Annotated in this window: 109 protein-coding genes, 2 pseudogenes and 1 riboswitch; of the genes and pseudogenes, 46 read left to right on the top strand and 65 right to left on the bottom strand. The window is 34.6% G+C overall.

The window, feature by feature from the left end:
- Positions 1 to 160: 160 nt before the first annotated feature.
- Positions 161 to 1432: an NtaA/DmoA family FMN-dependent monooxygenase gene (locus ACVYAD_RS05305; protein WP_476425084.1), complete on the bottom strand. Its 1272-nt coding sequence runs from the start codon at positions 1430 to 1432 to the stop codon at positions 161 to 163.
- Between the two features lie 256 nt (positions 1433 to 1688).
- Complete coding sequence (locus ACVYAD_RS05300; RefSeq protein ID WP_476425082.1) at positions 1689 to 2660, bottom strand: DMT family transporter; 972 nt, start codon at positions 2658 to 2660, stop codon at positions 1689 to 1691.
- A gap of 244 nt (positions 2661 to 2904) precedes the next feature.
- On the opposite strand from ACVYAD_RS05300, the gene ACVYAD_RS05295 reads away from it, so the two are divergent.
- The gene (locus ACVYAD_RS05295; protein WP_476425080.1) at positions 2905 to 3762 is read left to right on the top strand and encodes a LysR family transcriptional regulator; all 858 of its coding nucleotides are present in this window, start codon (positions 2905 to 2907) and stop codon (positions 3760 to 3762) included.
- A 173-nt stretch (positions 3763 to 3935) separates the two neighbouring features.
- On the opposite strand, the gene ACVYAD_RS05290 is transcribed toward ACVYAD_RS05295, so the two are convergent.
- Both ACVYAD_RS05290 and ACVYAD_RS05285 read right to left on the bottom strand, forming a co-directional pair.
- Complete coding sequence (locus tag ACVYAD_RS05290; RefSeq protein ID WP_476425079.1) at positions 3936 to 4331, bottom strand: VOC family protein; 396 nt, start codon at positions 4329 to 4331, stop codon at positions 3936 to 3938.
- A gap of 173 nt (positions 4332 to 4504) precedes the next feature.
- Positions 4505 to 5389: a LysR substrate-binding domain-containing protein gene (locus tag ACVYAD_RS05285; RefSeq protein WP_476425077.1), complete on the bottom strand. Its 885-nt coding sequence runs from the start codon at positions 5387 to 5389 to the stop codon at positions 4505 to 4507.
- A gap of 357 nt (positions 5390 to 5746) precedes the next feature.
- On the opposite strand from ACVYAD_RS05285, the gene ACVYAD_RS05280 reads away from it, so the two are divergent.
- Positions 5747 to 6514: a sulfite exporter TauE/SafE family protein gene (locus tag ACVYAD_RS05280; RefSeq protein ID WP_476425075.1), complete on the top strand. Its 768-nt coding sequence runs from the start codon at positions 5747 to 5749 to the stop codon at positions 6512 to 6514.
- 102 nt (positions 6515 to 6616) lie between these two features.
- On the opposite strand, the gene hblA is transcribed toward ACVYAD_RS05280, so the two are convergent.
- The 9 genes from hblA to ACVYAD_RS05235 all read right to left on the bottom strand — a co-directional run bounded on the left by hblA (position 6617) and on the right by ACVYAD_RS05235 (position 17467).
- Positions 6617 to 7729, bottom strand: coding sequence for a hemolysin BL binding component B (hblA, locus tag ACVYAD_RS05275; RefSeq protein ID WP_476425074.1), 1113 nt, complete (start codon positions 7727 to 7729; stop codon positions 6617 to 6619).
- Between the two features lie 29 nt (positions 7730 to 7758).
- Positions 7759 to 8991: a hemolysin BL lytic component L1 gene (gene hblD, locus ACVYAD_RS05270; protein WP_476425073.1), complete on the bottom strand. Its 1233-nt coding sequence runs from the start codon at positions 8989 to 8991 to the stop codon at positions 7759 to 7761.
- Positions 8992 to 9022: 31 nt separating this feature from the next.
- Positions 9023 to 10342, bottom strand: coding sequence for a hemolysin BL lytic component L2 (hblC, locus tag ACVYAD_RS05265; RefSeq protein ID WP_476425071.1), 1320 nt, complete (start codon positions 10340 to 10342; stop codon positions 9023 to 9025).
- A gap of 728 nt (positions 10343 to 11070) precedes the next feature.
- A complete protein-coding gene (locus ACVYAD_RS05260) occupies positions 11071 to 12114 on the bottom strand; it encodes a Fic family protein (protein ID WP_476425069.1) in 1044 nt (347 codons plus the stop codon).
- 666 nt (positions 12115 to 12780) lie between these two features.
- On the bottom strand, positions 12781 to 13680 hold the full coding sequence (locus tag ACVYAD_RS05255; RefSeq protein ID WP_476425068.1) for a diguanylate cyclase domain-containing protein: 900 nt from the start codon (positions 13678 to 13680) through the stop codon (positions 12781 to 12783).
- Positions 13673 to 14305: a hypothetical protein gene (locus ACVYAD_RS05250; protein WP_476425067.1), complete on the bottom strand. Its 633-nt coding sequence runs from the start codon at positions 14303 to 14305 to the stop codon at positions 13673 to 13675. Before ACVYAD_RS05250 ends, ACVYAD_RS05255 begins: the two co-directional genes overlap by 8 nt.
- 5 nt (positions 14306 to 14310) lie before the next feature.
- Positions 14311 to 14670 carry a response regulator gene (locus tag ACVYAD_RS05245; RefSeq protein WP_094075061.1) on the bottom strand — a complete coding sequence of 120 codons (360 nt, stop codon included), beginning with the start codon at positions 14668 to 14670 and terminating at the stop codon, positions 14311 to 14313.
- Positions 14671 to 15327: 657 nt separating this feature from the next.
- Positions 15328 to 16929: a DUF4179 domain-containing protein gene (locus tag ACVYAD_RS05240; protein WP_476425253.1), complete on the bottom strand. Its 1602-nt coding sequence runs from the start codon at positions 16927 to 16929 to the stop codon at positions 15328 to 15330.
- A 1-nt stretch (position 16930) separates the two neighbouring features.
- Positions 16931 to 17467 carry an RNA polymerase sigma factor gene (locus ACVYAD_RS05235; RefSeq protein WP_476425065.1) on the bottom strand — a complete coding sequence of 179 codons (537 nt, stop codon included), beginning with the start codon at positions 17465 to 17467 and terminating at the stop codon, positions 16931 to 16933.
- A 739-nt stretch (positions 17468 to 18206) separates the two neighbouring features.
- On the opposite strand from ACVYAD_RS05235, the gene ACVYAD_RS05230 reads away from it, so the two are divergent.
- Positions 18207 to 18677 carry a hypothetical protein gene (locus ACVYAD_RS05230; RefSeq protein WP_349661112.1) on the top strand — a complete coding sequence of 157 codons (471 nt, stop codon included), beginning with the start codon at positions 18207 to 18209 and terminating at the stop codon, positions 18675 to 18677.
- A gap of 487 nt (positions 18678 to 19164) precedes the next feature.
- Here ACVYAD_RS05230 and ACVYAD_RS05225 read toward each other — a convergent pair whose 3' ends face one another.
- On the bottom strand, positions 19165 to 19323 hold the full coding sequence (locus ACVYAD_RS05225; protein WP_476425064.1) for a GNAT family N-acetyltransferase: 159 nt from the start codon (positions 19321 to 19323) through the stop codon (positions 19165 to 19167).
- Between the two features lie 454 nt (positions 19324 to 19777).
- Here ACVYAD_RS05225 and ACVYAD_RS05220 point away from each other — a divergent pair, with 454 nt between their 5' ends.
- Positions 19778 to 19972 carry a hypothetical protein gene (locus ACVYAD_RS05220; protein WP_476425062.1) on the top strand — a complete coding sequence of 65 codons (195 nt, stop codon included), beginning with the start codon at positions 19778 to 19780 and terminating at the stop codon, positions 19970 to 19972.
- Positions 19973 to 20653: 681 nt separating this feature from the next.
- Here ACVYAD_RS05220 and ACVYAD_RS05215 read toward each other — a convergent pair.
- The 7 genes from ACVYAD_RS05215 to ACVYAD_RS05185 all read right to left on the bottom strand — a co-directional run bounded on the left by ACVYAD_RS05215 (position 20654) and on the right by ACVYAD_RS05185 (position 27679).
- Complete coding sequence (locus tag ACVYAD_RS05215; RefSeq protein WP_349662296.1) at positions 20654 to 21406, bottom strand: iron ABC transporter ATP-binding protein; 753 nt, start codon at positions 21404 to 21406, stop codon at positions 20654 to 20656.
- Entirely contained in the window at positions 21403 to 22467 is a 1065-nt protein-coding gene (locus ACVYAD_RS05210; RefSeq protein WP_476425060.1) for an iron chelate uptake ABC transporter family permease subunit, read from the bottom strand. The genes ACVYAD_RS05215 and ACVYAD_RS05210 overlap by 4 nt, the downstream gene beginning before the upstream one ends.
- Positions 22464 to 23480, bottom strand: a complete 1017-nt coding sequence (locus tag ACVYAD_RS05205) for an ABC transporter permease (protein ID WP_349662298.1) — start codon at positions 23478 to 23480, stop codon at positions 22464 to 22466. Before ACVYAD_RS05205 ends, ACVYAD_RS05210 begins: the two co-directional genes overlap by 4 nt.
- A gap of 18 nt (positions 23481 to 23498) precedes the next feature.
- Positions 23499 to 24530 carry a siderophore ABC transporter substrate-binding protein gene (locus ACVYAD_RS05200; RefSeq protein ID WP_349662299.1) on the bottom strand — a complete coding sequence of 344 codons (1032 nt, stop codon included), beginning with the start codon at positions 24528 to 24530 and terminating at the stop codon, positions 23499 to 23501.
- A gap of 384 nt (positions 24531 to 24914) precedes the next feature.
- Positions 24915 to 25592 carry a response regulator transcription factor gene (locus ACVYAD_RS05195; protein ID WP_476425058.1) on the bottom strand — a complete coding sequence of 226 codons (678 nt, stop codon included), beginning with the start codon at positions 25590 to 25592 and terminating at the stop codon, positions 24915 to 24917.
- A gap of 627 nt (positions 25593 to 26219) precedes the next feature.
- Positions 26220 to 26432 (bottom strand): hypothetical protein, encoded by a 213-nt coding sequence (locus ACVYAD_RS05190; RefSeq protein WP_349662301.1) that lies wholly within the window; start codon positions 26430 to 26432, stop codon positions 26220 to 26222.
- Positions 26433 to 26734: 302 nt separating this feature from the next.
- Positions 26735 to 27679: a DNA/RNA non-specific endonuclease gene (locus ACVYAD_RS05185; protein WP_476425056.1), complete on the bottom strand. Its 945-nt coding sequence runs from the start codon at positions 27677 to 27679 to the stop codon at positions 26735 to 26737.
- Positions 27680 to 27965: 286 nt separating this feature from the next.
- Here ACVYAD_RS05185 and ACVYAD_RS05180 point away from each other — a divergent pair, with 286 nt between their 5' ends.
- Positions 27966 to 28808, top strand: a complete 843-nt coding sequence (locus ACVYAD_RS05180) for a sialate O-acetylesterase (RefSeq protein ID WP_476425054.1) — start codon at positions 27966 to 27968, stop codon at positions 28806 to 28808.
- Entirely contained in the window at positions 28805 to 29344 is a 540-nt protein-coding gene (locus ACVYAD_RS05175) for a PadR family transcriptional regulator (protein WP_349662276.1), read from the top strand. Before ACVYAD_RS05180 ends, ACVYAD_RS05175 begins: the two co-directional genes overlap by 4 nt.
- A 281-nt stretch (positions 29345 to 29625) precedes the next feature.
- Here the strand turns inward: ACVYAD_RS05175 and ACVYAD_RS05170 are convergent, their stop codons facing one another.
- The 3 genes from ACVYAD_RS05170 to ACVYAD_RS05160 form a co-directional block, all read right to left on the bottom strand.
- The gene (locus tag ACVYAD_RS05170; protein WP_476425052.1) at positions 29626 to 30711 is read right to left on the bottom strand and encodes an EAL domain-containing protein; all 1086 of its coding nucleotides are present in this window, start codon (positions 30709 to 30711) and stop codon (positions 29626 to 29628) included.
- 386 nt (positions 30712 to 31097) lie between these two features.
- Complete coding sequence (locus tag ACVYAD_RS05165) at positions 31098 to 32807, bottom strand: methyl-accepting chemotaxis protein (RefSeq protein ID WP_476425050.1); 1710 nt, start codon at positions 32805 to 32807, stop codon at positions 31098 to 31100.
- Between the two features lie 677 nt (positions 32808 to 33484).
- On the bottom strand, positions 33485 to 34759 hold the full coding sequence (locus tag ACVYAD_RS05160) for a cation:dicarboxylate symporter family transporter (RefSeq protein ID WP_386827771.1): 1275 nt from the start codon (positions 34757 to 34759) through the stop codon (positions 33485 to 33487).
- A 941-nt stretch (positions 34760 to 35700) separates the two neighbouring features.
- On the opposite strand from ACVYAD_RS05160, the gene ACVYAD_RS05155 reads away from it, so the two are divergent.
- The 6 genes and pseudogenes from ACVYAD_RS05155 to ACVYAD_RS05130 all read left to right on the top strand — a co-directional run bounded on the left by ACVYAD_RS05155 (position 35701) and on the right by ACVYAD_RS05130 (position 41952).
- On the top strand, positions 35701 to 36171 hold the full coding sequence (locus ACVYAD_RS05155; protein ID WP_476425048.1) for a hypothetical protein: 471 nt from the start codon (positions 35701 to 35703) through the stop codon (positions 36169 to 36171).
- Positions 36164 to 36826 carry a hypothetical protein gene (locus ACVYAD_RS05150; protein WP_476425046.1) on the top strand — a complete coding sequence of 221 codons (663 nt, stop codon included), beginning with the start codon at positions 36164 to 36166 and terminating at the stop codon, positions 36824 to 36826. Before ACVYAD_RS05155 ends, ACVYAD_RS05150 begins: the two co-directional genes overlap by 8 nt.
- A 373-nt stretch (positions 36827 to 37199) precedes the next feature.
- Positions 37200 to 38123: a peptidylprolyl isomerase gene (locus ACVYAD_RS05145; RefSeq protein ID WP_476425044.1), complete on the top strand. Its 924-nt coding sequence runs from the start codon at positions 37200 to 37202 to the stop codon at positions 38121 to 38123.
- Positions 38124 to 38864: 741 nt separating this feature from the next.
- Positions 38865 to 39383, top strand: a complete 519-nt coding sequence (locus tag ACVYAD_RS05140) for a sigma-70 family RNA polymerase sigma factor (RefSeq protein ID WP_349662284.1) — start codon at positions 38865 to 38867, stop codon at positions 39381 to 39383.
- Entirely contained in the window at positions 39376 to 40269 is an 894-nt protein-coding gene (rsiV, locus tag ACVYAD_RS05135) for an anti-sigma-V factor RsiV (RefSeq protein ID WP_476425042.1), read from the top strand. The genes ACVYAD_RS05140 and rsiV overlap by 8 nt, the downstream gene beginning before the upstream one ends.
- A 459-nt stretch (positions 40270 to 40728) precedes the next feature.
- Positions 40729 to 41952 (top strand): annotated as a pseudogene (locus ACVYAD_RS05130) (IS110 family RNA-guided transposase).
- 365 nt (positions 41953 to 42317) lie between these two features.
- On the opposite strand, the gene ACVYAD_RS05125 reads toward ACVYAD_RS05130, so the two are convergent.
- Positions 42318 to 42725, bottom strand: coding sequence for a YugN family protein (locus tag ACVYAD_RS05125; RefSeq protein ID WP_349659520.1), 408 nt, complete (start codon positions 42723 to 42725; stop codon positions 42318 to 42320).
- A gap of 874 nt (positions 42726 to 43599) precedes the next feature.
- Here ACVYAD_RS05125 and ACVYAD_RS05120 point away from each other — a divergent pair.
- Positions 43600 to 44751: a serine hydrolase domain-containing protein gene (locus ACVYAD_RS05120; RefSeq protein WP_476425040.1), complete on the top strand. Its 1152-nt coding sequence runs from the start codon at positions 43600 to 43602 to the stop codon at positions 44749 to 44751.
- Positions 44752 to 45488: 737 nt separating this feature from the next.
- Here ACVYAD_RS05120 and ACVYAD_RS05115 read toward each other — a convergent pair.
- Positions 45489 to 45679, bottom strand: a pseudogene (locus tag ACVYAD_RS05115) (transposase); the annotation flags it as partial.
- A gap of 191 nt (positions 45680 to 45870) precedes the next feature.
- Between ACVYAD_RS05115 and ACVYAD_RS05110 the strand changes: the two are divergent.
- The 3 genes from ACVYAD_RS05110 (at position 45871) to ACVYAD_RS05100 (ending at position 48173) form a co-directional block, all read left to right on the top strand.
- On the top strand, positions 45871 to 46698 hold the full coding sequence (locus tag ACVYAD_RS05110) for a helix-turn-helix transcriptional regulator (protein ID WP_476425039.1): 828 nt from the start codon (positions 45871 to 45873) through the stop codon (positions 46696 to 46698).
- Positions 46699 to 46816: 118 nt separating this feature from the next.
- Positions 46817 to 47767, top strand: coding sequence for an ABC transporter substrate-binding protein (locus ACVYAD_RS05105; protein WP_476425037.1), 951 nt, complete (start codon positions 46817 to 46819; stop codon positions 47765 to 47767).
- Between the two features lie 67 nt (positions 47768 to 47834).
- On the top strand, positions 47835 to 48173 hold the full coding sequence (locus ACVYAD_RS05100; protein WP_476425036.1) for a cupin domain-containing protein: 339 nt from the start codon (positions 47835 to 47837) through the stop codon (positions 48171 to 48173).
- 751 nt (positions 48174 to 48924) lie between these two features.
- Here the strand turns inward: ACVYAD_RS05100 and ACVYAD_RS05095 are convergent.
- The 6 genes from ACVYAD_RS05095 to ACVYAD_RS05070 form a co-directional block, all read right to left on the bottom strand.
- Positions 48925 to 49263 (bottom strand): GntR family transcriptional regulator, encoded by a 339-nt coding sequence (locus ACVYAD_RS05095; RefSeq protein ID WP_476425034.1) that lies wholly within the window; start codon positions 49261 to 49263, stop codon positions 48925 to 48927.
- A 116-nt stretch (positions 49264 to 49379) separates the two neighbouring features.
- Positions 49380 to 50966, bottom strand: a complete 1587-nt coding sequence (locus tag ACVYAD_RS05090) for a hypothetical protein (RefSeq protein ID WP_476425032.1) — start codon at positions 50964 to 50966, stop codon at positions 49380 to 49382.
- Positions 50956 to 51657: an ABC transporter ATP-binding protein gene (locus tag ACVYAD_RS05085; RefSeq protein ID WP_476425030.1), complete on the bottom strand. Its 702-nt coding sequence runs from the start codon at positions 51655 to 51657 to the stop codon at positions 50956 to 50958. Before ACVYAD_RS05085 ends, ACVYAD_RS05090 begins: the two co-directional genes overlap by 11 nt.
- Positions 51658 to 51677: 20 nt before the next feature.
- Complete coding sequence (locus ACVYAD_RS05080; RefSeq protein WP_476425028.1) at positions 51678 to 52457, bottom strand: ABC transporter permease; 780 nt, start codon at positions 52455 to 52457, stop codon at positions 51678 to 51680.
- Positions 52458 to 52461: 4 nt separating this feature from the next.
- Positions 52462 to 53364, bottom strand: coding sequence for an ABC transporter ATP-binding protein (locus ACVYAD_RS05075; RefSeq protein ID WP_476425026.1), 903 nt, complete (start codon positions 53362 to 53364; stop codon positions 52462 to 52464).
- The gene (locus ACVYAD_RS05070) at positions 53348 to 53599 is read right to left on the bottom strand and encodes a PLD nuclease N-terminal domain-containing protein (RefSeq protein WP_476425024.1); all 252 of its coding nucleotides are present in this window, start codon (positions 53597 to 53599) and stop codon (positions 53348 to 53350) included. The genes ACVYAD_RS05075 and ACVYAD_RS05070 overlap by 17 nt, the downstream gene beginning before the upstream one ends.
- A gap of 177 nt (positions 53600 to 53776) precedes the next feature.
- On the opposite strand from ACVYAD_RS05070, the gene ACVYAD_RS05065 reads away from it, so the two are divergent.
- Entirely contained in the window at positions 53777 to 54322 is a 546-nt protein-coding gene (locus tag ACVYAD_RS05065) for a helix-turn-helix domain-containing protein (RefSeq protein WP_349659528.1), read from the top strand.
- A gap of 33 nt (positions 54323 to 54355) precedes the next feature.
- Complete coding sequence (locus ACVYAD_RS05060) at positions 54356 to 55216, top strand: YitT family protein (protein WP_349659529.1); 861 nt, start codon at positions 54356 to 54358, stop codon at positions 55214 to 55216.
- Between the two features lie 62 nt (positions 55217 to 55278).
- On the opposite strand, the gene ACVYAD_RS05055 is transcribed toward ACVYAD_RS05060, so the two are convergent.
- A complete protein-coding gene (locus ACVYAD_RS05055) occupies positions 55279 to 56118 on the bottom strand; it encodes a hypothetical protein (RefSeq protein WP_476425022.1) in 840 nt (279 codons plus the stop codon).
- Between the two features lie 73 nt (positions 56119 to 56191).
- Between ACVYAD_RS05055 and ACVYAD_RS05050 the strand changes: the two genes are divergently transcribed.
- Complete coding sequence (locus tag ACVYAD_RS05050; RefSeq protein WP_476425020.1) at positions 56192 to 56383, top strand: hypothetical protein; 192 nt, start codon at positions 56192 to 56194, stop codon at positions 56381 to 56383.
- Positions 56384 to 56692 carry a hypothetical protein gene (locus ACVYAD_RS05045; RefSeq protein WP_476425018.1) on the top strand — a complete coding sequence of 103 codons (309 nt, stop codon included), beginning with the start codon at positions 56384 to 56386 and terminating at the stop codon, positions 56690 to 56692.
- Between the two features lie 42 nt (positions 56693 to 56734).
- On the opposite strand, the gene ACVYAD_RS05040 is transcribed toward ACVYAD_RS05045, so the two are convergent.
- The 4 genes from ACVYAD_RS05040 to ACVYAD_RS05025 form a co-directional block, all read right to left on the bottom strand.
- Positions 56735 to 58252, bottom strand: a complete 1518-nt coding sequence (locus tag ACVYAD_RS05040) for a sensor histidine kinase (RefSeq protein ID WP_476425016.1) — start codon at positions 58250 to 58252, stop codon at positions 56735 to 56737.
- Positions 58236 to 58937, bottom strand: a complete 702-nt coding sequence (locus ACVYAD_RS05035; RefSeq protein ID WP_386827755.1) for a response regulator transcription factor — start codon at positions 58935 to 58937, stop codon at positions 58236 to 58238. Before ACVYAD_RS05035 ends, ACVYAD_RS05040 begins: the two co-directional genes overlap by 17 nt.
- A gap of 216 nt (positions 58938 to 59153) precedes the next feature.
- A complete protein-coding gene (locus tag ACVYAD_RS05030; RefSeq protein ID WP_476425014.1) occupies positions 59154 to 59750 on the bottom strand; it encodes a DedA family protein in 597 nt (198 codons plus the stop codon).
- Positions 59750 to 60316 (bottom strand): class I SAM-dependent methyltransferase, encoded by a 567-nt coding sequence (locus tag ACVYAD_RS05025; protein ID WP_476425013.1) that lies wholly within the window; start codon positions 60314 to 60316, stop codon positions 59750 to 59752. Before ACVYAD_RS05025 ends, ACVYAD_RS05030 begins: the two co-directional genes overlap by 1 nt.
- A 229-nt stretch (positions 60317 to 60545) precedes the next feature.
- On the opposite strand from ACVYAD_RS05025, the gene ACVYAD_RS05020 reads away from it, so the two are divergent.
- The 3 genes from ACVYAD_RS05020 (at position 60546) to ACVYAD_RS05010 (ending at position 63337) form a co-directional block, all read left to right on the top strand.
- Entirely contained in the window at positions 60546 to 61445 is a 900-nt protein-coding gene (locus ACVYAD_RS05020; protein WP_476425011.1) for a hypothetical protein, read from the top strand.
- A gap of 210 nt (positions 61446 to 61655) precedes the next feature.
- Positions 61656 to 62543: an ABC transporter ATP-binding protein gene (locus ACVYAD_RS05015; RefSeq protein ID WP_476425251.1), complete on the top strand. Its 888-nt coding sequence runs from the start codon at positions 61656 to 61658 to the stop codon at positions 62541 to 62543.
- Positions 62540 to 63337 carry an ABC transporter permease subunit gene (locus ACVYAD_RS05010; protein ID WP_476425009.1) on the top strand — a complete coding sequence of 266 codons (798 nt, stop codon included), beginning with the start codon at positions 62540 to 62542 and terminating at the stop codon, positions 63335 to 63337. The genes ACVYAD_RS05015 and ACVYAD_RS05010 overlap by 4 nt, the downstream gene beginning before the upstream one ends.
- Positions 63338 to 63404: 67 nt before the next feature.
- On the opposite strand, the gene ACVYAD_RS05005 is transcribed toward ACVYAD_RS05010, so the two are convergent.
- The gene (locus ACVYAD_RS05005; protein ID WP_349659539.1) at positions 63405 to 64004 is read right to left on the bottom strand and encodes a TetR/AcrR family transcriptional regulator; all 600 of its coding nucleotides are present in this window, start codon (positions 64002 to 64004) and stop codon (positions 63405 to 63407) included.
- Positions 64005 to 64425: 421 nt separating this feature from the next.
- Here ACVYAD_RS05005 and ACVYAD_RS05000 point away from each other — a divergent pair, with 421 nt between their 5' ends.
- From ACVYAD_RS05000 to ACVYAD_RS04980, 5 genes are all read left to right on the top strand, one after another.
- On the top strand, positions 64426 to 65154 hold the full coding sequence (locus tag ACVYAD_RS05000; RefSeq protein WP_476425007.1) for an ABC transporter ATP-binding protein: 729 nt from the start codon (positions 64426 to 64428) through the stop codon (positions 65152 to 65154).
- Positions 65151 to 66167, top strand: coding sequence for an ABC transporter permease (locus ACVYAD_RS04995; RefSeq protein ID WP_476425005.1), 1017 nt, complete (start codon positions 65151 to 65153; stop codon positions 66165 to 66167). The genes ACVYAD_RS05000 and ACVYAD_RS04995 overlap by 4 nt, the downstream gene beginning before the upstream one ends.
- A 243-nt stretch (positions 66168 to 66410) precedes the next feature.
- A complete protein-coding gene (locus ACVYAD_RS04990; protein ID WP_349659542.1) occupies positions 66411 to 67289 on the top strand; it encodes an ABC transporter ATP-binding protein in 879 nt (292 codons plus the stop codon).
- Between the two features lie 21 nt (positions 67290 to 67310).
- On the top strand, positions 67311 to 68018 hold the full coding sequence (locus tag ACVYAD_RS04985) for an ABC transporter permease (protein ID WP_476425003.1): 708 nt from the start codon (positions 67311 to 67313) through the stop codon (positions 68016 to 68018).
- A gap of 116 nt (positions 68019 to 68134) precedes the next feature.
- Positions 68135 to 68332 (top strand): DinB family protein, encoded by a 198-nt coding sequence (locus ACVYAD_RS04980; RefSeq protein ID WP_476425001.1) that lies wholly within the window; start codon positions 68135 to 68137, stop codon positions 68330 to 68332.
- Between the two features lie 173 nt (positions 68333 to 68505).
- On the opposite strand, the gene ACVYAD_RS04975 is transcribed toward ACVYAD_RS04980, so the two are convergent.
- Positions 68506 to 69270: a DUF4184 family protein gene (locus ACVYAD_RS04975; protein WP_476424999.1), complete on the bottom strand. Its 765-nt coding sequence runs from the start codon at positions 69268 to 69270 to the stop codon at positions 68506 to 68508.
- Between the two features lie 201 nt (positions 69271 to 69471).
- Between ACVYAD_RS04975 and ACVYAD_RS04970 the strand changes: the two genes are divergently transcribed.
- Both ACVYAD_RS04970 and ACVYAD_RS04965 read left to right on the top strand, forming a co-directional pair.
- Positions 69472 to 69699 (top strand): hypothetical protein, encoded by a 228-nt coding sequence (locus tag ACVYAD_RS04970; protein WP_476424997.1) that lies wholly within the window; start codon positions 69472 to 69474, stop codon positions 69697 to 69699.
- Between the two features lie 255 nt (positions 69700 to 69954).
- Positions 69955 to 71085, top strand: a complete 1131-nt coding sequence (locus tag ACVYAD_RS04965; RefSeq protein WP_349659549.1) for an acyltransferase — start codon at positions 69955 to 69957, stop codon at positions 71083 to 71085.
- Between the two features lie 129 nt (positions 71086 to 71214).
- Here ACVYAD_RS04965 and ACVYAD_RS04960 read toward each other — a convergent pair whose 3' ends face one another.
- Entirely contained in the window at positions 71215 to 71670 is a 456-nt protein-coding gene (locus tag ACVYAD_RS04960; RefSeq protein WP_349659550.1) for a 2-thiouracil desulfurase family protein, read from the bottom strand.
- A gap of 246 nt (positions 71671 to 71916) precedes the next feature.
- On the opposite strand from ACVYAD_RS04960, the gene ACVYAD_RS04955 reads away from it, so the two are divergent.
- Positions 71917 to 72402 (top strand): NUDIX hydrolase, encoded by a 486-nt coding sequence (locus tag ACVYAD_RS04955; RefSeq protein ID WP_476424995.1) that lies wholly within the window; start codon positions 71917 to 71919, stop codon positions 72400 to 72402.
- A 51-nt stretch (positions 72403 to 72453) separates the two neighbouring features.
- Here ACVYAD_RS04955 and ACVYAD_RS04950 read toward each other — a convergent pair whose 3' ends face one another.
- From ACVYAD_RS04950 to ACVYAD_RS04940, 3 genes are all read right to left on the bottom strand, one after another.
- Positions 72454 to 72975: a DUF6886 family protein gene (locus tag ACVYAD_RS04950; RefSeq protein WP_476424993.1), complete on the bottom strand. Its 522-nt coding sequence runs from the start codon at positions 72973 to 72975 to the stop codon at positions 72454 to 72456.
- A gap of 13 nt (positions 72976 to 72988) precedes the next feature.
- On the bottom strand, positions 72989 to 73750 hold the full coding sequence (locus ACVYAD_RS04945) for a class I SAM-dependent methyltransferase (RefSeq protein WP_476424991.1): 762 nt from the start codon (positions 73748 to 73750) through the stop codon (positions 72989 to 72991).
- Positions 73751 to 73936: 186 nt separating this feature from the next.
- On the bottom strand, positions 73937 to 75139 hold the full coding sequence (locus tag ACVYAD_RS04940) for a YbfB/YjiJ family MFS transporter (RefSeq protein ID WP_349659554.1): 1203 nt from the start codon (positions 75137 to 75139) through the stop codon (positions 73937 to 73939).
- A gap of 118 nt (positions 75140 to 75257) precedes the next feature.
- Here ACVYAD_RS04940 and ACVYAD_RS04935 point away from each other — a divergent pair, with 118 nt between their 5' ends.
- Positions 75258 to 76148, top strand: a complete 891-nt coding sequence (locus tag ACVYAD_RS04935; protein WP_476424989.1) for a LysR family transcriptional regulator — start codon at positions 75258 to 75260, stop codon at positions 76146 to 76148.
- Between the two features lie 173 nt (positions 76149 to 76321).
- Complete coding sequence (gene solA, locus ACVYAD_RS04930; protein WP_476424987.1) at positions 76322 to 77446, top strand: N-methyl-L-tryptophan oxidase; 1125 nt, start codon at positions 76322 to 76324, stop codon at positions 77444 to 77446.
- A gap of 52 nt (positions 77447 to 77498) precedes the next feature.
- On the opposite strand, the gene ACVYAD_RS04925 is transcribed toward solA, so the two are convergent.
- A complete protein-coding gene (locus ACVYAD_RS04925; protein WP_349659557.1) occupies positions 77499 to 77711 on the bottom strand; it encodes a hypothetical protein in 213 nt (70 codons plus the stop codon).
- 311 nt (positions 77712 to 78022) lie between these two features.
- Here ACVYAD_RS04925 and ACVYAD_RS04920 point away from each other — a divergent pair, with 311 nt between their 5' ends.
- Positions 78023 to 78664, top strand: a complete 642-nt coding sequence (locus tag ACVYAD_RS04920) for a response regulator transcription factor (protein WP_349659558.1) — start codon at positions 78023 to 78025, stop codon at positions 78662 to 78664.
- Between the two features lie 201 nt (positions 78665 to 78865).
- On the opposite strand, the gene ACVYAD_RS04915 is transcribed toward ACVYAD_RS04920, so the two are convergent.
- The 7 genes from ACVYAD_RS04915 to rpoN all read right to left on the bottom strand — a co-directional run bounded on the left by ACVYAD_RS04915 (position 78866) and on the right by rpoN (position 91590).
- Positions 78866 to 80842 (bottom strand): hydantoinase B/oxoprolinase family protein, encoded by a 1977-nt coding sequence (locus ACVYAD_RS04915; protein WP_476424984.1) that lies wholly within the window; start codon positions 80840 to 80842, stop codon positions 78866 to 78868.
- A 22-nt stretch (positions 80843 to 80864) separates the two neighbouring features.
- Entirely contained in the window at positions 80865 to 82889 is a 2025-nt protein-coding gene (locus ACVYAD_RS04910) for a hydantoinase/oxoprolinase family protein (RefSeq protein WP_476424982.1), read from the bottom strand.
- Positions 82890 to 83086: 197 nt separating this feature from the next.
- Positions 83087 to 84484, bottom strand: coding sequence for an aldehyde dehydrogenase family protein (locus ACVYAD_RS04905; protein WP_476424981.1), 1398 nt, complete (start codon positions 84482 to 84484; stop codon positions 83087 to 83089).
- A 174-nt stretch (positions 84485 to 84658) separates the two neighbouring features.
- Positions 84659 to 85990 (bottom strand): aminotransferase family protein, encoded by a 1332-nt coding sequence (locus ACVYAD_RS04900; protein ID WP_476424979.1) that lies wholly within the window; start codon positions 85988 to 85990, stop codon positions 84659 to 84661.
- Positions 85991 to 86400: 410 nt separating this feature from the next.
- Positions 86401 to 88044, bottom strand: a complete 1644-nt coding sequence (locus ACVYAD_RS04895; RefSeq protein ID WP_476424978.1) for a sigma-54 interaction domain-containing protein — start codon at positions 88042 to 88044, stop codon at positions 86401 to 86403.
- A 200-nt stretch (positions 88045 to 88244) separates the two neighbouring features.
- On the bottom strand, positions 88245 to 89660 hold the full coding sequence (locus ACVYAD_RS04890; RefSeq protein ID WP_476424976.1) for an amino acid permease: 1416 nt from the start codon (positions 89658 to 89660) through the stop codon (positions 88245 to 88247).
- 592 nt (positions 89661 to 90252) lie between these two features.
- The gene (gene rpoN, locus ACVYAD_RS04885) at positions 90253 to 91590 is read right to left on the bottom strand and encodes an RNA polymerase factor sigma-54 (RefSeq protein ID WP_476424974.1); all 1338 of its coding nucleotides are present in this window, start codon (positions 91588 to 91590) and stop codon (positions 90253 to 90255) included.
- Positions 91591 to 91850: 260 nt separating this feature from the next.
- Between rpoN and ACVYAD_RS04880 the strand changes: the two genes are divergently transcribed.
- The 7 genes from ACVYAD_RS04880 (at position 91851) to ACVYAD_RS04850 (ending at position 99052) form a co-directional block, all read left to right on the top strand.
- On the top strand, positions 91851 to 93011 hold the full coding sequence (locus ACVYAD_RS04880) for an acyl-CoA dehydrogenase family protein (protein ID WP_476425250.1): 1161 nt from the start codon (positions 91851 to 91853) through the stop codon (positions 93009 to 93011).
- Positions 93008 to 94084, top strand: coding sequence for an acyl-CoA dehydrogenase family protein (locus ACVYAD_RS04875; RefSeq protein WP_476424973.1), 1077 nt, complete (start codon positions 93008 to 93010; stop codon positions 94082 to 94084). The genes ACVYAD_RS04880 and ACVYAD_RS04875 overlap by 4 nt, the downstream gene beginning before the upstream one ends.
- Positions 94085 to 94150: 66 nt before the next feature.
- Positions 94151 to 94957 (top strand): enoyl-CoA hydratase/isomerase family protein, encoded by an 807-nt coding sequence (locus ACVYAD_RS04870; protein WP_349659567.1) that lies wholly within the window; start codon positions 94151 to 94153, stop codon positions 94955 to 94957.
- A gap of 20 nt (positions 94958 to 94977) precedes the next feature.
- The gene (locus tag ACVYAD_RS04865) at positions 94978 to 96120 is read left to right on the top strand and encodes a CaiB/BaiF CoA transferase family protein (protein ID WP_476424971.1); all 1143 of its coding nucleotides are present in this window, start codon (positions 94978 to 94980) and stop codon (positions 96118 to 96120) included.
- 87 nt (positions 96121 to 96207) lie between these two features.
- Complete coding sequence (locus ACVYAD_RS04860; protein WP_476424970.1) at positions 96208 to 96975, top strand: IclR family transcriptional regulator; 768 nt, start codon at positions 96208 to 96210, stop codon at positions 96973 to 96975.
- 521 nt (positions 96976 to 97496) lie between these two features.
- Positions 97497 to 98117 carry a hypothetical protein gene (locus ACVYAD_RS04855; RefSeq protein ID WP_476424968.1) on the top strand — a complete coding sequence of 207 codons (621 nt, stop codon included), beginning with the start codon at positions 97497 to 97499 and terminating at the stop codon, positions 98115 to 98117.
- A 113-nt stretch (positions 98118 to 98230) separates the two neighbouring features.
- A complete protein-coding gene (locus tag ACVYAD_RS04850; RefSeq protein WP_476424966.1) occupies positions 98231 to 99052 on the top strand; it encodes a TraX family protein in 822 nt (273 codons plus the stop codon).
- A gap of 64 nt (positions 99053 to 99116) precedes the next feature.
- Here ACVYAD_RS04850 and ACVYAD_RS04845 read toward each other — a convergent pair whose 3' ends face one another.
- The 4 genes from ACVYAD_RS04845 to ACVYAD_RS04830 are packed head-to-tail and all read right to left on the bottom strand — an operon-like array spanning position 99117 to position 102634.
- Positions 99117 to 99683, bottom strand: coding sequence for a 5' nucleotidase, NT5C type (locus ACVYAD_RS04845; RefSeq protein ID WP_476424964.1), 567 nt, complete (start codon positions 99681 to 99683; stop codon positions 99117 to 99119).
- Positions 99684 to 99699: 16 nt separating this feature from the next.
- Positions 99700 to 100782: an FAD-dependent monooxygenase gene (locus ACVYAD_RS04840; protein WP_476424962.1), complete on the bottom strand. Its 1083-nt coding sequence runs from the start codon at positions 100780 to 100782 to the stop codon at positions 99700 to 99702.
- Positions 100779 to 101888 (bottom strand): bifunctional diaminohydroxyphosphoribosylaminopyrimidine deaminase/5-amino-6-(5-phosphoribosylamino)uracil reductase RibD, encoded by a 1110-nt coding sequence (gene ribD / locus ACVYAD_RS04835; protein WP_476424960.1) that lies wholly within the window; start codon positions 101886 to 101888, stop codon positions 100779 to 100781. Before ribD ends, ACVYAD_RS04840 begins: the two co-directional genes overlap by 4 nt.
- A gap of 14 nt (positions 101889 to 101902) precedes the next feature.
- Positions 101903 to 102634 (bottom strand): GTP cyclohydrolase II, encoded by a 732-nt coding sequence (locus ACVYAD_RS04830; protein ID WP_476424958.1) that lies wholly within the window; start codon positions 102632 to 102634, stop codon positions 101903 to 101905.
- Between the two features lie 272 nt (positions 102635 to 102906).
- Here ACVYAD_RS04830 and ACVYAD_RS04825 point away from each other — a divergent pair, with 272 nt between their 5' ends.
- The 4 genes from ACVYAD_RS04825 to ACVYAD_RS04810 all read left to right on the top strand — a co-directional run bounded on the left by ACVYAD_RS04825 (position 102907) and on the right by ACVYAD_RS04810 (position 106812).
- Entirely contained in the window at positions 102907 to 103542 is a 636-nt protein-coding gene (locus tag ACVYAD_RS04825; protein ID WP_349659574.1) for a GntR family transcriptional regulator, read from the top strand.
- A 283-nt stretch (positions 103543 to 103825) separates the two neighbouring features.
- A complete protein-coding gene (locus ACVYAD_RS04820) occupies positions 103826 to 105025 on the top strand; it encodes a quaternary amine ABC transporter ATP-binding protein (RefSeq protein ID WP_386829297.1) in 1200 nt (399 codons plus the stop codon).
- Positions 105018 to 105872 (top strand): ABC transporter permease, encoded by an 855-nt coding sequence (locus ACVYAD_RS04815; RefSeq protein ID WP_349659576.1) that lies wholly within the window; start codon positions 105018 to 105020, stop codon positions 105870 to 105872. The genes ACVYAD_RS04820 and ACVYAD_RS04815 overlap by 8 nt, the downstream gene beginning before the upstream one ends.
- A gap of 64 nt (positions 105873 to 105936) precedes the next feature.
- A complete protein-coding gene (locus ACVYAD_RS04810; protein WP_349659577.1) occupies positions 105937 to 106812 on the top strand; it encodes a glycine betaine ABC transporter substrate-binding protein in 876 nt (291 codons plus the stop codon).
- Positions 106813 to 107125: 313 nt separating this feature from the next.
- On the opposite strand, the gene ACVYAD_RS04805 is transcribed toward ACVYAD_RS04810, so the two are convergent.
- Positions 107126 to 107440 (bottom strand): DMT family transporter, encoded by a 315-nt coding sequence (locus ACVYAD_RS04805; protein ID WP_476424955.1) that lies wholly within the window; start codon positions 107438 to 107440, stop codon positions 107126 to 107128.
- Positions 107440 to 107781, bottom strand: a complete 342-nt coding sequence (locus ACVYAD_RS04800) for a DMT family transporter (RefSeq protein WP_349659578.1) — start codon at positions 107779 to 107781, stop codon at positions 107440 to 107442. The genes ACVYAD_RS04805 and ACVYAD_RS04800 overlap by 1 nt, the downstream gene beginning before the upstream one ends.
- A gap of 167 nt (positions 107782 to 107948) precedes the next feature.
- A riboswitch (guanidine-I (ykkC/yxkD leader) is annotated at positions 107949 to 108046 on the bottom strand.
- Positions 108047 to 108186: 140 nt separating this feature from the next.
- Here ACVYAD_RS04800 and ACVYAD_RS04795 point away from each other — a divergent pair.
- Positions 108187 to 108660, top strand: coding sequence for a YbaK/EbsC family protein (locus ACVYAD_RS04795; RefSeq protein WP_476424953.1), 474 nt, complete (start codon positions 108187 to 108189; stop codon positions 108658 to 108660).
- A 258-nt stretch (positions 108661 to 108918) separates the two neighbouring features.
- Here the strand turns inward: ACVYAD_RS04795 and ACVYAD_RS04790 are convergent, their stop codons facing one another.
- From ACVYAD_RS04790 to ACVYAD_RS04755, 8 genes are all read right to left on the bottom strand, one after another.
- Positions 108919 to 109407 (bottom strand): hypothetical protein, encoded by a 489-nt coding sequence (locus ACVYAD_RS04790; protein WP_476424951.1) that lies wholly within the window; start codon positions 109405 to 109407, stop codon positions 108919 to 108921.
- A gap of 301 nt (positions 109408 to 109708) precedes the next feature.
- Complete coding sequence (locus ACVYAD_RS04785) at positions 109709 to 109918, bottom strand: DUF3923 family protein (RefSeq protein WP_387080326.1); 210 nt, start codon at positions 109916 to 109918, stop codon at positions 109709 to 109711.
- 1050 nt (positions 109919 to 110968) lie between these two features.
- Positions 110969 to 111595 carry a response regulator transcription factor gene (locus ACVYAD_RS04780; protein WP_476424949.1) on the bottom strand — a complete coding sequence of 209 codons (627 nt, stop codon included), beginning with the start codon at positions 111593 to 111595 and terminating at the stop codon, positions 110969 to 110971.
- The gene (locus ACVYAD_RS04775) at positions 111561 to 113789 is read right to left on the bottom strand and encodes a sensor histidine kinase (protein ID WP_476424947.1); all 2229 of its coding nucleotides are present in this window, start codon (positions 113787 to 113789) and stop codon (positions 111561 to 111563) included. Before ACVYAD_RS04775 ends, ACVYAD_RS04780 begins: the two co-directional genes overlap by 35 nt.
- Positions 113790 to 113851: 62 nt before the next feature.
- Entirely contained in the window at positions 113852 to 114016 is a 165-nt protein-coding gene (comX, locus tag ACVYAD_RS04770) for a competence pheromone ComX (protein ID WP_476424945.1), read from the bottom strand.
- Positions 114017 to 114858: 842 nt separating this feature from the next.
- Positions 114859 to 114987 (bottom strand): class III lanthipeptide, encoded by a 129-nt coding sequence (locus ACVYAD_RS04765; RefSeq protein ID WP_476424943.1) that lies wholly within the window; start codon positions 114985 to 114987, stop codon positions 114859 to 114861.
- A 45-nt stretch (positions 114988 to 115032) separates the two neighbouring features.
- Positions 115033 to 115161 (bottom strand): class III lanthipeptide, encoded by a 129-nt coding sequence (locus ACVYAD_RS04760; protein ID WP_476424943.1) that lies wholly within the window; start codon positions 115159 to 115161, stop codon positions 115033 to 115035.
- Positions 115162 to 115206: 45 nt separating this feature from the next.
- Positions 115207 to 115335, bottom strand: a complete 129-nt coding sequence (locus ACVYAD_RS04755) for a class III lanthipeptide (RefSeq protein ID WP_476424943.1) — start codon at positions 115333 to 115335, stop codon at positions 115207 to 115209.
- Between the last annotated feature and the right edge of the window lie 8 nt (positions 115336 to 115343).

Below are 115343 nucleotides of genomic sequence, written 5' to 3'. Positions count from 1 at the left end.
TCTAGTTTTTCAAACACTATAACAAAAATTGTGTTCAATGCGATACATCTATTAGAGAGTATCAAACGAAATTTGGTAAAAATAATAGAAAAGGACAAAACGTGTTTATTTACACCGCCTTGCCATTTTCTTTTCTACTTTCGGTTGTTTCGATCGTTCATTATACATCTAATCCTAAGTGTGAACGCAATGTGCTACCTTCATAATCAGCTCGGAATAAACCACGTTCTACTAAGTTCGGAATAACATCGCTAAAGAATAAATCTAAAGATTTTGCAGGACCACCTGGCACAGCTATAAAGCCATCCATTGCTCCTTTTTCATAAAAATTCACAATTTGATTCACAATATCTTGTGGCGTACCAATTGCTACAAGATGTGCAGAGCCAATTACCTCTGGGCGTTCTAATAATTCTTCAACAGTCGGCTCATTTTCTATAATATATCGGCGCACGAGATGTGCATGCGTTTTACTACGTACTTTTTGATTTTCAGGCGGCAACATATTTGCTGTTACGCAATCCATTAGAGCTAAATGACGAATATCCATCCCAATTACGGATTCTAGGGCAATATAGCGACGCTCAATTGTTAAATGCTCGTGTGCTTTACGGTGCATTTCTAATGCCTCCTCATATGTATCACCAATAAAGAAATACAATCCTGGTAATAAACGTATGTCATCTGCTGAACGCCCTAACTCAACAGCTCGCTTGCGCAAGTCATTGCGTAATTTAATACCTACTTCTATATCTGGAGTGGCAGCAAAAATAGCATTTGAAACTGCTGCCGCAAATTGACGACCTGTATCCGATGCCCCTGCTTGGAATAGAGGAATATCACCTGCTGGCTGCATAGGTATATTTAATGGTCCCTTTACATGAAAATACTCACCATCATGGTTAATTGGCTTCACAAGCTCTTTAATTTTCTCTAAATCTCCATCTACCTCTAATATTTCATAAGGGTTACTATGCCATAGTCGCTGAACAACATCCTGACATTCTGTTGCCTTTGCATAACGCTCCTCTGACGAAGGCATCAACTCGTTGCTAAAATTAGATGCTCCATCAATTGATGTTACTAGGTTCCAACCTAAACGCCCTTCACTAATCCAATTCAATGATTGTAATTGGCGCGCAATAATATAAGGTGGATTAAATGATGTTGAAACTGTTGTTACCAAACCAATTTGTTTAGTTTCTCTTGCCACCGTCGCCATTAAAAAACTTGGATCTAGCCCTACTGTTCCTTTCATTTTAGCTATTAATTCTGGATGCGCTATTAAATAATCTGCCTTAAATACAAAATCTAGCTTCGCTGCCTCAGCACGCTTTGCAAATGCAATATGTTCATCAATTAATGCACCTTTTTTGCCTTCACCATTCACCGCTAAATGCATCCCAATTATAAGATGTCTTTTTGCTGTCAATTTACACTCTCCTTTTTTAATTGAAAATGATTATCACTACCATCATAAAATTTATTTTCTAATAAGACAATGAAATAAAGAGTGTATTAATATATTTAACAATGAAAATAATCTAGTTAATTACAGATCTAATAAAGAGAGAGCATGTTTTTTCAATTAATAAAAACATGCTCTCTTAAATAAATTGTTTTACTAGACTTGTGCAAATAAAAAGTTACGTACAAAAAAGAAAATAAAAAATCCTTCACATTGAATATTAAACAGCCTGCCGTAATTCTTCTTCCTCATGCATAACCTGCGGACTCTCGTTTTCTTCTCTACGCTGACAGATGTTATTCCAAATAAGAGCAGAAATAACAAGTAAGGTCCCTACTATATCAAAGATTGTTACATTGTATCCTTGTATCATCATAATGACCAATGTAGTTATTGGAACGAAATTAATGAATAAAATCCCATTTATAGATGATAGAATTTTCACACCGTAATTCCAACTAAGCAATGCCACAATGCCTGGTAGTGTCATCATAAACAATAAATCATATTTAATAGCAAAAATCGTTTCCGTACTTGGGACTGATACAACTCCTTGTATCGTCATGATCATTGTGATGATACCTGTTACAGCTGTGCCAAATACACATGTTAATGTAGAATAGCGCAGCGTAGACCAATCATTAAATGTTTGACCGCCCATTGTATAGATGACCCACCCTATAACACCAATTAAAATGAATGCGAGCGAAACTAGATTATGTTTTAGTGTGAGAAAGAAACCCATATCGCCTTTTGTAATAACAAAAATAGCCCCAACAAAAGCAATGATCATACTACTAATCATATACTTCTTCGGTTTCACATGTTTATAGCCCCATAGAATAGCAATCGAAATCATCGGCATGAGTGCTTCCATAATCGACGCTACCATAACACCGGATTTCCCCATTAACATTTGGCCTAAGAAAACAAGCACGTTGTAAACTGTAAATGCCATCGTCCCAAAAAAGACGAGTAATTTACCTTTCCCTTCTAAACGAAATGCTTTCTTCCCTTCTTTCATCCATAATAAAATGACTAATACAATCGATACCGCTCCATATCGAATAGTTGAAAAATAGAGCGGATTTATATATTCAAGTGCATGATCGGCTACTGGAAACATGGCTCCCCATGACATACTGGCAATTAAACATGCGATCACGCCTATTACTATTTGATTTCTTCTCACTGTTTTTCCTCATTTCTATATAACCCTATCAATTATGCGTCGTCATCATTGCGTCCAGAATCGGCTTTATGCTTTGACCCGCACGATGTTGGTCACTCAGTCATTGCCCACAGGAAGTGGCGCTTTTAGACTGAGTTCTTCTATTTCACAATGAGAATTATAAAAAAGAAAATACATCACGTAAAATGATTGAAAGTGATATCAACTATCATTTATAATGATAGTTTTTAAGGGGGAAAGCTCGATGGAACTACGAGATTTACAGATTTTCAAAAGCGTCGCAAATAACGGTAGTGTTAGCCATGCTGCAAAAGAATTAAATTATGTACAATCCAATGTAACTGCACGTATTAAGCTATTAGAAAAGGAGCTCAATACTCCGCTATTTTATCGCCATAAAAAAGGGATGACATTAAATCCAGAAGGGCGAAAAATGCTTGCTTACGTTACTAAAATTTTGCAGGATGTCGAGGAAATGAAACAAGTATTTTTAGATAGTGATACACCGACTGGTACTTTAAAAATCGGTACAGTCGAAACAGTAAGTATATTACCTACCATTCTAGCGTCCTACTATAAAGGATATCCGAATGTCGACTTAACACTACAAGCTGGTTTAACTGAGGAACTTATTAAAGAAGTAGCGGATCACCAATTAGATGGTGCATTTATAACCGGGCCGATTAAACATCCAGCTTTAGAACAATATGATGTATTTACCGAGAATCTCGTTCTTATCTCACAAAACAAATCCTTTCGCATAGAAGAATTTATGACTACACCTATCCTTGTTTCTAATCAAGGTTGCGGCTATCGATCCAAGCTAGAACTCTGGCTCAAAGATGAGGGTTTATTGCCAAAGAGAATTATGGAATTTAATATTTTAGAGACAATTTTAAACAGTGTTGCCATCGGTCTAGGCGTTACACTTGTACCACAATCAGCCGCTGAACACCTTTCTACTACAGGCAAGGTTTATTGTCATCCAATTCCTAAAAAATACGGTACTATTTCAACCGTCTTTATTCGACGAAAAGATGCATATATGACAAATTCAATGGAATGTTTTTTAAAAACAATTGCTGAGCATCAGCATATATAGGGTTACTTCTATCATTTCCGCGTCTGTTTTTCTGCCAATCATCATTAATAATACCTGGGAAGTAACAAAAAAACGCTTGGTTTCTAGTACCAAGCGTTCTGTGTCAATTATATTTGGATAAAAAAGATGCAGAGAACCTATATTTAAAAACATAATTTTAAATTAAAATGGTTCTATTTCGCATTTTTGTCAGGCTGATGAATACCGAATATATTGCCCTCGGTATCAATATAGTATCCCTGCCACGCCATTCCAGGAAGAGCATATTTCGGCATTGCAACTGTGCCGCCATTCTCAATAATTTTAGCTTCCGTTATATCGTAATTTTCCACACCCATTGTACAAGCAAATCCATTTAAAGCTTGATTTGGTTCCGGAGAAGCACTTTGACGTTGCATTAAAGCCCCATCGATTCCTGGTTCGTCCGCATTACCAGTCACCGCTCCAAAGTAAGGCATTCCTGCATAATCACTCCAATCTTGAAATGACCATCCGAATACCTCTCCATAAAATTTCTTTGCTCGTTCCATGTCACTTACATGAATTTCAAAATGAACTAATCTCCCCATGTTATCCTCCTTATTATTAAAGAATTAATTTACTCACTGTGTTTGAGTACAATTACTATATATTATTATGACAAGGAATGGAAATTAAAAAGAAGAGAAATTATATGAAAAAAAATCGGGAATACGCATTCTAATACTAGTTCCCGATTTTGGTTCTATTTCTTTTAAATAGGTTAATTTACAGCGTTTAAATTCTCTTTTAAATACTGAATAAATGGATGCCCTTCTATATCTGATTTACGTGTACATATAAATAAACTTTGCTGAATATTTGCACGTTCTATATACACCCTAGCCAGTTTTCCATTTGATATACTTTCAGTTACACTGTAGGACGGTGCTAAAGTCATACCGTACCCTGCTTCCACTACTTTAATCGATTCATGTAAGCCTTGCATTTGAAGTCCTAATTTAGGTAAAGGACAGTTATACGTATAAAAAACTGACTCCAATAAATCAAGCGTCGAGCTACCACGTTCCCGATAAATAAAGTCCTCATTCGATAATTCATAAATGGAGACAGTTTGATTTGCCAAAGAATGTGATGGGTGCACAACAAACCAAAACGGGATATCTACTATTTTTTCAAACTGTAAATCAGGGTGACCGATTTTATTTTGCACGACAAAACCAAAATCTACTTCATAATTAAGAACTTGCTCTTCCACAGATTTTACATTACCTAGCGACACAAAAAATTCAATGTGAGGATTAGCAAGCTTATACGCTGCTATAATCGACGGGAGTATATAGTTTATGGGTATATAGGAAGAAGCAATATGTATTTTTTCTTCTTTCGCTAAAAATTTACCGAGTCTTTCATCAATTTGTGCTTCTAAATAAAATAAACGCATTCCCTGCTCATACAAAAACTTCCCCTCAGGCGTTAATTGAATGCCACGTCCCTTTCCTTCAATTAATTTTGCCCCTATTTCGCTCTCTAATTTCCGTATTTGAATTGTGACAGCTGGTTGGCTAAGCAGCATTTTATTAGCCGCTGCAGTAATACCACCAAGCTTTGCGACATTCGTAAAAATCCTTAATGCATGCAAATTCATTTCATTCACTCCTTCCTATCGATCAATTTCGCCTTGGCGTAATTGCGTCCGGATTTTGAATTGTGCCCGGGCCTGCACGATGCAGGTCAGTTAGCCGTTTTCGCAGGATGCGAAGATTTTAGGCTAACATCCTTATAGGCATTCCTTTCAAAATCCGTGACATCCGCCGGAGCCTTTATCTTTATTCAGTAGGTTTTAGAACACCCTCTGAAAAGGAATCACATCTCTATTCACCCCACCACCTTCGAAGATGGGGGTCTCCTGCTGAATAATAATAAATTTAATTTATGAATAAGTAATTTATATATATTTGTTTTATGTATTATTTAGCAGTAATTTAAGTGTAGAGGTGATTTGATGGAAATTTTACTACAGGAATGGTTTTCAGTAAATGGATTTATTTTATTTACAATTGGCTTACTCGCAGCAGTCATTGGTGTTCTTTTCGGCGCTGCAGGCTTTGTTTTGTTACCCGCAATGTTACTTATTGGTATTCCGATTCATACAACCGTAGCTGTTAATAAATTCGCGACAGGACTTTCAGCTCTATCAAATGTCGTATCGTTTATAATTAAAGGTCATTTATCGATAAAAAAATTTGCATCTTTAATGATTATATCTAGTTTGGGAGGTGTATTGGGCGCATTTTTAGCCACACGATTATCAGAACAAGTCATGAATATTGTAGCTTGCATTTTCTTAATTTTCGCATTTTTCATCATGCTTTGCAGTAATAAATTTATGGTAAAGGATATTAAAGAGACAGAGGAACAACCAATTAATAAACTTATTCCATTTGCGGTTTCAATATATGATGGTGGTTTTGGACCAGGCTCAGCTCTAATGAATGTAACCTATCACCTTAAAAAGCAATATACATATATAAAAGCAGTTGAGTTAACAAGAATGATTACGTTTTCAAGTTGTACAGGTGCCTTTCTCTTTTACTACTTTACGGGCATAGTTAATTGGGGAATCGCCATTCCTGTTTCAATTGGCTCTATCGTTGGCTCGTTCTTAGGTTTAAAGATCATCCCTTATATCAAAACAAGATGGATTCAAATTTTATTACCAATCATTTTTTTCTTGCTGATTGTTCAGGTAGTATCAGATTTATTAATATAGATCACGCTACGTTTAAGTGAGTACGCAAAACAAGCGAGAAGTGACTAACTTCTCGCTCTTTTGTTTCCTCTTATTTTATTATTTAGCAGGAGTAACAACAGGTTATATTTTCAACTCTTTTATCCCTGCTTTTAATGTGTCTGCATCTACTTTTAATGTCTTCCAGCTGTCTTTAGCTGATTTCAAATTAGGTAGTAAAAATTTGAATTTATTTTGTTCCGCTTTATCAGATGCATTCTCGATATGTCTCAATACTCCTGAATATTGAGAGTCTAAATCAGTCCATTGTGTAGACATAAAAGTAAGGGCATTAATAGCATCATCAAGTGCATTGTACATCTCACTAATATTACTATGTGCAATACCAACTACACGATTTAATGTTGTTTTATAATCAACTGTCTGTCTTAATTGTGCTAATAACGGTTCTAATTGACCTAATTGATCTCTCGCTATCCCCAGCATAACACCACCAGCAATCCACGTAGGAATAGAAGGCACAGATATTGTTATTATTCCATCAGACTCTAGTTTCTTATAGTAGTTTACTGATTCTAAAATTTCATTTAGGCGCTTTTGATCGTCCTCAACTGCAACCCCTTGATTTTTTAAAATCGACTGTAAAAGCTCTTTGTTACTGCCAAATGCTCTAACATCTTGTCCAATATCATTTCTTAATTTAGTTAATTCTTCTATTAATTGTTGAGCATACTTTTGATTTAGTTGAATCTCTTCTCGTAAATCTGTAATCCCTTCTATTAACGTCTCTCCATCTCCTGTATTTATTGCATCTACAATTATGTCATAATAATTTTCAAACTTTGTATCGTATTCAATAATACCTGTTAACGTATCTATTAGCTGTTTCTTTACCTTTGTATCCCATGTAAGGGCGTGTGCTCTAGCATCCTTTTGATCTTGTACAATTTTACCTGGCAAATCCGGATATCCATTAATTTTAATCCCTTCAAAGTTCACATCTGGATTTTTAATTAACATATACGAATAAGCATTCATAGATTTTGCAAAAAGCCCCGCCTTTTGCAAAGTTTCTTTCATCTTCACTTCATTTGCTGAAAGAGACGTATCACTATTGCTTGTTTGCTCAATTTTACTTGTCTCTGCAAATGCTGCTAATGGAGAGACTACAGAAGTTGTTGTCAAAGTTAAAAACGTTGATACAGCGAGTACTTTGTAAAGAGATTTTTTATTCATTTCATATTCCTCCTATATGTAATTTATTTTCAGTTTTTATCTTCTTGTTTAAAAGCAATGTCTTTTGCAATAAATTCCGCATCTTTATGAATATCATTCCAACTTTGTTTAGCCGCTTTTAAATCATCAGGTATTAACGAGAGCTTATGATCTTGCATTTGATCGATATTATCATATAAGTCTTTATAATTTGCCCCCATTGTATTCCATTGTTGTTGAATATTCGTTAAAGACATGATCGCTTGATCCACTGTTTGATATAGGTATGTCAAAGTGTCTTTGGCGTTAGTAAGTGAAATAACTGCTTGGTTAGCTAAATCGGCTTTCATCGTTAATTCCCCGATTTTATTGGAAATTTCGTTGTAGGAGTTCATATGATTAGATGCTGTAACACCAGCTGCTGTTCCTAAACCAATACCAGCCGCGCCGAGAGCTGTAAGGCCACCGACAACAAGTGGGGTTGCTGTTCCGCCAGTCACAACAATTACTACCCCTCCTGCAATAGTTCCAATAATTAAAACTGCTGCTCCCAATCCACCACCAATTGACCATGCTAGTACATTGTCAAAATGTGCTTTTTGAGTGGAACGTAGATTCTCAATTTCAGCTTGAAGTTGTGGAACCAATGCCTGTTTACCCGCTAATATTGCCGTTAATCCACCCTTCCCATCTGGACCACCAATATTATTTTTAAAATCTATAGTATTTGTATATAGCTTTGTTTTGAAGGCTTCTAACATCTTTATGACGTCTGTAACTTCTTTTGAATTTGTATCAATCGAACTGATTAAATCACCAATACCTTCTTTTAGCCCTTCCTTATCTTTCTTTTTTACAGTGTCTATTAATGTGTCGTAGTAATTATTAAATTGTTCATCGTAATTTACAATATTACGTGCTGTCTTTTGAATTTTTGGCTTCGCTGTATCTAGCCAATAATTCGCATTGATTCGAGACAGTTCCTGATTAAGGTGAATATTTTTGATTAACTCTCCCCCTTCAGAACCTAAATCAATATTTGATAGATTTACATTTGGTTGTTTAATCATTGTTTTTGCGTACAAATCCATTACAAGAATATGAGAACCTGTTTCAGCTAACGCTTTCTTCAGTCCTTCAGGTCCTAATGTGTAATAATTCCCAATTTTCTGTTCCTGAAAGCTCTGTTCTTGCGCAAGCGCCTGAATAGGACCACTGTTAGTTGCAGTTATAACCGTTGCCAAAGTGGCCACGGTTAACACCTTATATGAAAATTTCTTCAAATCTAATCCCTCCTAATTTTTCGATATTCTATCAAAATTTATGAACTTGTTCTTCAAGTTGACCAATACCATTTTTTAATCGTCTTAATGTATCTTTTTGAGATAGATTGTTAGCAGTTTCAGCATCAGTACTTAACTTTGTGATACTACTTTTTATTAAAATCAAATCTTCTTTATAGCGTTTCAATAGGTCAAGTTCTACATCCACTTGACTAGCAAATGTATGTAAATCATTTTGCATAAGAAGAAGCATTGATTTTTGTAAATCTGCTATCGATAGTTTCGTTGTTAAATCATATAATTTTTGGTTTTGCTGCTCTAAATCATCTAAATATGCTCGTTGTTCTGCCTTTAGATTATTTACTTCAGCGAAGGTACTATATGTTTTCTTGATTCTTTCTGAGTCAATTACTTTCATAAGGTCATGCTCTTTCGCTTTTGTAGCCGCTGCTGCTGCAATTTCACCTTTATTATTTTTTTCAATTGTTTCCCGCGCTTCTTTTTTAGCAGCTTCAATCTCTAAAGCAGATTTACCCTTATCTTTCGCTTCTTGCTCTGCTTTTTTCTCTGCTTCTAAAATAGCGTTGTTAATTTCTTTTCCTTTGTTATACGCTGCTGCCGCTGTTTGAGCAGCTGGTTCAATAATATCTTTTGATAGACTATAGATTTCTTGGAATATTTTTAGTCCTTGTTCATTTAAAGCCCCTGGTAGAAACGCTATTTCTTGCAAATTATTTTGAATGGATTTTTTAGTATCAAGTAATTCGCCTTTTAGCTTGTCTATCTTCCCTGTTCCTTCTAAACTAAGTACTTCCTGAGCTTTTGCCACATCAGTATCGAGATTTTTAAGTTTTTTATCAAGCTGTAATTGAAGATCTGTTAATTCATTAATTTGATATTGAATATTTTCTTGGTTTGTCATAACCATTTCTTGAAGGACTTCCAGCCTATCAAGGAAACCTTCCTTATCTTCCTTATTATCTACATAATCTTTTAATGTTGGATAATAGCTATTAAATTTAGTGGCAAATCCTTTACTTTTTGAATTAATTAAAATTAACTTTGGATAGAGTTCCGATGTCCATTCTTTCATATCTTGTTTAATTAGGAATTGATCTGTATGTAAAGCTGGTACTTCATCTAGCTGTACATTCGGGTTCATTAAAGATTGGTCTATATACATTTGGATTAATTTAGATTGTGCACCTAATTTTCTTAAAGATGAAGAAAGAGTCATGTTCTCTTCTTGTAGTTCTGCTTGAGCAATAGGTGTTGCAAAAGTATGTACAGGAATAACTCCTGTTGCAACAATGGATGTTATCATTAATCCTTTAATTAATTTCCTTTTCATTCTATTACCTCCCTATTTGATATTTTTCATAATAATTCATACGGTTTTATATATATTTTGAGTACCCCCCATTTACTTGAGTTTAGGAAAAATTCTTTCTATTTCCTATGATGTAAATTTTAGTCATGTACACATTTTTTAGCAAATAACTACGAAATTAACCTATTTCAAGCTAAAATAGGTTATTTCACTGTAATTTCGAGTCTGAAAATTGATTAATATTAACAATATTCATCTGAATGTGTCACAATACAGCGAAGTTCAGTCGTCTGACAACTAAATAATGACATATTTTTGTTAATAATTAGGTAATTAAGCGAATTAGAATAATGCTATCAATTTTCCCTTGGCATAGTTAAGTCCGGAATCGGCATTGTGCTTAGGCTAGGCATGGGCCAGCACATTTCGGTAATACCGTGGCGTTCTTAGACTTAGTTCCTATATTTCAGAAGGCGTTTGGACATCTGCCGAAATAAGCTGAAGTTTAGATATATTGATTCCCAATAAGACTCTTCTAGAATAGATATTAGCTGTGAGATGGTACCTACTAACTTTTCATTATTGAGGGGTATCCTTGACTTTGTAGTTACAAGGCACTTTTGAGATTTTTCATATTTCTAGATTGAAATGTAAAGAACCAATTGCTTATTGAAGATTGGCAATTGGTTCTTAAATTAGATTTTTATTTTGTTTTATAAAACTTAGTAGCTCACCTAAAAAGGTATAGACTAAGATTGGACTGTCATCCAGCGGGCATTTCTTCCTTTTGAGATAAGCTTAATTTCACCTAATAATTGCAAATCAGTTAAAGCTTTACTAATTGTACTTTCGGCTATATCTGGATAAATGCTTCGAATGCAATCTTTTGTAAAAGGTTGTTGTTGATTATGAATGAAATTCTGAATTCGCTCTACCTTAGTATGTTTACATATAGAATCCAGTACTCTGCTATGTAAATCTTTATAAGCCTCTAAAATAATCATTAAGAACTCTTTTAACCAGAAGTTCATATTATGTCCATTACAGTACCAATTAACAGATGATTTAAATATAGCTTCATAGTATTCAGATTCTCTTTTCTTTATATATTCATCTAAACAAACGTATTTTACAAATGTATGTCCGCTTTTTACTAATAGTAATTGCAAGAACATTAATGTTAATCTACCATTACCTTGACTAAAAGGGATTATGCAATAAAAATTAAATATAAAACGAGCGATTAATATAAGTGTAGGCATCTCTTTTTTGCGGTTTAATAAATCGTACTGGTTGCATAATTGTTCTACAGCTTGCGGAACATTTTCAGGTGGAAGAGGACGATAACAAATCGTGTGCATCCCTTTTTCGGGAATTCCTGGAATAGAAAATGGCTTTTGGCGCCATTTTGCACTGTCAGAGGTATTATAATGAATTAATTGAAAATGCAATTCTTGTATAGTATCTGGACTTATAGAAAAAGTACGAGATTTTTTATGTACAAGAGTCAAAGTTTCATAATAACAAAAAATCGCATCTTCCGAAATTGATTGAGGCATCATATCATCTAAAATAATTTCTTTTAATCGCTTATTTGAAACTTTTATGTCCTCATAAACTGAAATATAGTTTTTTATGTATTGTAGGGGTATAGCTTTTTCAAGGCCAGTAAATATATCAGGTCTTTGCTCTTTATAAGCGGTCAACATACCTTTATATTCACTAATCTCACTGACTAAGGTTATTAGTTGCTGATCAATATTTATGTAAGGATCTTCGAAAAAATTTCTCATTTTGTTCCTCCTGCCACTATCTCTCCATGCTCTATTACACTAATATTTTTTTGTTTTAAAGGAGTTCCTAATGTTATTCTAGTATACTATTCAAATAACATCCGGTTTAATAGAGCTTTTACTTTTTAAAGAAAGAGGATTAATTTATTATTCAAATTTTTGTATAAAGTTACTCTAGATTTTGAAATTACTTTTTCACTCCAAATAATGGATGCTTCATGAGTATAGACGTTAGACATTAGACATAATTAAATATCGGAATATTATCTTTTAAATGTACTGATATCTTTATTATTTTTGTGACATTTCTGTGTAATTCCCCGACATTTTTATTACGTTTATTAATTGGATAACCATTTTGTGTCCTTCTGCTGTGTAAATCAATTGCTAGCTAAACTTTTATTTATGTGTACTAACCATTTTGTTCTTCCTTTTTTAGCATTAATAATGAAAGAAATAAGCGGATACCATATCTTAATTATACACGGTATCCGCTTGTTATTATTTCATTGAAACCTTCTGTAATTATAAAACAATATCCCCGGTTAAATATGTAACATCGATCTTAATCAAAACAAAAACACTCTTGGTTTTGATACGTATCCAAACCAAGAGTGCCGCAGTATCCCAAAATTGTACCTTGATGAAGCTCGACAATCTATTTATTTATGCTTTTTTTGCTTTTTGAAGATACATTTGACTATCTGCTACATTTAATAATTGCTTTGCTGTAGCCCCATCTTGTGGAAAACGCGCACAGCCAATACTTGCTGAAATCAGAATTTGCTGTTCCTCGATGCTAAACGGCTCCTGTAATAATTCATGTATTTTAGCTGTATACTGTTCAACTTCATTTTGCGTAGTCATATGTTCAACTAATAACACAAATTCATCTCCACCAAGACGCGTCCAGACTTCCTGCTTTTGAGTAAATTGCTTGCACCGTTCCGCAAACATTTGTAGTAATAAATCTCCCTGTAGATGTCCATACTGGTCATTTACAGCTTTAAAGCCATTCAAATCTATGAAAAATAGGGAAAATCCCTGATTCTCTCCTTCAATTAAACGCTCTAAACGATCCAACACAAATTTACGATTCGGTAAATTCGTTAAACTATCATAATAAACAAAGTGCTCCAAGTTTTTAGAGAAATCAATGGAACTTTTTAAATACTTATTTAAGTTTTGAATGCGCTTATAGTGATCAGATACATCATAAAGTTCTATCATTAAATACGATGTATGTTCTATTTGTATATGTTGAATTAATATATTTTGACGAGTTGGCTTCATCTTTGCACACTTATGTTCCACAAAATATTGATGCATCGCCGCTGAGCAAAAGCTTTTTTGTTTATCCAACAAAGCCTTTTCAAACATATAGGCATAAATCTTTTTATCAAAACGTGGAACAACTGTTGTGATCGGTAAACCTTTAACCTCATCTTCACTTTTATCTGTGTACTTGACTAACCATTTATTCCATAATTGAATGTTCAATTGCTCATCCAATAAAATAATGCCATTATCTAGCTGATTGACGATCGCAACATATAAATCATTCATCCAAATCCCTACTAATCTCGTCCACTTTTTGAATTAAAAATTCGATTGATTCTAAGGAAAACTTAATTAAGATGATGCCTAGTACCTTTGAATTATCCACATCAAAACTTACATAAAGTAATAACACATTACTATCCCCAGAGCTAGTAAGTGTTTTATAAAACTCTCCTTCATTATGTAAAATTACTTGTGGCACATCATACTCAAGCTTCATTTTCAACAGGCTTCCCATACCGCCCATAATGGAATTTAGAATGATATTGCCTATTTCCTTTACAACATCAAAATCCTCATCATTAAATGAAAGTTTTTCATCCTCTTCTGTATATTCTTCCCCTAAGCAAAGCGCAGTCAAATATTTAATTTGCTCTGCCGGAAAAATAAAATCTGCTCTATCAGAAAAGACATTACCAAACTTTAAAGAGGTAGATAGTACTGTACCATTTATTACAGGAGTCAGCTCTTCTTGATTGCCAGACTTTAATTCTTGTAACCCTAGTAACGTTATCTCTGGTACTGACAAAAAAATTCTTTTTTGAAGAATCTCTGATAATAAGTTAGCTGCCTCGCCGACAAATACATTATACAGCTCTTTCAATATATCCTCTTGTGTTGTTGTCAACAACTAAATCACCCTTCTATCAATAATTCTATCTCCTTCAGTTTCGCAACATTTATCGGTTTATTAATAAATGCTAACGCTCCAGCAGATAAAACCTCGTCACGAACCGCCAATTGTACGTCAGCTGAAAGCACGATAATTTTAGCCGTTGGGTATTTTTCTAATAATTGTCTAATTGCCTCTTGTCCACTCATCTTAGGCATTAATAAATCCATAAATACAAGGTCAGGTAGAAAAGTTGCAAATACTTCAATACCTTCAACACCATCATTTGCTGTTTCATAAACAGCATCAGGGTAAATAGATTTTAATGTTTGTATTGTTGTTTTTTGAGAAAACACGGAATCATCTACTACAAGTACTTTCATAAAAAATTAATCCTCCGCTATTAAAATCATGTTTCTTAAAATAATAGCACAATTATTCTTTATTTGAAAAATATTTAACTAGTTCTCTAAATGTTGGTGAAATGTCTATAAAAAGTTTTTTGCTAACTATTCTTAAAGGTATCAAGATTTCACTAAAGGGTACATTCGAGTTCACCGTTGAGTTAAGAAAGCAATGCCCTAGAGCACAGATTCCGGGTAAATAGTGCAAAATAATGTAACCCTAATAAGGTTTCATATCGAGAAATATATTATTTTCAAATAATTTATTACACACATTTAGATGAATAGTATCAATCATTAGGTGTATTTTTAATTATTATTCTTCTAATTTTATTGGTATTGAGAAATCCGGTAACGAGTTAACAATATCTTCCTATTAATTAAAGAAAGAACTGTTAGAATAAACTTCTAACACAGTACCAGCTTGAATTAGACTAAAGACAGTCGTTTCAACATCGAAATTTATATTTACAAGTTCACGGTGAATTTAAGGCTATATATTAAAGGAAAAGAAAAGCGTATTTTGAATGTATCAAAACACGCTTTTTCTATATTCAATTGAATCATCCACTTGTAAACTGCCGCTTCATTTTCGTTACATAAAACACTTGCTGAAAAAAGTTACACCGCAAATATTTACTGTAAAACAATAGTTTTAGCTCGATCTTCATTGACAGTATAAAGGAAGAAGTTTAATGTAATATCTTTTTCCTTTATATTTTTAAATGTTTCTACTTGTTTATGTGTTCTTAACACGCCATCATTAGAACGAGTTTCTGCAAAGATTTTTTTGCCATTTTGATATATAACATTTTGTGTGATACCACCAAATTGCTCGTTCTTACTTTCTGATTCAACAATTAAATCATTACCTTTCGTATAGTAGGTAATATCAATTGGATACCCGTTTAATTCTGTTTTTATAGTCTTTGGCACACCAGAAATATTTGTTAGCTCTACTTTGTCTTGCTTTTCAGCTTCATAAGAAAGCTTCGCATCATTTAATATAAGTGAAATTTCTTTATTCGTAATATCCTTTATCAGCCCCTGTGTGTCAAAGGAAATATAATCTTTATAATACTCTCCCGATAATTCTTGCTCACCAATTCGTAATTTAAACTGACGATAATTGAAATGAGCTATATTAGAATTAGAATCTATATATTTTTCTTCAATATAAAGCTTCACATTACTCGGTGTAATGACAAGCTCATTAAATTGAAGTTGCTGAGAGCCTATCTCAATTTTTTCGTCTATATCCATAACAAAAGTAGATTTTTTAGCAAGATCCTGATTGTATTGGAAATCAAGGCTCCACGTTTCTGGTTTATAACTTACTGTATCAATATAACTTAAAAATACTCCTAATTTTTCTACCTCTTCTTTTTGGATCTTTAGTGAATCACTTCTTTTAATGACATTTGCTTGAGGACGTTTATGAGTGACGCCAAAACTCGCAATGGTTTCATCTTGAATTTTATAAGATACATATGCGTCTTCTATGTTATTGGACTCTTCCAGGTCGATAAGATAATCCAATGTATATTGTCCGTTTTGATATCCGTTTGAAGTGAATTCTATTTGTGATATTCCATTTTGATTTAAAGTAATCTTTTCAGGGAACGCGTTCGATTGAACTACATTTTTTAACTCTACACTTTTCTGCTGTATCTCCTTTACACCACCAAATTGAAGTGTAACATTGCTGTTGTGTGGGATTTCCTCATCTGTTTTTAGAATCCCTACTAATTGATCTGTTTCCTGATTATATACTGCGTTAGCCTCCAACTTTATTTCTTTGCCGTCACTTATTTTGAGTAATGCTTTTTCGAAGTCTGCATAATCTATTGGATAATCGTGATCAATATCTAAGCTAAAGTTAATAGTAGTCCCATTTTGATCTGAAATTACATTATGAATATTTAATACACCCGCTTCGTTTTCTACAGTTTTATTGACTTCCTGCCCAAAGCCATTTTCTAAAGAAGTAATAACGCCTGTTCTATTCATATTTCGCATCCAGTCCAAGATTTCTGTTGTATATTTGGCAAATACAGGTGTGGCTGATAAAACAATTGTAAACATTATGGCAGTTAATATAATTTTGGGTTTATAGCTATGTTTTTTAGTTTTATACTTATGATTTTCTTGTTTACGGATGATTTTACTCCACATTTCATTCTCATTAGGATAATCTACTTGATCGTACTTCACTTTTTCTTTTATTAAATCGTCCATTTTACTCACGATGATCCCTCCATTCGAATAAATAATTTCCATCTACTTGGATAAACTTTTTCATTAATTTTTTACCTTTAAAAAGCCTCGATTTAACCGTCCCCTCTGGGATTTTTAGAATTTCAGCGATTTCTCTATCTTTACAATCATGGACATATTTTAATATCATTACCTTCCGTATACGAACAGGCAGTTTGTTCATTAAATAGACTAACTCACTTTTATTTTCATTGAGCTGTATTGTTCGCTCAATATTTTGGGTATTGTCAACTCGTATAAATGATAGGAAATCAAAATTTTCTTTTAATAGGAGTCTGTTCTTTTTCTTTAAATAATTTCGAGACATATTCATAGCAATACTAAGTAACCAAGATTTTTGATTTTGTATAGCTTGAAAATCTACACTCAAAGCTTTTGCAAATACATCCTGACAAAGATCCTCTGCATCGTATTTATTTTGAAGCATGTAATAGCAAGCTCTGAAGACCTCTTTATAATATGTTTGAAACAATACCCTCTCATCGCTAATTTGTTTCACAATCCCACCTCCTTTTCCGATTTCTACACAAGTAACAATTTAGTATTATAAATAGTTCATTTTTTCAAAAAAACTTTTACTCAATTTCGTTAATTGACCAAGAAATTCACAAAACATTCTTATCGAACTAAATTTCAAATCAACATGAAAAACGGTATATGAAAAATCATGCTCTTAACCCCCATTACTATAAGGAACCAAGCAGCCTAAAAAGTGTTTAATGTGTGTTTCAAATCCAGATTTTGATTGGAAGTTTGACATATTTTTTTAATATTTATGATTGTCAAAGATTTTAAATTGTAGTTGTTTTTCGTACCCGATATAGGTCACTTCTTTAAAACAAATCCATTTTTCCAAGTTCCAATATCATTTCATCATTATTAATATATTCAGAAAACATACATAATCAATTTGCAACGAATTAATCAATACAAGTTGTTCCATTTGTACTATACATAAGATATAGTTGGAAGTTATATCATAACTTTTTTTCATTGAAAAACATCTTAAAAATGCAGTGTATTCAACCATAATCAGTACTTTCGAGAGAGAAAAAATATGTACAAAACAGTCTTAAGAATCAATATACTACAAACAAAACCACAACCAAGTGCACTACATTTGTCTTCCTAAACAAAAAAAATAGTAAATTTTCACTAAAACTATTTACATAAATAGAAAATTGAGAGAAAATAACATAGTATTTCTAAATTTCATATAATAAAGAAGGAGCTTTAACATGAAAAAAATTATTTTTTCAACAAGTCTATTATTTTTTTGGGTGAAAGGAGCCGTAGAAATTGATAACAGATTTGTAAAAACCAATTTATCAAACACAATTCTAGGATTTATTCCAGCAGGAAAAGATGAACAAAATATACCTCTGAAGAATATTTCGGGATCAATGTTATCTTCAAAATATAATGTTAAAGCAATAATAATTGGACTATTTATAATTTCACTTGGATTTTCATCTATAGGTGAAAGCTTTATCGGTGGTTTATTTTGGTTAATTATTGGTATCGGAATTGCTGGGAGTGGAATTCAAACAATATTAAGCATAGAAAAATCAGGGACACCATATTATATAAGTGTGCCATTTTTTGAAAAAGCAAAAGTACAAGAATTAAACCAATATATCCACACAGCTTTAGCTGAAGATACTGACAAAACAGATTTAAATTTATTCTTTGATAAAAAGAATCAATAAATACTAAAACCGTATTAACTTTTAGTTCATACGGTTTTTTTCATTTTGATAATATTTCTTTGACCATTTTCCGACGTCACTTTATTATCACAAATAACGTTTGTACTGATCATCTTTTAATCATTTATAGCAATTGCAGCAATCATTCGCACTAGCATATAAATTACTGAAGCACAGCTTATTTTACTTATTTTTAATGTAGTATATTAGCTCCTGCTAGAATGAATTCGAGGTAATACATGTTCAAGTCTTTAGTTGAAACGTCCAAGCCACAACGACCATAAAGAAGGTTACTTAATCATAAAAAGTACTGCCTCATTTTTTCAATAAGAAAAAACGAGCTGCCTAACGCACACTGTTTGTTTAGGTGATTTGACTCACAACTAAACCTATCTTTCAGACTGAAAGAAATAGCTCTATACCACCTTTTTAGGTAACAAAAAAAACAATCAATCTTTATAGACTAATTACCCTTTAAAACTAGAATTTATAAAATCTTTTGATAAAGTTTTATAGCTCGTTTATTTTTATATACATCTAAACGAATAGCTTTTATATTCATTTCTTTACTATACTGAATCATCATAAAATCCATAAGTCTTTTCCCAATTCCAGTACCAACAATATGTTTATCATCACTAATCACATATAAATTACCTTCCTGTATACCTTTTATCAGTTTCTTTTACAGGATATCCGCCTTTTTTCCATTCAGGGTAATTTATATGGGAATCAAGGTAATCATTTAAATCTATCCTTATTTGGTAGTTGATTACGAAATCGAACTCTAATTTATAAAGATATTTTTCGTCAGTTTCAAGATGGATGAAATCACTCACAGTCTGTTCTATATACCTCTTAAACTTACATTTGCACTAACAATTAAAAAGCCCAAGTCCATAAGTATTATGAAAATACTATAGATTAACCCCACCTGTATGAACATATTTAACAATTAAAACTAAAAACCTTGTTGAACTATTCCGCTCTGTTAGTAAAAAAGAGTCTTCACTTGTTGTAAGTTAAAGTGGAAAGTTTCACAAATAATAAAAAATAGATTATACTGGACTAACTATCATATTAGAAAAGGAGCATTTCCTATGACCGAGAATAATCAAACTGATGTACAAAAAAAGAAAATCAGCCTGCAAGAGGCAGTGAAACAGCAACTTGAAAACAAAAAGAACCAATCCACTGCTAATAAAGGAAAAAAGCATACCGACCTTTCAACAAAAAAAATGAAAAGCCAGCAAACGAAAAAAACAAGCAATACCCGTAGAAAAATGGGTGTCTAATCTACCGACAATATCGGAAAGACATATTACCAGGCAAAGCTGTTGATATTGTAAAGTGAAAAAGCATTCACCTGAATGCTTTTTTCTTTTCATTTTATAACTTGTCTAGCTAAATTTTTCGTTAGTTCAATATAGAAAACCTATGCAACTCAGTGATCTTTAATTAAAGCTCCCCGTTAGCCATCCATGTAGAGCAAAATCGGCGCTACACCACAGAAAATGAAAGATGATTACGTTTTTTCATGGGAGTTAAAGAATACTTTATTCATTTGGTTTAAATTTGATTGATTTTGCTTGATACATTTTATCCTTAAAAATATAAGTAATTTGAATATCACCTATACTTCCGCCTGCTTGAGAAATTTGCCCCCCTATTTTCGCAATAAGGTGATTATCGATTAAAAACCTCGAAAAATGCTTAGAAATATCTCCTAAGCATTTCTATTATTGAGTAATGTTGATTAGAAATCAGATTTTTTTAATGGCGAATTTCACTAAATTTCTCGTTATGACATACTTCAATCATTCTCGTGGGCAATGGCATTAAAAAAAGCTACCGCCTGTAAAATACAGACAGCAACTTCAACTAGGGTAGCAGTTAAGATATATGCAAGCTACAGTAAATAATTAAATTCTTGGCATATTCATTTTTTAAGCTGCTTCTTTTTTAAAACTTTGTCACTAATAAACAGCGAGTGGCCCATAAGGACCTTCGATAATTTCTATTTTTGTTTCGAAAATATCTGTCAAAATTTCTGAGTCCATAACCTCTTCTACTGTTCCAAAAGCGGCAATTTGTCCATCTTTCATAGCACAAATTCTATCAGAATATTTGGCAGCAAAATTGATATCATGCATAACAGTCAAAATTGTTCTTCCAAATTCATTCGCAGCACGTCTCAAATGCTCCATCATTTGAACAGAACGAGCAACATCAAGATTGTTCAGAGGCTCGTCCAAAAGTACATATTCAGTCTCTTGGCATAAAACCATTGCTACATATGCCCTCTGTCTTTGACCACCTGAAAGCTCATCTAAATATCTATCTTCTAAATTAGTCAAATCTAAAAAATCGATATATTTAGAAATAATAGCCTCATCTTCTTTAGTTAATCTTCCCTTTGAATAAGGAAATCGTCCAAATCCAACTAATTGTCTAATAGTAAGCCTAGTTACAAAATGATTTTCTTGACGCAATATAGTCAAAATTTTTGCTAAGTCTTTTGATTTGGATTCAGAAACATCCATATTTGCCACCTGAATTTGACCTTCCTCCATATCCAAGAGTCTTCCAATCATCAAAAGTGTCGTAGACTTTCCAGCGCCATTTGGTCCAATTAAAGAAGTAAAACCCGCTTTTGGTATTTCAATATTCAAAGGTCCTATTTTTACTTCATCAGTATAGAACTTTTTAACATTATCAATTTTTATCATAAAGCCCTCTTCCTTAAAACTACAGTTAAAAATATTATTCCACCAAATAATTCAATAATAACTGAAACTACACCTTGAGCATGGAATACGTGATACATTAAAAAGTAGGCACTCGTTAATATCAAAAATCCTATAGCAAGCGCCATTGGGAAAATATATCTATGATCATAAGTTGATGCCGCCTGATAGCTCAAAGTTGCTACTAAAAAGCCATAGAAAGTAAGTGGCCCAATCAGAGCTGTTGAAATTGACATCAAAATAGCAACTAATACAAGCGTATAAATTACACTAGATTGATATTTAACTCCAAAAGAAGTAGACACATCCTTTCCTAGTGACAATATATTTAGATTTTTAGAATGAGCAAGAAGTAATAATGCTACAATTATTACCATAGGAATTACGATAGGAAAATATGCTGAATCCGCATTATTAACAGAACCAAACAATCTTGCCTGTAAAATATCAAATTCAGAAGGCGCAAGTAGTCTTCTCATGAAAGTTGACACAGAATTTAGCCCAGTGCCAATAATAATTCCAACTAAAAGCATAAGTTGTAAATTCCCGTATTTACCAGAAAGGAGCCATCCATAAAGTATTAAACTCATCAAGACCATAACAACAACTTGAAATAAAAATGATCCAATCCCAGTAAAATTTATCAATGCACTAGCACCAAAGAAAAATATTGTACTAGTATGAATTGTTGAGTACAGTGCTTCGAAACCTAAAAGTGAAGGAGTTATAATCCTATTATTCGTAATCGTTTGGAAAGCAACCGTCGACAAGCTCTGACAAACTGCAGCAATAATCATTGCAACAAGAGCGACTATCCTTCTCATAACAACTGGGATAAAAGAAGGTGAATCTACTGGAACTGGATTGTTATAAACTAAAAGTCCATATGAAGAAAGGACCCCCAAAGCAATCAATGTTATTAGCAAAATCCAATAACGTCTTTCTTCCTTCTTAGAACGAAATGCCCTAGCTGATCTATTTTTATTATGAAGGCTAGAATCGATTTCAACATTTTCTTCATTTCTATATTCCAATGTGTTCATCGGTGCCTCCTTGGCTTTCTTTGTCTCAATAAAATAGTAATAAACACGACTGACCCCACTGTTCCAAGTATTAAAGAAACGGGTACTTCAAAAGGCATTATAATTGTTCGAGAAATTATGTCACAGGCAGTTACAGTTCCCATTCCTATCAAACATACCCAAGGTAAATTACTTCTAAGATCATCTCCTCTATACATTGAAACAATGTTTGGGACAATTAAACCCAAGAAAGGTAAGTTTCCAATAACAGCTGCAACAATTCCAACTGCAAGAGAAATAAGGGCAGTCCCCATAAGAACAATCCTATTGTAATTAACGCCAAGGCTTGTTGCGACATCTTCTCCTAGTCCAGCTAAAGTCAATCTATTCGCATAAAGAAAAATAAACAAAGTAACGATAACAATTAGCCATAAATATTCATATCTTCCCACCTGAACAGGCGCAAAAGAACCTACAAACCAAGTTTCAATACTTTGTGTCATTTGAAAAAGGAGTCCCATAAAAGTGGACACTGCAGAAATGACTGCTCCAAGCATCAATCCAATAATCGGGACAATTAAAGACGAACGAAGTTTAACTCTTCTTAAAAATAAAAAGAAAATCATAGTTCCTATAAAAGAAAAAATGATTGCACCAGTCATTCTTAAAACTAAAGTCGGGGCAGGAAATAATAAATAAACAAAAAGCAGCCCTAATCCTGACCATTCAATAGTCCCTGTTGTAGTAGGTTCAACAAAACGATTCTGTGTAATCAGTTGCATTACGAGTCCTGCCATTGACATTGCAGCTCCAGTAAGCATTAATGCAACTGTTCTCGGAACACGAGTTATGAAAAACATCTCCATTCCATCCTCTTGTCCACGTATATCATAAACTCCAGTAAACAATGATATAATGCCTAAAATAATAACAACTATAATCGCTAATATAAAAGGTCTTGTCCATATTTTATTGTAGTTATAAAACTGGGGTTGAGAATTTATCTCAACCCTAGAAGTTACATTTTTCAGCACATTTCATACTCCTTTACACTACTTAGCTAAAGTATTTGCAAGGTTTTCAAACAACTCTATATACGTCTGAATTGATTCGTTTGTGTAAGTATCTGCTGGTGCATAAATAATATGTTTTTTAGAAACAGCAGTTGTTTTTTGAAGAGCAGGTGCGTTAGCAATAACATCCTGAGCAGGAACTGAATCTTTTTCACCAGATATTGCAGCATCACGATCTAATACGAAAAGCCAATCAGGATTACTTTGTGCAATAGCTTCAACAGAAACTTCATCACCTTTATGATCTGATGTTGAATCGGCAACTTCTAATGCTGGTGCCCAACCGAAAATTTCATACATCGGTCCCCAAACACGTCCAGAATGAGGAGCTGCAAAACCAATATCCCCACCACCAACGATAACACTCATCACTTTATCTGTTCCATTATAAGCAGATTTAGCATTTTCGATAACTTTATCAAAATCAGCTACCACTTGTTTAGCTTCTTCATTTTTATCGAAAATTTGCCCTAAAGCAATTGTAGAATTTTTAAGTCCATTTACTAAGTTTTCCCCAGGTGTAGCAGTTTCCTCAGAAACATCTACATTAAGATCAATAACAACTGCATTTGGTACTAATTTTTTGATTTCTTCGTAATAGTCTGCAAATCTTTGACCGACGATTACAAGTTCAGGGTTTGCAGCCGCTATAATTTCAAGGTTTGGTTCACGGTGATTTCCAATATTTTGAACTGATTCATCACTTACATATGGTGAATCCGCAGGCATTACATCCTTTGGAACAGCTGCTAGTTCAATTTTCCAATCAGCTAAAGTTTCAAAAGTTCTATTATCCAAAGCAACTACATTCTTTGGGTTTACAGGAACAGAAACAGTTCCGTGGGCATCAGTGATTTCAACTGTAGCAGGTTTAGCAACTTCTTTACTTCCATTATCTTCATTAGACTTTGACTCTTGATTAGATTTATTGCTTGAATCTGAACAAGCTACTAACATCAATGTCAAAACTGCGATAATACCAACAAATTTTAAAAACATAGATTTCTTCATATACACATACTCCTTATTATGTAATTTATTTCGAAAATGATGAAGTCTATAGATTGAATTGGAAAGTATTTGCCAGCCATTCCAATTGCTATTGATAATCATTTTCATTTAACCGTTCTGTGAAACAGTATAGTCTTTAATTCTGTGAAAATCTTGTGAAAAATGTAAGATGATAAATAAAGTTAATTTTTCACATTAAGTATTGGATACAAGAAAGGAGTGTGTGAAATATTCTTTTTATCGTTTCCTTCTCTTCAACATCTTCCGAAAACTGCTTGGTTATCAGATTTAATAGAACAAAAAAACGAGCAAAACTAATTGAAACTGTTTTTACTCGTTTTTTTTCGATTATGTTTAAAATTGATTACTGGGACAAACTGTACACTATTCAATCATTGAATAGCCTCTGCCATGTATTGTTTGAATATATCTGTCTTTCTTCTCGCACTTTAGCTTTTTTCTTAAATACCCAATATATAAATCCACTACATTTGGATTTACTGCTACGTCATATCCCCAAACCTGGTTCAAAAGCATTTCACGGCTCAATATTGAATTTTTATTTTTGATTAAAAATACAAGTAAGTCATACTCGCGCTTAGTAAGCGGAATATTTTCGCCACCTTTTGTCATAATATTGCTGGATGCATCAACGAAGAGATCTTTAAATCGAAAGTAATCATTCTCGATTGGCTGGATACAGTCTCCCCTTCTTAAAACAACTTCTATCCTTGCTACTAATTCTTCTTTCACAAATGGTTTTCTTATATAATCATCTGCTCCTGCATGTAATCCTGCTATGCAGTCCTTACTGGACACATTGTCAGTCACTATGATTATCGGGGTCGTTTTAACAGCCCGTATTTGTTTGCAAATTTCCGGTCCAGGTATACTTAACGAATCCCAATCCAATACGATAATATCCCAATCTTGCTCATATACTATATTTAATCCTTTTTTTTCATTGTGAAGTGTTAAAATGAAATAGCCTTCTTGCTTTAGACCGCTTACGATCTTCTTTGCTAATGACCGTTCATTCTTAATTACCAACACCTGCTTCACCCATAGTTCACCTCTACTTCGCTTCATTCATAAAATTATTTATCACAAAAAAGAATATCGGATCTATAAATATTAAATTTCTAAAAATACATTATAACAACTTATAAGGATAAATTTGGGATATTTCACAACGAATATGTATTAAATTCATTAGATATGGTTAAACGTTGCGACACCACACTCATTTGTGTATTAAGCATCTTCATGCTAGTTTAAATTAATCAAATAACAGCTGAAATGTGAATAGGTGGACATTCGGATTCTATCCTACTTTCACAATATCGATAATGATTATCATTGTCAATAAAAACCAGAACCAACTGTTTAACTGAGGGCTTAATCTGTAAGTACCAAGAAGTCTACTTCCGCCTTTATCGATAAGTATTTTCACGAGAACAACGATTTTCATTTTCCACCGCTTTTATTTTATTAATACTTTTTTGCTATGATGATTCTATCCACGAATTGGGCGGGGCTATCCACGACTTTGATAGTTCTATCCACGACTTTGATGGTTCTTTCCACGACTTTGGCTTCTCTATCTGTTACCTTGGCTCTTCTTTCCGTCGCTCTGACCATACTTTCCCTCACTCTGACTGCTATCCGTCGCTCTGACTAGGTCGTTTTTTATAGTTTTATATATGCCATTACAGAGCTGTTGTCGACCATTCTCATTATTTCTATTATTGCGATGAGTCGAGTGTTGATGGCATCAGGTATTGATGAAGTAATGATTGCTCCTTTTACAAAAATCATTAATACATATGGCTTTCCTTTTTCTAAAAAAGCTTGTACTTCACTTTCATCTTTAGCTACATCAATACCCACTACTGGGTTCATTTTCTTTCCTCCTACAACGTATTCACCACCCAACCAGCCTCAAAAATATTTCTACAAGTAGGGGTGAACAGTTTAGTTGACGGGACCAATGTCTCACGCACCCGTACGTTCTACCCTGGCTACCGTTAGATTAAATCTAAATAAAAAAAGTTCAACCAGAAAGTTCTGGCTGAACTATTTAATACGAAAGCACCTCGTTAGTTGAATAGGAAAAGAGATACTTATTCCACAAACGCGCCTTATTGTTTCGGTAAAGTCATCCGTTTATTTCATTCATTTACTTTGCCTTGAGTTCTAGGTGCTTATTCCCCTACCATACCGTCGTTATCATTGTCTTTCATATATGGGTATAACCAGTGATCACTCGTTATTGGCATGCTATAACCTGCTGCTTTTGCTTCTTTAATCGTTACTTGACCATTTCCATCTGTATCAACGCTAGAAATATCTTCAGTGCCATTCAAAGCATTGGACTTATTAGAACTTGTTGACTTATTTGAGTTAGTTGATTTATTTTCAGTTAATCCTAGAGATTTATTTATTTCATCAGGGTTGCCGTTATCGAACTCATCTACAATTTTATTCCCTTTTAAAGTGTAAGTGTACTTGTAATGAGAAGGAATCTGCGTTTTCGTATTAGGATACGTGATTATTGCTTCAAAATTTCTAGCTCCACCAGCTTTACGAATAGCGTCTTCCATATATGCTTGATCACCATGTCGGTTAAGCGTACTATCTTGTGGCGTAATATTATAAGCATTTGATACCCCACCAAGAGAATCTGCAATAATATGTCCTTCATCTAAATCTGCTCTTTCGACACCAGGAACTTTTGCTTCATCAGCGTAGTATCTGCCAGACGATGTTACAGGTTCGGTACGATCATCTTGTAGTACGATTTCGTTAGCAATGACACGGACTATTTGCCCGTGTTCATTCGTAAAGGACCAATACTCTCGGTCCCCAAAACCTATGTCAACGACGACGTTAGGTTCGCGATGTCCAGACAAATCACCACCATCAACTTCAATTAGTTTGTAATCTTTGAACAGTTGATCTTTTGATTGAGTTGATGTTTCCTCTACTGCTTGTTTTTCAGTCGTAGTTTTTTCTTTTTCACTATTTTTTGTAGTTACTTCTTGTGAATCAGCTTTCCCATCAGTATTCGATACATCTTCTACGTTAGTACAGCCAACTATAAAGATGGCAGTTAAAAGTAAGATTAAATAGTTTATTTTCTTTTTCATTTTAGGACTCCTAATAATATTTTTTTACTGAACATTCTAGAGATCTTTGAATAAAACATAAATTAACATTGTTAACCTATTAAAAATAGTATATTACAATATTAAGTTTATTACAGTAGATACTTAGTTCGAAATATGTAGTGTTAAATTCCAATAAAGAATAGTAGAGTCCATCGCATTATATTTTTCAAATATAAAATTTAGCTATAGCGAGTTGACGATAGTCTAATTAGACTCTATACTATTGAAGTCTAATTAGACTATTATGTAAAGGGTTGAAAATTAAATGATAAAATCTTTTTTAATGTTAGGGCAATCAAATATGGCAGGTCGTGGATTCTTGCATGAGGTAGAACCTATCTATAATGAAAAAATAAAAATGCTTCGCAACGGTCAGTGGCAAATGATGACAGAGCCGATTAATTATGACCGCCCTGTTGCTGGTGTAAGTCTAGCAGCATCTTTTGCAGAGGCATGGTCGAATGCCAACTCGGATGAAGAAATTGGTTTGATTCCTTGTGCAGAAGGTGGCAGTTCCTTGAACGATTGGCATCCGCAGGGTACTCTTTTTCAACATGCTTTATCTGAAGCTCGATTTGCTCTAGAAACTAGTGAAATTTGTGGCATACTTTGGCATCAAGGTGAAAGTGATAGCAATAATTCTCTACATGAAACGTATTATGAAAAGTTATCTCTTATCATTGAAAATTTACGTAAAGAATTAAACCTTCAAAATGTCCCATTAATCATTGGTGAGCTTGGTGATTTTCTAGGAAAATTAGGTTTCGGAAATTACTCATCAGAGTTTCAAGAAATCAACGACCAATTACGTCGATTCGCTCATGAGCAGCAAAATTGTTATTTTGTATCGGCAAAAGGTCTAACTGCCAATCCGGATGGTATTCATTTGAACGCCGTTTCCCAACGAAAATTCGGTTATCGCTACTTCGAAGCATTTTCGAAAAAGTGTCATATCTTAGAGCCTCTTTCGGATGAAAATCAATCACTAAAAATAAACAATATCTATTCGAAAACTGAACAAATTTATATTCATAGTATGAATTTGGCTCTAGGTAAAATCACATACGCTGAATTTGAAGCACAAATGGCGAAGGTGATGCACCCTTGATTCCCTTACTTATCCTTGGCTTACTTATTCAAAACCCTGGCGCTCATGGATACGAACTATTAAGTTTAATGGAAAAACGACATTATAAATATATCGTTAACTTCACTAAAGGATCATTTTATTACAATTTGCAACAACTTGAAGAAAAAGGTTTGATTGAACAAACACATCAAATACGTCCAAACAACGGTCGTGAAATTCACACCTTTAAAATCACGTCTTTAGGAATAGAAGAATTCGAAAAATTAATGGCCAAATATGGGACTAAATCCGAGTATGTAAACTTACAATTCTATGGGGCATTACTCTTTGCAGATGAATTCGATAAACATAAATTATTAGAATTAATCCAATCACAAATTGATCAAACTGAAGCCAGAATTGCTCTTCTCGATGAATACCTAGCTATTACTAAAGAATTACCTGGTAAAATTGATTATTTTCGTCGCATGAACGAAAATTCTCGTTCACACCATTTAGTGAACTTAAAATGGTTTAAAGAATTGAAGGCAGACATAGAAGAAGCTACTGTGTAAATAAAAACTAAAATCCCATATCAATATTACTTAGTAAAATTGATACGGGATTTTTAATGTAATCTTTTATTTACCTTACACTTTAAAACCTTTACTATGGGTCACAATGCTCCGGTGACCTTTTTATTATTTTCCACCATTCAATGTTGTACCTAATTTTTGAGGAAAAAATAGTTTTGGAGAATTACTTCAAAACTATTAACCTGTGAAGTTAATTGCTTTTGGTTATATAAAATCAGATGTAGTTCCAATATTTAAACTAAAAAATAGATAGTAATAGTCTATCTAATCTCATTCATAAATATTGACAAATCATTCATAGTTAGTGGTTTAGATATGTAAAAACCTTGTATAGAATCATATTCTGCTTCTGATAAGGAATTAAGCTGTTCAACACTTTCTACGCCTTCTATGATAACCTTTAGATTTAAAGCTTTGATAAACTTTGTTAGCATTTCAATTACCTTTTTATTTGATTGCCCACTAATAAACAACCTATCGAGCTTCACCCCGTCAAGGGGGAATAAGGAGATATATTGAAAATTCAGATTTCCTGAACCAAAATCATCAATAAATACAATATGACCACGATCACGAATAATTTTTAAATTTTCTATTGCTTTTGCTTCTATCCCATTTAGCGTTTCCTCAGTTAATTCAAAAGCAATTCGGCTATTGTTATTAAAATTAATTTCATTAAGATGTTCGATTAGCCAAGATATATCTTTTATTAATGAATCTGTTAGATTAATAGAGACATAAACTATATCATTATACCTTTTCAACAAATCAACAGCTTTATTAATAATATTTTTGGTTAATTTTATCAAACTCTCTATATCTAAAATCGGAATAAATATACCTGGTGATATTGAATTGAGTTCTTCGCACTTCCATCTACTTAGTGCTTCAAAGGATACTTGTGTATTATTGTGTAATATCGGTTGAAAAACGATTTCAAACTCATCCGTTAAAAAACCTTTATGTGAAATGTACTCTTTTATCGCATTACTATTCGTGTTTTGCAAATAGACTTGTCTAACATAATTTAAGGCTGGAAGTCTTCTATCTTGAACAGATAGATAATGTATCTTCAAATATTCAATATTTGATAAATCTTGAATAATCAAATGAGCTTGCGACTGAACATTACAAACTAATATATATTCCTTATCAAATACTCTATAACATTCAACTTCTGTTTGATACATAGCTAATTTCATCTTAACCACATCTATACATTTAGAAGTATTCAAGTTATGCCAACTTGAAATAGTAATATATACTAAAGTGAAAGATTTTTTATCTTCAATACTTTTTAACACAGACTTTCGATTTGATTCAAATTTTGTTATCCCAGTCTCCATCCTAATTCCTCCAATAGGGCAGCTTACTCCTCCATTTTCTATCAAAAATTCGTTCTTTTTTAAATATTTTATAAAGCTAATCTGTAGTTAGCATGAATTTAATGTGAAGTTTACCTGTAGTATCAATTAATGTTTTAAAGTACAAAATACAGAATTTATGCTAGCTCTATAAGTCATCTCAATCATAGTAGCAGATTGTTCTTCTGCCGATTTTTAAAACAAGTTGTGAATAACTTGAAGACTGGTCGATAACTCTTTTGTCATCTTCCTAATAAATAATTCCATTTTCACATCTCCTTCGAAAAAACCTAAACTTAAACAAACAAATTTACTTTTTCAACAACTATTAGCAGATCTTTGTCCTTTGAGATTATAATTCGTCATCTTTATACTTTAAACATATTCGTTTTTTCTTGTAAGTCTTCCGCCATTTTAGAAAGTGCCGAAGTAGATGCAGTAATTTCCTGCATAGAGGCTAATTGTTCTTCCGTAGCCGCTGAAATATTTTGTGTCCCTTCTGCGGCGCTTTGGGCGATTCCATTAATTTGTCCCATGGATTTGGACATTTGATCTGCACCTGCAACCATCTGTTCTACAGAACTAGAAACTTCATGAATTTGAACTGAGACCTCGTTAATGGCATGTTGAATTTTCTCAAATGATTCACCTGCGCTGTTCACATTATTAATACCCGTTTTCACTTCATTCGTAGTGAACTGCATGGAGTCTACCGCTTTACTCGTTTCGCCTTGAATTCTTATAATAAGCTCAGAAATTCTCAGCGCCGATGCCGATGATTCTTCTGCCAATTTTCGCACTTCTTCCGAAACTACCGCAAAGCCTTTCCCATGTTCGCCTGCTCTTGCTGCTTCTATCGCTGCATTTAATGCCAGTAGATTGGTTTGTGCTGCAATACTTGTAATAACTTCAACGATATCTCCAATCTCAGCTGAACGCTCACCTAGACCACTAATAACATCACTTAAACTACCAATAGTTGTTTGAATCGAGTTCATTTGTAGAACTGCATTTTGAATAATATCATTTCCATCTACAGAAAGTTGTTTTGCTTGTGTTACTGCCTCTGATACGTTAGTAGAATTTTTAGCTATTGTTCGGACATTTTCTACCATATGATCGACAACATCCGATGTTTCTATAATCGTTCTAACCTGGTTATCTGAGCCGCTTGCTACCTCTAACGTAACAGATGCAATATGTTCACTTGCCTCACTCGTTTGTTCCGCACTTGCCGAAAGCTCAACCGAAAATGCTGCCATCTGTTCAGACGATTGTTGCACCTGACCAATTAGATCCCGTAATTGAGCAATCATGTGGCCGAAAGTAGACGTTAAGACGCCTAGCTCATCCTTTGAATCATAGTCTACACTAAAATTTAATTCCCCAGCCTCTGCTCGTTGAACAGCATATTTTAATTTTTCAATTGGAGAAATTAGATATTTTCGTACACCGATAAAACCGATTGCCACAAACAAAATTCCTAATACAATTGAAATAATTAGAGAGTTTGTAATCCCTTCATTTGCCTCAGCCTTACTTTCCATATTCAAAATACTTGCATTTTTTTTATTCAATTCTGTCAGCTCTAGTCCTTTTGACATAATTTCGTCAAGTACAGGCTCAGCACTTGAATTAAAGAGCTTTATTGCTTCATCATTCTTATTAGCAAGACTTAACTGAAAGACTTGCTCCATGCTTTCTTTAAAACTTGGATATAGCTGAATTAATTCACTTATTATTTTATCCTCATCCGATTGCATTTTGGCTGCTTCAAGTATTTTAAGATTCTTTTCATTATTTTGAAACGCATCAGTTACTTCATTTTTAATTTGAGTAATAGTTGTTTCATCTGTAAGAAGTAAAGAACGATACATATCTGATTCAATAATTCGATTATTAAGTCGATAATCCGATAAAACAATACTTGGTTCAAGACGATTTATAAAAATATTCTCTGTTGTATTCTCCAACTTTTTCATAGTAATATATCCACTTACTTGGATAAGAGCAACCGTTAAAATTGCTATAGACATTAATAAAACTAGCTTATTAAAAATGGATAGATTACGAAGCAAGGTTCATACCCCCCCTTTTTGAATTCAATCATTTAGTTTGCATTGCATGGATTTTTTCGCCAATGTTTTGTGTAATTGATGATGTCATCGTAAACGATATACCTATAGAAGTAATGGCTACCAATATAAAATTCTAACTTTTCTGTTTTTTCTCAATATTCTCCCTCTTTATCAAGTTATCATATGACACATCTTTACACAAATCTACAAAAAATTTACCTATAATAATACATTTCAAGTAAATTTACTATATATAATCACTTCTTTTTCTCTTTAAGCACATCAAAATCACAATTAAGTATTATATTAGTAACCACTTTTAATAAAACTATTAAAACTAAATTTCATATTTTAACTGTTGTTTATAGCCTAGTCTTTATATAACTTCTTCTGGATATTGAGCTATATATATCTAAAAAAAACACTTCAGATGCATATGTTTCCTCTCAAGATACATTAAGCAGTTAGAGATGATGCTTTATTTTAAGCCTTAAGCATTTCAAGTAAATAATATTAACGATTTTCCTTTCCTTGCTTTAACATCAGAACTAACTCTATCCCCATAGAAAAAACACCTCCACGTTGATCTGATAAGGTGCAATATAACCATTTTTCAACGAAAGGTGTTTTTATTTGTTGTTTTTAGGCCCATGTAATGCAATCCATTGTGATGGATTTTATGCTAAATTTTCATTTTCTTTAAAGTAATTTTTCATTTTGTCTGTATCGAAACGGCCTTCCCATTTCGCCATTACTAATGACGCAAGTGAGTTACCAATTACGTTAACGACTGTACGTCCCATATCAAGGATACGATCGATACCTGCGATAAATGCTAAACCTTCAAGTGGAATACCGACAGTTCCTAAAGTTGCTAGAAGTACAACGAAGGATACTCCTGGAACACCTGCAATCCCTTTAGATGTAACCATTAATACAAGCATTAACGTAATTTGTTCACCAATGCTTAGGTGAATACCGTACATTTGAGCAATAAATAATGCAGCAATAGCTTGGTACAGTGTAGAACCATCTAAGTTAAAGGAGTAACCTGTTGGGATAACAAAGGATACAATATCCTTTGGAGCACCTAATTTCTCCATTTTCAACATAATTCGTGGTAACACAGCTTCAGAACTTGCCGTTGAGAACGCTAAAATCAGCTCATCTTTTAGTACTTTAATTAAGAAGAGGATACTAACACCTGCGAATTTTGCAACAAGCGCAAGAACGACAAATATAAAGAATAGCATTGTTGCGTAAACAAGTATAGCTAGTTTAGCTAGTGGTATCAGAGAAGCGAATCCGTATTTAGAAACGGTTACACCGATTAAACCAAATACCCCAAGTGGAGCGAATTTCATTACGAGGTTCGTTACCCAGAACATAGCGTCTGCTACTCCTTGGAAGAAGTCTAATACTGGTTTTCCTCGTTCGCCAATGGCAGCAACCCCTAAACCAAAAATAACTGAGAAGAAGATGATAGCAAGCATATCGCCTTCACCCATTGACTGAATGATATTTGTCGGGACAATGCCTACAATAATATCAAACGGTCCTTCATGCTGTACTTCTTCAGTAGTTGTAACGTATTTCGAAATATCTCCTTGAGAAAGCTCGTTCATGTTCAGACCTGCGCCAGGTTGGAATATGTTTGCGGAAAGTAAACCAACTACAATTGCTACTGTTGTAATAATTTCAAAGTAAATAATTGATTTCCCGCCCAAACGTCCAAGCTGTTTCATGTCTCCAGTTCCAGCTACACCAACGATTAAAGTCGAAATAATAATCGGCACAACAATCATCTTAATTAGATGAAGGAAAATATCGCCTAAAGGTTGTAAATATGTTTCGATTTTTGGGCTTCCGTAAAAGATACCACCAACAATAATCCCTAAAATCAAACCAACTAAAATTTGAGTCGCTAAACTGATTCTAAATTTCTTCTTCAAAAATTTCGTACCTCCTAGTATTAATTTTTTTGGGGTCGTGCCTTATAGTACAAGTTACTTATAAAATCCGACAAAATCCGATTAAAAATTAATTTATTTTTAAGAAATATCTGAATATAACACCCGATTGATTTCTTCATATCATCTTTATTTGCCGATTTTCATGAGTATCGAGTGCATAATTTCGAATAGTGACAGGTACTTTATTAGTTGGTCCTATTTTCGAGTAAATTCGGGTGCTACTGAGATACAAGTTGAAAGAAGTGTAGTTTTAGATTACTAGAATTATAAACAACAAGCTGCCATACAAACCCTACTGACTATCCCTCCTTCCATTTCCCATTCCCCTTTCACATCAAGTCCAAAATCGAGAAAAACTCTTCAGCGGCTGAGAGATCATTTACGATTACACCCACATTATATATTCTTTGAACCTTCAAATTTCACACCTCCATTGTTTCTGTTATTTTGCATAATCACCCAGATAGAAAAATTTCCTTTTTGAAGTAGTTTTACAAAACAATCCATTCCATCCAGTAAAACTATGACGCTCGTTAAGCCAGTTATAAAACGGTACTGGACGCTCTCTATTTGCTGCTTCTTCTATCAGATGATTAATTAATCGACTTCTAATCTAAACGCTCAACAGCCTTCTTGCTGGTAAACGCATTTACATGCTGTGCCTCAAGATCATTTGTCATCAAAAAAGACAGATTCACAAAAGAATTTTGCCATATTTTCATTCTATCTACCCTTATTTCTTTATATCGTGGGGAAAATTGGACCATCTATCACGAATTGATCTTATGTTCTCTTCTTTAATTTTTAAAACTTTTTTAAAATAATTAACTTTTTTCAATGGTAAATCGTCTAATTATTGGTACCAATTAATTTTTAAAATGCAAGGAGAAATAAAAATGAAATAACCGAAAAAAACTTGGATGATTGCTTCTGCACTTACTATAGGAATGGCTGTTCTAACTCCCCTGCAAGTAGGAGCTACATCTGCTGAAAAAACAATCGAAGCATCAGTTCAAAAGGAACAACAAATTAAAGGGGCTATTAAAGATTTCTTTCCCCATTATGGAATGAACCTTAAAGGACAAGATGGTAAAAAATATTTTATTAGTTTTAGTAATTTTTCTACTGAACAGCTAGAAAAAATGAGCTTAGTAGAAGGACAAGAAATCTCTGTAGAAGGTAATGTTGTAGAAGATTATAATGACTTCAATACATTTGAAGCTTATAAAAAAGAACTACCTAAAGAGGTAACAAAAGAAGATTTAGCAAAATTAGAAAAAATGTTTAACGAAATGAAGCAGTTAGAAAAGGAAACAAATAAAAGTGATTATTCAATTGAAGAGATAGATAAGAAACTTCAACAAATAGAGAAAATTGTTGACGATGTATAAAATACAAAAGCCATATATATTAGCTAATTGGCAGCCAAAATCAGTTGATGAATTTATAGAAGAAGAATACGGTTTTAATGAAAGTAACATAGTTATTAAAGAAAACGATAAAAAACAGCTTAAAGCTATTTATGAAGAATGGGTAAAGCTTGAAAAAAGCGGTGATGAAGACAAGGCTAACAAAAAATATGAAGAGTTTGATAAAATCCTTGCACCATATTTAGATGAACTATACCCACCACAAACTTTTGAAGAAACTTTAGATGGCCTAGAATCAGTAATCCCTGCTGAAACTTTATCAAAACTAAAAACAATTTTTGAGGATGCTCGAAAAGCAGATAAGGATGAAAATGAAGAATTGTCTGAAAAGCTATGGAATGAATTTTATGAAATCCTGGGTCAATTCTATAATCCTCCAACATTTGAAGAATACATGGCTGACTTTGAATTTGAAGTTAGTGAAGCAGATAGCAAACAATTAAAACAGCTTTATGAAGAAATCTTAACTCTTGATAAAAAAGAAGAACAAAAAAATGCTGAAAAATGGGAAGAGTTTTTCAATATTTTAGACCCATATTTTAAAGCAAATGAAGAAATTCTTATCTCAACTTCTAAATTAACGATAAACGGCCAAGACTATTTTCCACAACATTAACCAATCCGTCTTTCAAGTTATCAGCTAAAGGTAAGCTATCCATGAAATTTAAAAACTAACGCTTCACCACAAAGAATGAAAATGGATACCCCTGTTTATACTGTTTTCTTCGCCTGGGCGAAAAAAGTCAGCACACTACAGTGCTATAGATTCATCTGTTATTTTGGCTAAAATACTTCGGTGCAACACAGACTATCGCAGCCTATATGGATAGCACTTATGAGAGATTCATCTATTTAATTACTCACACCTTATATACAAATCGCGCTTTTCATTGCTGAGAAAAAATAAATGATCTAATGATTGTCCTGAAATATAATTAGCTAGGTTTTTGTTTTACAACTGCAACAACAAGAAATTAGGAGAGAATTCCATGAAAAAAACAGTAATAACATTCACACTCGCAGTATCAGTTCTTGCATTAGGCGCTTGTAGTTATGATTCAGCAACTAATGACGAAGTAATCGCTACTTCTAAAGTTGGTGATGTCACTCAAAATGATTTATATGAAGAAATGAAAGCATCTTCGGGAAATCGAGCATTTCAACTTCTAATGATTAAAAAAGTACTATCAGCGAAATATAAAGTGACAGAAGATGAAGTAAACGCTCAATTAGAAGCTGACAAAAAGCAATTAGGCGATGACTTCGAAAACGCCCTTGCACAACAAAGTCACACAGAATCTTCGTACAAAAAATCCCTAGAACTTAAATTGATGTATGAAAAGGCATTAGTTGAAGATGTGGAAGTAACAGAAGATGAAATTAAAGCTGAATACGAAAATATCAAAAATGAAATCCAAGCTCGTCATATAGTAGTAAAAGATGAAGAGACTGCTAAAAAGGTGAAAGCAGAACTTGAATCTGGAAAAGATTTTACAAAAGTTGCGAAATCGTATTCTATTGAACAAGAAGCACAAACAACTGGTGGGGATTTAGGTTGGTTTAACAAAGCAACTAATATGGATCAACAGTTTTTAAAAGGTGCTTTCGCATTGAAAAAAAATGTTATCAGCGATCCAATTCAATCTAGCTTTGGCTATCATATCATCGAAGTAACGGACAAGCGTGAGATTAAAGAATCATACAAAGATAAAAAAGGCGAGCTTGAAAAACAATTAAAGCTAGCAAAAGTGGATAATTCAACGCTATTAACAAAAGTAGCAAAAATGATGAAAGATGCTGATATTAAGATTAAAGATGAAGATTTAAAAACTGCGTTAGATGAGTTTTTAGCTGCTGCTAAAACAGGTACAACGACTGAAGATGCAGATACATCAACAAAAGAAAGTAAATAATTATTCATACAAAAAGCGTAAGGGCATAAGCCTTTACACTTTTTGTATGCTTTAAGAAATAATAAAATCTATTACATGTGGATTACTCTACAAGTGATTCTTCTTCCAGACTCCACCGCCTTGCTTCCTGCGCAAGCTCTAACAAAATCGCTTGTGGTGGCTGAGGAGTTGCCTCCTTGCTTTTGATGTTTTTCAAATGTAGGTTTATAAAACGAACGGTTTTCTAATGAAAATAAACGTTCAGTAAACTATCCAGTATTTGTTTTGTCTAATGCAATCTGGATCTTTAATCCTTGTCCGAACAGTACGTATCTTCTCCTTTTTCCTAAGTAATCCAATTATTAAATCAGCATATACATCCAATTTTTCTTTTGAAATAACAAAGTCTGAATAAATTTTCTCTAAATTCCCCAACTATACACCTAAAAAATAGGTTTTGTTTAGAGCATAGACTAAAAAAGTTTTTTTCGAGATAAAATTGAACTAGTTTACTTATCAAAAGGTATACTTTGCTGCATAAATACAAACTTAGACTTTTGTATAAGTGAAAGCTCTAACTATTCCAATAGAACGGCACTCTAACATTATACAAAATTATTACATAATAGGGATTTACATTACAATAGTTCCTATAAGGATTTTGGTATTCCATTTTATTCACAAACTATCAACTCCCCCCCTTTCACCCGTCTAATAGTAGTATACAATTTGAAAAAATGTTAAAAAGGAGTTTCTTTATACATGAAAACAAGAAATACATTTCAACATGAAGAGGTGTTTGTCCAGTTAATTCGTGAACAGAAAGAGCGTTTTTATTTGCTCGCGTATAGCTATACGAAAAATGAACAGGACGCACTTGATGTTGTACAAGACAGTATTCAAAAAGCAATGCTTTCTCTAGATCGACTAGAAAATGTCGAGTATCTGAAAAGCTTTTTTTATAAAACCTTGGTACGTACAGCCATTGATTTTTTACGTAAGCATAAACGTTTACAGGTGACAGACGATGATACATTGCAATATTTAACACCTGCACAAGAGGATGTCTATGAAAATGTTGATTTAGAACATGCGTTGGACGAGTTACCCCAAATATATCGCGAAGTTGTCATTTTACACTATTTCGAAGATTTAAAGCTCGCTGATGTTGCTAATATTCTGAATATTAAACTGAGTACTGCTAAAGCTCGTCTTTATAAATCGTTAAAACTCTTGAAAATACAACTGCAAGATGTGAAGGGGGAAACAGCACATGGATGAAAAATTAAAAGAATTAGAAAAGCAATATAATGAAATACCTATCCCAAAAGAGCTTGATTTTGTGGTTGAAAATGCACTTAAGCAAGGTAAAAAGAAGAAAAAAAATCGAGCACCTCAATGGTTACTTGGATCTTCTGCGGCTGCTATGCTTCTTACAGCTGGTTTAAATGTCAGTCCTGCAATGGCACGTACACTTTCTGAAATTCCAGTAGTTGGTAGTATTATCACGGTATTAACATGGACTGAATATGAAGTAGCTGAAGACACATACGATGCAAACATTAAAGTACCTTCTATTGAAAACCTAGAAAATAAAGAACTTTCAAATGCTTTAAATGAAAAATATCGTTCAGAAGGTAAGGCTCTATATGATAACTTTCTTCCTAATGTTGCTAATATAAAAGCAAATGGAGGTGGTGTTTTAGGTGTTGATAGCGGTTATGAAGTGAAAACCGATAATGACCAAATCTTATCAGTCGGTCGCTATACGACCACTACAATTGCATCGTCTTCTACAGTTATGCACTATGACACAATAGATAAAAAAAATGAAATTCTAATTACATTACCAATGCTATTTAAAGATGACAATTATATTAAAACTATCAGTGAAAACATTAAGGAACAAATGCGGGAACAAATGGCTATACCTAACCCAAGAAAAGTGTACTGGGTAAAAGGCGCAGGTCTATCAGATGAAGAATTTATGGATTATGACTTTACAGCCATTAACGCAGAACAGCAATTTTATATTACTGATAAAGGTAAACTTGTAATCTCCTTCGATGAATATGAAGTAGCGCCTGGCTATATGGGTGTAGTGGAATTCGAAATCCCAACCGATGTCATAAAAAATGATCTTGTAAATACTAAATATATTCATTAAATTGGAGTAGAGAATTGCAATTTTTAAATAAAAAACATTCTTTAAAAAGAGTATACATAAAATAACCAAATATTCCGATAAAACAAAAAATCCCGGATTTAAAATTAATTGATTACCTTGGCTTTGTTCTTACTTTCATAGAACCGTTTAAGCAATGTGATAATAAGAAAACTCCAGTTGCAGTAAGACTAAATATAGAGAATGACATTATATCAAACATACTAACATTAGTAGTACAAACCAAGGCCATGGTTTGTGCTACTATTTTTTTATAGTAGAAGTGAAGAAAAGCCGATAAGCCTCTGGGACCATTTGTGAGTCCGTATATAAAACCGGCTAACTTCATGCCCTTATATGAATCAGTTTAGTATGTTGGGTCCTAAGAGATCGTGTATAAGAAAGTGGAATCGATAAGGTACTTTGAAGGCTTCTATGATTGGTCAAAAGGAGAAGAATGAGATGAAACATGTCATTGCGTTAGATGTCAGTAAAGGAAAAAGTACCGTTGCGATTTATGATGGTCACCACCAATGTGAGTTTGAAGGTGTGCTACATCATACACGGGGTGATTTTGAGCGATTACACGAACGCATGGAAGAGATGACAAAGCAAGATGGACAAGAGCCAGATATCGTATTTGAAGCAACAGGCATCTATTCAAAACCTGTCGAAGCGTTTTTCAAAGATTACGGCTATGCATACTGCCGCATGAATCCTCTTGAAGCGAATTTACAGATGGCAACGATGCGTCGCAATAAAACCGATATCAGTGATGCCCATGAACTCGCGAAGACACATTTCAAAATGGAACGCGAAACAACGTACATACAAGACGATTATTATGAACAGATGCGTGCACTGACTCGTTATTACGATGAAATTGACGAAGAAATCATTTTACTCAAAAGTAGAATGCATGCCATTTTACAGCTGAGTTTTCCAGAATTAGAAAAGCTGATTACACCGAGTTCAGCACTATTTTTAAATATTGTACAACTATATCCGCATCCCGCACTTTTACAGGCCCATTCAAAAACGATTATTAAAAATCGTTTAAAGGTCAATACGCGAAAAAACCTATCGCTAATGCGTGCGGAGGCTAAAGCTATTACATTATTAGAAGCAGCTGAAAATAGTTACCCGGCGATTAAACCCACAGATATTCGTTGTGATCAAGTACGAGATTACGCAGCTCGCATTACGGATTTACTAGAGAAGAAAGATACGCTTGTGAAACAGAAGGTGGAATTGTCGGAAGGACGAAAAGAATATCTAGTATTTCGTTCGATTCCCGGGATTGGCGATTCAACGGCGTGCCGATTAATTGGAGAGATTGGTGACATCCGCCGCTTTCAAAATGCGAAAAAACTGAACGCTTACACAGGCATTGATATTATGCGGTACCAGTCTGGGAATACGCAATATCGAGACAGGATTAATAAACGAGGGAACAAACATTTACGGAAGATTTTATATTTTATGGTGTGCGCCATGCTTATGGCTAAAGGAAAACCGAATCATTTTGTGGACTATTACTACAAATAAAAAAAGCAACCTCAGAGGAAGCCTCATAAGGTTGCGATCATCGCCTGCATCAATAAGTTTCTGAAAGTGACATTTCAGTTACTGACGCGTGGCATTCTTTACGATTATGAGTCCGCACTACCAGCTCAGAAATCGTAATCACCTACATAGAACTATAGCATAATGACCTTTCGAAAAAAATAAAAATCGTCAGGTCTTTTTGGTGTTTCTAAAAATGAGTGTTAGTGGTGAGGGATATCCCTCACCACTAACACTCATAAAAATATAAATTAAATTATTCTTTAAATAAGGTTGACTAATCGTAAGAAAGAGGCTGGGACAAAAAGATTTTAGCCAATAAAAAAACCGAACTATATACAGAACGCTCATTTTGTGTTTTGTATTAATTCAGGTTTCATTATTGCTTTGTAAATTTTTCAAAAAAATTATCCGGCTTTGATATGTCCCAGCCTCTTCATTCATTTTATACGGTTAAATACATCGATTTTAAAAAATAGACCTCATTACATACAGCTAATAAACTTTTTTATAGCTTCTTCTCCCGCATGTACCCATTTATTTTTATTCCTAATGTAACCGTCTTTATCAAGAGGTTCTTGAAATTGGTTAATTCCCGTGGTACTCAATAAAGAATTTTTATCCATATCCAAACCAATATTTACAACATGCTTTATAACGTATGGTTTACTGAAAATAATGGATGAATCGTATTGGTCGAGCTCTCCTTCCAAAACTGAAAATGGAACTCTTAAGTAAATGGTTTCTCCTCCTTCTCTCCACAAAATGGAATCAAAACATCCCCGATCATAATCCCAATTTCCCCCCAATGTATATCCTAGTTCTTTAATTCGGTAATTAATATAGCCAAAAGTAGTCCTCTTTCCTTCAAGCTCCGTTTGTAACTCTAACAATACATTCCCTCCCGGCTTAAAATACTTATTACCATTCTTATCAAAAAAATACATACGTATTCAAACTAATCAAAACAATAAATAGGCCAAAAAAGCTTAAACAAAATATTTTTATAGATTTCAATTATAAAAGTTTTTTCAAAAAATCCGCTTTCCTTTATACAGGAAAAACGGACAGATGCCATACGTTTTTAGTTAGTTGTATGTTCTAATGTGCAAATTCTAGCAAGGGAATGATCTATAACTGCCTATATTCCTTCGACTCATTGTCACGAAGTCTATTCGCTACATGGCATGGGATATGAAGCGTGGATCAGCAAATTTATGCTACAAACGATACAAGGAAGACGTAGAACAAGTAGGAGGCGTAATTTATTGCCTGTCGCGATTGGTCTTGTGATTACAACCATTGTGGCAGTATTTTTAATATAACATTGTAAAAGCAGAAAACTCAGACTATAATATAGGGTAAATAGTATAATAAAATAAAACTAGACCTTATTTTTAGAGGATTTGAGTTTGATTATATATAATCAAACTTTATAATCAAACTTTTATTTGTATATAAAAATACATCCATTAAATCTAGATAATGGATGTATTTTTTATTGTGGTCTTTTAATAAAGTTTGATAATTTTCTTATTCCACAATCGGGCCATATTCTTGAATAAAGGGATTGCTCAAATAGCCGAATTTTGAAATAATTGTTATTAACTTAAAAGGTAGTTTAATGGAATAATAATTTGATAAAAAAGAAGAAGTTAACTTGTTTTATATTTTCAACTTTATATAACCAACAATAAGAGGTCCACCCTCCAGATAATAATGTATATCATATTAAATACAAAAAACATAGATGGAGGTCATCGAATTATGAATGGACAAAATTTGAAACATAAAGAACTAGATAAGGTATTAGACTTCTTAGAACAAAATAGTCTATTTAGTGGGGTTGTATTATTATCTGAGGAAGGTAAAACATTTTACAAGAGAGCAATTGGTAAGAGAACTGACTCAAGTCAACAGTCTCTTGATGCAGTCTTTGAAATTGCCTCACTTACGAAGAGCTTTACAGAAATGGCAATTATGATACTAATTGAGGAGAAAAAACTTGAGCTACATGATAATCTTAAAAAGTTTTTTCCTTTTCTTTCTTATGAAAACATTACTATTAAAAATCTGTTAAATCACACTTCTGGACTTCTAGATTACATGGAATGGTTTGAAGATCCAGGTAACTGGGACCCTAATAGAATTGCAACGAATAAAGATGTAGTTAAATTTTTGAAGGATGTAAAGCCTGAAGTATTATTCCACGCGAATGAAAAGTGGGAGTATTGTAATACTGGGTATGTATTACTTGCAGAAATCATAGAAATGGTTTCTAAAATGGGGTACGGAGAGTTTTTACAGAAAAGAATATTCACACCTTTAAATATGTTCAATACATCAACGCATTCGCAATTTCTAGATAGCAAAATTGAAAATTTTTCGTTAGGTTTTATCTATGATTGGGAACATGACTTGTATAGACTTCCGAATGCAATGGAAGAACATAAGTATGTTTACTTCCTTGATGGTGTTAAAGGTGATGGCGGTATAAAATCCACCGTAGATGATATGATAAAATGGGAGCGTGCTATTTATAATAATGACCTGGTATCAGAACAAACAAAGGAAAGTATTATAGATCCAGTTTTCATTAAAGGAGAAGGTGCTAATGGGTATTGTCCTTGTTTGCACGAAAATTTCGGGGGATATGGACTTGGATGGAAAATAGAGAACCATCCTCAATATAAGAAGATTATACTTCACGAAGGATATTGGGCAGGTTATTATTCAGGGTTAATTAGTTACAAGGATAGTAACAAAGCTATAATAATGCTAAATAACTTAGACTTTACGGATAACGAGTTAAACAAGATACCATATTTTTTAACTCTTACTTTAGAGAAGATTTTATTCGGTGAAAAAGCAGGGATACAAGAGTTTGAACAGTTAATAATGTCTAATCGTTTAGAATAAACAAGAGGCTTATTCCATTAAAGGGCGCGATTCTGTACTAAGGATCAGCGCACGTTTTCATTAAAGGTTCATTTAATGGAATAAATACAATTAAAACTTACATTTTGATTTATATTATTCTTAAATGTAAGTTCCATTTGAGTGTAATAGTTTAAATTTTAGTTAGTTATACTGATTTAAAATATTATTTAACTTTTCCTTCATACATTCAATAATTCAGATGGACTTTTAATAAAAGCTTCTTCACCAAAAGTAATAAAATAATTAAAAAAAAAGTAAATATCACTTTTTGAGATATTACCTTTCAAAATTCCAGTACCATCTTCTCTTTTAGACAACCCTATATCTTCTCAATATCTTCCCATTTTTCGGATTTATACATTTCCACTCCCTTGTTAGTAATACAATTTAATATTAGTTTCGATGAACCGTATCATAAGTAAGTTCGGTTTTAATCTTGAACCACAAAACGTTGATTTGACTACATTTTAGGTGGTTTTTAAACTCTATATTAATGATAATTAAGCCAAAAAAACATGAGATGAACTGTTTATGAAAAAGACTGGGAGATGGATTGGTGTAGTTGTTATATATATTATCGGCTTTTTTCTAAGTGTATTATCTAGTACTCATCTCTTTAATGACTGGGACATAACTAGCTGATAGTCAAGAAAAAGAGAATTCGATGTTATTCGAGTTCTCTTTTTTTCTGGATTCAATGAGTTCTCCCGTTTTCTCTACCCTATTTCTCTGTAAATACCCGTGTATTTTTGGAGATTGACCCCCATCAATGCAAGCCCTATTTCGTTTTCAACCTTTGATTTCCCCTGACAGAGAAGAGTGAGACGTAAATTAGCCTTCAAAATCCAAAAACTGGTTCTATATTGATTTTTCGTTGTCGATAGATGGCACCTGTTTTTTCTTCTGCGGAGCTTTGTACTATATTTTACTGTTATTGAGGTTTTGTCCCAGCCTCTACTGAGTCATCGATTGACAATGATAATCATTATCGGTAATGTGAAAATAGGCGAGAGTCTTCATGCCCACCTTTCAGCGGCAGATTTTTGATTGATTCCGCCCGGATTACCGGCAAACTATTATTGAAATGAGGTATGTAATATGAAAATCGACGTTAATCAGTTAGCAGAGCATTTAGCACACACTCCTTTTCAAGTAGAAGGAGTATACCGATATGCTAGAAATTCAGGTGTGCCTTACGCTGACTATACCGATTCTTTCCCTGGATTTGTTTTTCCACTTACAGGAAAGACACAATTTCAATTTAATGGCACGCCTTATACCCTTTCGCCAGGAAAAGTTGTGCATGGGGGTGCAAAAATGAAACTAGCTCAAGAAATTTTTGGTAACACGAATTGGGAATATATTCTTGTTTTATACCGGATATGCAACTCAGAACTAGAAGAGTCAAGCTTTTCTCATCAGCATTTTGAATTATCAACAGGACAATCTCCTCGTCTTATCGAATTAATTATGCGTCTTTGGCATGTATATAATCAGCGTGGAGGCATTTCGATGTTTCAGACAGAAATGCTGTTTCGCGATGCACTGAATGAAGCCTTATTATGTGTTGTTAATAGGCAAAATAGCTGTGAATCACATACTTTATTCGAACGGGTGTCTAATTATATTCATGAATATTATTATCAAAGCCTTACAATAACATCACTTGCAGAACAAAATAACGTTAATCGAAATCGACTTTCTTATGTATTTAGAAGACATGCAGGTATGGGACCAGCAGAATATTTATTAAAATATCGTATAAACATGGCGCAAGAAATGCTATTTACAAGTGATGCAACTGTACAACAAATTGCGCAAACTGTTGGAATTGCTGACCCCTTTTATTTTAGTAGAGTGTTCAAGAAACAATTTGGTATTTCTCCTACTGAATATCGAGAAAAATTCATCAATAATCCATGCTAATTTCAACAAGCATCCATTCTAATCTAAAAATTACTTTATTATACTAATGGCATACCAAAGAAAATAATATGTTGGAGGAATTTCGTATGCTAAAGATATTAAAAGCCTGCTAATCTCAATGCTATTATTAGCAGGCATACTAGCAGGTTGTAATGAAACGCCTGCTGAAAATAAAGGATCAACTACAGAAGGCGCATCATCAGCAGTTAATGTAGATGCAACTGATTGGCCAAGAACATTTAAGGATGCCTTAGGTAAAGAAATTGTTATCGAAGAAAAACCAGAAGAAATGGTCTCGCTATGGTATTTTTATCCTGAAATATTAGTTACATTAGGTGAGCCGCCTGTTGCTACTACTGAAAAAGAGTATCTATCTTCTTTATCTTATCTAGCAGGAAAATTGGATTCAGCTGAAGAATTAGGAGATAAATTGTCTCCTAGTATTGAAAAAATTCTATCTACTGAGCCGGATTATATTTTAGCAACAGAACATCATGAAAAATTGTATGATTCACTAGAAAAAGTTGCGCCAGTCATTACGTTAAAATCCAAGGACATCTATGAAGATTGGCAATATGGAGTCCGTACAATAGCTGAGATTATTGGAAAAGAAGAAGAAGCGGAAAAAGTAATTGATAAAATGATGAAAGAAATCACAACTTGGCGTGATGCATTAAAGTCGATTCAAGGAGAGTCAGTAGCACTTATATTGTCTTGGGATGGAAAAACTTTTAATGTTCTAGGTGAAGAAAATCCTGTTTATACACTTGCATTTGATAAAGAAAAGGGACTGGGGCTTACACCAGATGATACATTAAAAGGTAATAATAATAAATTTACTACGTTTGAAGGAATTTCAACTGTTCAAGCAGACCATATTTTCCTTATAGGTGACATTACAAAAAAAGAAAAATTAATGAATGACTTAAAACAAAGTAAAGTATGGAATAATCTGAATGCCGTAAAGAAAGGCAATGTCCATTTAATGGATACCTCTGCTATTACTGGTGGTCCATTAGCTATCGAATATGCTTTGAAAAATATAACAAATGCCCTGCATAAGTTCTGAAAAGTCGAGAAGAATTCCTTCGAAAACAAACGGCATTATGAAGGTCAAAAAATAAGGAGAGATGAATATGCATTACCAAGCTATTAATCTGAATGAGAAACTATCTCAATTCAACGAGCTCTGGTCACCGAAAGTCGTTGGTGAAATAAATGACTTTCAATTCAAGTTGGTTAAGATTGATGGGGATTTTATATGGCACGAGCATCAAGGCGCCGATAAGGTATTTATTGTGCTCGAAGGAGAGATGTTCATTGCTTTTCGTGATGGTCAGGTGAAAATTTGCAAGGGAGAGATGTTTATTGTTCCAGGAGGAGCCGAACACAAGCCTTTCGCCGAAAATGAATGCCATATCATGTTGGTGGAGCCTAAAGGCACAGTAAATACTGGTGGTTCTGAGTCCGAATAAATAGCAGCCAATGCTCCTTGATCCTAGTGTGTTACTAGTACGAACTCAATGTATGAGAACATGATTCATGTACATTGGCTTGTCGAACGGTGCATGTATAATGTATATACGCTCCTTGATGGGAAATTTGTCAATCAAGGAAGTATTATTACGGACGCAGGTGTCTCCGCTATCTGGATGGAGCAGAACTTCCGTATCGTCCATGGCGGACAGTCTGATGAAATAATGATCTGCAACAAAATAGTAAATATACAATAGAATTAATTGATGGTGAATGTTATATTACATCTTTAGAGAGATATGATTAAGCAAAACTAAAAAACCTCACTTAGCCATATCACGGAGAACCGTATCATAAGTATGTACTATTCGATATTAGATTTGCTTTTCTTATTGAACTAACGGGGTGCAATATTTAAACAAGAAATATGCTTATAATCTCCCACAATCGGGCGCAATTATGAAGTAACGCTGTAGAAAATGATCAAACTTTTTTATAATAAGCAAACTAAAAAATGCTAAAGAAGCATCCATTTTGATTAGTCTTTTTTCAAAATGATGCTTCTTATTATTTGTTCAAACTTTATTTTAAAGCTACATTTATATCTCATTAAGAATTTTTTGTATGGCAGTTACTTATCCTGCCTTACGACGAGGTCTATTTCGGAAAGACCAAGGATGAGTTTACTAAAATACATGTTAATTAAATAGAGATGGCTTCTGTATATTGCAGCAGCCATCTCTTTCTCTCTTAACGCTCACTATAATATTTATGCAAATTTTCATGTAACATCTGCTGTAGTTGATGTTCGATAATACTTAAAACATAAGCTTCACACATTATTTGTTCAACCTTTATAGAAATTTGTTGAAGGTCAAAGCTCTTTGCTTCAGCGGACTTAATAACAATTGCTTTTGAGTTAGGTTTTATATCAATTATCCCCTTCTTTTGAAGCTCCTTGTAGCTTTTATGAACGGTATGAAGATTGAGATTTGTTTCAGCCGCTAAATTACGAATGAAAGGCAATGGGTCACCATTTTGCAAGTTCCCTTTTGCTATTTCAAAAAGAAGTTGCTGGGTTAACTTCACATCAATTTCGCCTTGGCGTAATTGCGTCCGGACGCTGTATCTTCATTCAGTAGGTGTTTGGTCACCCACTGAATTAAGATACAAAGGAATGTTACTCTTTAGATCTAATTTCACATTCAATTGTTTAAGTATCCTTTCATATTCTTTCCTTCAAAAAACATTTTATAAATTACTGTAATTGTACATAAAGTTACAATTACCAAAATAATTAGGGCTGTCATCGATGGAGAAACATTGAAAGTAAGCAAGCTAAAATGGAGAAGCCCAATGACAATCAATATCGGTAATCCATAAAGCAAGCTTATTAAAACTGTAGGATTTGATTTTATTGCCTCCGATGGATTAGACCATTCAAGTAACGGATGCCTTCTATCATAAAGCGGAGACAATAAATTATAAGTCATGACTAATAGTAAAGTAATCAGTAAATGCAGTACTGTTATAAAACCAGCTCTAGCAAATAGCATATAAATAATATAGCTTATTACAACCGATATCATGCCGATACATGATGAAGTCATAACTTTTGCTAGATAAACCTTTTGTGAATCAAATGGCAGTGTCATGCTAGATGCATAGTATTTCCCCTCTCTTGAATAGGGAGTCCCACTAATATTGTTCATACAACTCATCAACAAAACCATATAGACAAATAGAAAAGATTCGTTGTCCAACATCCATTCAACCTTTAAAATAGTCGTCTGTCCGAGAATTAAATAAATGATTGTACAAATTGGCGTTAAAATCATCCCTAAAATAGCTTGCATTTTAAAATAAGGTTCAGACTGAATAATCCAATATTCACGCTGCAAATAATTGATCCAGCTGCTTTGAATATCTCTCCCCCAAACTTTAGTCGTTTTTTCTATTCTACTTACAAGCAAGCCATGTTCATAATACTTAGACGCTATTATTTTTATAGTTGCTTTAAACAATACATAACATAGTACGAATAATAAGATAAAACTTATTGCCGTATTAAATGACAAAAGCGTCTCCACCAATGACTGTTGCATTGCAAAACGATAACCTATTTCTAGAAAATCAGAAATTGAAGCACTTAAGGATGATATTGTTGAAACATCTAATTTCACTAAAACAGTGCTGATTGCATGATTATTTTTTATTAGAAAGTACAGTATTGGGCTTATACCAATACCTACTATAAGCGTCATCCTAACTAGTAGAAATACGGATGCATTAATAAACACACTGCGAAAATGATTCAAAATGGACAACACTAATAGAAGGATTAATACAATTAAAACGTTCATGACAAGTAAAAATACTATTGATTTTATAGCAACACCTAGACTAAACTCTTTCAGGAATATCGAAAATGTAGGTATTGATAAAATACTTACCGCCATTATCGGTAGAGTTACTCCACTTATAATTTTAGACATGACAACCTTTTTCGCTGAAATCGGTAAATGAGCAAATATAGCAAAATCACTTTGACTAAACACTACCGAAATGGCAAAATACGAAATCAATAAATATGTCACACCATTTGAAAGAAGAACATTGTAAAATAAATACTCCTCTGGGGTCGCTATGAAATAGATAATGAAGGTAAGTACAAAATACTGCATGGCTACATAAATAAATGCAATAATTAGGAGTGCTTGAATTACTGGCTGCTTTGGCTTTGCATAAAAGGATGTTAAAAAGAATTTGATTAATTGCATATTATCCTTCATTAGCTTGTTTCTCCATAAAAATAGTCTCTAAGCTCCCATCGACTAGCAATTTCTCAACACGCTCATGTAAGACGATCTTGCCATCTTTTAAAAACGAAATGGATTGACAAATTTTCTCAGCAACATCTAACAAATGAGTTGAAAAGAGCACGGTCCCCCCTTTTTCAACATACTCTTTCATACAATTTTTAAAAGCAACGACAGCAAGTGGATCTAATCCATTTAACGGCTCATCCATAATTAGGATAGGCGGACTAATTGCAAAAGCAGTAATCAACGCAATCTTATGAAGCATTCCATAAGAATACGTTCCCATAGGTTTATAAATACTTTTTTCCATACCAAAGATGCTAATAAAGCTTTGTAGTTTTTCATCATCAGTCTTTTCATATAGCTTCAAAACAAAATGTATCCAATCATATGCCGCTATATTTGGAAATACATGAATCGTATCGGGTATAAAATAAAATTGCTTTTTATATTCTAGCGATTGCGATTTCGAAACATTATTAATTATTATTTTTCCGCAATTTTGTTCTACTAATCCAGCAATACAATTTAATGTCGTTGTTTTACCTGCACCATTCCCACCAACAAACGCCAGTATTTCTCCCTTTTCTATTTTTAACTCTACTCCTTTTAAAACCTCCTGCTGGCCATACGACTTCTGTAAATCTTGTATCGATAACAAATTTTTTCACCTAATTTCATTTAAAATTTCTTTTTCGCAATGAAACTTTGCATAGTAATGATCATCAATACAACTAACAGCAGCGTTACTACAATATTGATGCCAACCCAAGATCCCACATCACCCGACATTAAAATATTTGTTGCATACATACTATTACTAGCAGGGTTTATAACATCTATTAATGGATGTAGGCCAGCGATAAAACGACAAATAAATAGGCTAACAATACTTATTAGTGCAATAAATGCAGGACTATTAAAAAATGTACTCATCATTGCGACAAACGTTATGATGAATACTAGCCAAACACAATAAAATGCTAAAGCCCACATAGCTTGCGTCATAGGAACCGAAGTAAATAAATACGCTGAATAGCCATAGGACACTGCATAGCCAAGAGCTATACATATAACCGCCAATATATAATGGATGATGATTTTACTATTTAAATAAGAAGATATCGATACTGGCCTTGTTAAGATAAATGCCATCATGCCATTCGCTTTTTCTCCTTGAATAATGCTCATAGTGGCAACGACCAATATAATAATGCCTAGCTGATCAAACTGTGAATTTAATGTTGAGGCTAGTACCTCCTGTCCCACAGGCTTTGCCATCGTAGGATCAATTATTATACCCTCAATACCACCCGCTGATTGTAAAATAACAGGTAAATAATACATCATAATCGGCTGAGTTAGCCCTAGTAAAATAAATACGATTGGGAGCCAAAATATTTTATATTCCCTTGCCATTTGCTGTACTTCTTTTTTGCTTAATGCAATAAAAGCACTCATTTTATTACACCACCAATTCCAAAAATATTTCTTCTAGATTGTCTTGAATACCTACTTCAAATTTAGTAAACATCACTTTTGAATCTAATCCATGCTGTATTAGTCGATTAGCATCTGTTTGCAAATTTTCAACGTGTATTTTGAAGCCATCTCCACAGTTTTCGATTTTCTTCACATATGGTAAATGTTCAATCATTGTTAACCACTGAAAATCTGCCTTTCTGATCACAAAAAAGATAGCTGATTCTTGATGGCGTTTTAGCAGCTCTGACTTTGTAGCATCTTCTATTTTGCAACCATTTTTAATCATCACAAAGCGCTCACAAATTTCCTCTGCATCGCTCAATATGTGCGTTGATATTAAAACTGTCGTTTCTTGTTTGATCTCTTTTAATAGATTTAACACTTCTCTTCTACCTATTGGATCTAGCGCTGATACCGGTTCATCCATAATCATTAAAGCTGGCTTATGCAATAATGCTTGTGCGATGCCAAGGCGTTGCTTCATACCACCAGAAAATGTCCCGACATGACTATGTGCTTCCTTCCCTAAGCCGACCTTTTCTAAAAGCAATGGGATTTCTTTCTTCAATTCATTCTTTGCTACGCCAGAAAGTGTCCCCATAAAGGACAATGTTTCAAATGCTGTCATCCATGAAAAAAAATTAGGATACTGAGGTAAGTAACCAATATGATTTCTCATAGATGAAATCTTTTGACCATCAAGAAGAATTTCTCCTTTGTCTGCATTCAGAATATCGGCAATGATTTGAATTAACGTGGATTTCCCCGCTCCATTTGGTCCAATTAATCCGACACACTCATTAACATCAATGACCATTGAAAAATCATTTACGGCTGTTTTTTGTTTAAACTTTTTCGTAATATTTTTAATTTCTAAGCGCACGTTTATTTACATCCTTTCTACCAATAATGAAGTATAGAACAGAACCAATTGAATTACAGAACAAAATAATAATGGTCCACATTAGTATGTTTTCTCTCGTATCGCGGTGCCGGTATAAGTCGAATAAAGCAACAATGATTAGAACAAATCCTACGAATATAAATGGCAAAATGATTGGAAGTATACTTGCCCAATCTATTTGTAGTAAATCATCAAAACCATAGTGTAATTTCATTTCTAAAGCCCTCCATTCATTATCATTATCAATAATGATAACAAAAGATGTAAAAAATTTCATTACCTTTTTACTGTACATCCTTTTAAAAAACCTATAGTATATTTTTTGGTAATGTTCTCATATTGATAACATTTGATTGCTTCCCTTGATTCCATATGATAGGAGGATCGTTTTATGCGGAATAAAGCAGAGGTATTAATGCACCCTGTGAGAATGAAAATTTTACAAGCTCTCATGCACGAGAAAGAAGATGGCTTAAGCACTTTGGAGATGATTTCTATCATAAAGGATGTACCTCAAGCTACTTTGTATCGGCACATTCAAATTTTAGTGGATGAAAACATCATAAAAATTGTGAAAGAGCGAAAAGTACGTTCTGTTACAGAAAAATTTTATGCAGTAAATGAAGGAGCAGAAAAACTTAATGAGGATGATTGGGCACAACTAACAATCAAACAAAAATTAAATTATGTTTCCTACTATCAATTAACTTTACTATCTCAATATCAAAATTATTTACATTCACTTGATGAAGAAGAAAGTCTTGCAGATTGTGCAACTTTTTCATTTATTGATTTAACGTTAACGAATGATCAATTCAATAAATTTGAAAATGAATTAAATGGTTTAATTAATAGATACTATAATATGGCCGACTCAAATAAAGAGACTGATACTGAGACAAAAACAATAGCAATAAATATTATTCCAAAACCTTAAGTAGTATTTTACATAAAGAAATGGAGAAGATTTATGAAAAAAAGTAAGTCAGTTGAAAACACAAGAAAATTTATCATGATTATAATTGGCGCCATCATCGCGGCATATGGACTAGAAGCGGTATTAATTCCGAATGATGTCATTGATGGTGGCGTGACGGGGCTTAGTATTATGGGCGCAACCCTCTTTGGTATTCCATTAGGCGTACTGCTCTTTGTATTAAACATTCCGTTTATTTGGATTGGCTACAAACAAGTAGGTAAAACATTTGCATTGATGAGTACTGCTGGGATTGCCGCTCTATCTATTTCCACAGTGCTTATGCATGATGTTAAAACAATTTTAGGTCCGAATGATCCACTATTAATTGTTTTATCTGGTGGTATGTTACTTGGTGTTGGGATTGGGATTGTCTTACGTAACGGTGGCGCTTTGGATGGCTCTGAAATTTTAGCCGTGTTACTTTCACGTAAGGTTCCGTTTTCAGTCGGGGATATTATATTATTTATTAATGCCTTTATTTTCTTAGGGGCAAGCTTTATTTTTGGCTTAGAGAGCGCACTATACTCAGCTTTAACATACTTTATTGCGAAAAACGTTATCGATATTATCCAAGATGGTTTAGAAAAATCAAAAGATGTTCGTGTTGTCAGTGCAAGATCAGAGGAAATTGGTGATGCGATTCAAGCTCGTTTAGGTCGTGGTGTTACATATACTAAAGGGCGAGGCGGTTTCTCCAATGAACCAACTGATATATTAAACTGTGTTATTAACCGTATGGAAGAAAATAAACTTGTATCAATTATTAAAGATATTGATGAAGGTGCCTTCATAGTTATTTCTGATGTTTCAGAGGTACGTGGTGGGAACTTCAAAAAACGTGATATTCACTAAAGTCTACTCATTATCCAAATAAAAAAACGCACATTGCTAAATGATTTTAGTAATGTGCGTTTTTATTTTGGCGAATGCTTTTGTTTATTTTCTAGTCTTTCCTTTAAATCATTAAAGTCTTCGATTACATCTTCCATTGATAATTTTTTAGCTAATGCAATCCCCTTTTGAATAGATTTAGATGCTTCTTCAAATTTATTTGCTTTGATTTGGGCATCTGCAAGGCAATACCAATAAAACCAGGCATCCATATTTGAAATTTTTTCTTTATAAAACTTTTCGATGATTGGATAGTAATTAGAATATAATTCTTCGTTATAGACCAACTTTTCACCATTCCATTTTAATACATCCACTAAATAACTATCACCAATATACATTTGCCAAACTGCTAGACCAACTTTTTGTACTCCATTTACAAAGTCCATTTTGTGATAAGGAATTTCAGCAATCTTTTTGAATGAGTTATTAATCCATTGGAACACTTCCAGATTGCTTCCCATTGCCGCCCCAATCGTCACACCAAATAAATATTCTTTTGTGCCATCACCGGTAATATCTACCAAACCAGAAAAATCCAAATCGACTCCTTGCATTTTAGTTTCCCAAATCTTTCGCCAATCTGTATTGTGTTTTTTTAGCACTATTGATCCAAACTGAAAAGGGTAACCCTTTGCTTTAATGTTATAAGTGAATATTATTTCTTTCTGTCCATCTTGGTCTAAGTCATAAAATTGAATTGGCCGTGTGGAGAAAGGATTTTTAGGGCTTATAAGTGACGCATTCGATGGCATAAACCTACTAACTAAGTCTTCTTCATGGTTCTCCTTAGCGTGAACAAATATTGAAGTAAAACAAACTGCAAAAAGTAGCAATAAAGTAAATACTATCATTTTCTTCATCAAAATGTCCCCTTTTACAGCCAAATATAACATATAGTATTGACGTAATTAGAAAAGAAATTCTTCAATAAACTTGCAAGATGACGAAATACAATCAATTGCGTTAAAATATTTTCTAAAGACGATTGATGTATACGTATCTGTCTTTAAAGGGTTCACTATCCATCATTTTGATGATTCTATCCGTCACTTTGGCGGTTCTATCCGTCATTTTGATGGTTCTATCCATCATTACTATCATCATGATATAAAAAAGGAGACATAAATGGACTTATTTATCGCAAGTAATCGTCAATTACCTATCCGTTATTACGTCAATGAAGCGATTTGGATTCGCCGCGGTTGCTTAAGTTTACATCAATTAACGCTGCCCTTTTTTGTAGAAGTAGAAATGAAAGACCCACATCATTTATTGAAAATTACAGAATATGTTCAAGAAGTCCAAAAACAATATAGCTATACAGAAATTCAAATTATTATTAAGGACAAAAATATTTTTTTGCACTTACAAAAGATACTCCCTCACACTAAAGCCAATCATATTCTCACTATTGAGCAACTAATTCACCCATGAAGAAAGGTAGCATTGTACTATTAGATGCTACCTTTCTATTTTTTATAAAGCTGTAATAGGCAGTTCAATGTTAACCTGCAACATACCATCCGTATACTTCGCGTCGATTTTGCCACCATGTAGTTCTACAATGCTCTTTGCAATAGCAAGTCCAAGTCCTGAGCCTTCCGCTACACTTGTTCTTGATTGATCTTTTTTATAAAATCTCTCAAATAAGCTCGTTAGCTCTTCAGATGTAAATTCATCACTTTCATTAGCAACACAGATTTGAACATTACTTTCTTTTCTTTTAAGAGAAACAAAAATCTCACCGTCACCTGTACTATATTTAATGGCATTCATTAATAAATTATCAAAGACCCTAACAATTTTCTCAGAATCCACTGAAGCAAAAATCCGCTCCTCTGAAAAATTTTTAATAAATGTCCGATGGTTTTCCTCCGCTTGCGGAATCAACTCCTCAATTAATTGATCGAGAAGCTCATTCATACATACCTCCTGTTGCCCAAGGACAATGCTGTCATTCGTTAGCTTCGTATATTCAAATAAATCTTCAATCAGGTTCTTTAACTGTTCGGATTTTGAGAAAGCAATCTTTAAATACTCATCATATTGCTCCTTTGTGTCATACCTTTCATCTCTTAACAATCGTAAATAACCCATAATCGAAGTAAGTGGTGTTCGTAGGTCATGCGAAACATTCGTAATTAATTCATTTTTTTGTTTTTCAATCTTCCGTTCCATCTCTATATTCGTCATAATAGCTTCGGTCATTTGATTGACATTCTCTGTTAATAAAGCGATTTCATCTATCCCCTTTTTCTCAATGCGATAGGTTAAATCTCCTTTTGCGATTTCCATTACCCCCTTAGCAAGCGCCTCGATTTGTTTCATTTTTCTTTTCGTTATATAGAAGAATGAGAAAGCAAATACAACAATTCCAATAAATAAAGGGATAAAACCCTCTGTCGACTTTGCAATAACCGTCCCCTCGGGAATTCCACTAACGAACAAATAAAAGTTTTTATTATCTAAAGTTAATGGATAAAAGGCAATAAATTCTTGCCGCGATTGTTCGATTGCCGGTATCTCATAATTATAGAGTGGGTGATTTATCGCAAAATCCATTACATTTCGAATTTTATTATGTAAATCAATTTGTTCCTCTTCCACTTGTTTCGTCTTATACAATACCTTACCGCTCTCATCGGTAACTAACACTTTCAACGCACCTTGATATTGTCCTAATTTGTCATTTTCTGATTCAATCATTTTCTGTAAGGATTCTATACTATTATCATTGACAGCTAATTCTGCAACTTGCTGCGCTTGAAAATTTATCTGCTGCATCCCTTGACTATAATCAACTGTAGCTGTTTCATTGATATTTAAAACAAACGGGAGCGTGACCCGTGCGGCAAGTAGTCCTAAAAATGCACAAACAATAAAAGTCGTTAATAATTGGACTCTAATACTTGCTCGTACTTTCGTAATAGCCTTTACAATAAGTATTTTTAGTTTACTTAGTAAGTATTTGAATGGCTTAATGATCTTTCTCAATTTTATAACCTACTCCCCATACTGTTTTAATATATTGAGGATTTCTTGGATTTGTCTCAATTCTTTCTCGTATTTTTCGTATATGTACCATTACCGTATTTTCAGACTGTATAGCCTCTTCCTTCCAAACCTTTTCATAAATTTGCTCAGCGCTCATGACTATGCCTTGATTTCTTGCAAGTAATTCAAGAATAGAAAACTCCCTTGGCGTAAGCTTTACCTTTTCATTGTTGACGATTACTTCATGTGTGTCGGTATTAATTCGCAGATCACCAATCTCTATCTCACTTTCATTCATACTATCTAGTCGATTCATTTTGATATATCTACGAAGTTGAGATTTTATGCGCGCAATTAGCTCTAAAGGGTTAAAGGGCTTTGTTACATAATCATCTGCCCCTATGGATAATCCCACGATTTTATCCATATCTTGAGACTTTGCTGACAGCATAATAATAGGCATCTCGGCTATTTCCCTTACCTTCATACACATTTCGATGCCATCCACGTTCGGCATCATAATATCTAGAACAATTAAATGTACTTTATGTTTCTTTAAAAGATTTAAGCCCTCCTCTCCATCACTTGCTTCTAGAATATCGTAGCCTTCATTTTTTAAATAAATAGCAATAAGATTTCTAATCTCTTTTTCATCATCAACTATCAGTATTGTTTCTTTCGTCATCTAATCCCACCAAATTTCAAAGTATTTTAAATTATCAGATGCGCATTAATCAGACCTAGCATCATAACACGAGGTTGATTTTCGTTCCAACTTGGCGCTTTCCTAGGGCGTTCAGTCTTCGTTCCAATCAACCTATTTCATGAAAATATTCCCACTTATAATTACAGTTCCTAATTTTAACTATTTTTTTATTTTTCGTATATAAAAATAATAAAATCACTCTGATACCGACTTTAATTTTCGTGTATAAAAATAATAAAAACATACTGCAATACTAACGAAAGCACCAAAGTAAATACCGTATTTCGTCGCTATCATGGAAATATTTTCAATGTGTTTTCCAAAGAACAAACCAAGTGTAAAGTAAATCAGTGTCCAAACAAAACCTGCTGAGTAGTAATACAAAGCGTATTTTTTAAATGACATGTTATTCATACCTACTAAATATGGAAGTATATGTCTCACGATTGGTATGAAATAGCTTATCACTAAAGCAAAATGACCGTACCTATCTAATAATTCTTTTGACTGTAATAAATATTTAGCCTTGTTCTTTTTCACCAATTTATCCAGTATTTTATGACCAAACACCTTTCCAAGAATAAACCCTAAGGAAAGTCCTGAAACTGCGCCAAGATAAGTTAGTACAAAAGCTTTCAACACACTCATTTTTCCTAACGATGATAAAAATCCACCACTCATCACAATCATCTCATCCGGAAGGGGCATACCAACGATTCCTAGCCATAAGCTGAAAAATAAAGCAAAATAACCGTATTGCTCAATATATGATAGAAGATCTTGTAATCCCATTAGCTAGCCCTCACATTTCCAAGTTTGCAGCTGAGTACATAGGCAGGCGGAAGGTTAATCCATACTTTTTCATGTGAAATGTCTTCAAAATAATTTTGGATAAATGATTTTCTAACAAGTGAATATTGGAATGTGATAAATTCTCCATCTTCTAAGCACTCCTTTACATTTTGTAAAATACGTGATGAAATGGCAGGATTCAATGATGTAAAAGGTAATCCAGATACGATATAATCAATTTTTTTAATATTTAATGCTGACATATAATCGCATAAATCCTCTGCTGAACCATGTATTACGATTATACTCGGCTCATGTTCAAATTGTTCACGAAGCTTTTCACAAAAAACTTTATTATTTTCAATAAGAATTAACTTTGTTGACTGCTCTTTTCTTTTCACTAATTCTTTCGTAAATGAACCCGTACCCGGACCTAGTTCAACAATATACCGGGCATTTTCAAAAGAAATTTGGTCGACCATTTTTTTTGCTAATTTTTTAGAACTAGGTGAAATTGCACCTATCGTTTTTGGATGTTTTATAAATTCAGTAAGGAACGTTAACATACACTTTCTCCCCGATCAAAGTATTATTTGAATACTTTTAATATAAAGAGCATTTCTTAAAGATTTCCGAGGAGATTTCTTAAATTTTTCTTAAGAGACCAGAAAAGATTGTTAGGTCATTGGTTCTAATAATTATTTCCTTTACAAAATTGTCATACAATTGCTTCCAGTAGAATAGAAACCTATATAAGGAATAAATGATACGGAAAAATAAGTGGGGTGTGAAAGGATGCTTAAACTAAATAATGCAAAAGAATTGGTACTCGGAATCGTGCAACAAGACCCATTGTTTGTCGTAATACAAAATACACCTTCAGAAGAAATACTTTATAATGACGGCTATTTAACGCATATTGAGGAAACAAATTATTATTCTACTTCAGAAGTCGCTAGCTGGTTTGAAATAACGGATGCGATGCTTCGCTATTATATTAAACCGTTCGAACAGTATATTTTTGATAATGCTACGAATAGCCCAAATACCAATATTCGTTTGAATCTTCCTGCCATCTTAAGACTTCGCATGATTTTACTGCTAAAAGATGAACACCGCGTTAAGGGCTTAAAGCTTTTACTAGGAATTGATGACAATGGTCAACACATCAAACACCAAATAACTGCAACAACTATGGGTACTGATGATTTAGCGAACAAGGTTGATGTTCTTGGAAATGTTCTTCAGCAAATGATACAAACTGGGCTTTTTAACCTTCTTCCCGACGAAGAACATGGCACCCTACAAGTGACGATCAATCAAGACTTTCTCGCACAAAAAATTCAATTAGTATCCTCTGAATCGGATCTTCAAGTAGAAGAAATTCAAAAAGAAACAGCTGAGCTTAAGCTAGAAAACGAAAATTTACAAAAACAAATTTCAGAACTCCAAGAGCATAGTGTGAAGGATATTGTGCAAAAAATTCGTGAGCGTCATATTGAAAATGAAATTGTGTCGACATTACGGACAGAAGCACTACAGCAATATTCTATAGAGAATAATGCAGGCTATTTTAGAAAACTTTTTCGTTCCTCTCAAATTGAGATGGAAAAAGAGCAATTTGTGTTGGGTTATATTTCGAAGCACCTAGAAGAACGTTTAGAAGTAGCACTGAAAAATTATTATGGCGAATAAATATCTTCAAGCTGTTGGTACATGTAAAATTGTCCTCACTTGGCGGAGAACATGATGGAGTCTTTTTAAAGAAACCATTCATGTTCTTTTTTTACATCGCACAGCCATTTAGCTCACACTGTTTAGTGTTGCATTGTATAGTAATTTATTTTTTAAAAATTAGTTTTATAATCATTATAAAGAACTGTCGAAGGGGTGAAATGTATGGCAATGATTGAGGTCAATAATCTAACAAAAAAGTTTGGAGATTTTTATAGTGTACAGAATGTGGACTTACAAATCGAAAAAGGTGAAGTGTTCGGATTTTTAGGACCCAATGGTGCAGGTAAATCTACAACAATTCGGCACTTAATGGGCTTCTTACAGCCGACACAAGGTCAGTGTTTTATTAAAGGGTTAGATTGTCGCCAATCTACAGCCGAAATTCAAAAATTCGTAGGCTATTTACCTGGTGAAATTGCATTTATCGATAAAATGACTGGACATCAATTCATCAAATTCATTGCCCAAATGCGAGGGTTAAATGATTTAACAAGAGCTCATGAACTCATGCAATACTTTGAATTAAATGCTACTGGGCTTATTAAGAAAATGTCAAAGGGTATGAAGCAAAAAGTAGGTCTCATCTGCGCATTTATGCATAACCCAGAGATAGTTATTCTAGATGAACCGACAAGTGGATTAGATCCTCTTATACAAACAAAGTTTATCGATTTTATTTTAGCTGAAAAAGGAAAAGGAACGACCATATTCATGTCCTCTCATATGATTGAAGAAATTGAAAAAACTTGTGACCGTGTAGCAATCCTTAATGCCGGCAAGATTGTTGCAACGGAAGCAATCGCTGACTTAAAAAAGCGAAAATCTAAAAAGTATTTAATTGAATTTCAAAGCGAGCAAGAACTATCTCGTTTTTTAGGCGCGCAACATACTATAGAACAAATTGGACCAACACAAGCAATTATAAAAGTTCAGGGTAATGTCCAAACATTACTGCATACATTAGCAGACTATAAAATTAATGACCTCGATATCATTTCACAATCTCTTGAAGATATCTTCATGCATTACTACGAAAGTGGAGGAAAAGAGTCATGAACTTTACTTTGCTAAAACATGAGATGCTAGCTACTATTAAACTTTTTACTATTATACTCGCTGTATTAATGCTCTATATCATTAGTATTGTCTATATGTATAACCCTGAAATGAGCAATACTCTTAATAAGCTTACCGAAACAATGCCAGAATTGATGTCAGCATTTGGTATGAGTAACATAGGCAATTCATTAATTGAATTTCTATCTACTTATTTGTATGGCTTTTTATTACTTATTTTGCCGTTAGTCTTTATTATTATGTTGGCAAATAAACTAATGATGGGCTATATCGATAACGGTTCCATGGCATACTTAATTGCAACACCGAATACACGTTTTAAAATTGTCTTCACGCAAGCATTTTTTTTGATTGCCAGTATCTTTATACTGCTCACGGTAACAACTTTAATAGCCATCTTATTTTCAGGGATTCTATTTCCAAATGAACTGGATTTAAGTGCTTTTTTGACATTAAATATCGGTCTTTTTTTCTTACACTTTGCCATTAGTGGCTACTGCTTTTTAGTATCCTGCAGTAGCAAAGATTTAAGAACCTCTTATGCATATAGTACAGGGATTCCTATTCTATTTTATTTAATTCAAGCGCTTAGTAATATGGGTGGTTCTTTAGAAAAGCTTAAGTACTTCACCATTTACTCATTGTTTGCACCTGAAAAATTAATGACTCAAAATAGCTCGTCCATTTGGATGCTAGGAGCATTGTTTGTAACCGGGCTGCTATGCTATATGCTAGCTATTCGTGTTTTTGTTAAACGTGATTTACATTTGTAAAGCTAAACGTCAGAATCTGCTTGCTTTCTTGTAGCAAGCAGATTCTTAAACTTAGGAATATAAAAATTCATTTCTGCAAAGATGCCAAATTACCAATGAAGCGCAATAACCTAAAATGAATCATGGCTAACTCCTCCACATTTAAATTCTCATCTCCACTGCGTAACCACTCTTGAATAACACCTAAAATCGCGGAAGTTAAAAAAGCCTCAAAATATTGTAGAAACTCTGGGTCAAGCCCTTCTTCTCGAATCACAGAGATTTTATCCAAAATATGATTACTAAAAACTTTCTTCATTCTCCTGCTAAAGGCGGGGCTCCCCTGCTCCCCTAAAATAATTCGAAAAGCTCTTGCATGCTCTTTAATAAATTGAAATACTGTAATAAATGGCTGATATAGTTGGCCTATTTTTATCGAGTGAAAAGCATCTAGCGGTTGAACGTTTTTTACATAGCTCTCTAGTTCATTTAATAATTCCTGCTGCAAATCCTCCATCACTTCAAATTTATCTTTATAATGTAGATAAAAAGTTCCTCGATTAATGTTTGCAGTAATAGCTAGGTTTTTTACTGTTACTCGCTCAAAACCTACTTTCTCTATTTGTACAAGTAATGCAAGTTTTATAGCTCGTTTCGTTTCAAAATTCATGATATCGTGAATAGACATTTAGAACCCCCATTGTATTATCACTTTAATCCGTTAGTATTTAGCCATGTTGTTAGATGATTACCTCAATAATTACAACAAGTTCAAAAAGTAGTAGTCATTACAGCATTTACCTTATTTATCGGGTCTTTTTTATTAATTTCCAACAATCTAATTTAGTAAAATAGTTATTTTTTAAAATTTTTAGTCGGTATACATTCTTATTAGTTAAAAACTGCAATATTCCTCATCGAATTTGATGATTATAGCTACTATGTACAACGAATTTGTTTGGACTAGGCAATCTGATTTCATCTAGCTCGAAAATGTTGAAATCCAAAATCACTTAACACTTTTTAGTTATTTGTTTATTGTAATTCCCAATTCACTACCTTAAAATTTCAAGTATCAACACTGTGTTCAGTAAAGGAGAGATGGATATATGGGAAACAATGCAATTTCATTAAACTCCATAGAAAAAAAGTTTCACCAAAAACAAGTAATTGCCCCGCTTTCCTTAGAAATTCCTAAGGGACAGCTTATTGGCTTACTTGGCCCTTCAGGCTGTGGGAAAACGACGTTAATTAAAATGATTATGGGAATGATCAAGCCCGATAATGGTCATATTCAAGTGTTAAATCATACCGTCCCCCATAAGCAACTACTGACAGATATCGGTTATATGGCACAATCTGATGCACTGTATTTGGATTTAACTGGTGAAGAGAATCTCCATTTTTTTGCTAAGCTTTATCGATTATCCAAAAAAGAACGTGCGGAGCGTGTCAATTATGCTGCAAGCCTTGTTCATTTAAAGGATGATTTAAATAGTAAAGTGTTGAATTATTCTGGGGGGATGAAACGGAGATTATCCCTTGCAATTGCCCTTATCCAAAATCCCCAGTTGTTGATTTTAGATGAGCCAACTGTTGGGATTGATCCCGTATTGAAAAAAGAAATTTGGCAGGAGTTAATTCGTCTAAAAAATGATGAGCATAAAACAATTTTAGTAACGACACATGCAATGGATGAAGCAGAGCGCTGTGACCAGCTAGCTATGCTACGCAATGGTCATATTATCGCGAATGGTACACCTCATGAATTGAAAGCCCATTATCAGGCAAAGGATTTTGATGAAGTGTTTTTAAAGGCTGGAGGTGAAGCACTATGAGAATCGGCGCAATTGTTACTAGAATTATGCAGCAAATGATACGTGATAAACGTACACTTGGCTTATTATTTTTTGCCCCTCTTCTTGTGCTTTCGTTAATGTATTTTGTTTTTAATAGTAACGAACCTGACATGACACTAGTCGTATCAAATGGTCCTGCATCAATAATCGAAAAGCTTGAAGATTCGGATTTTCATGTTATCGAAAAAAATGATTTTTCTATTGCCAGTCTAAAAGATGAAAAATATGATGGCTGGTTAGCTTTTCAGCAAACTCAATTGAAGCTCACTATATTAAATGATGATCCTTCAACAGCTAAGGCTTTAAAGATGAAGCTTTCTCAGGTTTTACAGCCAGAACAATCTGCCATGATGAAGTTGACGACTGAATATGTATATGGCGATGAAAATACCGCTATTTTTGATATTTTTAGCCCGATGCTAACAGGCTTCTTCGTGTTCTTTTTCGTCTTTTTAATTACTGGTATAGCGTTGTTAAAAGAACGAACTTCAGGGACTTTGGAACGCTTACTAGCGACACCGATTAAACGTTCTGAAATTGTTGCTGGTTATATGATTGGTTATGGATTGTTTGCTTTTATTCAAACGACTATTATTGTGCTATTCGGGGTTTATGTCCTTGATATTGTACACGTCGGCTCCATTTGGCTTGTGCTACTAATCAATATGGTGGTTGCACTAGTTTCATTATCATTAGGAGCTCTGTTATCAAGTTTTGCCGCTTCAGAGTTTCAAATGATGCAATTTATCCCGCTTGTCATTGTGCCGCAAATTTTCTTTTCAGGTATTTTCCCACTGGATAATATGGTGGAGTGGCTACAAAATATAGGTCGAATTATGCCACTATACTATGCCGCTGACGCGTTGAATGGGGTTATGTATAAAGGATATACCTTTAGTGAAATTCTAGCCGACTTAGCGATACTTGCTTGCTTCGCTCTTGTATTTATTACATTAAATATTGTAAGTCTCAAAAAATATCGATCATTATAATTGAAATGGTTCTGCTCAAAAATTGGGCAGAACCATTTCAATTATAAACTAGGATCATCACCCCACGCATGAAGATACAACACAAATATTCAAAAATAGAAAATTACACCAAAATTCCATTAGTAAAAGAACAAATATTCATCTATACTAATTTTACAGATAATGTCTTGAATTTCGTAAGTACGAACATATAGATACGAAAATGACTTACAATAAAAAGCCTAAAAATAAAGGTGTGTAAAGATGAATCCGATTATGGAAATACAGAACATTTCTAAACAGTATAGAGGTAAAAAAATCTTAGAAAATGCTACATTTTCTATTTACGCTAATCAAATTATAGCTATTGTAGGAAAGAATGGAGCAGGTAAGAGTACCCTTCTAAAAATTATTGCAAAATTAGTTGACGCCGACAGTGGTTCTATTGTGAAACATCGACAATCATTAAAAATTGGCTATGTGCCAGAAGTGACCCCTTCACATATTTTGTTTACGCCTGAAGAATATCTTTATCATATGGGCCGTATTCGAGGTATGACCACTAAACAACTTCAGCAAAAAATAAATGAGTTACTTGAATTATTTCATTTACAGGAAGCTCGGAACATTCGGATTGTTAACTTTTCTAAAGGTATGAAGCAAAAGGTTATGATTATGCAGGCAATGCTTGAAGACACAGATCTGCTAATCTTAGATGAGCCACTATCAGGACTTGATCCTAAAGCTCAAAGTGATTTAGAAGAAACCCTTTCGATATTAAAGGCTAAGGGGTTAAGTATCGTTTTAACATGTCACGAACCAAAATTACTTCAACATCTTGTTGATACCGTTCTTATTATTCAAAATAACAAAGTCAATCAAACTGATTCATTACATAAGAGTCATACATTGAAAAATAAATTAATTTTTGAGATTTCAAGCGTGAATTTATTGGATGACATGCTACCTATTCTTGAAATACAGCAACAACATCTTTTAGACAACGGTTGTTATGAGGTTATCACCATTATTAAGGCAGAGGAAACAGACAGAGTATTATTAGAGCTACTACACAAAAAAACCTCAATTAAACAATTAATCCCGATCAATGAAAAGGAGGAACAATTCTATACCCATTTTTAATGAGGAAGAATAGACGCCCATATGACTAGTTTATTACGTTATCAATTTATTAATTATTTAAGAACTTATCATTACGTTCCACCTTTTTCAATTTTCATATTATACCTTGTTGTTAATTATACTTTTGTACCAAATCCAATATTAGATAGTTATTCGTTTACAGCTATCATTCTATTTTTTCTAATGGGATGGTTTACAATTACACTATTTCACGCGGAAGATGAAGGACAAAAGGTAATTACAACACTTCATGCCAAAAGCCGAACACACTATAATTTAGGAATTTTTATAATTTGTGTACTCATTGGTTTTTTCTTAAGCTTTGTATCAGTAGTCTACCCTACTCTTATTGGCGCCTTTGGAGAAAAACCAAGATTTATACATCAATTACTAGGATTCCTCTCACATTTTAGTTTAGCTGTACTAGCGATTGCACTTTCAGCTCTATTTACGAGAGAACTCGTTAAAAATAAACAAAATACTTGGTGGGGTGTACTTGGCATCTTAATTGTTTCTGTCGTGATTGCTACTTTAAAAGAAACAATCCTTCAGATCAAAGGGCTCATTTGGTTACTTCCCCCTGTCCGCCTTTCATTGGAAATGATGGGCTCAGAAGACTCCATTAAATCAATTCCTAGCCGTTTTTATTGGCAATTTACTTGGATCTTCGCCTATTCGGCCTTCGTCATCATGTTGTTCTTCCTCCTTTCGAATCGAAAAAGGAGATAAATATTTGAACATGGTTCGTGGACGTATGCAGGACATGATACTAGGAAGTGGGCTTCTCTTGAGGATATTTCAAATTATCTAGAGTCATGTGCCAAGTTAAAATAACAGAGGGTTTATTGAAAATTGGCAATGATGTGTTGTCAAATAAGGTATTTACCCTTCATGGTCATGAAGTTAGTGCTTGGAGAATACTTATGTCCATTCCCGAACATGAAATCCATCATCGTGGGCAAATCTCTTCATATTTACAAATGAACAAGATTGAACCGCCTCAAATTTTCGGATTAAAGATTGGGCAAGTGAAAACATTTTAATTTTATGAAAGAGTGTGGACATCATCTTATATCCAAAGCTTATTTTGTCTTTATATTAACCCCTCTGTTATATAGAAAGAAATTATAATCAGTGGGGTTTTTATCGTCCCTTACTCGTTATTTGTCTCCGTCAATCGGTATTCTATGGTAGTTAATGCCGGATTAAAAAGGACCTATTGCAATTTATTATTACGATCATCTGATTTGTTTTTATGATATGTTAAAGCTAAAGAAATGGTTAGTATACTTCCAAAAAATGAATCTATGATACGTACAACAATTATTCCATAGTTGCTAATAGATACCCTATCGATCATGCACCAAAGACATACATATAGTAGCGTTAGAATAAATATTAAAGCCCAAAAATAGAGTTTCTTTTTAGCGCCAATTTTCAGAGTATCTTTATTCTTATTTAATGATGCTCTGTAATACATATAACCGATAATTAGTGAAATCCCCAAAAGTGTACTACCGTGTTGCAAAAATTTATACACGGGTATTTGATAGCCATACAGATTGAAGGTATACGTCAGAGTTGGGAAATTCCTTACCATAAATCCATTTGTATGTGTAAAAGAATCCCATACTACATGAGTTAACATTCCAAATAATGCTGAGTTACAAAAAATGAATGTCTTCCATTTTTTACCTACATCTATTTTGTAGCTAGATGTATCCTGCAGAAAGTTAGGTAAATGGCGGATTACATTCAAACGTATAATTTGATGATAAATAAAGTAAATCATTAATACTAAAGGGAGATTGAATAGAAAAAAACCTGTGAAGGTATGTCCTATTTCCCCTATTGGTTGGCCTCGTAAAAAATATTCAAAGTCAGGAGCCATACTACCAAAAACCATTGCGGAAAAATTAATATATTTACTTTTTCTAGTGAAAGGTAATACTGCCGCAGGATGAGCAAATGTTAATGGCATAGTATCCCGGTATCCCCCTTCTATTTAATAATGTATTTATTACAACGTTTTTCATTTCTAAAAGTTACTTTGAAATGAAAAGATCCGCAGATTCCATCAACAAATATTTCTGTTGTAAGAATTTATCAATAGTTTAATAAAGACCTTATAATAAATCCCCCCTTACACTAAAAGAAATAAAATCAACTGAAGGGGGGTTTCTTGTGTAAAGATGAGGTACTTTTTGTGCTCAAAACCTATGTAAGACATATTCCACAGGGAGTACAAAGCATTCTTCTAGAATATGGCTTACTGGAGTTACCCCTTGCGATAAATTGGCCAATAACTATTGGATTATCTCTCTTAAGTGTTGTGGCAGCCTGTCTTGGTTGCTGGGTATCAACAAAAATCATCGCCAAAACCTCACCGAGAATTTTGCTTGTTGAATAAATATGCCCCCATCCTACCTTAGGTAGTGGGGGCATTCATTTTTATATATTCATAACTACCGGGTTCATGTTATAATATTCCAAAAAATAAAAGAAATTTACTTCTCTTGGTAATCATTTTGTCACTGTCATTTTACCAAGAGATCCTTTCTTTCTTAATGGGTATACCGACATCTGCCTAGCACAAATGTTTACAGTACACCGTTTAGACGAGAAAATAACTATCATATGTAAATATTTTTTGGGAGATGATTGTATGAAACGAGCACATATTCATGAATTAAATATTACTCGTGCATTAGCCATTTTAGCTGTACTTATTATCCATGCTACTAGCACACCTGTTACGGTTTTACCAAGTGACTCAAAACTATATCCGCTATATATATTTTTTAACATTTCCTCTAAATTTGCTGTCCCTGTATTTATTTTCTTAAGTGGATTTGTTTTATTTTACAATTATATACAAAAAGACTTAACAAAAGAGCTGGTCGTTAGTTTTTATAAAAAAAGAGTGACGCAAATTCTCATTCCTTATCTATTTTTTTCTATTTTCTATTATGCTGCCATTCAAATTTTTTTGACGGGTGATTTATCATTAACATGGAATGCACTATTTAGTGTGGAATTTTTTGAAAAACTTTTAATTGGAAAAGCGTATACGCATTTATACTATATTTTTATTATTGTACAGTTCTATCTGATGTTCCCTTTATTCCTATATGTTTTAAAGAAAAAACCTGCCCTATCCTCTCATCTAATTTGGATTGGATTTGCCCTTCAATGGGGCTTTATTTTGTTAAATGCAGAGTTTTGGCAATATCCATATAGAGGGAGTATCTCATTTTCTTATTTTGCCTATTTCTTAGCAGGTGGATTTTTAGGCATCTATTTTGAAAAATACAAAAGATGGATCCATCTAAAAAAAGGGGATTTCCATATTGCTATCCTCTTTATCTGGATTATATGGCTATCTTCTACTATTTATAATGTATATTTATATTATTTTGTATTCTCATCTAAAACCTATTTAACTAACAGTACTATATTTGAAGTTGTTTTTCAGCTACAGTCTATAACAGCAAGCATTGTCTTATTACAGCTTTCCTTCTGGATTTATAACAAATGGAATAAAGCGTTTGTCAATTGCTTGATTAGCTTAGGCACACTATCATTTGGCATCTATTTATTACATCCATATTTCCTTTTCCTTTATAGACAAATTCCTATAAGTGGAAACAGTATTTTATTTCATGTATGGAGTGTTGGTGGTTTTCTTGTTGCTCTATTCGTCACTTGGGCTATTGTATTTTTAATAGGAAGATATTTCAAATATCATTGGATTGCATTTGGACCGATTCCGAAAGAGTTTCCATACAAAAAGTAAGTATAACAAGACCTCGTACACGCGATAGTAGCGTTTACGAGGTCTTGTTAACTATTTGCTTGGTCCTGCAAATCGCCCATTCAATTTAGTGCAATAATTTAAAAGAAAAGCTATTACCTATCAAGTATGCTAAAACAACTCCAAAAAATCGTCTTCAGAACAAACAACAATACTATTTCTTCTTAGTAATGCAGTAGTTACGCCTACACCACCTAATTTTGTACCATTGAAATCACCATTGTAAATCATTGCACTGCCACATGATGGACTATACTCTTTTAATACAACCTTAGTTGCACCTATTTCGAGTGCTTTATGTAATGTTGCATATGCGCCCTTTAAATAAAGCTCCGTAACATCCCGACCAGATATTTCAACAACCCTCGCTCTTCCATCTAGAACGTCTTCACCATCTCCATCAACAATTTCAGCGGGCTCACGAGGTGTCGAAAAACCTCCCATAAGTTCAGGGCATACGGTTAACGCCTTATTTTCTAACACAAGCTTTTGAATTCTTTCATCTAAACTATCTGTTCCGTTATATCGTACCTTTAATCCCGCTAAACAAGCACTTATTAAAATCATACGCACACCTCATTTAAGTAATATCGTATAAGGAAAACTTTAGCTCATTAAAAGAGTCTGTCAACATCTATTAAAATGCTAAAAAAACTTACTTACCCTACTTTATTCTCTTTTTAAAGAGTAATATTGATATTTTAAAACTATTGTTTATTATTAGTAGGACAACCATTTTACTGGGGTTACCTATTTCATTATCTAAATCTCTTTTATGAATTCATTCTATCATTTAAAAAGGAGGAAAAAGACTTGGTTGAGTTTACAATTTGTTTTCTTAAAAAGGGTGACCAAATATTATTGCTAAATAGGGATTTCCCACATTGGATGGGAGTTTGGAATGGGGTTGGCGGAAAGATTGAGAAAAATGAAACGCCACTTGCTGGTGCATTACGAGAAATTAAAGAAGAAACGGGCATCGTACTGGACGATATTACATTCAAAGGAAAAATATCATGGACGGATGGAACAACCGACTTTGGCTGTATGTATGCTTTTATTGCTGAATTGCCAGAATCTTATCCATATGTGACACCGATTAAAGTCGCGGAAGGCATTTTAGATTGGAAACGTCTATCGTGGATTTTTCATCCCGAAAATGTAGGAATAGCCGATTTAAAACATTACTTACCAACAATGCTAGATGAAACAATTAACTATGAATATATATTTACATATAAAGATAGTGAATTGATTGACATTACGAGTACCCCATTCGTACAAACTGTTACTATCTAAGTAAAACAAGACCTCGTACACGCGATATTGTCGTATACGAGGTTTGGTTAATTATTTTCTTGGTAGTGCAAATCGCATTCTGCACATCGACCAATTCAAGGTTGTTTTTTGAATTTCTTCATAGATGTTCCACAGGCTATCGACTATCCGTAATTCAACATTACGTTTAAACATTTCATCAAATAAATTTTCTAGTTCAAATTTAGCTATAGGATATTGTGCTGTTTCACTCGTATAATAACCAGCATTTTTATCTTGTAGCGTAAATCCATTACTATCAAACTCATATAAGTAAAGTTTCGTATTTTTCATCGTCTCAAACCACTTGCTTTCAATTACGACAACATGCGAACATGATGCAGATGCTATATAGGCTCGTTTATCCTGTTCGGTTGTATCGGCACCAATATGATAGCAAACTCGCGGACAATTTCTAGGGGTTAAAAAATTAGGCAAACATGTATCGTTAATTGCCCATACTAGTCCTTTCTCTGGATCTAAATCTAGTCGATCAGGTAATCGGGGATGGAATACGGTAATATCGTTTTCCTCACTCACATGAAATATACGCACATGCTTCCCTCCTTTATTTTCTTAATTTAAATACAATAAAATCTGCACAATGCAAATCTTCCTCGAATTGTGGATACTTTATTAGCATCTCTTTTGAAGGCACCGGTTCGATAACGTCCTCTATAGAAAAGCCTGCTTGAATAATTGCTTTCATATAGCTCGTTAATGTTCGGTGATAAAATACAATTTTGTCATCGGAATCTAGCGGAAGCTTTTGATCATATACCCCTTCATAAAAATAACGCTGAACCTTCCAATACTGTTGGTCAAGCCGTTCATTTCTTATCCATCCACTATTCGGCGTAACAAAGCACGGGTGGAGAATAGAAAAGATGAAAGTACTATTAGGTTTTAAAAGACGATACATTTCACTTAAAGCTGCCTTATAATCTGCTAGATCTTGAAGGACCATATTGGAAACAATACAATCAAACTGTTCGTCTACTAAAAAATCTAGTTTTTCGCAATTTCCATGTTCATATTGTATCGGAACTTCCTCATATGTTCTTTCTCTAGCAATTTCTAGCATCTTTTCTGAATAATCAACTGCTGTGACAATAGCCCCTTTTTGAGCAAGTATTCTACTTAAATAGCCTTCTCCGCACCCTGCATCTAATAGCCTTTTTCCTTTCACCTCTTCTAATAATGAAAAAATGGCTGGATTTAATAATACTTCACGGTGTATGCCACCATGTTCATCGTAGTTTGCTGTAAACCTTTCTGCATGTTGATCCCAGCGTTTAATCGCCTCTTCTGTCGGTACTTTTCTTGCCATATAATTCCCTCATCTCTATATAGAATCGTAACGTTACGTCCCTTGTGCGCATTACTATTTTTTCATATATATCCAAAAAGTTATAGACTTTTATTTTATTTTTTTATATCATTTAGATTGAGGCACGGCATCTTTAAGCAAAAACATAAGCCAGAAATTCCCAATGGGATTTCTGGCTTTTCTTATTTAAGGATTAGATTGAGTTTTGATAGGTAATGCATTGTCTAAAGTGACCTGTCGTTTAACTGTGATCCATCTTCCACTTAACATGATAATTAATGCAAAAAATACAATGACTCCTGCAAAGACAAGCGCTGCTTTATAACTACTATAAACCGCCACAAGCTGGCTCGCGATGATTGGTCCGATAATTTGACCAAAAGCATAAAACGTTGTTAACAATGATACGACTGGACCGCTTTGTGTTGGGAATAGCTGACGTGCATAAGAGGTCGTTAACGTCACAATGCCTACAAATGTTAAGCCAAATAAAAATGAAGATAATAATACGCTCCATACTGTTTGTGAAAACACTGGCAACAAGATGCCTACTACTTGCAATACATAGGCAACAAACAAAATTTTGATGGCAGAAAATTTTTCTAATAATACAGTCCAAACAGGTGCTGACGGGATAGCCGCTACCCCAACAATGACCCAGCTATACGAAGAGTATGCTTGTAGTGAAGGAATATTATGAATGATATCGACTAAAAAAGTGCCTGTAATAATATAGCCTAATCCCTCAAAACCATATGCGACAATTAACCATGGCATAAAGCCCTTTGTCATTTTTGTATCAGAGGATTTAGCAGTTTTCACACTATCTTGTACATGCAAGCCTCTCCAAAGTATATATGTCACCACTAATAAAACAGCAGATAAAATCCCTAAGCCAATCCATGTACCTTGCCAAGCAAAACGCGCTTCAATAGCAGGGACTAATAAGCCTGAAATAGCAATTCCTAATCCAATTCCGCCAAATAAATAGCCTGACCATTTTGTGAGTGAATGCTTTGCTAAATAATCCATAATAATACTACATGTTAATACAAAAATCAGTCCCCCTGTAATGCCCGCAATTAGACGAAGCACAAGCCAAACACTATATACTTCAATGATTCCCATAAGAACAACAGAAAGGACATTTAAGACAACACTTAACAATAAAAAGTTCTTCTTTTGGCGATTAATAAACCCTGCCCACAATGCACCAATGAAATAGCCAATATAATTACTCGATGCTAAAAATCCTGCAACTTCAAACGAAAACCCGACATCATGACGCATAAATGGCAAAATTGGCGTGAATGCAAAGCGGCTAATCCCCATAGCCACTACAAGTAATAGCACCCCACCAAGTAAAATCCCGATGTGCTGTCGATTCATCTTGTCCCCACCCCCTAATATCTTCTTATAATTAAAAGGATACATAGTGAAAATTAATAAATCTAATATATAATTTATATAAAAGGATAAAAAATTTTTATATAAGGTGGGATACATAATGAATTTACATGCTCTTAGATTATTCACAAAAGTTGCCGAACTCAGTAGTGTTTCGAAGGCCGCGCAAGCACTAATGATTAGTCAACCTGCCGTTACCATTCAAATGAGAAATTTAGAAAAAGAACTTAGCCTAACCCTTTTAGAATCTAAAGGTCGAGGAATTACCTTAACACCAAACGGAGAATATTTATTTAAACAGGCACGACGGTTATTTGATTTAGAAATGGATATTGAAAATAAGTTGGAGCAATTAAAAAACACAGGTAATGAAGAATTACAGATTGCATCTACCCATGTTCCATCTCATTTTTTACTACCAAAATGGCTCGCAAAATATAAACAAGCCTATCCGAATACTCATATCCACATAAAAACGGCTAATTCCCAGCAGGTTATTGAAGAATTACTTCACTATAAGGTTGATATGGCTTTTATCGTAAAAGAGGATGGTCATCATCCAGATATTAATTATCAATTTCTCATGAATCTCGATTATTGGTTTATCGTCCCCTACGGTCATCCGCTGGCAGATCAGAAAGTGACATTAGTGGAATTAATGCAGCAGCCATTTGTTTCACGAGAAGATGGTAGCTCTACGAAAGAATATTTAAACGCTTTATGTAAAGTTCATAAAATCCCACCACCACGAGTAGGGCTACAACTGGACGGCATCAACGAATCCATTCACGCCATTGCAGCTGGATATGGTACGATGTTAGCTCCGTCCATAGCGGCTTCGGGCTTTATTCAACGACAGCAAGTAGCTCGAGTTTTTATAAAAGACATCGATATTCAGCGACCTATTTATCTTTGCACAAGAAAAAATGAACAAAATTCCTCTTCGACCTTTAATACTTTTATTAACATCATCAATGATTCAATTTCATAACAGATATTTTTCACAAGTTTGAACTACACAAAGTCCTAGTCATAGATTGCTTAAATATTCGAATGCACAACTTTCTATTAAGATTGTGCATTTTCTTATTCGAAATATTTTCTGAAATTTCTGTCCGTTTTTCTATTTTTTTGTTATACCAGAGCAAAAAAGTAGGGATTAAAATGATATACGACGTAATTATAGTTGGTGCAGGCTCGATGGGGATGGCTGCAGGCTATCATTTAGCGAAAGCAGGAAAAAATGTCTTGATGATTGATGCCTTTAATCCTCCTCACGCAGAAGGTAGTCATCATGGGGAAACGAGAATTATTCGCTTTGCGTATGGTGAAGGCGCTAGCTATGTCCCTTTTGTCAAAAGAGCAGGTGAATTATGGAAAGAACTTGAAACGTTAACGGATGAAGCTTTATTTTTACAAACAGGGGTAATGAATGTCGGTGAAGAGACCCATCCTTTTATTCAAAATGTGAAAACAAGTGCTAGGCTCTATGATTTAGCATTAGAGCAGTATTCTGCGGCTGAAGCAATGATAAAATGGCCTGGATTATCCTTACCTGAAAACTTTGTTGCTTGCTTTGAGCCTACTGCCGGTGTCCTTCGTGTAGAAGCCTGTATTAGTGCTTATAAAAAATTAGCTATTGAGGCAGGAGCAACCTTACATACAAATGAAAAAGTGCAGAACATCAAAGCTGGAGAAATTGTCCGTGTCCAAACATTAAATAATATTTACGAAGCTAAACATTTAATTGTAACTGCTGGTGCTTGGGCAACTGAGTTACTACAAACAATGGACATCACCATCCCTGTAACACCGACGCGAAAAACATTTGCATGGTTTGAGGCTGATGAGCAGCTTTATCGTGAAGATAATTTCCCAGCCTATTGTTTTGAATTTACTGATTCCATGTACTATGGTTTTCCTAGTATCGATGGAGCAGGCCTAAAGCTTGGCAGACATGATGGTGGTGAGGCTGTCAATCCAAATGACCCGCTACGCCCATTCGACGAACAGGATGTAATAGATTTACAAAATTTTATCAATCGCTTTATGCCTCAGCACGGTGTCTTGAAATTCGGCAAAACATGTAAATATTCGATGACACCAGATGAGGATTTCATTATTGATTTTTTACCTGAGAATCGAAATATTATTATTGCAGCGGGCTTCTCAGGACATGGTTTTAAATTCAGTAGTGCAATGGGTGAAGTACTAGCAGATTTAACGCTAAACGGAAAAAGCATACAGGATTTATCACCCTTTAGGCTTAGTCGATTTAAGACAGACTAACACTTCCCTTCTATGAAATCCCCCACTCAATGCTCTTACTACAGTGTGCGTATTACTGGGATAAGACTGCCATAAAGGCAGTCTTATCCTGTTTAGGAAAACTTATTGTTTCATTATCTTTTTCTAAATAGATAAATGCATCCAACAATACACCGTATAATAACCCAAGCACAATGCAAACGATATAGCTAATGAGCGTAAAATCATTAGCAACCATATACTCTCGTACTGTGCCGTGATAGAGCAGCCACGTGAAAAACGTCATCAATAGTCCCTTATTATCTTGACCTTTGTGATTCAACCCCTTATTCGATAACCTTGTCTTTTTCTCTTAGAAGGTTCAGGATTTGCTGTTGCTTTTGTTTTTGTTTTTGTTGTCGCTTTCGCACAGATAATTTGCCACGGGACGTGGCGTTCTTAGACTAGTCCTCTAATTTCAATGAGTGTTTAGACGCCCGCTGAAATAAGTTAAATCTATTTATGAATAGTATCCCTTTCTAGCATAAAATTAGGTATAATGCATTATAATTAACAGTTTCAAAATAATAGCCTATTTTCATCAAAGGAGGTAAGAAGTTGGTAAATATTTTAGTAGTAGATAACCATAAGGCTGTTGGTGAAGGAATAAAATTATTGTTAGAACAAGAAGGAATTTTCCATGTCACGGTTGTAAGAACTGATGAGGAATCTTTGAATGCTCTCTCGCAACAAACATTTGATATATTTTTATTTGATATAAACATGCCCTTTTTAAAGGATCTAGGATTATTAAAAAAAGTAAAAAAATTAAATTATGATGTAATTAAAATTATCTACACAGGATACGACATTGAACCTTTCTTCGATATATTAGTAGAATCCGGGGTCTCTAGTTTTGTTAGCAAAACAGCATCTACAGAAAATCTTATTGCGGCAATATACTCCGCTCTAGATGGGAATGCCATGATGCCAGTACAATTATTACAACGATTAAAAGTAATTGATCGCCAAAAGAACAAAATGGAACTAATGAATCAGTTATTCCAATATGACCTCCAAAAAAATGAACTAGCCTTACTTAAATTAGTGGCCGCTGGAGAAACAAATAAAAAAATAGCAGAAAATTTATTTGTCAGTTTACGCACAGTCGAATATCGTTTAACAAAGATTTTCAAAAAACTACAAGTACATTCAAGAATAGAAGCAGTTAAAAAAATTAGGGACATTGGTTTGTTATAAAAAACGCATATAAAGGGAATTTTTCTAATTAAAAACCATAAAAAAATGGGGAACCGAGAAAAAGATTGTGGTTTTTTTGTGGTCATACAGTTACGATACCATGATAGAAGACATCAAAAATTTTATACCCTTATTTTGTAGAGAGTAGTGTATACTACTCTCTATTTTAATTAACACTTGATTGCAAGAACGTTATGTTTGTCACCAGTAAGCCAAAGAACGTTTTTTCATCGCTTCACGGTATTGCTCTGTTGAGATCGGCAATGCTTTATTTGTTTGGTAATCCATAATAACACCATATTTTCGAACAACATCCATTTGATTAATTTCACCTTTGTTATACATCTGCTCAACTTCAATTGGATCTGTTTCCAGCCATCGATGGCGGTTATTGCGGATATAATCGCGTTCTTTTACTGTTGCTGCCATATCAATTTCAAAGGCATCCATATCACGGTCAATTTCATGGATGACTACGCCATAATCAAGCTTTGCACGCTCAATCGAAACATATTCATCAATTACATCCTCTAAAACAGCGTTTACATCTCGTGCTAATGGGTCACCCAAACCACCGCCTCCAGCTGATGGACGTGTAAAGGAATCTCCTTTCTTCAACTCAACATTGGAGAAGATTGTGCCTAAAAATCTTTCTTCCTTTTTGTTTGGATTTAAAATAGCCCCTTGTGCAATAGAAGGTAATCCGCCCATAATGCCCCATGTAATGGAACGAGACCGATCACAGCAATAGGACATCACTGTTTGGTTTACATTCGTTAAAACGCCTCCCTTTTCTACACCACAGCCGCCACGGTATTTACCTGGACCAGCAGAATCTATAATGATTTCATGCTTGGTTATAACAACTGGTGACAAACGTTCTTGCCCCTCGCATGGTTGAACACTCAAGCCTACACCGAACACTGGTGAGGTAGTATTCGCACCATCACGGTCAATACGTCCACCGTGGCCACCAGCCATCCAGTCATACCACATAAAGTATTCACTACCGTCTCTTCGTTGATCATACCCACCTACTAATAAATATTCTAAATTAAATGAACATGCGATAGCGCGTTCAGGCATAATATTTGACCATAATTCAAAGCAAGCATTCATAATTTTTTCAAACGCTCCTGAACAATAGCCAGAGACAGCTACTGGACTAGGTGCGTTGACGACAGAGTTTTCAGGGAGGAATATTTTCACAACACGATAAAATCCTGAGTTCAGCGGAATCTCTGGGAAAAATGTTTTGGTTCCTGCATAAGTACCAGAAAGCGCTGAGCCAAATCCTGCATTTAAAAAACAGCTAATATAAGGATGTGAATCACTTAAATCATAAGCTATTTCATCCTCCGTAATGGTCATTTTCACACGAATTGGGATGAGACCATCCCCTACTTGTGGGTCCATATCGATATAGTCCACCGTTTCCCACTGACCTTTTGGTAAAGCTTTAATCTTCGCTCTCATTAATCGTTCTACATAATTTTGAACTTCTTCAAAAGCTACTAGTACTGTCTGAATGCCGTACTTTTCAATCATTTCCTTGAGTTGTTTTTCCCCAACTTTCGCCGCTTCCACTTGAGACCGCAAATCTCCAATACGTTCTTCCGGAATACGCATATTCATCACAATAATCTTCACTACATCGGTTAAATATTGACCTTTACTATAAATACGGACAGGGGGGATCCGTAGACCTTCCCCGTAATGTTCTTTAGCTGTAATATCAAAAGAACCTGGATTAGAACCGCCGACATCTGCCCAATGTCCATTTGTTTGCATGAGTGCAATTAGTTTATCATCATGAAACACTGGTAAAATCACACGTACATCACTGAAATGTGTTCCTCCACGATAAGGATCATTTACTAAAAATACATCACCTGGATGGATATCATCCGCGAAATCCTCTAAGACAGCTTTTGCCGTTAAATGTAATGTCCCTACGTGAACGGAAATATCTTGCGTTCCTTGCATAACGGTATTCCCCTGTGCATCGCATAATGCACAGCTAAAGTCTCGATTATAAATAACAAACGAGTAGCATGTACGCAGCATTTGTTCAGCCATTTGATCTACTAAATTGACAAAGCCGTTTTTTAACACTTCAAATGTTACTGGGTCTAGATTTTGGACCTTATGATTTGTCTCCAATTTCGTTGTACTCATCGCCCATTCCTCCTTATCGCTATTAGTTCACTGTTATAATGATATTTTTATAGACATCTACTTCCGCAGTAAATCCTGGTGGAATAACGGTCGTCGTATCTAGCTGATCGATAATAGCTGGACCAGCAAACTGTGTGTCAACAGGTATTTTATCGCGGTTATAAACGTTTGTTTCTATATATTTCCCCTCAAAATAAACAGGCCGTGTTTCTTTTAAAGCATCCTCCAGCGAGCCTTCAGCAACATATTGTGGGAAATTAGGCTTTGGTACTGTTCCTATAGCCGTTACTCGTAGGCCAAATATTTCTACAGTTTGATCCTTATCAGAAAATGCAAATTCGCGTTTATGTTCTTTATGGAAAGCTTCTAAAATAGTATCTAAGGAAGTGATTTGATCGGATACAAGAACAGCTAGAGATCTCCATTGTCCCTTATAACGCAAATCTATATAATTCGTTAATGTTGATGTGTTTTCTGCTATTCCTTCCTCTTCTAATAAAGCTCTTGCCTCTTCTCGCAATTCATTAAATTGATTTGTCAGCTCCTCTTCACTTACTTCATCAAATTTTTTCACATACGTTTTAGAAATATCATGGCGTACATCTACTAGTAAACATCCCATTGCTGCAGCTACACCTGGATGCGTAGGAATAATGACTTTTGGAATGTTTAAATCTTTTGCCAAATAAGCACCGTGTAATGGGCCTGCACCACCAAAAGCTACAAGTGCAAAATCACGCGGATCATAGCCTCTCCGTACTGAAATCAAGCGAACTGCATCACTCATATTGGCGTTTGCAACTTCTATAATGGCACTTGCCGCTTCTTCAACTGATTGATCGAATGCATTTGCGATTGTTGTCACAGCCGCTCTTGCCGCCTCTTTATTTAATTGCATCGTTCCATCTAACAAATCTACACCTAGGCGTCCTAACACTAAATTTGCATCTGAGTTTGTGGGCTCCGTGCCTCCTTGGCCATAGCAAGCTGGCCCTGGTACTGCCCCTGCACTTTGTGGTCCATTTCGTAAAGAACCGCCTTCATCTTGCCAAGCAAGGCTACCTCCACCGGCTCCTATTGTTAATATTTCAATGCTTGGGAAACCGATTGGATAGCCATATTCTATAGACCAATCCTTTGTGATCCGTATATCCCCCTTATACATCAGTGAAATATCAGTACTTGTACCACCCATATCTAAGCCAATGGCATTGTCAAATCCACACAGCTTTGCGATATGCTTACTTGCAATTGCGCCTGCAGCTATCCCGGAACTTGCCAATCGAGCAGCATAGCGAGGAACTGTACTTGAAGTCATGACACCGCCACCAGAGTGTAATACTAATATTTCATCGTCATAGCCCTTTTTCTCCATTTCAGTGCTTAATTTACTAATGTAATTACTCATAATTGGCCCAAGAACGGCATTAATAATTGTTGTACTCATACGCTCATGCTCAAAAATTTCCGGAAGCACCTCACTTGAAATACAAACATAAATATCCGGTAATTCTTCTTTTAAAATCTCTTTGACTTTCGCCTCATTTTCCCCGTTCACATAGGCATTGATGAAACATACTGCAATGGATTCAGTTCCCCGACGTTTTAACTTTTTTGCTAATAAACGAATTTCCTCTTCATCAATAGCCTGAAGAATATTTCCTTCATAATCTATTCGTTCTGTCACTTCAAATCGATCCCGTCGTTGAATATAAGGCTTCGCAGTATCTTTGTATGTGTCCCAAATATCTTCTTTCGTTCCCCGGCGAATTTCGATGACATCTCTAAAGCCCTTTGTCGTAATAAGAGCTGTTTTTGGCAGCTTACGTTCAATTAACGCATTCGTTCCAACTGTTGTGCCATGAGAAAAAATTTTAATATCCTTACCATTTAATGCTGCTTTTTCTACTCCATTTAATATTCCTTGCTCCGGATTTGAAGGTGTAGAGGACGTTTTTGTAACGAATACTTCCCCCGTCTCTTCATTAAAAACAAATACATCCGTAAACGTTCCACCGACATCAATTGCTAAACGACTTTGTGCCATAGTTCTACCTTCTTTCGTTTAATAAATTTAAAACACCAATATTATCTTTTTGTATAAAGTTAATGCCTCAAGCGAATGCCCCAGATTTTTTAAAAAGATTGCACTACAATTTGAGAAAAATCTGGGTCATTACACCGAGGCATATGTGACGTATATTTTTTTGTCTTCTATTTTAAATTTCTTTCACGATAAACTTTTCACTCACTTTTTGTGCCAATCGTAATGGTTTTAAATGTTGTAAAGAACTCTTTTGCCGCCTGTCCCTGCTCACGGGCACCAGTACTTGAGTTTTTCACCCCTCCAAATGGTGCTTGAGGCTCTGCTCCACCCGTTTCATCGTTAACCTGTACAAGTCCAACTTCACTACGATTAATAAAATCAAATGCTTTTGGAATGTTATTTGTATAAATAGAAGCACTCAATCCAAAATTAGTATCATTCGATAATCGAATCGCTTCTTCATAATCTTTTACTTTGATGACAGCTAAAACTGGTCCAAAAATCTCATCATGAGCAATCGACATCTCGTGGGTTACATTCGTAAAGATGGTTGGATCAATATAGTATCCTTCTGACATACCTTTTGTAGGACCTCCGCCAAATTCAAGCTCCGCACCCTCATCTTTTGCTTTTTCGATGGCGGATAAAATAGAATCATACTGCCCTTTGGATGACACAGGCCCCATAGTGACACCAACTTCAATTTTTTTAGCTTCTTCGATTAATTGCTCTAATACCTTGTGATAAACTGTTTCCTCGATGTAAACTCGACTAGTTGCTGTACAACGCTGTCCCGTTTGCTTCATCGCACCTTCAATTGTTAATTTTGCAGCTTGATTTATATTAGCATCAGCTAAAATGATCGCTGCATTTTTGCCTCCAAGTTCGAGCTGAATTTTTTTATTCGTAGATCCAGCAGTATCTAAAATACTTTGACCCACACCATTCGAACCTGTAAATGTAATCGCCTTTACTTCAGGTGCCTCCAATAATACTTGCCCTACCTTTGAACCTCGACCTTGTACGACATTTAATACATTTTCTGGCAGGCCTGCTTGTTGGAATAATTGGCCAATCATTTTACCGGTTAAAGCGCTTTCAATAGATGGTTTCCAAACAACTGTATTGCCATATACTAATGCAGGTGCAATTTTCCATAGTGGAATAGCGACAGGGAAATTCCAAGGCGTTATGGCAGCAACGACACCAAGTGGTACTCGCATTGTGTACAATAATTTTGCTTCATTGGCAGAAGGTAATACTTCTCCTTTTGCACGCATTCCTTCTTGTGCAAAATAACGTAAAATGGAAGCACCACGTTTCACTTCACCAAGCATTTCATTTTTCGTTTTACCCATTTCACTCGAAGCTATTTCAGCTACTTTATCAATATTTTTCTCAAGCAAGTCTGCTGTCACACGTAAAACTTCTCCACGTGCAACAGAAGACGTATTTTTCCAACCTTCAAATGCATCCTGAGCTGCAACGATAACTTCTTTCGTTTCATCTATTGTCAAAAGCTCAACTTGGCCAATACATTGGGATGGTTTCGCCGGATTAAATTGCTCTCGTATTTCTCTAACGATCGTTGTCATGAAAATCCTCCTTCAAATAAAAATCATTTACACCTATATCAATTATGCCTCGGCATAATTGCGTCCGGAATCGGCTTTGTGCTACACAAAGCCGATTCCGTGACATCCGCCGGAGGCTTTTTAACTTCTTTCAGCGTTTATAGCTGACGCTACCAAAACATTTGCTGAAAGAAGTTAAATCGCTTTTTCAACAATTGTTTTACGTATATGCTCAAATGTCTCGTCTAAAATACGTAACATTTCATCTAGCTCTACTTTTGATAGAATGAGAGGTGGAGAAAAAACAACTGTATCTTGATCATACGTAACCGTTCGTAGAATCAATCCTCGTTTCATCGTTTCCTGAACAAAAATCGGACTAAGAGCAGTCTCAAACAATTCACCCGTCTCACGGCTCTTCACTAATTCAATGGCTCCAAGTAATCCAAGCGTACGCACACGACCGATAAAGCTATACTTTTCTTGCAATGCTCGAAATCCTTCTAACATAGCATCCCCCATGTTTGCAGCATTTTCAACGAGATTTTCTTGCTCAAGAATTTCTATATTTTTCAATCCAACTTGGCAAGCGAGTGCATGACCGCTGTAAGTATATCCGTGCATTAATGTCCCTTTAGAAAGCTCACATAAATCTTGATGAATTGTTTCGGATATCGCCACACCACCAAGTTGAACATAGCCACTTGATACTCCTTTAGCGAAAGACATCATATCAGGCACTACCCCGTAATGTTCCATACCGAAGAATTTTCCTGTACGACCAAACCCCGTAATAACTTCATCCGCAATGAATAAAATACCGTACTCATCACAAATTTTTCTCACTTCTTTAAAATAATCTTTTTGTGGAATATTAACTCCACCTGCTCCTTGTACGGGCTCAGAAATAAATGCAGCGACAGTCTCAGGGCCTAATGTTTCAATCGTTTCACGTAAATTACGTACAGATTCGCTGTATACATAGTGGAAATCAGGGGCGTGTGAATTGGTAAAGTCACGGAATGCTTGTAAGCCTGTCGCACTTGTAGCCCCCATAGCTACACCATGGTATGAATGTGTACGAGAAATAATTTTTTGACGCTCTGGCTGCCCTTTAAGTAACCAGTAATGACGTGCTAATTTAATCGCTGTATCGTTCGACTCTGAGCCACCTGAAGTGAAAAATACAGTATTTAAGTCTCCCGGAGTTAAAGATGCGATTTTCGTCGCTAAACGGATAGCTGGTTCATTGCTAAATGATGCGAAGCAGGAACTAAATGCTAATGTAGAGATTTGCTCTTTCGCTACTTCGGCAATTTCTTTACGGCCATGCCCGATATTTACATTCCATAAAGACGACATGCCATCAATGTATATATTTCCTTCTATATCTTTTAAATAAATGCCATTGCCCTCTGTAAAAATGGCAGCTGGACCTTGTGTTTGTTGTTGTTCGATCGACGTTGTTGGATGTAGAAAATGTTTTTGATCTAACGTTTTTAACTCTTCTTTTAGTTGAATTGTCATTAATGCCAACCTCTTTTCGTTTAAAATTTTATTCACTTTTTTAATAGCAATTCTCATGCCAACTGATGAAAAAAATCTCTTTTAACGAAAAAAGATGCTTTTAGCCTTCGTTCCTCTATCGCTGATCCCAAGGAGTCGCCCCGCCTCCACTCCAATAAACTTATTATTATTGGCATACCTTTTAACAAAACATATCTTTCTTTTTGTGATGAGTGAAAAAATCAAAACGCTTCACAACACCTGCAACAAAATGAAAAAGAGACGTTTTCTTTTTTTGAAAATGTCTCTTTTCTTCAAAATCTATTAACATATTAACGATGTATTTCATCATTTTCCTTGTATTAATTAGTGAGTATTGCAATATTACTAATTATTGTGCTTGAATGAGATTTCGATGCGAAAATACATCACTAATCCTTATATGAAATTTGTTTCGTTAATTGGAACTTTTGTATTTTACGTACTAATGTTGATTGATCACAGCCAAGTGATTTAGCAGCCTGCCGGATACTCGGAAATTTTGATAGAGCTTCCTTAATAATCTTCTTTTCAAACGCCACTACTTGTTCCTTTAATGTACCGCTAAACTTCGGGGTTACAACTTGTTCCTGGATGTTTTGTATTTCTACAGGATTTTCTATATCACGTATAATTGGGTTACTATCTAACTCTTGTTGCACAATATATGCTGTTATTTCTGGTTGAGTTGCTAGCAAGCAAATACGCTCCACCATATTTTTAAGTTGACGTACATTTCCTGGCCAATCATAACACTCTAATATTTTCATAGCAGACGACTCAATTGTTCGATGGATCCCATATTTTTCTTCAACAACAGCTAAAAAATGGTAGACTAGCGGGATAATATCTTGACGACGATATCTTAAAGGAGGAATTTCAATCGGGATAATATTTAAACGATAATATAAATCCTCACGAAAATGACCTTGCCTCACCATTTCAGCTAAATTTCGATTTGTCGCAGCGATTATGCGTACATCAATTGGAATAGGTTTCCCACTCCCTAAACGCTGAACCTCAGATTCTTGGAGAACACGTAATAATTTCGCCTGTAGTAGTAAAGGCATCTCACCAATTTCATCTAAAAACACTGTACCACCAGACGCAATCTCAAATAACCCTGCCTTACCACCTCTTACTGCACCCGTAAATGCTCCTGCTTCATAGCCAAAAAGTTCAGATTCTAATAAATTATCAGGGATTGCACTACAGTTAATCGTTAATATTTGCTTATCATTACGCCGGCTATTTGCATGAATTAGCTTTGTAATCTCTTCTTTACCAACGCCCGATTCGCCACCAATTAATACAGTTGAGTCTACCTCTGCAACTCTCATAACCCGCTTTACAACCTGCATCATTTCTGAAGACACAGCGATTAAACTACTTTTTGTTGTTTCTTTATTATGTAGGGCCTGTAGCTTATTTTTAAAATTCTCATTTTGAACTTCTAATTTTTTTACTTCTTTCTCTAACAGTTTTAATTGTGTCATATCACGGGTAATTGCTACTACGTATTGTAATTCACCGTACTCATCAAATATTGGCTTACCAGAAACTAAAAAGCATTTTCCATTAATAAACGTCTGCAAAATCGTAACTTTTTCTTTTGATTCAATTACTTTCATCGAAATGGAATCACTCATTAATCCTTCAGCGATTACGTCTTTTGCATATCTACCCATTAAATCAATGCCAACAATTTCAATATCAATATCATTTTGAAATAAAATTTTGCCATCGCTACCACATACTGTAACGCCATCAGATATGGAGTTTAATACTTTTATGGACAACGGGTTCATAAAATCTATATAGCTATACTGCGTGAATGGTTTGACATAAAATAAGCTACCTTGCGAAGTCTCTAATACATGAACAAAATAGCCTTCTACCTCAAAGCTTTCCGTTCCTTTACTATATTTTTTTATTATTTTTTCAAGAAGCTCTATTTGGATATCACTTTTAATCATGACCTCATCATTTTTTACAATAAAAAAATGCTCATCTTTATGTAGTTGAGTTATCGACATCTAGATCACTCCCTCTCGAACTTTAAATCTTTATCAAGTACCAGGTGTACTGGTTAACCATTCTTATCCATTCATACAAAAAAATCCGCTCTTTCTACGGGGCATCTATACGTCGCGAAAGAACTTAAAGCATCCTTTAAATTCTTTCGCGGCTTGATATCTCGCAGGAATATCGCGAATTTTTTGTATTTTATAGAATTCTACTCTGAGGCTAGCTTTTCCTCTATTTGCTCCGCAGGTCTTGTCGACAGCTTTCGCATGATCATGAACAACACAACTGAGCCAATTAGTACTAATGTACTTAAATAAAATTGTGAACGTAAAGATTCGATGAGCGCCTGGCAGAAATAAACGACTATTAAAATACCAATTGTGACATACGATAGATATGGAAATAGCCACATTTTAATCGATAATGCCTCATCTGAAACTTTGTCATAATGACGTCGGAAACGAATTTGTGAAATAGCAATGAAAATATAAACTGCAATCATTAACCCTCCAACGCAATTCCCCAAAAAGTAGAAAATAACTTCAGGTGAAATGAAGTATAGCATCGCACAAATATACGCAACCACCGTACTACCAATAACGGCTGGGACTGGCACACCACGACTATTTTTAATTTGTGAGAATATTTTTGGTGCATCGCCTTGACGGGACATTTCTAGTAACATACGTGAACTTGTATAAAGAGCGGAATTTAAAACAGAAATTAATGAAATGAAAATGACTATTTGAATAAGTTGAGCGGCAATTGGAAGCCCTGCCATTGTTAAAATATTTGCATAAGGTGCTGCCAACATTTTTGTATCATTCCAAGGTATAAGTAAAACCATAATAGCTACTGAGCCTACAAAAAATAAACCTAATCGAAAGACAACATTGCGAATAGCGCGGACAATATTTTTCGCTGGATTTTCAGACTCTGCTGCAGCGATGGCTGCAACCTCAGCACCACAGATCGAGAATATAACAAAGACAATTGCCGTAAAAATCGGGACAATACCATTTGGTGCAAATCCACCAAATTCCGTTAAAATACCTAATCCCTTCGGTTCAGAATTTGGCCAAATCCCTAAAATCATAGTTATACCAACTATTAAAAATACAACGATAGCTGTAACTTTAACGAAGGAAAGCCAATATTCAAATTCACCAAATGATTTTACTGAATAAATATTAACGATTGTCATTAATAACGTTATACCTATACTTCCAAGCCATATTGGAATCATCGGAAACCAATTGTGCAGCATTCCCCCTATAAGTGCTGCTTCTAACCCCACAATAAATACCCAGCTTGCCCAATAAAGCCAACCTACTGTAAATCCTGCCCATGGTCCAATATACTTCCCTGCATATGAAGCAAATGAACCTAACTCTGCTGAACCTCCCGATTTCTTTCCTAATACTATTTCTCCAGCTGCCATTTCACCAACCATTTGCATGATCAGAACTATGAGTAAGCACGCAATCGCATATGAAACCACCGCTGCTGGACCGGTACTTAAAATATTTTTCCCTGTCCCAACGAAAAGCCCTGTGCCAATAACACCACCAATGGAGATCATTGTAATATGCCGTGTTTTCAGTGATTTTTGCAAAGCCCCCATTAAACCACCCCTTTGTGTTTTATGTAGACATTTACTAGCCCCTTTCCTTTACTAAAATGTCTACCGTTTAATGAGCAATTCTGATGCCAAACCTATCTAATTATCAAAAATTTCAAAATATTTTTATTTACATCGATTATTGTTGCCGAAAATTGTCTTATCACAAAAATTCAGGGATGAGGATGTTTGGACACCCGCTAGAATGAAGTTAAAACATATGCCTTGTATATGTTGATTGGAGTGGAGGCTGGGCGATTCCTCGGGGATCAGCAATAGAGGAACGAAGGCTAAAACCATCACATCCTGTGATAACGCATTCGTGACCAACATCCTGTTGCCCCAAGCGGCTCATCGTACGCCCCCAGGAAGCTCTGCTCTGTGCGAAAGCGTAGCGACAGCAACAACAAATGTTTTATCTGCGCGAAAGCAAGGCGACAGCGACAAAGCGCCCAGCCGGAACGGAAATCAACCTCACGCTATGCTGATGAGCTTTAAATTTACTTAGTTAGGAGAATCTACAAATCTTTTAATATGCAATTTTCAAGTTTTGATGCAAAAATACATCAATGACTATTCTTTTACATCATCTATCCTATCCATACATTCGATTAAAGGAACTCATAATATTCATCTCTTCCCTGTACTTCGCTACTGTTCGTCTGGATATTTGGATACCTTCAGCACTCAAAGTATTTGTAATCTGTTGATCAGTTAAAGGCTTTTGTTTATCCTCACCTTCGATCAACTGTTTGAGCCGCTTTTTAATATACATAATCGAATCCATTTTTCCAGAAATATTCATTACTCCTTTTGTAAATAACGATTGTAAAGCATACACACCATGAGGGGTTTTTATATATTTTCCACGCACTGCTCTGCTAATTGTTGATACATGTAGGCTTAAAATATCCGCTACATCTTTTAACCGCATTGGCTTCAATGACTCCATACCCTTACGGAAAAAATCTGCTTGCAATTCCACTAGCAGTCTAGCTAACTCATACAGTGTTTTATCACGTTGTTCAATTCCTTGTAATAATAAAAGAGCATCTCTCATTGTATCTTTGAAATATGTTTTACAAGTCGGATCATTTTTTAGCATTTCAACATACTGTTTATCGATAGTAACGACTGGTAAATATCCACGATTTAATTTAATCAGCCATTCCTCTCCTAATCTTTCTACTTCGATTTCTGGCATGACATATGGAATCGCTTCGAATTGATCTCCCATCATCACTGGATTTAAATTTTTTATATAGTGAATCGTTTTCTGCACTTCCTGTAGAGACATTTTATACTTTTTACTTAACTGTTTAATAGCTTGCGCTGCTACTAGCTCTAAATCCGTTTCGATAAATCGAGAGGCCAATTTTGGAGCAAGCGCATCACTGTCTACTTGAATGAGTAAAAACTCCTGATAATTACGTGCCCCTACTCCTACTGGCTCGAAAGTTTGAAGTAAGTCCAATAATGCCTCTACATGCATAACATCCGTTTTACATATAGTAGCGACAACTTCTAAATCAACATCTAAAAATAGACGTTCATCTAAGGATTGGATTAAAAACGTTAAAATTTTCAAATCTATAGAAGATAGATTTTTATGCATAGGTACTTGTTCCAGTAAGAACTGCTCATAGCTTTCTTTTACAGCAAACTTCATCTCAATGGGATTAAATGAATGATGTTGAGGCGCATAATGTTGCGCGGAATAACTTTTATCCGAATAGCTTGCTAATTGCATAATTTCCTCATAATGCATTTTCACCTTAGCATCAGTGACTGCTAACAGTGGGTTTTCGTTAGCCTTATCATAAATATACTGTTCTAGCTCATTCGTTGTATATTGCAGTATTTCCAAATGCTGTACTAATTGTGGTGATAAAACTTGCATTATTTTTTGGGAAGTTTCGATAGCCAATTGCATACCCCACACCTCCAAAACAGAATTTTCTACATAGTAACACGTTTATTCTGTAACTTTCCATTTTTTAATCAAATTTTTATTTTTACACATAGCTCATTAGCAAAAGCTAAAAGTCGTATGGTGATACGTCATAAAACTTCTTTACTCCATCTATAAAATTTTCTAATAATTCCAAAAAGTAATTGACTACACATATTAGTAATCATAAAATACACATATACGATAATAATTACCACATTACGGTAAAATTTAAGGAGTGAATCAAATTGTTTCATTTACCAACTGTGCAGTTTACACAAGAGCAAGAGCAATTTCGCTTAGATGTTCGAACGTTTTTACAGGATGAATTAGCAAAAGGAACCTTCACGCCTAAATGTGATTCTTGGCTCAGTGGAGATGATCCTGAATTCTCTAAATTAATCGGTCAAAAAGGTTGGATTGGATTAACTTGGCCTAAAAAATATGGCGGCCAAGAGAGAAGTACTATCGATCGATACATTTTAACAGAGGAATTTTTAGCCGTTGGTGCCCCAGTTGCTGCACATTGGTTTGCTGATCGCCAAACAGGTCCCCTTCTTTTACGTTATGGAACAGAAGAGCAACGTGACTATTTCTTACCGAAGATTGTAAAAGGTGAATGCTACTTCGGCATAGGTTTGAGTGAACCGAATAGTGGTTCTGACCTCGCTTCGGTCAGCACACGTGCAGAAAAAGTAGATGGTGGATGGATTGTCAACGGTCAGAAAATATGGACGAGTAACGCACATCTCTGCCATTATATGGTTACTTTAGTACGGACTAGTCCTTTCGATGGCAAAAATAAACATGCTGGGCTCAGTCAGTTGATTGTCGATTTACATGCAGAAGGTGTAACTGTTGTTCCCATCAAATTTTTAACTGGTGAACATCATTACAACGAAGTGTTCTTTGACAATGTTTTTGTACCTGACAATATGGTTGTTGGAGAGGTTGGTAATGGCTGGATTCAAGGATTAGCAGAACTTGCGTTTGAGCGCAGTGGCCCAGAGCGAATATTGAGTACCTTCCCATTAATCGATGAGCTTATTCAAGAGTTAAAGCGCCAAAATAATTTAGAAGGGTTACAGCAAGCGTCTAAAATAGTAGCTCGACTTTGGGGTTTACGTAATTTATCAATTGGTGTAGCTCAACTTCTAGAATCCGGTAATGGTGATGATGTATCTATTCCTGCAGCACTTGTGAAGGTTCTCGGTACGAAATTTGAGCAAAGTATTCCTGAAATCACACGCTTAATCGTACAGACTTATCCAACACTTGACGCGCATCGTAAAATTGATCGCTTTATGGCTGAATCTATTTTACATGCACCAGGTTTTACTATTCGCGGAGGAACTTCAGAAGTACTGTATGGCGTTGTAGCGAAAGGGGTTATAGCACAATGAGTGAAATGAAAGACATGATCGTTGATGTTGTAGAGCGTATGTTAAAAGAAAAAGTTGATAAAGATTTAGTCGATACAGTAGAACAAGGTAATTGGGCACCAGAACTTTGGGAACTGTTTAAAGAAAATGGAATGACTGCTGTAGCTATTTCAGAAGAAAATGGCGGTGCTGGTGGCGACATAGAGGATTTATTAAATATTGTTCGTTTAACTGGAAAATACGCTGCACCGATACCATTTATAGAAACAACATTTGCAAATTATTTATTGCAGTTTACGCAGTTACAAGTCATTGAGGATTTGGCTACGTATATGCTATGCCCTAATCAAGCCTTTACGTTAGAAAATGGGAAATTAACGGGAGAGGCGATTCAAGTCCCTTGGGCACGTCATACAAAACACCTAGTGACTCTTGCCAATAGTACGGAGGGTACACATCTTGTAGAAATAAATTTAAGCCAAGCTGAAATTAAGCTAGGTACGAATTTAGCAAGCGAACCGCGTGATACCGTAATATTCCAACATGCTACGGCTTCACAAGTATCTGCTGTGTTACCTACTGATAAGGTACACACTATAACAACACTTAATTCTGCGTTCCAATTAGCACTGATGACCGGTGCGATCGATAAAATAAATGACTTAACTATTCAATATACGAAAGAACGTGAGCAGTTCGGTCGACCGATTCATCGCTTCCAGCTCGTTCAACAGCATATTGTAAATTTAGCAGGTGAAACGGCGATTGCTCTTGCAGCATTTAATAATGTTACAGAAGCCCTTCAGATGAACAGTCAAAATAGTGAGGTTGCTTACGCTTGCATTCGTTTTGAAGAAATTATTCAAGCAGTGACAACAATTGCGCATCAAGTACACGCTGCAATTGGTACAACACACGAACATAGTTTACATCAATTTACACGCAGACTTTGGTCATGGCGCGATGAAGGAGCCAGCACCTCTTATTGGACTCAATTTGTTGCAACACAACTATTAGAAAAAAGCGGAGATAGCCTCTGGGGATATTTAACTTCGTTCAGCGCAAGCTCACCGCTTCTTAACGTAGAAGCATAAGGGCGGCAATGTTACACAGTTTAAATTAATTGAAAACTACTAATGACATGATAAGGAGTGTTATTAATGACTGATTTACTTTTTGAAGTGCAAGACCATGTTGCCACTATTACATTAAATAGACCTGAAGCGTACAATGCTTTTAGTGAAGAGATGATCTCTAAATGGATAGAAGCCCTTGAAAATGTCCGTGATTCAGAGGATATTCGTGTCGTTATCGTAAAAGGGAATGGTAAATCATTTTGCGCTGGTGGGGATATTAAAGCGATGCAAGCCGGTGAAGGATTTTTCCAAAGTGAGGACGATATCTCTTCAACAGGTTTAGCACGCAAAAATTCTCTTTGGAAAAAGATTCAGCGTATCCCCCTTCTCCTTGAAGAAATTGATAAGCCCGTTATTGCACAAGTACATGGGTTTGCAATGGGCGCAGGACTTGATATGGCCTTAATGTGCGATATTCGGATCGCTGCAAAATCTACAAAGATCTCAGAAAGCTATATTAACGTTGCGATCGTGCCGGGCGACGGTGGTGCTTATTATTTACCAAAATTAATCGGCATCGACCAAGCATTAGACATGTTCTGGACAGCTCGTGTATTAACTGCTGATGAAGCAAAAGACAAAGGTGTAGTGACATTTGTTGTAGAGGACCAAGATCTTGACGAATACACATTGAATTACGCAAAGGAATTAGCGAGTCGTCCAACTACTACATTGCAATTCATTAAGCGCGCTGTTTATCAAAGTCAACGGATGGATTTACGTACTGCCCTTGATTACATTTCTTCACAAATGGCGATTGTCACAGAGCTAGATGATTTTAAAGAGGGTGTAAACGCAGTAGTAGAAAAACGTAAGCCTGTTTATAAATGAAATGTTTAGGAGGACGAACAATGCAACCTCTTGAAAATATTCGAGTGTTGGATTTATCTCGCGTCTATGCTGCCCCTGCTGGCTCCATGATGTTGGCCGATCTAGGAGCAGAAGTAATACGCATAGAACATCCAAATGGCTCTGATAGTATGCGTGATTGGGGGCCATTCGTAAATGGTCAAAGTACGTATTATATATGTGCCAATCGCAATAAAAAATCGATTACATTAGATTTAAAGACAATAGAAGACAGAGAAAAACTTAAAGAACTTGTCAAAGATGCTGATGTCATACTCGAAAATTTTAAGACGGGTGACATGGAACGAATGGGACTAAGCTATGAGGAATTAAGAAAAGTGAATCCTAGAATCATATATTGCGCAGTAACAGGATTCGGTCAAACAGGTCCTCTTGCGCATGAACCAGGCTTCGATCCAGTTATTCAAGCGATGAGTGGTTTAATGCATGTTACTGGCTCAGCTGAAGGAGAAGCAACAAAAGTCGGTGTCCCTATTGCAGATATTTTAACCTCTAATTATGTAGTCATTAGTATTTTAACCGCTTTACGAATGCGTGACCAAACAAATACAGGGCAATTTATCGACTTAGCATTATTAGACGTTCAGATGAGTAGTTTAGCAAATGTAGCAAGCGCATATTTAAATACAGGCTTTATCTCAGAACGTCTAGGGAATCGTCATAATAATGTTGCGCCATATCAAGTATTTCACTGTGAGGATGGTCCATTAATGATTTGCGTCGGTACAGATGGACAATTTAAAAAGTTTTGCACGATGTTGCAACGGGAAGAATGGGCTAATGATCCGCGTTTTTTAACAAATACGATGCGCAAGCAAAATGAAGCGGAGATAGTGCAAATGATTACTGACATTACGATGACAAAAACCCGGGATGAATGGATTACCCTATTACAACAATACAAAATTCCAGGTGGTCGTGTGAACACCATTGCTGAAGCACTAGAACAACCTCAATTTATTGCACGCGACATGATTGGTGAAATAGAGCACGAACAATACGGTACGATCAAATTCATCAAAAGCCCGATAAAGTTCTCTAATTTACCTATTCAATATAAATTAGCACCACCGATACTTGGAGAACATACGAACGAATTCCAAAAGTCCTCTCTACAAAAATAAAATTGCGCTATAATAGAGGTAAAATGTATTAATAAAGGTAAATCCTCCGGCATATGTCGAAGAAAATTTTATTACGTAGGTGACGGGATGAATCAAGAGATTTTCGAAAAAAACTATACAATGTCATCGCTGCACAAAGCTATTAAAGTACTAAAAGCTTTTTCAAAAGATGAGCCTAGCCTTTCCCTAACTGAGTTAAGTAAAAAAACAGGGATAAGCATTTCTAGTTTACAACGCTTCGTTTCTACCTTTGTGTACGAAGGCTTTCTTCACAAAGATGAGCGTACTAAGCGCTATCAATTAGGGCATTCACTTCTGTATTTGGGTAATTTAGTAAAAGAAGAATCCAGTCTTATTATTGTCGCTGACCCTATTTTAAAAAAGCTAAACGAAGAAATAGGCGAAAGTGTTTCCATGAATATTATTGACGGATTGGAAAGACGATGTATTTTAAACTATGATTCAACATATCCGCTTTCGACGAAAATGTTTGTAGGTGACACCTCTCCCCTTTATGCAGGTGCATCATCTAAAATATTACTCGCATTTATGACAGATGTTGAAGAATATGTACAGAATATTATTCTTGAATCTATAACTGATCAGACAATACTTTCAAAAGAGCAGCTGTGGGGGGATTTACAGCAGATTCGTAGTCAGCGCTTTGCGAGAAGCAATAGTGAGCGTGTACGTGGAGCATGTTCTTTATCTGCGCCGATTTTAAACGCTTCCAACCAAATCATCGCATCCGTGTCACTCGTTATACCAGAAGTACGCTACAGTGACTACGATGAAAATTTATTAATTAAATCCATTCAAAAAATCGCGGTAGATATTGAAAGGCAACTACATTAGATCCGATTAATTAAAGTAAATCTAGTCTGTAGCGAAGCTACCGATTCATTTTCACTAGTGAAAACAACCAAGAGAGTCTTTTGTATTCTTGGTTGTTTTCGTGTTGAAAGTAAGTATAGTAACCTCTCTAATTCTACAAAACTACATAGACTTACGTACTTAATGAATGATCTAACTTCCTATAAGGGCCACTACTCGCTCGCTTTGCTACGTGCGAGCGTCGTCCGCTTCGTTAACACTCCACTTTCAGACATATAAACAATTTATTGTGGCTTCGAACAGAAGGCATTCGCTCCTTTCTTTCTTTTCTACCGCGAAGCTTTGCTCTGCGATGAAAGCGAACAACAGAAACACTCGAATAACCCCACGCTGCCGTATCAATCATAAACTTATACCTTCCTTATCTCCTCACATGAAGTAGACTGTAAAAAAATAAGGGTAATACTACGAAAAGCTGTGGCAATAAACTAAAAAATCGTGGTCATATTGCGGATAATCTTTCGTCTGTTTGTGGTTTGTTTGTGGTAGAAAAAACGAAATTTTATGATAATTTATATATAAACCTTCTGCAGAGGTATATACAAAAAGGAGGAAAAACAATGCTCAAGATATTTTCAAAAGTAATTTTTGTTTTTACAGTTATGGTAGCAATAGTAATAGCACCATATGATACTTCTTATGCAAGGGAGACTACTTCTGATGAGCAGGTACCAGATGAACAGCTTCCAAAAGTAGATTATAATAATGATATTAATGGCTATGATGAATTTATTTTTGAATCAAAAACCAGAGGCACTGAAGTTCCATTTGGAAAATGGGATTGGAATAATGGTACCTACTCAGTGGATGGTAGTTCAAATAGCGGAGCTACATTATATACAAACTTTTACTTTAATGATGTTGTTGGTAAAACATTCAATTTTAAAACCGGTTCTTCAAATAAAATTACTGTAGACTTAGTTCATAAAGGGTTTATTAAACAAACTGTTGTACAATCTTGGACAATTAATGCCGGAGCTACTCGATCAGTGACAATTAAAAAAAGCGACCTTGATGGTAAATCTGTGAATGGTACCTATTACTTCAGATTTAACTCAAATCCTCTTGGAAAATCCTATTCAGTAAGTGGAACATTTAAATAAAGACTAAAAGAAAAGTTTGTTTTTCATCGTAATTAATAACATAAGTATAAAATGGCTATTGTAATACCCTTCAATAGCCATTTATTGTACTTATTAATGATTGGGGTTATAAAATGAATCTAAAGATAATTTTTAACGATGGTATCAATAGCTTTCATCTAAAATGTATCGGACTATTATTTATGACACTAGATCATTTTTTACAATATATTATCAAAAATCCTATTGGTGGCGACGATCCGCTTAGTGCATTAGGACGGTTTGTAGCCCCTTTATTTATGTTTGTATTAATCATTAGTTTACAGCACACACGAAATAAATTGACATTTGCTTTTCGACTATACATTGCTCATATGATTACTTGCTTTTTAACATTATTCTTATCCGAATACGGAAAAGTATGGTTCGGCATGCATGATCAGTTTAGTATTTTCTCTACATTTTTTTATACAGTATGGTTTATTTATATTATTGAAAAGACTTTACAATTTTTAAGGTCAAAAGAGTATAAAAAAGTATTTCTACAAGTGACTTTAGGAACATTAAGTATTTTCCTGCCCATTACTTTACAATTCGCACCTTGTTTGGATGAAAAGATAATGAATATTATTATTCCAAATATATTAACGGTACCTTACTCTCCGTTATTTGTAATGATGGGAATTAGTTGGTATTTTATAAAAAGTAATATAGTAAAAGCCGTGATCTTGGTATTCTTTTCTTGCGCTTCTTTTATTGGCAAGATTTTAATCAGTGGAGCTAATGTCTGGATATTTCCCGACTTTTTTAGTCCTTCACAATTTTGGATGGTTCTATTTTTACCATTGATATTTTTGTATAACGGGGAGCGAGGAAGGCCGTTAAAATACTTCTTTTACATCTATTATCCGTTACATATTTTTATACTGATGTTTATAGGTCAACAGTTAACGTAATTTGCACTGATAATTAACACGAAAAAAGATTGGTACAACGTACCCCCCCTGTACCAATCTTTTTTTATTGTTTTCGTACCAGACTTCCAAAATCATGCCATTGACTTAAGCGTGGCAGTTCAACATGTTGATTATAGGATTGATTTTTTAAAATTACTTTCGTCTTCACATCTTGCAGTGTTTCTAATACAGCTGGTTTATCATCCACATAAACATCTAAAGCTAGCTCTTTGATGATCTCCACTTTTTCTGTATCCTGCATTCCGCAGAAAAAATGACCTTCTGTGATTGGAAAACCTTGCGCTTCCATCCAAGCTCTTGTTTGCTCACAATACTGTTTTGGACGTGAAGTAATATAATAAATGTCATGTCCTTGCTGTGCCAAAGCTTGAAGCGTCTCGAGTGCTCCCCCAAAAGAAGGACAATCCGTAAAATAAATTTCCTCTAATGAATTATTCCACATTGCCGATCCTTCAGCATCTGTTAATCCAAAAGGTTCGTGAATTTCAACTCTTTTCAAAGCTTGAAATGTTTCTAGTGCAACATTTTTACTAAGTTTTTTATTATAGAGCCTAAAGGCATGTGCTCGTAAATCGATGAGTGTGTCATCTATATCAAAGCCAAATTTCATCTTGTTTTTCTTCCCTTCACGAAGCCTTGTTAATGAAGTTAGTCGCAAATGTTTGCTCTTTTTCAATTTGCGTCGCTAATACTTCCTCAATAGCTTGCTCGCGCATTTGTTGAAACTCTTGTACGTTAAAATGAACAAGCTTATCTTTATTTAATAGTGATGCAAGACAATCTGCATCCTTGAGTGCACTATTAAGACCAAACGCCCCAGTTGGTGTCATCGTGTGAACAGCATCCCCTAATAGCACAAGCCCTTTTGTCCCCCAGCAGTTACAATGACTACTGAATACGTCAAGCAATACAAAATCTTGCCAAGATCGAATATGTTCGTTAACAGTATCGGATAGTTCCGGAAATTGCTCTGAAAGCTGTTGGATAAATGGTGTAAATGCATTTTTTCTAAGGTGAGGAAAACTTCCTTGTTCAATATTCCAGCCGATTTGAATAAACCCACCTACCTGCGTAAATAATGATAGCTGTTTATCACCGATTAAAGCCATTTTTATCGACGGCTCCCATCCGTGAGGTGCAGGAATTTTTGCCCATAATAAATCAAAACCATGCTTATGCTTTTGACTTTCAATGTGCGCTTGCTTACGAATTGTAGAGTAACGACCGTCAGCACCGATAATTAACTGACTATTTATTTCTATTGTTTCCCCATTTTTTGTTGCAATGACACCTATATATCTGCCAAAAGAATCAACTATGAGCTGCGTCACCTTCGTATTTAAGAAACATGAAAAGTGCGGATGCTGTGTTTCTTGTAAAATTCCCTTTAATAAATTTGCTTGCGGCACATGAATTCCTAAATGTCCTACAGCTTCATCAGGAAAAATAGTTTTAAATGCTCTACCTTCTGTGTAATATTCAAGCTTTCTCATACGTAATAAACCGAGTGCCTCGACCGCTTCAAAAAGTTGATGACTTTTTAAAACTGCCTCACCCTCTTCATTTAAATGCTCACCGCGAAATGCCTGCCCCAGTGCTACGTTTTTTTCCAGTAGGATTACAGAAAGACCTTTTTTCGCTAGTAAGTGCGAAAGAAGTACTCCACCTGGCCCAGCCCCTACAATACAAACATCTGCTTGATAATTCACTTTTCCTCACCTATCTTTGGATAAGCAATGATACGTAAATCTTGCCCAACCTGCTCAAACGAAGCAAATTCTACATCCCACGATTCATCCATAGAAGTTGGATTGTGACCAGCAATCGGTGTTAAAGATAAACGACCACCGAGAACCTTTGGCGCTATGTAAATTACATATTTGTTAATAGCACCTTGCTGCAAAAATGAAGCGTTTATCGTACTTCCACCCTCTACTAAAATATCCGTAATGCCATATTGATATAGTTTTTCAAGCATATCATCCACAACAAGCCCCTCAGATTCATGGCGAACTGGCAATACAGTCACGCCTTTTTCCTCAAATGCTGTTATTTTTTCTAGATTAACATTTTCACTACATACAATAATTGTTTTCGCTTCTTCTACATTTAGGACATTGGCATGGGCCGGTGTACGAAGTGAGCTATCCATAATAATGCGTACTGGATTTTTTCCGTAATCTTCTTTTAATCTTGTCGTTAAGGATGGATTGTCAGCTAAAACAGTTCTAACCCCAACTAAAATGCCATCCACTTCATGACGAATACGATGAACATCCTCACGCGCCGCCTCACCAGTTACCCACTTGGAATGTCCTGTATGAGCTGCTATTTTCCCGTCTAAAGTCATCGCATATTTCGAAATAATAAATGGTCGTTTTGTTAGCATATTATGAATAAAACGTTCATTTATACGTCGAGCTTGTGCTTCTAAAACACCGACCTCTACCTCAATGCCCGCATCTCGTAACAGTTGAATACCACGTCCAGCAACAGCCGGATTTGGATCTTGCATCGCTACAACAACACGACTAACTGCAGATTCCTTCACTAAATTTGCACAAGGAGGTGTTTTTCCAAAATGCGAACATGGCTCAAGAGTTACATAAAGTGTAGCACCTTTAGCATGTTCTCCAGCCATACGGAATGCATGCACCTCTGCATGTGGTTCACCTGCTTTTCTGTGTAAACCTGTTCCAACAATTACACCATCCTTGACGATTACAGCGCCTACTAATGGATTGGGATTTGTATTTCCTTTTGCACTAGCAGCTAAATCAAGTGCTAGCTGCATATATTTTTCATCTGTTGTCATCGTCATTCCTCCATTCACTTCTCTTCGCGCAAATGTCCAGATTTCTCTACTTTCGTGTCTAAATAAAAACGATTTGTTTCCGTTAATCCTCCCCATAATGGGACATGTCCTTCTGCTGCTAAACCATGCGCCTGTAACGCGGCAAGCTTCTTCGGATTATTGGTAATTAGTGTAACTGGCTTTGAGCGGAGTGCAGCTAACACAGTAATAGCTTCTTCATAAGAACGAGTATCGTCCGGGAAGCCAAGAGCATGGTTTGCTTCAACCGTATCTAACCCCTCTTCTTGTAATAAATAAGCGAGCGATTTCGAGAATAGCCCGATACCACGACCTTCATGATCTGCTAAATAGAAAATAGCACCGCAGCCATGTTCCACGATCATTTTCATCGATTCGTGTAATTGATAGCCACAATCACAGCGCTGGCTTCCAAAAATATCACCTGTATGACAAATGCTATGCATACGAATTAAAGCATTCTCTGCATGTGCAAAATCTCCATAAACAAGCACTGATGACTGCTGTAAAAAAGCTAAATTTGCAGATGCTAATCCATCAATGATTTCTTCTTTCGACTGATTCTCTCCCACTTTTAACCAATTATACCACTGAAATGTCGCAGAAAATCCACCCTGTTTTACCGGTAATTTTACTGGACCAACTAGGCAAATACTTTCAGATTCAGATTGTTTCACGATCGTCATTTTGTCTTTCACTATGTCCAAAACTTTAGTAGTAATTGTCATATTTTCTCCAACCTTCTATTGTTAAACAGCTAGTTCATTTACTAACTGAGCACTTGTATTTTCACAACACTTACATTACGTAACTTAGTTTACATTAATAACTAACAACTGTCAAACTACATCTCCTATTCTATTTAAAAAAATTAAGTAGAAACAAAAACTGCTACATTACGTTGTAATCATATACTAATAGCTTATGGAGGTGCTATTTTTTCTGTGCAGGCTAGTCTATAATAAGCTGTGGTAACTGTAATGACGAAAGGAAGTTAAGAATGCAATTTGAAAAAAATGTTCAGGTGAAGCAGCCAAAATACCAACAAATAGCTGTCGACCTAGCCTCAAAAATCGTGGAAAGAAAATATAGAATTGGCGATAAAATTTACGCAAGATCGTCTTTAGCTAGCCAATATAATGTCTCTTCGGAAACTGCTAGAAGAGCGATTGCCGTTTTGCAAGACTTGGAAATTGTGGAGGCGACTAAAGGTAGTGGGGTTATTATCATCTCCTATGAAAAGGCTGCATCTTTTGTCCGACAATTCCAGGATGTTCAATCTGTCCATGAACTACAACATGAGCTTATGACTAGCATTCAGAAGCAACACCAAGAATTAATAAATCTACAGGATAAGACTAAACAACTTATTAGTCGAACTGAACATTTCCGATCCGTCAATCCATTTATCCCATATCAATTAGAGATGACAGCTGAAAGCCCTTGTATCCACCAAACAGTTCAGGAATTGAATTTTTGGCAAAATACATCTAGCACGATTGTCGGAATTCGTCGTAAAAATGAATTATTACTATCACCTGGTCCATATGTGTCATTGGAAGAAGGAGATATCGTTTACTTTATAGGTAATGATGAAAGTTTCGCTCGAGTTCAGAGCTTTTTATACCCAAATTAAAATCCGCTTAAACGCTGATATAACAGCGTTTAAGCGGATTTTTTCTATTTTGTCGATTTGACAAAAGTAACAACTCTTTGTTAGGGTTAGGTTGTTACTTGTTTATATTTGGGTATCATTATCCTCAAATAGTATTTATCTTCATTCAGTGGGTGTCCAAACGCCTACTGTACTAGAAGAACTAAGCCTTAAGAATGTCACGTACCGTGGCAAATTATCTGTGCGTAAGTGAAGCAAGCCATTTACGCCAAGGCGAAATTGATCTACGAAAGGAATGGTTCTATTGGAAAAAATAAAAGTGGAGCATGTTTCTAAAGTTTTCGGGAAACATATTCCCCAAGCATTAGAACTCGTCAAGCAACAAAAAAGCAAGACTGATATCTTAAAAGAAACAGGGGCAACTGTTGGTGTATACGATGCAAGTTTCACAGTAAATGAAGGTGAAATCTTCGTTATTATGGGACTATCAGGGAGTGGAAAGTCAACGCTTATCCGACTTTTAAATCGACTTATCGAGCCTACAAGTGGAAATATTTTTATCGATGGAGATAATATTTCTAAAATGGGTAAAGAGAGTTTACGAAATGTAAGAAGAAATAAAATGAGTATGGTCTTTCAAAACTTCGGTTTATTCCCCCATCGTACACTTCTTCAAAACACTGAATATGGCCTTGAAATTAGAGGCGTCTCAAAAGAAGAACGACAAGCGAAAGCAGAGCAGGCTCTCGAAAATGCAGGCTTACTTGCTTATAAAGACCAATATCCGAATCAATTATCAGGTGGTATGCAACAGCGTGTTGGATTAGCACGTGCACTAGCAAACGACCCTGAAATATTACTAATGGATGAGGCCTTTTCTGCACTCGATCCATTAATTCGTAAAGAAATGCAAGATGAGTTACTCGATTTACAAAGCACAGTGAAAAAAACAATTATATTTATCACGCACGATTTAAATGAAGCATTACGTATTGGTGATCGTATCGCTATTATGAAAGATGGCTCAATCATTCAAATTGGTACTGGAGAAGAAATTTTAACAAATCCCGCAAATGATTATGTTAAAACCTTCGTAGAAGACGTCGATCGCTCTAAAGTATTAACAGCTGAAAATGCCATGGTTCGACCTGTATATGTCAATGTAGATGTAGATGGACCGACCGTTGCACTTAAACGAATGCGCGAAGAAACGGTTAGTTTACTAATGGCTGTTGACAAAAATCGACATTTAAAAGGCTTTATTACTGCTGACGACGCACGGGCTGCAGCTAAAAGACAAGAACAAACAGTACATTCAATTGTTCAATCCGAAATATTGAATGTTCCACCAGATATGCTTTTACAGGATATTTTAGGCATGATTCATAATTCACCAACTCCTATTGCAGTTGTAAAAGATGAGCGCTTACTCGGTGTTCTCATCCGGGGCGTTGTCATCGAAGCACTTTCGACTAGCGATGAGGAGGTAGATGCAGATGAATAATTTTTTAGACAATATCCCAGCTATACCCGTAGGAACGTGGGTAGAATCAGTTATGGACTGGTTGACGAGTAATTTTTCACTGTTTTTTAACTTGATTCAAAAAAATGGAAAACTACTCATGAATCAGGTCACTGATTTATTAGTTAGCATTCCCCCGATTATTCTTATTTTACTTGTAGTCATTTTTGCCTTTTTCGTTACCGGCAAAAAATTCGGGCTCGCAACGTTTTCATTAATTGGTTTGTTATTTATCTATAATCAAGGTTTATGGACACAACTTATGGAAACGACTACGCTCGTGCTCTTCTCAAGTATCATCTCAATCATTTTAGGTATTCCACTTGGCATTTTAATGTCCAAGTCAACAGTAGCTGAAAATGTGATTAAGCCGATACTCGATTTCATGCAAACAATGCCTGGCTTCGTGTACTTGATTCCTGCCGTTGCCTTCTTTGGTATCGGAATAGTACCTGGCGTATTTGCATCCGTTATTTTTGCCTTACCACCTACTGTACGTATGACGAACCTAGGAATTCGCCAAGTACCAAAAGAATTGGTAGAAGCTGCAGATTCATATGGTAGTACCTCAAGACAAAAACTATTTAAAGTTGAAATACCTCTTGCCAAATCAACTATAATGGCAGGGATTAACCAAACTGTTATGCTATCTCTTTCTATGGTTGTAACTGCTTCAATGATTGGTGCACCTGGTCTAGGACGCGAAGTATTAACAGCACTACAACGTACACAGGTCGGAAATGGCTTCGTTGCAGGTCTAGGTCTTGTTATTTTTGCCATTGTTATAGACCGCTTAACGCAAAGCTTTAATAAGAAGAAAACCGTATAGAAAAACAAGGAATTTATTAGCGACTTTTTGTAGTTTGACTATTAATATATGAAAGGAAGATTCGATGAAACTGAAAACTTTAACTAAATTAGGAATGGCTTTAGGGCTTGGCTTTTTGCTAGCTGCATGTAGTGGTGATGATTCAAGTAAGAGCGATGGTAACTCAAAGGACGTCAATCTAGCCTACGTTGAATGGGATACAGAAATTGCTTCCACTAATGTGGTTGGGCAGGTACTAGAGGATTTAGGTTACAATGTAACATTAACACCACTCGATAATGCAATTATGTGGGAGGCTGTTTCAAAAGGTGACGCAGATGGTATGGTTGCTGCTTGGTTACCAAATACTCATGGAGAACAGTACAAAAAATATAAGAATGATCTTGATGAACTAGGCGAAAACCTTGCTGGTGCAAAAATAGGTCTAGTAGTGCCAAGCTATATGGACGTTAATTCGATTGAAGATTTAAAAAATCAAGCAGATCACACAATTACGGGTATCGAGCCTGGTGCAGGAATTACTGCTGCTACAGAAAAAGCTTTAGATGAATATGATAACTTAGCAGATTGGAATCTAATAACATCTTCATCTGGTGCTATGACAACTTCTCTTGCTAAAGCAATTAAAAATAAGGAAGACATCATCGTGACTGGCTGGTCTCCTCACTGGAAATTCGCTAAATATGACCTTAAATATTTAGAAGATCCAAAAGAAATTTTTGGTGGAGAAGAAACAATTAATACTTTCGCTCGTAAAGGGTTAAAAGAAGATAACCCCGATGTATATTCTGTACTAGATAACTTCCATTGGACTTCAGAAGACTTAGAGAGCGTTATGCTTGAAGTTATGGATGGCAAAGACCCAAAACAAGCTGCTAAAGATTGGGTTGAAGCTAATCCAGACAAAGTTGCTGAATGGACGAAGGATGTAAAAAAATAATTTTTAAAAACGGACGGACAACTGACGAAAGGTTGTCTGTCTTTTTTTAAAAGTTTATCTCATCTTATTTGAAGAACATTAAGGCTACTCTATAGAAATCTTTCCCCGTAAAGAACAGAATACGAATAATTAACACCTATAAAATAAATTTTAACGCCTACCTAATTATCCTTATTTTAACAAATAATACATAATATTTAAACACTTATTATTTCTTTTTAAATCATTAGCCAATTTTCGTCGTTAAGTAGGATAAAAAGAGCCACTCCACAACAATTAAACCGATGCACAGGGTGACTATTTAATCCATTAACTAAGATAATAATTTCAAAGAAATCGCTGCCCCTAAAACAAGCGTAATGCAAACAATACGTCTCCAATCCTTAGATTCATTGAAAAATAACATACCGAGTATTGCACCACCCGCCGCTCCAATTCCTGTCCAAATGGCATATGCTGTTCCCATTGGCAATGTTTCCATCGCATAGGCAAGACCAGCAAAGCTCAAGGTAAAAACTAAAATTAATATCACTAAATTTTTAATACTTTTAGTATCATTATATTTACTAATCATATAAACACCCAGCATCTCACATAGCCCCGCAACTACTAATGCCATCCACGCCATTATTCATTCACCTCTTTCTCTTTAGGCTCCCCGGTCACAAGCTTTAAACCGACGACCCCTGCAAGTAAAACGACGATACATAAAATTTTAGCTAATTTCCATGGTTCTCCGAACAGTAAGCTATCTGCACACACAGTGCCCGCTGTCCCCAAGCCTACGAATACTGCATAAACTGTACCGACCGGTAAGCTTTCACCAGCCTTAATTAGTAAATAAAAGCTAATAAAAATTGCAATAGCAGTACCAATCCATTCAAATACACTTCCTGCATGCTTCAAACCTATAACCCAGCCAACTTCAAAAAAAGCAGCAATTACGACACTTAACCATTGTTTGTTCATTGCGAATTCCTCCATTTTATTGTTAAACACGGCTGTTGAGCAATTTTCTGACCTAACTGATTACTTCTTCAGGATACCCAATCACTTCACGCTCTCTACCCCTGAACTAAACTCCTTTCCCTCAGTAGCCAAATAAAAAAAGCCTAAGAAACACTGTTGTAAACAGTATCTCCCAGGCTTTTATCCTTCCGTGTCACAAAATCAATTTTGTGGTTTTCTCTCGGACCAGACTAGCATTTGCTACGGAACCCTAGAAAACTTTCATATTTGATTGTGCTATTAGTATAGCAAATTATTCAGTCATTTTCTACTGATACATAACAAAGGTTAATCAGTAAGATAAACAACGATGTATTCAGAAAATTATGTTAAAATAAAAAGTATTATTGTAAGGAGGTTTTACATATGGCAATTGAAAAAGTACGTAAGCATTTAGCACAATGGAATGCGGAACACAAAATACAGGAGCTAAACGAAAGCTCGGCGACTGTTGAACTGGCAGCACAGGCACTCGGGTGCGAGCCAGAACGCATTGCGAAATCCTTATCGTTTCTCGTAAACGATGGAGCGATATTAATTGTTGCTGCAGGCGATGCCAAAGTCGACAATGCAAAATATAAAGCTGTCTTTGGTACAAAGGCAAAGATGCTTGGGAAAGATGAAGTACTCGAAAAGATCGGACATGATGTAGGTGGTGTGTGTCCTTTTGGCGTGAATGAGGGCGTTGCTATTTATTTAGATGAATCACTCAAACGCTTCACAACAGTATTCCCTGCATGTGGTAGCAGTAACTCAGCCATTGAACTTACTAATTCTGAATTAGAAGCCTATACTCCATATCAAGAATGGGTTGATGTTTGCAAAGGCTGGAATGAGTAACAGGGCATAAAATCGGTGAAACTTGATAGAAAGTCTCACCGATTTTATGTAAAGTGCATTTGGAGTGATATTTCATTTATCAAAATTCAGCTCTACACCAGGAGAAGTCATCTGTAAAGGAGGCTTCTCCTGGTGTAGAGCTGATGAACAAAAAGTTTCAACATATATTGCTTATTCATTACGATTTTAAAAAACGTTCCAAATGGAAGTTTGGAAATACATCAAAAAGCCACGAATTTGGGAGTGTATTAAGGAAGATTATGTATTACCTACAATATCTTCTGGTCCCCATATTGCTAAACTATCATTAGGACAAGCAACTACTTCCCAATGCACATCATCTATAGATGTACTACTAACGCCTACTTGCCAACTTTCATGCTTATCATCTTGTCCCCATATAAAAAGAACCTCACCTGTTTCAAATGTTAATGATAAATGAGGACTTTCAATAGCTAAGGAAACATCTACTATTTGTTTTAATCTTAATTCGCAAATTATTTTCAAGGATTCAATCAAATCCATTTCAGGTAATTCATTTAATGAAGGAATATTTTTCGGCATCGATTTAAATAAACAAATTGGACTGTCGATATTAATGTAAATTTGACCATCTATTCGCTTTGAATTATTTTCACTCTCTGAAAGAAGTAACCTCAATCCATAAAAGTTAAGTCCCTCTATTCTTGTTCCTTCACATAAAAAATGTAACGTTCGTAAACCAGCAGTTCTTTCTGCATTATTCATATTTAATACCCCTTATCTTTCAAGTATATAAACTTATTCATCTATCCTCCCATACCATCGCGAATGGTGAAGGGTATCCCGAAAAACTAGTTAGCATCAATTGACAAGCTATAAAGATAAAAATGGAAGAACTTGAATTCACTCGGCATAACAAATCTTATTGAAAAGGGAAAAAACGAGCAGGAGGGCTACTCGGGATGTGGAATCTAAAAAAATAGACGTTCCCACAAAAAAATAACTGGAGTGTGGCTAAAATCTTGACGTGTGTCCAGGTTTTTAAGTGAACTATAATATTCTACATTTAATATTTCAGGTTTTTAACAAAAAATAACCATATTAATTGAATAAACATAATAATTACGAATAAAATTCCTACAATTATGAAAGTTATAGTTTTAATTTCAGGAGTTTGGACTACTCCAGCTCCATCAACTTCTCTTAAACCAATAATTATTGCACCTAATGCAAAAATAACCAGCCAAAAAAAATTGGCAAACCACCATAATTTCATCTTATTCCCCTCTTTCTTTAAAACGCTTTATAACAAGGTAATAAAATTAAAAAAGCATCCATTTAAGTGAAGAAAAATAAAAAACCTATAATTATTTACCGGTATAAGGAAATTCTAACATTTTGTAATTATTCTCTCCATACACCTAGAGTCTGAAATAAAATCAGTCTTAGGTCTTATTACTTTCTTAAATTAATCTGTGCTTTAATTAGATTCAAACAACAACTTTGAAACAACTTAAATATAAAGGTACTCTATTGGCAAAAGGCTTAAAATTCTTCATACAAAATGTTTTGTTACCTTAACTGTCAAAATTCTGACGCTGGCCCTAAATGAGAGATTTGTCAAAAATAAGCTTTTTTTTAGTGGAAATGACTTCATTTTCAATTTACCGTTCACGGATCCTCGCTAATTTCGATTTTCCACTGGGTAGATTCTGCCGAATGTAATTTGATTTTTGGAGCTATATAATCCTCGTTGTTGGTGATTTGCAACGCATCGTTTTTATTGTATTGTTGCAAATGAAATAGCCCGGTTACCAGCATTTGCTGTAGGTCATTACTGAGAACTTCTGGTTTAATTGCCGGTTCATCTGGTGTACGAGTGCTGTTGTTGTAGCTCGATATTGTTTGGCATTTTAGCAGTTTTTATCGATGCCAAAAGTAAACGATTGGGCCTTTTAATGGGTATGCTTCTTTCAGCAGAAAATCATCCAGAGCTTTTAAAACGGACAGGAGATTAATGTAAAATAATCCAGTTACTTCGGGAGCGGAAAGAATATTAGTTAATTAGGGATCGTTGCATAGTGATTCTTCTAACGGGGTATCTTGTAGCACGGAATAAAGAGGGACATTCTGTAGCAAACCTACTATCTTTTCTTTCATCTATTTCTAACATATATTCCCCCACACTCACTCTCTTTCATTCTATTCTAGGGGACACATGTATTTAGAAGTAGATTATATATATTGATTTTTGTTTAGAATTCAATAAAAAAGAAACTAGTGTCTGATACAAATAAGTAAACACTAGTTCCGTAGTATCTGCTAATTATAGTAATTTTTTTTCTTTAACAAACTCAATAGCTTGAATTCTTGAGGAAACACCAAATAATGTAAAAAGTTGTGATAAATAGCGTTCAACAGTACGTTGGGTGATATCAAGTTTTTCGGCTATCATCTTATTTGTATAACCTTCTAGCAGCAAGGTCATAAGTTGTTTTTCTTTATTTGTAAGTTGTAGATTATCATGCTTATGTTGCATTTTACTTTTAAGGTAATCTATAAAATCGATAGATAAAACTAAGTCTCCCTGTACAAGTGAACGAATTGTTTTTATAACCTTTTCCTGTGAGGCGGTTTTAGATAAAATTCCGTCAACTTTTTTTTCCACAATTAATGGATAGTAAGATTGAATATCATTACCTGTATATAAAATGATGAGGGCCTTTTCATGCGCTTCTTTAATATCTGCTGCTAGTGAAAGCCCATCTTGCACAGCCATATTGACGTCGACTAAAAATACATCAAAATGTTTGTTTTCCATTTTGGCCAGTACGTTTTGAGGGTTACTTTCGGACTCGATCACCAAATCATCTTGTCCCTGGAATAATGCTTTAGATCCTGCTAAAACGATAGGGTGGTCATCTATTATTAATACTGAAATCAAATACCTCACTTCTCTCAATGATTTTAATTTGAATATATATGCCTTCATTCATATCAGAATCAATCGTAATTTGCCCATTATAAGCTCCTACTCTTTCTCGAATACCCTGTAATCCCATTGATTCACCATGCCAGATTTCTGATAAATTACAACCGATACCGTTATCACGATATACTAGTTCAAATCCGTCATCTAGTTCTTGAAGATAGAGTTCTACAGTTTCAGCTTGTGAATGCTTTAGTGCGTTATTTAATAGTTCCTGCACAATACGATAAATGATTAAAGTTAATTGTTCATCCTCTAAATACAGTCGATCAAGTCTCGTTGTTAGTGTAAAATCAGCTCGACTTGTTGTCTGCTCGAAAAGTCTTTCAAGCGCAGCATTTAACCCTACTTTTGTTAATAATGGGGGTTTTAATGTTTCACAATAGGTCCTTAAACTATTAATCGATAGAATCATTTGTTCATGTAGATTTTTTAGTTTTGATTTAATAGCTAAAAGATCTTTTTCATATATCAGTCTATCTACTTGTCTAACGATATATAAATGCTCCTGTAAAACAGTATCATGTAATTCTTGTGCTAACTGAAATTTTTCATTCTCTACTCTTAACCAAACCATTTTTTTGAGCCAAGTTGGTTCACTTATACCTGTCTGTTGTAGTTGATGTAGCTCATCTACTAATTCTTCAATTATTTTTGTACTTTCAATAAAACTATGTGTATAAGTTAGTAATAACTCTAACCACAATAATTCCTCTGCTTTTAAGCGAATCTTATGCTCATGGTTAATAATTAGACACCTTTTAAAGTGAGTATCTTCGTGAATTAGCGCCATATATACATGGTCTTTTTTTACGATTTCGCCAGGACGTAGTCTTTGAAAAGTTGATTCATCTTCTATTAAAAAAAGATGGTCGTTTGATGAGATAATTTGCCCAGTTGCATAGTCATACGTGATAATAGACACTTCATTTACTTCTAAATGATATGCCACTTTTTCTATTAGCAACTGCAACATTTCCTCTACACGATAAGTTTTTCCGAGTTCTTCAATAGTCTTATACAGCTTATGAATGTAATTTCCTTTAGAAGAGAATAAAATTTTACGCCCGTGGTAATCAATTTTTTCTTTCATGTATAAGAAAATAATGATTGAAGCTAGTAGAAACAGAGTTATCCCGAAAAGATTAGCTAATGATATATCCGTGATTGAATAGATACCTAAAATTACCCAACACGTAAAAAAAAGTGATAGGATAAAATAATAACGAAAACGTGAAATATGATAAACAATATCAAATAAACGCTCAGTTATTTGTATAAAAATAATATTGAAAGGAATTAATAATAAGAATAAAGCACAAATATCAGCATTAAGAATAAAATCCTTAAATAATACTTCAGGTAACACAAAAAGTGTAAGGAATGGTAAGAACGGAGTAATTAAACCTATAAAAAATATTTTTAACGGTGTTAATTTATATTTGATATAGCTATAGGCTAAAACGAATACTGAAATTGAAAGTAAAAATATAAATAGAACAAGAATTATAAGTGGACTGATGGAACCAAATGGTGGATAGAAAAATCTTATTACACATAAAAATATAGAAAATAAAGGGAATATATATAAAAATTGAGTATTTTTAATAAAAGGCCACTTAATATCTAAAAATAAAAAAATTTTTTTAAGAAAATTTAGCAACAAAATTACGCAAAGGAGTAAACAACTACTATTTACAAAAATACTGATGTTATCTAATTTTGCAGAAGCGCCACTACTTATATATGCTAAAGAAACCGTAAGAATAAAAGTGATTAGAAAGTTTACATGTGGGACATATTTTTTATAATAGTACAAATAGAATGAGATACACAATATTAATAAGAAGTAAATACCCGGAAATACAAATAGCATATAAAATTGTTGTGGGATATCTTTATGTTGAATATCAATATTTAATATGGAATCATCAGATTTTTGAATAGATAATGCTGTTGCTTCTCGAATGTATGGATCATATTGTATACGTGATATATCCTGTATAGATTTTCCATCTACTGTTAATATAATGTCCCCAATAAAAACTTGTTCATTTCTTGCCCACTCTTCATAATTTATAGATTTAATTTTCCACTGTTGATCTTGTTCTTCAATTCCAATACTCAAAAATGGAGCGGAATAAGAAACTGATAACATATATAATCCTAAAATCATATATAGAGAGATCAAAAGCCAAAACGATCTACGTTTTATATAGATCATTGCCAGTATGGAGAAATTGTTTTTACATCTATTTCTTCCTCAAAAGCCTCTAATATAGCATGTGTTTCTGCTTCGGTAACCCCTACCAAAGAAACTTTTTCCTCTTTTAGTAATTCTAGAACAGTAACATTCTCTTGTAAGAATTGAATTATTTTAATCATTATTTTTCCCCATTTCATTAATTTTTTATAAACTTTAGTTGCTGTAAAAAAACACTTCATCAGCACAAAAAATATTTTTCTGTATTTTCTGAATTTAAAGCCTAATATTATTGAATTACGAAAATAGGAGAGCTACACTCTTGAGATTTTAAGGATTTGAAGTAGACTTTTTAGTTTACCTCCAACATTTCTCCGGAGAAAAAATTGTAAATGTATTACTTCAGTATTTCCCTCTCCATAATGATAAGTTTATATTTATGTTACCATAAATATAAAAATATTTACAATATTTCCATAAATTAATTTATTAACTAGATTGATTTAAAGAACTTTTTTAACTTCTATCTGGATATTTTTGAAACGTCAGTGAAATTATTAGGAGGATACAACATGCATGCATACAGCTATCCTTGTCCACACGTCTTTGTATGATTGCGCTTTCAAATCTATCGTGCTTTCTTTGATTTCACTATTTCTTTCTGATCAAACTTATTAGGTAGAAATGGCCGTTTTCTATATTCATCCTAATCCATATTTAGTTCTAATTGAACTTATATCCTTTGTTTTTTTCAAACGACTTTCTTGTTATATTTCCGTTATTCCGCACTAACTTTAAGAGGTGACTATTAATAAATATATACGCTGACAGTAATTGCTATATTCCATTTGTTTTCTTGTCTGGTGGATTAAACGGATGTAAAATATATATTAAGTAAATATAAAACGGCAGTATCAATACTCCTTTATAAGAAAAATACTGTAGATAAACTCGAAATTTTTCGAGTTTGTCTACAGTAATAAAGGGGAATTACTTTTCACCCATAATATACTTAATACTTTCATTAATTGCCACAGAAGTATAAACTAATAGTACTGATGTTATCACAGCCTAAGCTCACTGATGATTTCCCTTTTAGTAATACAACTTCTTTATCAAGTGCAGTGTGCTGTAATGATAATAACTTTTTCATGTATTTCACCTCCTTCCAGAGTGAGAAATTTCAATCCATGTTATATTAGTTGCCGCAGAAGTATAAACTAATAGTACTGATATTATCACAGCCTAAGCTCACTGATGATTTTCCTTTTAGTAAGACAACTTCTTTATCAAGTGCAGTATGCTGTAATGATAGTAACTTTTTCATGTATTTCACCTCCCGCCAGAGTGAGAAATATTCAATCCGGTTACATTAATTGCCACAGAAGTATAAACTAATAGTACTGATATTATCACAGCCTAAGCTCACTGATGATTTCCCTTTTAGTAAGACAACTTCTTTATCAAGTGCAGTGTGCTGTAATGATAGTAACTTTTTCATGTATTTCA

It is taken from the genome of Lysinibacillus sp. G1-3, from assembly GCF_056322905.1.
Note: the sequence above shows the minus strand (reverse complement) of the source record. Positions and strands in the feature narration are given on the sequence as shown.

Bases quoted from the DNA above. Each gene is read 5' to 3' on its own strand.
- ACVYAD_RS05295 (WP_476425080.1), top strand. From the start codon at position 2,905: ATGGAACTACGAGATTTACAGATTTTCAAAAGCGTCGCAAATAACGGT.
- ACVYAD_RS05290 (WP_476425079.1), bottom strand. From the start codon at position 4,331: ATGGGGAGATTAGTTCATTTTGAAATTCATGTAAGTGACATGGAACGA.
- ACVYAD_RS05285 (WP_476425077.1), bottom strand. From the start codon at position 5,389: ATGAATTTGCATGCATTAAGGATTTTTACGAATGTCGCAAAGCTTGGT.
- ACVYAD_RS05280 (WP_476425075.1), top strand. From the start codon at position 5,747: ATGGAAATTTTACTACAGGAATGGTTTTCAGTAAATGGATTTATTTTA.
- hblA (WP_476425074.1), bottom strand. From the start codon at position 7,729: ATGAATAAAAAATCTCTTTACAAAGTACTCGCTGTATCAACGTTTTTA.
- hblC (WP_476425071.1), bottom strand. From the start codon at position 10,342: ATGAAAAGGAAATTAATTAAAGGATTAATGATAACATCCATTGTTGCA.
- ACVYAD_RS05260 (WP_476425069.1), bottom strand. From the start codon at position 12,114: ATGAGAAATTTTTTCGAAGATCCTTACATAAATATTGATCAGCAACTA.
- ACVYAD_RS05255 (WP_476425068.1), bottom strand. From the start codon at position 13,680: ATGAATGATTTATATGTTGCGATCGTCAATCAGCTAGATAATGGCATT.
- ACVYAD_RS05245 (WP_094075061.1), bottom strand. From the start codon at position 14,670: ATGAAAGTACTTGTAGTAGATGATTCCGTGTTTTCTCAAAAAACAACA.
- ACVYAD_RS05240 (WP_476425253.1), bottom strand. From the start codon at position 16,929: ATGGACGATTTAATAAAAGAAAAAGTGAAGTACGATCAAGTAGATTAT.
- ACVYAD_RS05230 (WP_349661112.1), top strand. From the start codon at position 18,207: ATGAAAAAAATTATTTTTTCAACAAGTCTATTATTTTTTTGGGTGAAA.
- ACVYAD_RS05220 (WP_476425062.1), top strand. From the start codon at position 19,778: ATGACCGAGAATAATCAAACTGATGTACAAAAAAAGAAAATCAGCCTG.
- ACVYAD_RS05215 (WP_349662296.1), bottom strand. From the start codon at position 21,406: ATGATAAAAATTGATAATGTTAAAAAGTTCTATACTGATGAAGTAAAA.
- ACVYAD_RS05210 (WP_476425060.1), bottom strand. From the start codon at position 22,467: ATGAACACATTGGAATATAGAAATGAAGAAAATGTTGAAATCGATTCT.
- ACVYAD_RS05200 (WP_349662299.1), bottom strand. From the start codon at position 24,530: ATGAAGAAATCTATGTTTTTAAAATTTGTTGGTATTATCGCAGTTTTG.
- ACVYAD_RS05190 (WP_349662301.1), bottom strand. From the start codon at position 26,432: ATGAACCCAGTAGTGGGTATTGATGTAGCTAAAGATGAAAGTGAAGTA.
- ACVYAD_RS05185 (WP_476425056.1), bottom strand. From the start codon at position 27,679: ATGAAAAAGAAAATAAACTATTTAATCTTACTTTTAACTGCCATCTTT.
- ACVYAD_RS05180 (WP_476425054.1), top strand. From the start codon at position 27,966: ATGATAAAATCTTTTTTAATGTTAGGGCAATCAAATATGGCAGGTCGT.
- ACVYAD_RS05170 (WP_476425052.1), bottom strand. From the start codon at position 30,711: ATGGAGACTGGGATAACAAAATTTGAATCAAATCGAAAGTCTGTGTTA.
- ACVYAD_RS05155 (WP_476425048.1), top strand. From the start codon at position 35,701: ATGATTGCTTCTGCACTTACTATAGGAATGGCTGTTCTAACTCCCCTG.
- ACVYAD_RS05150 (WP_476425046.1), top strand. From the start codon at position 36,164: ATGTATAAAATACAAAAGCCATATATATTAGCTAATTGGCAGCCAAAA.
- ACVYAD_RS05145 (WP_476425044.1), top strand. From the start codon at position 37,200: ATGAAAAAAACAGTAATAACATTCACACTCGCAGTATCAGTTCTTGCA.
- ACVYAD_RS05140 (WP_349662284.1), top strand. From the start codon at position 38,865: ATGAAAACAAGAAATACATTTCAACATGAAGAGGTGTTTGTCCAGTTA.
- rsiV (WP_476425042.1), top strand. From the start codon at position 39,376: ATGGATGAAAAATTAAAAGAATTAGAAAAGCAATATAATGAAATACCT.
- ACVYAD_RS05120 (WP_476425040.1), top strand. From the start codon at position 43,600: ATGAATGGACAAAATTTGAAACATAAAGAACTAGATAAGGTATTAGAC.
- ACVYAD_RS05110 (WP_476425039.1), top strand. From the start codon at position 45,871: ATGAAAATCGACGTTAATCAGTTAGCAGAGCATTTAGCACACACTCCT.
- ACVYAD_RS05105 (WP_476425037.1), top strand. From the start codon at position 46,817: ATGCTATTATTAGCAGGCATACTAGCAGGTTGTAATGAAACGCCTGCT.
- ACVYAD_RS05100 (WP_476425036.1), top strand. From the start codon at position 47,835: ATGCATTACCAAGCTATTAATCTGAATGAGAAACTATCTCAATTCAAC.
- ACVYAD_RS05090 (WP_476425032.1), bottom strand. From the start codon at position 50,966: ATGAAGGATAATATGCAATTAATCAAATTCTTTTTAACATCCTTTTAT.
- ACVYAD_RS05080 (WP_476425028.1), bottom strand. From the start codon at position 52,457: ATGAGTGCTTTTATTGCATTAAGCAAAAAAGAAGTACAGCAAATGGCA.
- ACVYAD_RS05070 (WP_476425024.1), bottom strand. From the start codon at position 53,599: ATGAAATTACACTATGGTTTTGATGATTTACTACAAATAGATTGGGCA.
- ACVYAD_RS05065 (WP_349659528.1), top strand. From the start codon at position 53,777: ATGCGGAATAAAGCAGAGGTATTAATGCACCCTGTGAGAATGAAAATT.
- ACVYAD_RS05060 (WP_349659529.1), top strand. From the start codon at position 54,356: ATGAAAAAAAGTAAGTCAGTTGAAAACACAAGAAAATTTATCATGATT.
- ACVYAD_RS05055 (WP_476425022.1), bottom strand. From the start codon at position 56,118: ATGAAGAAAATGATAGTATTTACTTTATTGCTACTTTTTGCAGTTTGT.
- ACVYAD_RS05045 (WP_476425018.1), top strand. From the start codon at position 56,384: ATGGACTTATTTATCGCAAGTAATCGTCAATTACCTATCCGTTATTAC.
- ACVYAD_RS05035 (WP_386827755.1), bottom strand. From the start codon at position 58,937: ATGACGAAAGAAACAATACTGATAGTTGATGATGAAAAAGAGATTAGA.
- ACVYAD_RS05030 (WP_476425014.1), bottom strand. From the start codon at position 59,750: ATGGGATTACAAGATCTTCTATCATATATTGAGCAATACGGTTATTTT.
- ACVYAD_RS05025 (WP_476425013.1), bottom strand. From the start codon at position 60,316: ATGTTAACGTTCCTTACTGAATTTATAAAACATCCAAAAACGATAGGT.
- ACVYAD_RS05020 (WP_476425011.1), top strand. From the start codon at position 60,546: ATGCTTAAACTAAATAATGCAAAAGAATTGGTACTCGGAATCGTGCAA.
- ACVYAD_RS05015 (WP_476425251.1), top strand. From the start codon at position 61,656: ATGATTGAGGTCAATAATCTAACAAAAAAGTTTGGAGATTTTTATAGT.
- ACVYAD_RS05010 (WP_476425009.1), top strand. From the start codon at position 62,540: ATGAACTTTACTTTGCTAAAACATGAGATGCTAGCTACTATTAAACTT.
- ACVYAD_RS05005 (WP_349659539.1), bottom strand. From the start codon at position 64,004: ATGTCTATTCACGATATCATGAATTTTGAAACGAAACGAGCTATAAAA.
- ACVYAD_RS05000 (WP_476425007.1), top strand. From the start codon at position 64,426: ATGGGAAACAATGCAATTTCATTAAACTCCATAGAAAAAAAGTTTCAC.
- ACVYAD_RS04995 (WP_476425005.1), top strand. From the start codon at position 65,151: ATGAGAATCGGCGCAATTGTTACTAGAATTATGCAGCAAATGATACGT.
- ACVYAD_RS04990 (WP_349659542.1), top strand. From the start codon at position 66,411: ATGAATCCGATTATGGAAATACAGAACATTTCTAAACAGTATAGAGGT.
- ACVYAD_RS04985 (WP_476425003.1), top strand. From the start codon at position 67,311: ATGACTAGTTTATTACGTTATCAATTTATTAATTATTTAAGAACTTAT.
- ACVYAD_RS04975 (WP_476424999.1), bottom strand. From the start codon at position 69,270: ATGCCATTAACATTTGCTCATCCTGCGGCAGTATTACCTTTCACTAGA.
- ACVYAD_RS04965 (WP_349659549.1), top strand. From the start codon at position 69,955: ATGAAACGAGCACATATTCATGAATTAAATATTACTCGTGCATTAGCC.
- ACVYAD_RS04960 (WP_349659550.1), bottom strand. From the start codon at position 71,670: ATGATTTTAATAAGTGCTTGTTTAGCGGGATTAAAGGTACGATATAAC.
- ACVYAD_RS04945 (WP_476424991.1), bottom strand. From the start codon at position 73,750: ATGGCAAGAAAAGTACCGACAGAAGAGGCGATTAAACGCTGGGATCAA.
- ACVYAD_RS04940 (WP_349659554.1), bottom strand. From the start codon at position 75,139: ATGAATCGACAGCACATCGGGATTTTACTTGGTGGGGTGCTATTACTT.
- ACVYAD_RS04935 (WP_476424989.1), top strand. From the start codon at position 75,258: ATGAATTTACATGCTCTTAGATTATTCACAAAAGTTGCCGAACTCAGT.
- solA (WP_476424987.1), top strand. From the start codon at position 76,322: ATGATATACGACGTAATTATAGTTGGTGCAGGCTCGATGGGGATGGCT.
- ACVYAD_RS04925 (WP_349659557.1), bottom strand. From the start codon at position 77,711: ATGACGTTTTTCACGTGGCTGCTCTATCACGGCACAGTACGAGAGTAT.
- ACVYAD_RS04915 (WP_476424984.1), bottom strand. From the start codon at position 80,842: ATGAGTACAACGAAATTGGAGACAAATCATAAGGTCCAAAATCTAGAC.
- ACVYAD_RS04910 (WP_476424982.1), bottom strand. From the start codon at position 82,889: ATGGCACAAAGTCGTTTAGCAATTGATGTCGGTGGAACGTTTACGGAT.
- ACVYAD_RS04905 (WP_476424981.1), bottom strand. From the start codon at position 84,484: ATGACAACGATCGTTAGAGAAATACGAGAGCAATTTAATCCGGCGAAA.
- ACVYAD_RS04900 (WP_476424979.1), bottom strand. From the start codon at position 85,990: ATGACAATTCAACTAAAAGAAGAGTTAAAAACGTTAGATCAAAAACAT.
- ACVYAD_RS04895 (WP_476424978.1), bottom strand. From the start codon at position 88,044: ATGTCGATAACTCAACTACATAAAGATGAGCATTTTTTTATTGTAAAA.
- ACVYAD_RS04890 (WP_476424976.1), bottom strand. From the start codon at position 89,660: ATGGGGGCTTTGCAAAAATCACTGAAAACACGGCATATTACAATGATC.
- rpoN (WP_476424974.1), bottom strand. From the start codon at position 91,590: ATGCAATTGGCTATCGAAACTTCCCAAAAAATAATGCAAGTTTTATCA.
- ACVYAD_RS04875 (WP_476424973.1), top strand. From the start codon at position 93,008: ATGAGTGAAATGAAAGACATGATCGTTGATGTTGTAGAGCGTATGTTA.
- ACVYAD_RS04870 (WP_349659567.1), top strand. From the start codon at position 94,151: ATGACTGATTTACTTTTTGAAGTGCAAGACCATGTTGCCACTATTACA.
- ACVYAD_RS04865 (WP_476424971.1), top strand. From the start codon at position 94,978: ATGCAACCTCTTGAAAATATTCGAGTGTTGGATTTATCTCGCGTCTAT.
- ACVYAD_RS04860 (WP_476424970.1), top strand. From the start codon at position 96,208: ATGAATCAAGAGATTTTCGAAAAAAACTATACAATGTCATCGCTGCAC.
- ACVYAD_RS04850 (WP_476424966.1), top strand. From the start codon at position 98,231: ATGAATCTAAAGATAATTTTTAACGATGGTATCAATAGCTTTCATCTA.
- ACVYAD_RS04845 (WP_476424964.1), bottom strand. From the start codon at position 99,683: ATGAAATTTGGCTTTGATATAGATGACACACTCATCGATTTACGAGCA.
- ribD (WP_476424960.1), bottom strand. From the start codon at position 101,888: ATGACAACAGATGAAAAATATATGCAGCTAGCACTTGATTTAGCTGCT.
- ACVYAD_RS04830 (WP_476424958.1), bottom strand. From the start codon at position 102,634: ATGACAATTACTACTAAAGTTTTGGACATAGTGAAAGACAAAATGACG.
- ACVYAD_RS04825 (WP_349659574.1), top strand. From the start codon at position 102,907: ATGCAATTTGAAAAAAATGTTCAGGTGAAGCAGCCAAAATACCAACAA.
- ACVYAD_RS04815 (WP_349659576.1), top strand. From the start codon at position 105,018: ATGAATAATTTTTTAGACAATATCCCAGCTATACCCGTAGGAACGTGG.
- ACVYAD_RS04810 (WP_349659577.1), top strand. From the start codon at position 105,937: ATGAAACTGAAAACTTTAACTAAATTAGGAATGGCTTTAGGGCTTGGC.
- ACVYAD_RS04805 (WP_476424955.1), bottom strand. From the start codon at position 107,440: ATGGCGTGGATGGCATTAGTAGTTGCGGGGCTATGTGAGATGCTGGGT.
- ACVYAD_RS04800 (WP_349659578.1), bottom strand. From the start codon at position 107,781: ATGAACAAACAATGGTTAAGTGTCGTAATTGCTGCTTTTTTTGAAGTT.
- ACVYAD_RS04795 (WP_476424953.1), top strand. From the start codon at position 108,187: ATGGCAATTGAAAAAGTACGTAAGCATTTAGCACAATGGAATGCGGAA.
- ACVYAD_RS04790 (WP_476424951.1), bottom strand. From the start codon at position 109,407: ATGAATAATGCAGAAAGAACTGCTGGTTTACGAACGTTACATTTTTTA.
- ACVYAD_RS04785 (WP_387080326.1), bottom strand. From the start codon at position 109,918: ATGAAATTATGGTGGTTTGCCAATTTTTTTTGGCTGGTTATTTTTGCA.
- ACVYAD_RS04775 (WP_476424947.1), bottom strand. From the start codon at position 113,789: ATGTTATCAGTTTCTTATTCCGCTCCATTTTTGAGTATTGGAATTGAA.
- comX (WP_476424945.1), bottom strand. From the start codon at position 114,016: ATGATTAAAATAATTCAATTCTTACAAGAGAATGTTACTGTTCTAGAA.
- ACVYAD_RS04765 (WP_476424943.1), bottom strand. From the start codon at position 114,987: ATGAAAAAGTTATTATCATTACAGCACACTGCACTTGATAAAGAAGTT.
- ACVYAD_RS04760 (WP_476424943.1), bottom strand. From the start codon at position 115,161: ATGAAAAAGTTACTATCATTACAGCATACTGCACTTGATAAAGAAGTT.
- ACVYAD_RS04755 (WP_476424943.1), bottom strand. From the start codon at position 115,335: ATGAAAAAGTTACTATCATTACAGCACACTGCACTTGATAAAGAAGTT.